This is a genomic window from Bacteroides faecichinchillae JCM 17102 (genome assembly GCF_000614145.1).
GTDB lineage: Bacteria > Bacteroidota > Bacteroidia > Bacteroidales > Bacteroidaceae > Bacteroides > Bacteroides faecichinchillae.
The window spans coordinates 1-115,343 of sequence record NZ_BAKK01000009.1 but is presented as its reverse complement, the minus strand read 5'-3'; the positions used below and the strand labels follow the sequence as shown (position 1 = coordinate 115,343).

87 protein-coding genes, 1 tRNA gene, 18 pseudogenes and 2 riboswitches (1 of these 108 running past the window's edge) are annotated in these 115,343 nt (G+C 38.2%); of the genes and pseudogenes, 51 read left to right on the top strand and 55 right to left on the bottom strand.

All coding sequences use genetic code 11. The features are described from left to right. Both JCM17102_RS06900 and JCM17102_RS26540 read left to right on the top strand, forming a co-directional pair. On the top strand, positions 1-2,038 hold the 3' portion of the coding sequence (locus JCM17102_RS06900) for an efflux RND transporter permease subunit (RefSeq protein WP_025074543.1). Its footprint begins 1,070 nt before the window's first position; 2,038 of the gene's 3,108 nt are visible here — the last part of the coding sequence; its start codon lies beyond the left edge, outside the window; the stop codon is at positions 2,036-2,038. Positions 2,039-2,131: 93 nt separating this feature from the next. Next, positions 2,132-3,312 (top strand): annotated as a pseudogene (locus tag JCM17102_RS26540) (TolC family protein). On the opposite strand, the gene JCM17102_RS06890 reads toward JCM17102_RS26540, so the two are convergent. Next, the gene (locus JCM17102_RS06890; protein ID WP_025074542.1) at positions 3,307-4,752 is read right to left on the bottom strand and encodes a methyltransferase RsmF C-terminal domain-like protein; all 1,446 of its coding nucleotides are present in this window, start codon (positions 4,750-4,752) and stop codon (positions 3,307-3,309) included. The pseudogene JCM17102_RS26540 and the gene JCM17102_RS06890 sit on opposite strands and share 6 nt — an antisense overlap. A 115-nt stretch (positions 4,753-4,867) precedes the next feature. Here JCM17102_RS06890 and JCM17102_RS06885 point away from each other — a divergent pair. The 6 genes and pseudogenes from JCM17102_RS06885 to JCM17102_RS06860 all read left to right on the top strand — a co-directional run. Further along, positions 4,868-5,392: pseudogene (locus JCM17102_RS06885) on the top strand (DUF6249 domain-containing protein); the annotation flags it as partial. 20 nt (positions 5,393-5,412) lie between these two features. Then, positions 5,413-5,960: pseudogene (locus JCM17102_RS26535) on the top strand (RNA polymerase sigma factor). After that, positions 5,944-6,249: a DUF5056 domain-containing protein gene (locus tag JCM17102_RS06875; protein WP_025074540.1), complete on the top strand. Its 306-nt coding sequence runs from the start codon at positions 5,944-5,946 to the stop codon at positions 6,247-6,249. The pseudogene JCM17102_RS26535 and the gene JCM17102_RS06875 overlap by 17 nt, the downstream one beginning before the upstream one ends. 131 nt (positions 6,250-6,380) lie before the next feature. Beyond that, positions 6,381-7,652: a cardiolipin synthase gene (gene cls / locus JCM17102_RS06870; RefSeq protein WP_025074539.1), complete on the top strand. Its 1,272-nt coding sequence runs from the start codon at positions 6,381-6,383 to the stop codon at positions 7,650-7,652. A 121-nt stretch (positions 7,653-7,773) separates the two neighbouring features. Next, positions 7,774-8,568, top strand: a complete 795-nt coding sequence (locus tag JCM17102_RS06865) for a thymidylate synthase (protein ID WP_025074538.1) — start codon at positions 7,774-7,776, stop codon at positions 8,566-8,568. Between the two features lie 3 nt (positions 8,569-8,571). Then, positions 8,572-9,066, top strand: a complete 495-nt coding sequence (locus JCM17102_RS06860; protein ID WP_025074537.1) for a dihydrofolate reductase — start codon at positions 8,572-8,574, stop codon at positions 9,064-9,066. Between the two features lie 14 nt (positions 9,067-9,080). Here JCM17102_RS06860 and JCM17102_RS06855 read toward each other — a convergent pair whose 3' ends face one another. Beyond that, the gene (locus JCM17102_RS06855; protein WP_025074536.1) at positions 9,081-9,557 is read right to left on the bottom strand and encodes an Lrp/AsnC family transcriptional regulator; all 477 of its coding nucleotides are present in this window, start codon (positions 9,555-9,557) and stop codon (positions 9,081-9,083) included. 151 nt (positions 9,558-9,708) lie between these two features. On the opposite strand from JCM17102_RS06855, the gene JCM17102_RS06850 reads away from it, so the two are divergent. Both JCM17102_RS06850 and JCM17102_RS06845 read left to right on the top strand, forming a co-directional pair. After that, a complete protein-coding gene (locus JCM17102_RS06850) occupies positions 9,709-10,986 on the top strand; it encodes an IgA Peptidase M64 (RefSeq protein WP_025074535.1) in 1,278 nt (425 codons plus the stop codon). 62 nt (positions 10,987-11,048) lie between these two features. Continuing rightward, positions 11,049-11,585, top strand: a complete 537-nt coding sequence (locus JCM17102_RS06845; protein WP_025074534.1) for a GNAT family N-acetyltransferase — start codon at positions 11,049-11,051, stop codon at positions 11,583-11,585. A gap of 250 nt (positions 11,586-11,835) precedes the next feature. On the opposite strand, the gene JCM17102_RS06840 is transcribed toward JCM17102_RS06845, so the two are convergent. The 9 genes from JCM17102_RS06840 to JCM17102_RS06800 form a co-directional block, all read right to left on the bottom strand. Then, positions 11,836-12,306, bottom strand: a complete 471-nt coding sequence (locus JCM17102_RS06840; RefSeq protein ID WP_025074533.1) for an ExbD/TolR family protein — start codon at positions 12,304-12,306, stop codon at positions 11,836-11,838. A 2-nt stretch (positions 12,307-12,308) separates the two neighbouring features. Further along, positions 12,309-12,896, bottom strand: a complete 588-nt coding sequence (locus tag JCM17102_RS06835; RefSeq protein ID WP_025074532.1) for an ExbD/TolR family protein — start codon at positions 12,894-12,896, stop codon at positions 12,309-12,311. Between the two features lie 35 nt (positions 12,897-12,931). Beyond that, positions 12,932-13,417: a hypothetical protein gene (locus JCM17102_RS06830; RefSeq protein WP_025074531.1), complete on the bottom strand. Its 486-nt coding sequence runs from the start codon at positions 13,415-13,417 to the stop codon at positions 12,932-12,934. Positions 13,418-13,423: 6 nt separating this feature from the next. Beyond that, entirely contained in the window at positions 13,424-14,230 is an 807-nt protein-coding gene (locus JCM17102_RS06825; protein ID WP_025074530.1) for a MotA/TolQ/ExbB proton channel family protein, read from the bottom strand. Positions 14,231-14,303: 73 nt separating this feature from the next. Continuing rightward, positions 14,304-14,391 (bottom strand) — tRNA-Ser (locus JCM17102_RS06820). A gap of 120 nt (positions 14,392-14,511) precedes the next feature. Next, positions 14,512-15,291 carry a TatD family hydrolase gene (locus JCM17102_RS06815; RefSeq protein WP_025074529.1) on the bottom strand — a complete coding sequence of 260 codons (780 nt, stop codon included), beginning with the start codon at positions 15,289-15,291 and terminating at the stop codon, positions 14,512-14,514. 2 nt (positions 15,292-15,293) lie between these two features. After that, positions 15,294-16,004, bottom strand: a complete 711-nt coding sequence (locus JCM17102_RS06810; protein ID WP_025074528.1) for a hypothetical protein — start codon at positions 16,002-16,004, stop codon at positions 15,294-15,296. 14 nt (positions 16,005-16,018) lie between these two features. Continuing rightward, positions 16,019-16,993, bottom strand: coding sequence for a polyprenyl synthetase family protein (locus JCM17102_RS06805; RefSeq protein WP_025074527.1), 975 nt, complete (start codon positions 16,991-16,993; stop codon positions 16,019-16,021). Positions 16,994-17,062: 69 nt separating this feature from the next. Further along, positions 17,063-17,758 (bottom strand): energy transducer TonB, encoded by a 696-nt coding sequence (locus JCM17102_RS06800; protein ID WP_025074526.1) that lies wholly within the window; start codon positions 17,756-17,758, stop codon positions 17,063-17,065. Between the two features lie 227 nt (positions 17,759-17,985). On the opposite strand from JCM17102_RS06800, the gene cmk reads away from it, so the two are divergent. From cmk to pfkA, 3 genes are all read left to right on the top strand, one after another. Further along, entirely contained in the window at positions 17,986-18,672 is a 687-nt protein-coding gene (gene cmk, locus JCM17102_RS06795) for a (d)CMP kinase (RefSeq protein ID WP_025074525.1), read from the top strand. A 16-nt stretch (positions 18,673-18,688) separates the two neighbouring features. Next, positions 18,689-19,558, top strand: coding sequence for a 4-hydroxy-3-methylbut-2-enyl diphosphate reductase (locus JCM17102_RS06790; protein WP_025074524.1), 870 nt, complete (start codon positions 18,689-18,691; stop codon positions 19,556-19,558). Between the two features lie 148 nt (positions 19,559-19,706). Next, positions 19,707-20,687 carry a 6-phosphofructokinase gene (gene pfkA, locus JCM17102_RS06785; protein WP_025074523.1) on the top strand — a complete coding sequence of 327 codons (981 nt, stop codon included), beginning with the start codon at positions 19,707-19,709 and terminating at the stop codon, positions 20,685-20,687. 276 nt (positions 20,688-20,963) lie between these two features. On the opposite strand, the gene JCM17102_RS06775 is transcribed toward pfkA, so the two are convergent. From JCM17102_RS06775 to JCM17102_RS06765, 3 genes and pseudogenes are all read right to left on the bottom strand, one after another. Next, complete coding sequence (locus JCM17102_RS06775) at positions 20,964-21,821, bottom strand: SDR family oxidoreductase (RefSeq protein WP_025074522.1); 858 nt, start codon at positions 21,819-21,821, stop codon at positions 20,964-20,966. Further along, positions 21,818-23,048, bottom strand: a pseudogene (locus tag JCM17102_RS26530) (NADH:flavin oxidoreductase). Before JCM17102_RS26530 ends, JCM17102_RS06775 begins: the two are co-directional and overlap by 4 nt. Positions 23,049-23,163: 115 nt before the next feature. Then, a complete protein-coding gene (locus JCM17102_RS06765; RefSeq protein ID WP_025074521.1) occupies positions 23,164-23,925 on the bottom strand; it encodes a DUF1295 domain-containing protein in 762 nt (253 codons plus the stop codon). 109 nt (positions 23,926-24,034) lie between these two features. Here JCM17102_RS06765 and JCM17102_RS32355 point away from each other — a divergent pair, with 109 nt between their 5' ends. Then, positions 24,035-24,289 carry an immunoglobulin-like domain-containing protein gene (locus tag JCM17102_RS32355; RefSeq protein WP_025074520.1) on the top strand — a complete coding sequence of 85 codons (255 nt, stop codon included), beginning with the start codon at positions 24,035-24,037 and terminating at the stop codon, positions 24,287-24,289. A 642-nt stretch (positions 24,290-24,931) separates the two neighbouring features. Here JCM17102_RS32355 and JCM17102_RS26525 read toward each other — a convergent pair. The 5 genes from JCM17102_RS26525 to JCM17102_RS06720 form a co-directional block, all read right to left on the bottom strand. After that, entirely contained in the window at positions 24,932-25,672 is a 741-nt protein-coding gene (locus tag JCM17102_RS26525; RefSeq protein ID WP_051572810.1) for a 6-bladed beta-propeller, read from the bottom strand. A gap of 12 nt (positions 25,673-25,684) precedes the next feature. Further along, on the bottom strand, positions 25,685-26,002 hold the full coding sequence (locus JCM17102_RS22450; protein WP_025074516.1) for a hypothetical protein: 318 nt from the start codon (positions 26,000-26,002) through the stop codon (positions 25,685-25,687). Between the two features lie 723 nt (positions 26,003-26,725). After that, the gene (locus JCM17102_RS06730) at positions 26,726-28,069 is read right to left on the bottom strand and encodes a citrate/2-methylcitrate synthase (protein WP_025074514.1); all 1,344 of its coding nucleotides are present in this window, start codon (positions 28,067-28,069) and stop codon (positions 26,726-26,728) included. A gap of 28 nt (positions 28,070-28,097) precedes the next feature. Then, positions 28,098-29,288: an NADP-dependent isocitrate dehydrogenase gene (gene icd / locus JCM17102_RS06725; protein WP_025074513.1), complete on the bottom strand. Its 1,191-nt coding sequence runs from the start codon at positions 29,286-29,288 to the stop codon at positions 28,098-28,100. 4 nt (positions 29,289-29,292) lie between these two features. Next, on the bottom strand, positions 29,293-31,536 hold the full coding sequence (locus tag JCM17102_RS06720) for an aconitate hydratase (protein ID WP_025074512.1): 2,244 nt from the start codon (positions 31,534-31,536) through the stop codon (positions 29,293-29,295). A gap of 54 nt (positions 31,537-31,590) precedes the next feature. On the opposite strand from JCM17102_RS06720, the gene JCM17102_RS06715 reads away from it, so the two are divergent. The 3 genes from JCM17102_RS06715 to JCM17102_RS28900 all read left to right on the top strand — a co-directional run bounded on the left by JCM17102_RS06715 (position 31,591) and on the right by JCM17102_RS28900 (position 35,688). After that, a complete protein-coding gene (locus JCM17102_RS06715) occupies positions 31,591-33,543 on the top strand; it encodes an AAA domain-containing protein (protein WP_025074511.1) in 1,953 nt (650 codons plus the stop codon). A gap of 316 nt (positions 33,544-33,859) precedes the next feature. Further along, entirely contained in the window at positions 33,860-34,231 is a 372-nt protein-coding gene (locus JCM17102_RS06710; RefSeq protein WP_025074510.1) for a BlaI/MecI/CopY family transcriptional regulator, read from the top strand. 77 nt (positions 34,232-34,308) lie between these two features. Next, entirely contained in the window at positions 34,309-35,688 is a 1,380-nt protein-coding gene (locus tag JCM17102_RS28900) for a M56 family metallopeptidase (RefSeq protein ID WP_245798477.1), read from the top strand. Between the two features lie 69 nt (positions 35,689-35,757). Here JCM17102_RS28900 and ilvC read toward each other — a convergent pair whose 3' ends face one another. The 6 genes and pseudogenes from ilvC to ilvD all read right to left on the bottom strand — a co-directional run bounded on the left by ilvC (position 35,758) and on the right by ilvD (position 42,376). Next, on the bottom strand, positions 35,758-36,801 hold the full coding sequence (gene ilvC / locus JCM17102_RS06700) for a ketol-acid reductoisomerase (protein WP_025074508.1): 1,044 nt from the start codon (positions 36,799-36,801) through the stop codon (positions 35,758-35,760). A gap of 79 nt (positions 36,802-36,880) precedes the next feature. Continuing rightward, on the bottom strand, positions 36,881-37,468 hold the full coding sequence (locus JCM17102_RS06695; RefSeq protein ID WP_025074507.1) for a porin family protein: 588 nt from the start codon (positions 37,466-37,468) through the stop codon (positions 36,881-36,883). A 9-nt stretch (positions 37,469-37,477) separates the two neighbouring features. Further along, positions 37,478-38,221, bottom strand: a complete 744-nt coding sequence (locus tag JCM17102_RS06690) for an acyl-[acyl-carrier-protein] thioesterase (protein ID WP_025074506.1) — start codon at positions 38,219-38,221, stop codon at positions 37,478-37,480. Next, positions 38,221-38,781 (bottom strand): acetolactate synthase small subunit, encoded by a 561-nt coding sequence (gene ilvN / locus JCM17102_RS06685; protein WP_025074505.1) that lies wholly within the window; start codon positions 38,779-38,781, stop codon positions 38,221-38,223. Before ilvN ends, JCM17102_RS06690 begins: the two co-directional genes overlap by 1 nt. A 31-nt stretch (positions 38,782-38,812) precedes the next feature. Beyond that, a pseudogene (gene ilvB, locus JCM17102_RS26520) lies at positions 38,813-40,508 on the bottom strand (biosynthetic-type acetolactate synthase large subunit). 65 nt (positions 40,509-40,573) lie between these two features. After that, positions 40,574-42,376, bottom strand: a complete 1,803-nt coding sequence (gene ilvD, locus JCM17102_RS06675) for a dihydroxy-acid dehydratase (RefSeq protein ID WP_025074504.1) — start codon at positions 42,374-42,376, stop codon at positions 40,574-40,576. A 469-nt stretch (positions 42,377-42,845) separates the two neighbouring features. On the opposite strand from ilvD, the gene JCM17102_RS06670 reads away from it, so the two are divergent. Next, positions 42,846-43,433, top strand: a complete 588-nt coding sequence (locus JCM17102_RS06670; RefSeq protein ID WP_025074503.1) for an FKBP-type peptidyl-prolyl cis-trans isomerase — start codon at positions 42,846-42,848, stop codon at positions 43,431-43,433. A gap of 108 nt (positions 43,434-43,541) precedes the next feature. Here JCM17102_RS06670 and JCM17102_RS06665 read toward each other — a convergent pair whose 3' ends face one another. Beyond that, positions 43,542-44,828 (bottom strand): L-cysteine desulfidase family protein, encoded by a 1,287-nt coding sequence (locus JCM17102_RS06665; RefSeq protein ID WP_025074502.1) that lies wholly within the window; start codon positions 44,826-44,828, stop codon positions 43,542-43,544. A 132-nt stretch (positions 44,829-44,960) separates the two neighbouring features. On the opposite strand from JCM17102_RS06665, the gene JCM17102_RS06660 reads away from it, so the two are divergent. Together JCM17102_RS06660 and JCM17102_RS06655 are read left to right on the top strand one after the other, a co-directional pair. Next, positions 44,961-46,046, top strand: coding sequence for a PCMD domain-containing protein (locus JCM17102_RS06660; RefSeq protein ID WP_025074501.1), 1,086 nt, complete (start codon positions 44,961-44,963; stop codon positions 46,044-46,046). Positions 46,047-46,080: 34 nt separating this feature from the next. Next, positions 46,081-46,866: a porin family protein gene (locus tag JCM17102_RS06655; RefSeq protein ID WP_025074500.1), complete on the top strand. Its 786-nt coding sequence runs from the start codon at positions 46,081-46,083 to the stop codon at positions 46,864-46,866. 194 nt (positions 46,867-47,060) lie between these two features. Here the strand turns inward: JCM17102_RS06655 and JCM17102_RS32185 are convergent. Both JCM17102_RS32185 and JCM17102_RS32180 read right to left on the bottom strand, forming a co-directional pair. Next, positions 47,061-47,726 (bottom strand): annotated as a pseudogene (locus JCM17102_RS32185) (PCMD domain-containing protein); the annotation flags it as partial. Between the two features lie 72 nt (positions 47,727-47,798). Next, positions 47,799-48,341: pseudogene (locus JCM17102_RS32180) on the bottom strand (calycin-like domain-containing protein); the annotation flags it as partial. A gap of 159 nt (positions 48,342-48,500) precedes the next feature. On the opposite strand from JCM17102_RS32180, the gene aroC reads away from it, so the two are divergent. Both aroC and JCM17102_RS06640 read left to right on the top strand, forming a co-directional pair. Beyond that, the gene (gene aroC, locus JCM17102_RS06645; protein ID WP_025074498.1) at positions 48,501-49,577 is read left to right on the top strand and encodes a chorismate synthase; all 1,077 of its coding nucleotides are present in this window, start codon (positions 48,501-48,503) and stop codon (positions 49,575-49,577) included. Beyond that, positions 49,577-50,935 (top strand): dipeptidase, encoded by a 1,359-nt coding sequence (locus tag JCM17102_RS06640; RefSeq protein WP_025074497.1) that lies wholly within the window; start codon positions 49,577-49,579, stop codon positions 50,933-50,935. The genes aroC and JCM17102_RS06640 overlap by 1 nt, the downstream gene beginning before the upstream one ends. Positions 50,936-51,044: 109 nt before the next feature. Here the strand turns inward: JCM17102_RS06640 and JCM17102_RS06635 are convergent, their stop codons facing one another. Then, on the bottom strand, positions 51,045-52,103 hold the full coding sequence (locus JCM17102_RS06635) for a linear amide C-N hydrolase (protein WP_025074496.1): 1,059 nt from the start codon (positions 52,101-52,103) through the stop codon (positions 51,045-51,047). 215 nt (positions 52,104-52,318) lie between these two features. Between JCM17102_RS06635 and JCM17102_RS31350 the strand changes: the two genes are divergently transcribed. Next, positions 52,319-52,513 (top strand): hypothetical protein, encoded by a 195-nt coding sequence (locus JCM17102_RS31350; RefSeq protein ID WP_245798476.1) that lies wholly within the window; start codon positions 52,319-52,321, stop codon positions 52,511-52,513. Positions 52,514-52,759: 246 nt separating this feature from the next. After that, positions 52,760-53,014, top strand: a complete 255-nt coding sequence (locus JCM17102_RS31345) for a formylglycine-generating enzyme family protein (RefSeq protein ID WP_025074495.1) — start codon at positions 52,760-52,762, stop codon at positions 53,012-53,014. A 288-nt stretch (positions 53,015-53,302) separates the two neighbouring features. Here JCM17102_RS31345 and JCM17102_RS06625 read toward each other — a convergent pair. The 4 genes and pseudogenes from JCM17102_RS06625 to mutA all read right to left on the bottom strand — a co-directional run. After that, positions 53,303-55,259: pseudogene (locus JCM17102_RS06625) on the bottom strand (DNA topoisomerase 3); the annotation flags it as partial. 57 nt (positions 55,260-55,316) lie between these two features. After that, entirely contained in the window at positions 55,317-57,245 is a 1,929-nt protein-coding gene (locus JCM17102_RS06620; protein WP_025074493.1) for a sensor histidine kinase, read from the bottom strand. A gap of 332 nt (positions 57,246-57,577) precedes the next feature. Continuing rightward, positions 57,578-59,725, bottom strand: a complete 2,148-nt coding sequence (gene scpA, locus JCM17102_RS06610) for a methylmalonyl-CoA mutase (protein ID WP_025074492.1) — start codon at positions 59,723-59,725, stop codon at positions 57,578-57,580. Between the two features lies 1 nt (position 59,726). Next, entirely contained in the window at positions 59,727-61,628 is a 1,902-nt protein-coding gene (mutA, locus tag JCM17102_RS06605; protein WP_025074491.1) for a methylmalonyl-CoA mutase small subunit, read from the bottom strand. A gap of 501 nt (positions 61,629-62,129) precedes the next feature. Between mutA and JCM17102_RS26510 the strand changes: the two are divergent. Beyond that, a pseudogene (locus tag JCM17102_RS26510) lies at positions 62,130-63,793 on the top strand (putative transporter). 86 nt (positions 63,794-63,879) lie between these two features. Here JCM17102_RS26510 and JCM17102_RS06595 read toward each other — a convergent pair. From JCM17102_RS06595 to JCM17102_RS06585, 3 genes and pseudogenes are all read right to left on the bottom strand, one after another. Next, positions 63,880-64,509 (bottom strand): cytidylate kinase-like family protein, encoded by a 630-nt coding sequence (locus JCM17102_RS06595; RefSeq protein ID WP_025074490.1) that lies wholly within the window; start codon positions 64,507-64,509, stop codon positions 63,880-63,882. A 51-nt stretch (positions 64,510-64,560) separates the two neighbouring features. Beyond that, positions 64,561-67,322: pseudogene (locus JCM17102_RS26505) on the bottom strand (outer membrane beta-barrel protein). Between the two features lies 1 nt (position 67,323). Further along, entirely contained in the window at positions 67,324-68,811 is a 1,488-nt protein-coding gene (locus JCM17102_RS06585) for a cobyric acid synthase (protein ID WP_025074489.1), read from the bottom strand. A gap of 244 nt (positions 68,812-69,055) precedes the next feature. Then, positions 69,056-69,272: riboswitch (cobalamin riboswitch) on the top strand. Between the two features lie 145 nt (positions 69,273-69,417). Between JCM17102_RS06585 and JCM17102_RS28890 the strand changes: the two genes are divergently transcribed. From JCM17102_RS28890 to JCM17102_RS29520, 10 genes and pseudogenes are all read left to right on the top strand, one after another. Beyond that, a complete protein-coding gene (locus tag JCM17102_RS28890) occupies positions 69,418-70,458 on the top strand; it encodes a DUF4465 domain-containing protein (protein WP_159106309.1) in 1,041 nt (346 codons plus the stop codon). A gap of 112 nt (positions 70,459-70,570) precedes the next feature. Continuing rightward, positions 70,571-70,771: riboswitch (cobalamin riboswitch) on the top strand. Positions 70,772-70,956: 185 nt separating this feature from the next. Continuing rightward, positions 70,957-72,030, top strand: a complete 1,074-nt coding sequence (locus JCM17102_RS06575; RefSeq protein WP_033886589.1) for a YncE family protein — start codon at positions 70,957-70,959, stop codon at positions 72,028-72,030. Positions 72,031-72,032: 2 nt separating this feature from the next. Then, the gene (locus tag JCM17102_RS22405) at positions 72,033-74,060 is read left to right on the top strand and encodes a TonB-dependent receptor (RefSeq protein ID WP_051572803.1); all 2,028 of its coding nucleotides are present in this window, start codon (positions 72,033-72,035) and stop codon (positions 74,058-74,060) included. Between the two features lie 42 nt (positions 74,061-74,102). Continuing rightward, positions 74,103-75,237, top strand: a pseudogene (locus JCM17102_RS26500) (ABC transporter substrate-binding protein). After that, a complete protein-coding gene (locus tag JCM17102_RS06560) occupies positions 75,234-76,250 on the top strand; it encodes a FecCD family ABC transporter permease (RefSeq protein WP_025074486.1) in 1,017 nt (338 codons plus the stop codon). Before JCM17102_RS26500 ends, JCM17102_RS06560 begins: the two are co-directional and overlap by 4 nt. Next, positions 76,247-77,002, top strand: coding sequence for an ABC transporter ATP-binding protein (locus JCM17102_RS06555; RefSeq protein WP_025074485.1), 756 nt, complete (start codon positions 76,247-76,249; stop codon positions 77,000-77,002). Before JCM17102_RS06560 ends, JCM17102_RS06555 begins: the two co-directional genes overlap by 4 nt. 237 nt (positions 77,003-77,239) lie before the next feature. Then, positions 77,240-78,589 carry an MATE family efflux transporter gene (locus JCM17102_RS06550; protein ID WP_025074484.1) on the top strand — a complete coding sequence of 450 codons (1,350 nt, stop codon included), beginning with the start codon at positions 77,240-77,242 and terminating at the stop codon, positions 78,587-78,589. 180 nt (positions 78,590-78,769) lie between these two features. Then, positions 78,770-79,333, top strand: a complete 564-nt coding sequence (locus JCM17102_RS06545; RefSeq protein WP_025074483.1) for a Crp/Fnr family transcriptional regulator — start codon at positions 78,770-78,772, stop codon at positions 79,331-79,333. Between the two features lie 69 nt (positions 79,334-79,402). Continuing rightward, complete coding sequence (locus JCM17102_RS06540; protein WP_175551320.1) at positions 79,403-81,520, top strand: alpha-amylase family protein; 2,118 nt, start codon at positions 79,403-79,405, stop codon at positions 81,518-81,520. Beyond that, positions 81,513-81,857: pseudogene (locus tag JCM17102_RS29520) on the top strand (helix-turn-helix domain-containing protein); the annotation flags it as partial. The gene JCM17102_RS06540 and the pseudogene JCM17102_RS29520, both read left to right, overlap by 8 nt. Positions 81,858-82,046: 189 nt before the next feature. Here JCM17102_RS29520 and JCM17102_RS30620 read toward each other — a convergent pair. The 6 genes from JCM17102_RS30620 to JCM17102_RS30265 all read right to left on the bottom strand — a co-directional run bounded on the left by JCM17102_RS30620 (position 82,047) and on the right by JCM17102_RS30265 (position 83,937). Beyond that, complete coding sequence (locus JCM17102_RS30620; RefSeq protein WP_051572799.1) at positions 82,047-82,226, bottom strand: hypothetical protein; 180 nt, start codon at positions 82,224-82,226, stop codon at positions 82,047-82,049. 180 nt (positions 82,227-82,406) lie between these two features. Further along, on the bottom strand, positions 82,407-82,652 hold the full coding sequence (locus tag JCM17102_RS28880) for a hypothetical protein (RefSeq protein WP_136498376.1): 246 nt from the start codon (positions 82,650-82,652) through the stop codon (positions 82,407-82,409). 7 nt (positions 82,653-82,659) lie between these two features. Continuing rightward, positions 82,660-83,013, bottom strand: coding sequence for a hypothetical protein (locus JCM17102_RS06520; protein WP_025074481.1), 354 nt, complete (start codon positions 83,011-83,013; stop codon positions 82,660-82,662). A gap of 189 nt (positions 83,014-83,202) precedes the next feature. Continuing rightward, positions 83,203-83,337, bottom strand: coding sequence for a hypothetical protein (locus tag JCM17102_RS31340; RefSeq protein ID WP_262481097.1), 135 nt, complete (start codon positions 83,335-83,337; stop codon positions 83,203-83,205). Between the two features lie 2 nt (positions 83,338-83,339). Next, complete coding sequence (locus tag JCM17102_RS26490; RefSeq protein ID WP_025074480.1) at positions 83,340-83,765, bottom strand: DUF6734 family protein; 426 nt, start codon at positions 83,763-83,765, stop codon at positions 83,340-83,342. Next, positions 83,722-83,937: a DUF6734 family protein gene (locus tag JCM17102_RS30265; protein WP_136498378.1), complete on the bottom strand. Its 216-nt coding sequence runs from the start codon at positions 83,935-83,937 to the stop codon at positions 83,722-83,724. The genes JCM17102_RS26490 and JCM17102_RS30265 overlap by 44 nt, the downstream gene beginning before the upstream one ends. A 683-nt stretch (positions 83,938-84,620) precedes the next feature. Here JCM17102_RS30265 and JCM17102_RS06505 point away from each other — a divergent pair. After that, a complete protein-coding gene (locus tag JCM17102_RS06505; RefSeq protein WP_025074479.1) occupies positions 84,621-85,055 on the top strand; it encodes a DUF6078 family protein in 435 nt (144 codons plus the stop codon). Positions 85,056-85,218: 163 nt separating this feature from the next. Here JCM17102_RS06505 and JCM17102_RS06500 read toward each other — a convergent pair whose 3' ends face one another. Continuing rightward, positions 85,219-86,580 (bottom strand): MATE family efflux transporter, encoded by a 1,362-nt coding sequence (locus JCM17102_RS06500; RefSeq protein WP_033886588.1) that lies wholly within the window; start codon positions 86,578-86,580, stop codon positions 85,219-85,221. A gap of 105 nt (positions 86,581-86,685) precedes the next feature. Here JCM17102_RS06500 and lysS point away from each other — a divergent pair, with 105 nt between their 5' ends. The 3 genes from lysS (at position 86,686) to JCM17102_RS06485 (ending at position 90,878) form a co-directional block, all read left to right on the top strand. Further along, positions 86,686-88,416: a lysine--tRNA ligase gene (lysS, locus tag JCM17102_RS06495; protein WP_025074477.1), complete on the top strand. Its 1,731-nt coding sequence runs from the start codon at positions 86,686-86,688 to the stop codon at positions 88,414-88,416. 90 nt (positions 88,417-88,506) lie between these two features. Then, positions 88,507-89,502 carry an NAD(P)H-dependent glycerol-3-phosphate dehydrogenase gene (locus JCM17102_RS06490; protein ID WP_025074476.1) on the top strand — a complete coding sequence of 332 codons (996 nt, stop codon included), beginning with the start codon at positions 88,507-88,509 and terminating at the stop codon, positions 89,500-89,502. Between the two features lie 38 nt (positions 89,503-89,540). Further along, the gene (locus JCM17102_RS06485) at positions 89,541-90,878 is read left to right on the top strand and encodes a glucose-6-phosphate isomerase (protein ID WP_025074475.1); all 1,338 of its coding nucleotides are present in this window, start codon (positions 89,541-89,543) and stop codon (positions 90,876-90,878) included. A 104-nt stretch (positions 90,879-90,982) separates the two neighbouring features. On the opposite strand, the gene JCM17102_RS06480 is transcribed toward JCM17102_RS06485, so the two are convergent. Beyond that, the gene (locus JCM17102_RS06480; protein WP_025074474.1) at positions 90,983-91,486 is read right to left on the bottom strand and encodes a DUF5035 domain-containing protein; all 504 of its coding nucleotides are present in this window, start codon (positions 91,484-91,486) and stop codon (positions 90,983-90,985) included. Between the two features lie 194 nt (positions 91,487-91,680). On the opposite strand from JCM17102_RS06480, the pseudogene JCM17102_RS26485 reads away from it, so the two are divergent. The 3 genes and pseudogenes from JCM17102_RS26485 (at position 91,681) to JCM17102_RS06465 (ending at position 93,970) form a co-directional block, all read left to right on the top strand. Then, positions 91,681-92,483 (top strand): annotated as a pseudogene (locus tag JCM17102_RS26485) (hypothetical protein). Between the two features lie 31 nt (positions 92,484-92,514). Further along, complete coding sequence (locus JCM17102_RS06470; protein WP_025074473.1) at positions 92,515-93,189, top strand: inorganic diphosphatase; 675 nt, start codon at positions 92,515-92,517, stop codon at positions 93,187-93,189. A 295-nt stretch (positions 93,190-93,484) separates the two neighbouring features. Then, positions 93,485-93,970: a hypothetical protein gene (locus JCM17102_RS06465; RefSeq protein WP_025074472.1), complete on the top strand. Its 486-nt coding sequence runs from the start codon at positions 93,485-93,487 to the stop codon at positions 93,968-93,970. Positions 93,971-94,240: 270 nt separating this feature from the next. On the opposite strand, the gene JCM17102_RS06460 is transcribed toward JCM17102_RS06465, so the two are convergent. The 4 genes and pseudogenes from JCM17102_RS06460 to mtaB form a co-directional block, all read right to left on the bottom strand. Next, positions 94,241-94,762 carry a methylglyoxal synthase gene (locus tag JCM17102_RS06460; RefSeq protein WP_025074471.1) on the bottom strand — a complete coding sequence of 174 codons (522 nt, stop codon included), beginning with the start codon at positions 94,760-94,762 and terminating at the stop codon, positions 94,241-94,243. A 4-nt stretch (positions 94,763-94,766) separates the two neighbouring features. After that, positions 94,767-95,794, bottom strand: a pseudogene (locus JCM17102_RS26480) (glycosyltransferase family 2 protein). A 3-nt stretch (positions 95,795-95,797) separates the two neighbouring features. Further along, a complete protein-coding gene (locus tag JCM17102_RS06450; RefSeq protein ID WP_025074470.1) occupies positions 95,798-96,691 on the bottom strand; it encodes a lysophospholipid acyltransferase family protein in 894 nt (297 codons plus the stop codon). 4 nt (positions 96,692-96,695) lie between these two features. After that, positions 96,696-98,011, bottom strand: a pseudogene (gene mtaB / locus JCM17102_RS26475) (tRNA (N(6)-L-threonylcarbamoyladenosine(37)-C(2))-methylthiotransferase MtaB). A 109-nt stretch (positions 98,012-98,120) separates the two neighbouring features. Here mtaB and JCM17102_RS26470 point away from each other — a divergent pair. Together JCM17102_RS26470 and JCM17102_RS06435 are read left to right on the top strand one after the other, a co-directional pair. After that, positions 98,121-99,793 (top strand): annotated as a pseudogene (locus JCM17102_RS26470) (long-chain fatty acid--CoA ligase). Positions 99,794-99,952: 159 nt separating this feature from the next. After that, positions 99,953-100,174 (top strand): hypothetical protein, encoded by a 222-nt coding sequence (locus JCM17102_RS06435; protein ID WP_025074469.1) that lies wholly within the window; start codon positions 99,953-99,955, stop codon positions 100,172-100,174. Between the two features lie 443 nt (positions 100,175-100,617). Here JCM17102_RS06435 and rplI read toward each other — a convergent pair whose 3' ends face one another. From rplI to rpsF, 3 genes are read right to left on the bottom strand one after another with little or no spacing between them, the layout of a single operon-like run. Continuing rightward, positions 100,618-101,061 (bottom strand): 50S ribosomal protein L9, encoded by a 444-nt coding sequence (rplI, locus tag JCM17102_RS06430; protein ID WP_025074468.1) that lies wholly within the window; start codon positions 101,059-101,061, stop codon positions 100,618-100,620. Positions 101,062-101,075: 14 nt separating this feature from the next. Next, positions 101,076-101,348, bottom strand: a complete 273-nt coding sequence (gene rpsR / locus JCM17102_RS06425; protein WP_004307964.1) for a 30S ribosomal protein S18 — start codon at positions 101,346-101,348, stop codon at positions 101,076-101,078. A 2-nt stretch (positions 101,349-101,350) separates the two neighbouring features. Continuing rightward, the gene (gene rpsF, locus JCM17102_RS06420; protein WP_025074467.1) at positions 101,351-101,695 is read right to left on the bottom strand and encodes a 30S ribosomal protein S6; all 345 of its coding nucleotides are present in this window, start codon (positions 101,693-101,695) and stop codon (positions 101,351-101,353) included. Positions 101,696-101,855: 160 nt separating this feature from the next. Here rpsF and JCM17102_RS06415 point away from each other — a divergent pair, with 160 nt between their 5' ends. After that, positions 101,856-102,302 carry a MarR family winged helix-turn-helix transcriptional regulator gene (locus JCM17102_RS06415; RefSeq protein ID WP_025074466.1) on the top strand — a complete coding sequence of 149 codons (447 nt, stop codon included), beginning with the start codon at positions 101,856-101,858 and terminating at the stop codon, positions 102,300-102,302. 183 nt (positions 102,303-102,485) lie between these two features. Continuing rightward, positions 102,486-102,662 (top strand): hypothetical protein, encoded by a 177-nt coding sequence (locus tag JCM17102_RS30875; RefSeq protein ID WP_168770335.1) that lies wholly within the window; start codon positions 102,486-102,488, stop codon positions 102,660-102,662. A gap of 74 nt (positions 102,663-102,736) precedes the next feature. On the opposite strand, the gene rprY is transcribed toward JCM17102_RS30875, so the two are convergent. The 4 genes and pseudogenes from rprY to JCM17102_RS06395 all read right to left on the bottom strand — a co-directional run bounded on the left by rprY (position 102,737) and on the right by JCM17102_RS06395 (position 108,959). Next, on the bottom strand, positions 102,737-103,438 hold the full coding sequence (gene rprY / locus JCM17102_RS06410) for a response regulator transcription factor RprY (protein ID WP_005678712.1): 702 nt from the start codon (positions 103,436-103,438) through the stop codon (positions 102,737-102,739). Position 103,439: 1 nt separating this feature from the next. Next, positions 103,440-104,996 (bottom strand): sensor histidine kinase, encoded by a 1,557-nt coding sequence (locus JCM17102_RS06405; protein ID WP_025074465.1) that lies wholly within the window; start codon positions 104,994-104,996, stop codon positions 103,440-103,442. A 264-nt stretch (positions 104,997-105,260) separates the two neighbouring features. Next, a pseudogene (fusA2, locus tag JCM17102_RS26465) lies at positions 105,261-107,418 on the bottom strand (elongation factor G2). Positions 107,419-107,651: 233 nt separating this feature from the next. Continuing rightward, positions 107,652-108,959: a Gfo/Idh/MocA family protein gene (locus JCM17102_RS06395; RefSeq protein WP_025074464.1), complete on the bottom strand. Its 1,308-nt coding sequence runs from the start codon at positions 108,957-108,959 to the stop codon at positions 107,652-107,654. Between the two features lie 417 nt (positions 108,960-109,376). On the opposite strand from JCM17102_RS06395, the gene hemW reads away from it, so the two are divergent. The 5 genes and pseudogenes from hemW to JCM17102_RS06360 all read left to right on the top strand — a co-directional run. Next, positions 109,377-110,510 carry a radical SAM family heme chaperone HemW gene (hemW, locus tag JCM17102_RS06385; RefSeq protein ID WP_025074462.1) on the top strand — a complete coding sequence of 378 codons (1,134 nt, stop codon included), beginning with the start codon at positions 109,377-109,379 and terminating at the stop codon, positions 110,508-110,510. A gap of 21 nt (positions 110,511-110,531) precedes the next feature. Beyond that, positions 110,532-111,086, top strand: coding sequence for an RNA polymerase sigma-70 factor (locus tag JCM17102_RS06380; RefSeq protein WP_025074461.1), 555 nt, complete (start codon positions 110,532-110,534; stop codon positions 111,084-111,086). A 215-nt stretch (positions 111,087-111,301) separates the two neighbouring features. Continuing rightward, positions 111,302-112,183 (top strand): FecR family protein, encoded by an 882-nt coding sequence (locus JCM17102_RS06370; RefSeq protein ID WP_025074460.1) that lies wholly within the window; start codon positions 111,302-111,304, stop codon positions 112,181-112,183. Continuing rightward, a pseudogene (locus tag JCM17102_RS26460) lies at positions 112,180-114,850 on the top strand (TonB-dependent receptor domain-containing protein). The gene JCM17102_RS06370 and the pseudogene JCM17102_RS26460 overlap by 4 nt, the downstream one beginning before the upstream one ends. A gap of 5 nt (positions 114,851-114,855) precedes the next feature. Next, positions 114,856-115,343 (top strand): DUF4249 family protein (locus JCM17102_RS06360; RefSeq protein ID WP_025074459.1); only part of this gene is annotated, 488 nt, incomplete at its 3' end.

The following is a 115,343-nucleotide window of genomic DNA, read 5'->3' as shown; positions in this document are numbered from 1 at the left end:
AAATGTACGTACAACTGTTATTTCATTAGTGACACTGCCACTCTCTCTTCTCGTTTCTATCCTGACATTACATTATATGGGAATGACGATCAATACTATGAGTTTGGGAGGTATGGCTATTGCAATCGGTTCACTGGTAGACGATGCTATCGTCGATGTGGAAAACGTTTACAAACGCCTGCGAGAAAACCGACAGAAACCAGAAGCGGAACGGCTTAGTACTCTTGAAGTGGTATTTAATGCTTCCAAAGAAGTACGTATGCCTATTCTGAACTCAACTCTTATTATTGTAGTAAGTTTCGTTCCGTTATTCTTCCTTAGTGGAATGGAAGGTCGTATGTTGGTTCCACTGGGGGTTGCCTTCATTGTAGCATTATTTGCTTCTACTGTGGTTGCCTTGACACTGACTCCGGTACTTTGCTCGTATCTCTTAGGCAGCAAAAAGACAAATAAGGAGCTGAAAGAATCTTTTGTAGCCCACTGGATGAAAGGTGTTTATGAAAAAGTATTAACATGGGTGCTAAAGCACAAGCAGATCACATTAGGAAGTACAATTGTTCTCTTCCTGGTCGCTCTAGGAATGTTTTTCACACTTGGGCGCAGTTTCCTTCCTTCTTTCAACGAAGGTTCATTTACAATCAATATCAGTTCTTTACCTGGTATTTCACTGGAGGAAAGTGACAAAATGGGGCATCGTGCTGAAGAATTATTGTTAAGCATACCGGAAATTCAAACGGTTGCCCGTAAAACGGGACGTGCTGAATTGGACGAACATGCACTTGGCGTGAACGTATCAGAAATCGAAGCACCATTTGAATTGAAAGATCGCTCTCGAAGTGAAATGGTAGCTGAAGTACGTGAAAAATTAAATTCTTTGACTGGTGCTAATATCGAAATCGGACAACCGATTAGTCACCGTATTGATGCAATGTTATCAGGAACTAAGGCAAATATTGCCATTAAGTTATTTGGTGACGATCTGAATAAAATGTTCTCACTCGGCAATCAAATAAAAAATGTAATCAGCGATATTCCTGGTATTGCCGACCTCAATGTAGAACAACAAATAGAACGTCCACAGTTAAAGATTCAACCCAAACGAGAGGTATTAGCCAAATACGGTATCACATTACCAGAATTCTCAGAATACGTAAATGTAGCACTTGCCGGAAAAGTAATTTCTCAAGTATACGAACAGGGAAAGAGTTTCGACCTTATCGTAAAAGTGAAAGATAATGCTCGTGACGAGATGGAAAAAATACGTAATCTGATGGTAGATACAAGTGATGGAAAAAAAGTGCCTTTAAACTATGTAGCTGATGTCATATCTGCTATGGGGCCGAATACTATCAACCGTGAAAATGTAAAACGTAAAATAGTGATTTCTGCCAATGTCGCTGATCGTGATCTTCGCAGCGTAGTTAATGATATCCAGAAACAGATTGATACTTCCATTCAACTACCTGAAGGATACCACATCGAATATGGTGGCCAGTTTGAAAGTGAACAAGCTGCAAGCCGGACGCTGGCATTGACTTCTTTCATTAGTATTGCCGTAATTTTCCTGTTACTTTATCATGAGTTCCGCAGTGTCAAAGAATCCGGAGTCATCTTACTAAACTTGCCCCTTGCATTGATCGGTGGTGTATTTGCACTGATTATTACTACAGGTGAGGTTAGTATTCCTGCCATTATCGGGTTCATTTCACTATTCGGTATTGCAACACGTAATGGAATGCTACTCATCAGCCATTACAACCATCTACAAAAAGAAGAAGGTTTGGGAGTATACGAAAGTGTGATTCGAGGTTCACTAGATCGTTTGAATCCTATTTTGATGACAGCATTATCTTCAGCTTTAGCTTTGATTCCATTGGCCTTGGGAGGCGATCTTCCGGGTAATGAAATTCAAAGTCCGATGGCCAAAGTTATTTTGGGTGGATTATTAACTTCGACTTTCTTAAACGGTTTCATCGTTCCGATTGTTTATTTGATGATGCACCGGAAAGATAATTCTCATACTCCATCGGTTAAGTAAAAGGATGGAAATCGATCCTTAATAAGAAAAACTTATTATCATCCTATTGAACAAATTAAGAAATCAATAGAACGAATTAATGAAAAGAAAAATATGAAACGAATCATTATCATAAGCTTTGTACTCCTTATCTTAACGAGTGGAGTTCAAGCTCAAAACGGAATCGATCAAGTATTGCGTAATATTGAAACTAACAATAAAGGGTTACAGGCAAACGCACAACTTATCGCTTCTCAAAAACTGGAAGCTAAAACAGAGAATAATCTTGCTGACCCAACATTGTCGTATGCTCACCTGTGGGGAGCAAAAGACAAAAGCGAAACAATCGGTGAACTCGTAATCTCACAAAGTTTTGACTTTCCAAGTCTATACATAACACGTAATAAACTGAATCGCCTGAAATCAGAAGCATTCGATAGTCAAGCAGATATTTTTCGACAGGATATGCTATTACAAGCTAAAGAGATATGTTTGGATATCATCATGTTACGCCAACAAAAACAAATTCTGGAAGAACGGCTTCGTAATGCGGAAGAATTATCCAAGATGTACGCCAAACGTCTGCAAACAGGGGATGCGAATGCACTTGAAACGAACAAGATAAATCTGGAATTACTGAATGTCCGTACAGAAGCATCTTTAAATGAGACAACGTTACGTAACAGATTACAGGAACTAAACGCCCTGAATGGTAATATTCCAGTGGTTTTCGAAGAAACCAAATACCCAACAGCACCTCTCCCCGCTGATTATCAAATTCTCAAATCGGAAGTTATGGCTTCTGATCGCACCCTAATGGCTATAGGCAATGAAAGCTTGGTTGCCCACAAACAAATCTCGGTCAATAAATCACAATGGTTACCCAAATTGGAATTAGGATATCGTCGGAATACTGAAACAGGAGCTCCCTTTAATGGAGTAGTAGTAGCTTATCCTTCCCACTTTTTGAAAACCGGAACAAAGTGAAAGTAGCCAAAGCCCAAGCATTGAATATCGATTTACAAAAGCAAGATGCTACTTTTCAGGTGGAATCTGAATTAACACAACTCTATAGAGAAGCTAAATCTCTACATACCTCAATGGAAGAATATCAGAAAACATTCCAATCACAACAAGATCTTAAACTATTGAAACAGGCATTAACCGGAGGTCAAATCAGCATGATCGAGTATTTTGTCGAAGTATCGGTACTGTACCAAAGCCACCTGAATTATCTCCAGTTAGAAAATCAATATCAGAAGGCAATGGCACGAATTTACAAAAGTAATCTATAACGTTTTTATCTCTTCCGGCAAGTATCCACTACGGATACGCCACTCTTGGGGATATAGATTATTAGCACGATTACCAATATTCTTCACAAATCCTAAAGGAATATTCCGGTAAGTAAGTAAAATATAACCACGAGGGGCTGTTACTGATAAAGTAATAGCCTCTTTTCTCAAATAAAAAATGGCTTGTTCATAAGTAACCTCTTCGGTAACAAAAACTCCTTGACGGAGTATAGAAGTACTCATTGCCAACGCATGAGCTGGAATTAAATCTTTACCTTTTACTTCTCCAACAGTAGTTCCCGCCTGAATAACACGAAGATTCTGCTTCAAAACAGCAAGTTCATTCTGATATTGTCGAGAAAATGCACAAATTGTAGTATCTTCCGTAGTTAGGACATACTTATCCAAGATATCTTTTCTCAACCAGTTTTCAGCTATTTTGAGATTTTCCCTAGATATGAGAAAAGAAGAAGGAGTTCCTCCTCTTTTATCTTTCTTTTTCTGATTTTTACTCTTAACAATATCATGATTAAGGATAGACTCACCATCTGACCTCGTTTTACGCAAAGCAGCCAAAAAGAATCCTTCTCCTTTCGTCTTATGAGGCAGAAAATGGTAAACTGGTAATTTTTCTCCTCCCAGAAGATCTCCGGTTATATTCCATTCAGCCGGTATATCTAATGATAATAGCTCTGCCCCGAACTCTTCGCGTATCCAATGAACATTTTCTTCATCCTCTTTTGTGTTATAGGTACATGTGCTATATATAAGAATCCCGCCTGGCTTCAAAGAAGCCCAAATATCCGAAATAATTCGTCGCTGACGCTGCCAACAGATTTCGACATTCTCCAGACTCCATTCTTCAATAGCTACCGGATCTTTTCGGAACATTCCTTCACCGGAACAAGGAACATCAGTCAGAATAATATCAAAAAATGAGGGTAACCGTAAATAATCTGATGGATCATTATTAGTTACTATCACATCCGGATGTCCCCATTTCGTCAGATTCTCTGCCAGAATTTGCGAACGATTCCGAATCACTTCATTTGCCACCAACAGACTACCTTCTGGAAGTATACTCCGAAGATGTGTGGATTTCCCACCGGGAGCTGCACAAAGGTCCAACATGATTACAGGTTCTTTGGCGTATTGCCGAAGTATCTGTTCCACAAACATAGAAGATGCCTCTTGCACATAATAGCATCCTGCATGAAATAACGGATCAAATGTAAAAGTCAAACGTTCATCAAGATAATATCCTTCAGAAGCCCAAAGCACTTTTTTCAATGAATAATCATCATGATTCATCATCCATTTTCTATTATTTATACGGATACTGACGGGAGGATCCTGTTGTAAAGCAACAGCAAACTTTTCATATTCTTCATTGCCCAATAAGGCACGTGTATAATCGACAAAAGAGGCAGGTAAATTCATTTTTCATTTATTAACTCCTGCAAATATCAAAAATATTTCTTCTCTTTGCAACTTTCTCAGATATTAACTACGTCTAACCAATAAAGAAATAAAGAAACAAATAATAAATAACCATATGAAACAATTTATCATTGCCCTCTTTGCTGTATTATCCTTGTGCACCTCAATATATGCTCAAGATTTTCTAATAAACAGCACTACAACTGCGCTAAATGCTGCGAAGAATAATATTAGCGCACAGACTTTACTAATTCAAAATTCGAATGGAAACATTTCACTTCCTTTCGAACTTAATGATGCCATTGAAAAAGGTATTATAGCCTCTATCATTAGTACAATTGTCGTATTTGCATGTCCAGTTTTTATATTGTTTATTATCTTTTTCTTTCGCTATAAAAACAGGAAAGCACGTTATCATCTTGCCGAACAAGCATTAGCAGCAGGACAACCTCTACCTGATAATCTTATCAAAGAAAAAAAGACAACTGACCAGCAGACACAAGGTATTAGAAACACTTTCACCGGAATCGGCATATTCATCTTTCTCTGGGCGCTCACTGGTAAATTTAGTATCGGAGCCATCGGACTACTCGTTATGTTTATGGGTGTTGGTCAGTGGATTATCGGATATAAACAGCAAAAAAAGAACTCAGAAAACAAATGAACCAGCTCAACGAAATCTCACTAGTCGCACAGGTTGTGGTATTAAAAAACACCAAGGCCTTTGACCAATTGGTGCAAAAATATCAGTCGCCTATCCGGTGTTTTTTCTGCACTTAACTTGCGGAGATAATAATTTGAGCGATGATTTGGCACAAGATACATTTATCAGAGCATATACTAATCTTGCTTCTTTCCAAAATCTGTCTAGTTTCTCTACGTGGTTGTATCGGATTGCTTATAATGTATTTTACGATTATTTTCGCAGCCATAAAGAGACGGCTGATCTGAATACGGGAGAAGTAGACACTATCCATTGTACCATACAAGAAAACATTGGGCAGAAAATGGATATTTATCAGGCACTCAAAACACTTAAAGAAATGGAACGCACTTGTATCACCCTATTTTATATGGAGGATGTAAATATCGATAAGATAGCAAGTATTATGGAAATTCCGACAGGTACCGTCAAAAGCCATCTGTCACGTGGAAAAGAAAAATTAGCTGTATTTTTAAAACAAAATGGTTATGGAAGAAATAGATAATGATAAACTTTTGCATGATTTCTTTGCTGAAAACAAACAGGAAATAGCTGATAACGGATTCAGCCAACGTGTTATGCATCATTTGCCTAGCCAAAGCAATTGGCTTGTACGTATTCGGACAGCCCTTATTGTAATCATCGGAACTATACTTTTTGTATGGTTAGGTGGAGTGGAAGCAACTTTGAGAAATATGCAAGAAGCAATTGCTAACATAGACCAAAAATCTCTTATAATCATAGCAATTGTATTGCTGTATTTAGGTATGAAGAAGATCTGCTCATTGACATAAGGAAGTTTCCAAACAATGCTTAAATGTAAGAGATATGTTAAAACATAATAAATTTCCCCTTTACTTCAAATAGCCCAAAATATAGATATACTATCTTTGTTCCTCTGTAAACTAAAAGAGAAAAGAGAGTTTTGAAGCTACGTATATTTATTTTATTTCTGTTCTTATCTTTGCTCCATGCACAGGCTGATATTGTCGATAGCCTAAAGATGCAACATAGGGATTCGGTCAAATTGACAAGTGATTCCCTTGTTCTTCGTTTTTTTTCAGAAGCAGGTCTTCCAATTTCTAACAATAATAAGGTGAAACTTCTGAAAAGTGGACATGAAAAGTTTATAGACCTATTTGAAACCATCCGAGAAGCGAAACATCATATTCATTTAGAATACTTCAACTTCCGTAATGATTCCATTGCTACCGCATTGTTTAATCTGTTAGCCGATAAAGTAAAAGAGGGAGTGGAAGTGAGAGCTATGTTTGACGCCTTTGGAAATTGGTCAAACAATAAACCACTAAAAAAGAAACATCTTAAAAGGATTCGTGAACAGGGAATAGAGATTGTCAAATTTGATCCGTTTACTTTTCCATATATTAATCATGCTGCACATCGAGATCATAGGAAAATTGCTGTCATCGATGGAAAGGTTGCATACACAGGAGGAATGAACATTGCAGATTATTATATCAATGGACTTCCTAAAATCGGCACCTGGCGTGATATGCATATGCGTATTGAAGGAGATGCAGTTAACGATCTTCAAGAAATCTTTCTCACTATCTGGAATAAGGAAACAAAACAAAATATCGGTGGAGATGCTTACTTCCCAAAGCATAAGAAAGTTACTGACAGTACTGACATTGTTATTGCCATTGTAGATCGTACCCCGAAGAAAAATAGTCGCATGCTAAGCCATGCCTATGCCATGTCTATTTATTCGGCCCAAAAGAATGTGCATATTGTCAATCCTTATTTCGTTCCGACTTCTTCCATCAAAAAAGCATTGCAAAAAACAATTGATCGGGGGGTAGATGTTACTATTATGGTATCATCTGCCTCTGATATCCCATTCACCCCTGATGCTGCATTATATAAGCTACATAGACTGATGAAAAGGGGAGCAACTGTATATATGTACAATGGCGGATTTCATCATTCTAAAATCATGATGGTAGACGATCTGTTTTGTACAGTCGGTACAGCTAATTTAAACAGCCGCAGCCTGAGATACGATTATGAAACAAATGCGTTCATATTTGATCAAAAAATTACAGGAGAATTGAATGATATGTTCCACAATGACATAGAACATTGTACTAAACTAACACCTGAGTTCTGGAAGAAACGTTCTCCATGGAAAAAATTTGTAGGGTGGTTTGCAAATCTATTCACTCCATTTCTCTAAGAAAAATGAAGAATTACTATACAGTACATGATACACAGTAAATTCTTCATTCTTCATTCTTCATTCTTCATTCATTTCGTTACCTTTGCAACATCTATCAAATAGTGATAATCATAGGACAATGAAACAATATTTAGATCTACTCAACCGTGTATTGACTGAAGGTACTGAAAAAAGTGACCGTACTGGCACAGGAACAATCAGCGTATTTGGTCATCAAATGCGTTTTAACCTTGATGAAGGTTTTCCATGTCTGACCACCAAAAAATTACACCTGAAATCAATCATCTATGAATTGCTTTGGTTTCTACAGGGTGACACTAATGTGAAATATTTGCAAGAACATGGTGTACGTATCTGGAATGAATGGGCAGACGAAAATGGCGATTTAGGTCATATTTACGGATATCAATGGCGTTCATGGCCTGACTACAACGGCGGATTCATCGACCAAATTAGCGAAGCAGTCGAAACAATCAAACACAATCCGGATTCACGCCGAATCATAGTAAGTGCCTGGAACGTAGCTGACCTGAATAACATGAATCTACCTCCTTGTCATGCTTTCTTCCAGTTTTATGTAGCCAACGGACGTTTAAGTTTGCAACTTTATCAACGCAGTGCTGATATATTCCTCGGAGTACCTTTTAATATTGCATCATATGCTTTATTATTACAAATGATGGCACAAGTTACTGGACTTAAAGCTGGAGATTTTGTCCATACTCTCGGAGACTCTCATATTTACCTGAATCATCTGGAACAGGTTAAATTACAATTAAGTCGTAATCCACGTCCGTTACCACAAATAAAAATAAATCCAGACGTGAAGAGTATCTTCGATTTTAAGTTTGAAGATTTCGAATTAGTTAATTATGATCCACATCCACATATTGCCGGAGTAGTAGCTGTATAAATTATGAGTAGAATATCTATTATTGCCGCTGTAGACAGTCATATGGCAATCGGTTTCGAAAACAAGTTATTATTTTGGTTGCCAAACGATCTGAAACGTTTCAAGACATTAACCACAGGAAATACGATTATCATGGGACGAAAAACTTTTGAATCACTTCCCAAAGGTGCACTTCCCAATCGAAGAAACATCGTATTATCTTCTAATCCGGATTTACAATGTTCGGGTGCAGAAGTATTTGCATCTCTCGATTCTGCTTTAAAAAGCTGTCAGGAGAATGAACATATATTTATCATAGGAGGAGCAAGTATTTATCATCAAGCGCTTCCCTTGGCTGATGAACTCTGTTTGACAGAAATAGACAGTATCGCACCACAAGCAGATGCTTTTTTTCCGGAAGTATCGCCAACAATATGGCATGAAAAAAGCAGAGAAGTTCATCTTGCGGATGAAAAACATCTCTGCCCGTATGCTTTTGTCAATTATGTTAGAAAATAATTTGAAGTTCCCAATTATTCTTCGTCTACATCTACCATAATCGGCATTTGACGTTTGATAGCTTCGTGGAAGGAAATTAAAGTTTCTGTACGTGCCAAACCTAACGGCTGCAATTTATCATGAATAATACTCAGCAAATGGTGATTATTCTTAGCATAAATTTTGATAAACATATCATATTTACCAGTAGTAAAATGACACTCCACTACTTCCGGAATAGCCTCCAAAGCTTTCGTTACCGAATCAAATGATTCAGGGTCTTTCAGATATATACCAATATAAGCACAAGTCTCGTATCCGATTTTCTCAGGATCAATTACATATTCAGATCCTTTCAATATTCCTAAATTAGTCAATTTCTGGATGCGCTGGTGAATCGCCGCACCAGAAACATCGCATGCTCTCGCCACTTCCAGAAAAGGAATACGTGCATTTGCTGCTATCAGTTTCAGAATCTGCTCATCTAAAGCATCTAATTGATGATGTCCCATATTAAATCAAATTGTTTTAATCAGTGAATCTTTTATGCAAAGTTAGCGATTTTCCCACAACAAATACTATGAATTATTACTTTTATTTCCAAATATCGGATAAGTCATCAAATGTTTGTACCTTTGTCTAAAACATAAATACACTATTTATATGAAACCCTTTTACTGCATACTCCTTTTCTTACTAATTACAGCAGGAAGCTATGGACAGAATTTTTCCGATCATTTCCTGAATAAAACACTTCGGGTAGATTATCTCTTTACCGGAGATGTTAAACAACAATCCATTGTTTTGGATGAACTATCTGAACTTCCTACATGGGCAGGTCGCCGTCATCATTTGTCTGAACTTCCATTAGAAGGTAACGGGCAAATTACCATAAAAGATCTATCTACTAAACAATGTATCTATAAAACCTCTTTTTCTTCTTTATTTCAAGAATGGTTATCAACCGATGAAGCTAAAGAAATAACCAAAGGATTCGAGAATAGTTTCCTCCTTCCCTACCCTAAACACCCTGTAGAAGTTGAAATTATTTTATTAAACCCACGCAAAGAAGTAATGACTAACTTCAAACACATTGTTCGTCCTGACGATATTCTAATCCATAAAAGAGGAACATCACACATTACTCCACATCGATATTTACTTCAGAGCGGAAATGAAAAAGATTGTATAGATGTTGCTATTCTCGCTGAAGGATATACGGATAAAGAAATGGATACATTCTATCAGGATGCTGAAAAAGCTTGTGAAAGTCTATTTTCACATGAACCGTTCCGTTCAACAAAAAATAAGTTTAATATTGTAGCAGTAGCCAGTCCTTCAATAGATAGCGGAGTTAGCGTCCCTCGTGAAAATACATGGAAACATACAGCTGTACAATCTCATTTCGACACTTTCTACTCGAATCGTTACTTAACAACTAGTCGAGTGAAGTCAATTCACAATGTATTGGCTGGTATTCCATATGAACACATCATCATACTTGCCAATACCGATGTATATGGTGGAGGAGGTATTTATAACTCATACACACTGACTACTGCACACCATCCTATGTTCAAACCTGTTGTAGTACATGAATTCGGACATAGCTTTGGAGGATTGGCTGACGAATATTTCTACGAGGACGATGTCATGACAGATACCTATCCCTTAAATGTAGAACCATGGGAACAGAATATTACTACACGTGTAGACTTCTCGTCGAAATGGAAAGACATGCTCCCTTCTAATATTCCAATCCCAACTCCTGTTTCTCAAAAAGAAAAATACCTAGTTGGCATATATGAAGGTGGCGGATATTCTGCCAAAGGTATCTATCGTCCAGCCTTCAATTGCCGGATGAAGACAAATGAATATCCGGAATTTTGTCCTGTCTGCCAACGTGCTATTCGCCGAGTTATCGACTTTTATGTCCCTTAATTGTTACACTATACAGACAAACTCAAAAAAGAATATATTGTTTAACCCCAAAAACAGACTTTATGATCAGACTTCAAGCGATTAATACATCGGACATTCAACATTACAAATTTATGGAAGAACTTCTAATAGACTCTTTTCCTGCAGAAGAATACCGGCAATTGGAAGAGTTACGTGAATTCACTGACCGAACAGGAAACTTTCATAATAACATCATTTTTGATGATGAACTACCTATTGGATTCATTACATACTGGGATTTTGAACACTTCTATTACGTAGAGCATTTTGCAACTAACCCAGCCCTACGTAATGGTGGTTATGGAAAACGTACTTTAGAATATTTATGTGACCACCTAAAACTTCCCATCGTCTTAGAAGTTGAACGCCCAGTAGAAGAAATGGCTAAACGGCGTATAAACTTCTATCAACGTCATGGGTTTACATTATGGGAAAATGATTATTACCAACCTCCGTATAAACCTGGAGATAATTATCTTCCAATGTACCTTATGGTACATGGTGCATTAGATGCAAAAAAAGACTTTGAAGAAGTAAAACAAAAACTCTATACTGAAGTTTATAAAGTTAAAAAATAGCAATATAGCTATAATGCTAAAAACTAAAAGAACGAACAGAAAACCAGCCTGTCTCAGAAATCATACCATTCGGAGCAAGTCTAAATTTCTCATACCTTTATAATAAATGAGAGTTTCCCATCTTCATATAAAAATATCCTACCTATAAGAATATAAAGCTATATTTAAAATCAACCTCATTTCAAAGAAATCCAAAAAGAAAAGGGTATCCATTTTGGGATACCCTTTATCTTTTATATATCAAAACCAACTATTTATTATCTTTTTTCTTTGAAGAATAGTTAATTTTCAAAGCAGAAGCTTTTCTAAGAGCATTTTTCACATCGGTAACAATACCCATCTTAGTCTTTTCATCTACTTTCAGAGATACTGTCATTTTACCCCGATCACTTTCATTCATATTCGAACGTTCCTGGAAGACAAAATCTCCTATTTGATCTACCTCAGCATAGCTATCATTTAATTGAATACGACTTTCAGTACCCATTTTTCCACGATATTCTGCAGAAGGTTCACCTATATAAATGAATGTTACCAGCGACTTCTTCTCCAATTTCTCAAGTTCAGTACCTACGGGAAGGCTTATCTGAACCTTCAATGTAACCTCACGCATTGTTGTTACAATCATAAAGAAGAACAACAAGGTAAAGATAAGGTCAGGCAACGAAGAAGTATTCAATGCCGGCATCTCACGTTTACCAGTCTTATTAAATTTTCCCATACTTACTTCTTTTCTCCGTATTTTTTAGGTTCTGCCTCAGAAATTCTCTGCGGATAAACTTCACGAATAGCTTTCTGTTGTTTATCATTCAGTTCCGCATATGGTCTCTGCCATTTTTCTTTAGCTAATTCATCTCTCAATTCATTGTATGCAGCAACTAATTCGTTCTGCACACTTATATACGCCTGATATGAAGACCCACGGTCATTCTGCAAAGAAATTACATGCTTATCATTAACAAGAGTCGTACCTAAGAATTCCACATTCTTTTGTGTTTTCTCTGGTTTATTTGCTTCATTATTATAATTAGCTATAAATTCTTTGGCTTTAGCTCTTAGTTCTCCAACAGCAATATAATCACCATCGCACATCAATTCATCATTCTTGTTTAGATATACCTGTAAAATATTGCGTTCTTTAATTTTATCAGTTTCCCTATTTTCTTCATCAGGGGGAGGCGGCAAAAGTCTTGCTAAACCTTGGTCCGTGTCCATTGATGTAGTAATCAAGAAGAAGATAAGCAATAAGAAAGCTATATCCGCCGTAGAACTGGAGTTAATATCAGGAACTTTTCTTTTTCCTCTAGCCATTTTAATTACTTTATTAAATTGAGCTTATCAATTGATTATGATATTTTTTTCTTTATGCCACTTGCAATGATTGCAACAATTGTTACAAACAAAAGAATGTAAATAGTATAAAGGAACATATCAGTTATCTTCAGCCAGAAAGTAACGTTGTCTGCACCTTCATAACCACGGATATTCATTGGAGTTCCATCTCCTATAGCCCAAGTTACAAATAGAATAACAACCATAAGTACTAATCCAAGCAAAGACCTAACAGCATTAGCCGGATTATCTTTCAAAGCTGCACCAAATTGGAATACTGCAGCAACTACAGTAGCTGCAATAGCTATACCAAACAAAGCATACATTAAATAAAGTAAAGCATCTGTTTGAGCCGGTTGCCACATTTCGGGATCTATCCCCGGAATCGCCGCATCGCCTGTTGCGCTTCCTCCTAAGAAGAATAGCACCATAACGATTAGGATAACGGCAAACATCGCATACAATGCATAATACGATGCTTTATATGTAAGTTTACTCATCTTGAATTATTTTTTGTATTTCAAATTATATTTGATAACCATATCAAGTAAAGAGATAGAAGAATCTTCCATTTCACTTGTAAGAGCCTCAATTTTAGAAAGTACGTAATTGTAGAATACCTGAAGAATCAAAGCAACGATCAAACCAAAGATAGTTGTAATCAAAGCTACTTTCATACCACCTGCTACAACCGTCGGAGAAATATCACCTACAATTTGAATTTTATCAAATGCCTGCACCATACCGATTACAGTACCCAAGAATCCGAGTGACGGAGCCATTGCGATAAACAATGTGATCCATGAACATCCTTTTTCAAGATAACCGGCTTGTACACCTCCATAAGATACAACAGACTTCTCAACAACGTCAATACCTTGGTCGATTCTCATCAAACCTTGATAATAAATAGAAGCAACTGGACCTCTAGTGTTACGTGCGATGTCTTTAGCAGCTTCAACGTCACCTTTTTCCAAAGCAGCTTCAATAGATGCCATAAACTTCTTTGTGTTAATTTCAGCCAAGCTCAGATAAATGATACGTTCGATACAGAAAGCCAAACCAATTACCAAAGCAATAGCTACCAAACTCATGAAGGATGCAGTACCTTCAATAAACTTGATTTTGATTTCCTTGTGGAGACCTGTTTCTTCTGCAGCAGGAGCAGCAGCTTGAGTAGCGGCTGGTGCAGCAGCTGGAGCAGCCTGTTGTTCAGTTTGTTCTGCCGCAGGAGCATCTTGAGCCTGAGCAAGTTGAGTTGAGCCGAATGCCAAGGCCCCAATCACAGCAACAATTGCAAATAACTTTTTCATTGTGTGTCTAATTTTTAAGATTAATTAATTAATTATTATTTATTGTATTTACTTTACGTTCTTTTTCATCCTGCGGAGAGAGGGGGATTCGAACCCCCGATACACTTTTGGCGTATACACGCTTTCCAGGCGTGCCTCTTCAACCACTCGAGCATCTCTCCCTACGGTTTTTTCGAATTTTCAGCTACAAATGTATCCTTTTTTTTCTTTTCATGAAGCATTATCCCTTTTTTATCTCGAATAAATACTGCAAATTAATAAAATTTAAAACCTTTCTGACCTTATTTGGAGAATCCAAACACTTTTAATGCGTTTTCCGAAGTGACCTGTGAAACGCGTTCCGGACTTACCTGATAAATTTCTGCTACTTTAAAAAGAGTATCTTTTATATTCGCACTTTCATTTCGTTTTCCACGATTCGGAACTGGCGTCAGATAAGGAGAATCAGTCTCAAGTACCAAGCGTTCTAACGGAACAGAAGACGATAAAATTCCTGCTAACAATGACTTCTTAAAAGTAACTACTCCATTAATACCTAACATAAATTTTTCGAATTCCAAACATTTCTCAGCCTCCTCCAATGTGCCGGTAAAACTATGAAAAACACCTCTTAAAACAGTATCTTTATATGGTTCCATTACCTTATATATATATTCGTAAGCATCTCGAGCATGAATTACGATAGGTAAGTCATATTCAAGTGCCCATTTAATCTGATTTTCAAAGACTAACAACTGTTCTTTTAGAAACGTTTTATCCCAATACAAATCGAGTCCTATCTCTCCTATCGCTATAAAATTATTAGGAGCTGAGAGATATTTATGAACAACCGCCAACTCCTCTCCATACGACTCATTCACTGAGGTTGGATGTAATCCGATCATAGGAAAACAAAAGTCCGGATAATCAGCACAAACAGACAACATAGGTTTAATAGTTGTGCTATCAATATTAGGCATAAATATAGATGAAACACCGGCTTGTCGAGCACGTTCCATCACTTGTGGTAAATCTTTGGAGAACTCCTCTAAAAAAAGATGGGAATGAGTATCTATCAACATATTCAATCGTTTTTTTCTAACTTTATTTTTTCACCAGAACGGTAATAATACACTAAACCATAATCTCGGCATTTCTCCAAACGGTCTTCATTAGGCATTACTTCCTGAAATTTATTTTCTACCTGATTCCATATATCAAGAATCAGTTCATCGGCACGATCCCTCATAGAAGCAAGTTCCTCTAAGCTACGATTAGTCAATGCCTGATAAGCTTTTTGACGTTCATAACTATCTAAAAAGATATCATAATGTACTTTAACACGAGCAATAGTCGGATTATAAATAGGTATACCTCCCTGAGATACTCTTCGTTGTTCACCATCAATAATTTTTCGTCCCCACTCCACCAATGCAACTTCACTCAGCAAGTCCGGTACAACATTTGTCTCAGGCAACTCGTATAATCGTTTATGTCCCACTTTTATTTCATCACGAAGCACAGCCAAATTTAGTACTTGAATAAAATGAGAAATATACAATCGTGCCACTTTCACATTTCCCCGATGTTTACGACTAGCTCTAGACTGATTCTCATAACATTGCATATAATAATTCTGAGCAGCTTCAAATTTCTGCAGAAAATTACGAGCATCAAATAAAGTTTTCAAAGTAATAGCCAAATCACGTACATTATATACATCGCCCTTCCTGACCGCTGCTTTCAGCGCCCGAACTCTAGCTTGATCGGTATTTGGTAATCGTCTATAAGGCATCTCTTAAAACTCAATTACATTTCACGATACATCAGTAATTTCACTAAATTTTTTAATTCTTTCTTCTTTTCTTCGGTAACTCCAACCGCTTCCAAACTTTTCATTGCAAGCGTATAATATTCACGCATTTTATTTTCACATATACCACGAATATTAAGTTCATTGTAGAGTGTAGTTACCGCTTTAATTTTTTCATCAGGCTCATAAGCTTCAACATCCAACCATTGCTTCAACTCTTTACGCTGTTTTGCGTCAGCACGTTCCAACGCTTTTATGAGCATATATGTTTTCTTGTTACAAAGAATATCTCCACCTATTTTTTTTCCGAACACTTCCGGATCCCCATATACATCTAATAAATCATCCTGTAATTGAAATGCGACTCCCATCTGCATTCCAAAATTATATAAATTCGTAGCATCTTCTGCAGGCGCCCCTGCCAAAACAGCACCAATTTTAAGACTAGCAGCAAGCAATACAGCCGTTTTCAACCGGATCATTTCTATATACTCACTTTCTGTAACATCACTTCTCGATTCAAATTCCATATCTAACTGTTGTCCTTCACAAATTTCAAGTGCAGTCAGACTAAACAAGTCCATTACTTCTTTTAAATACGAAGGTGTAGAAGCAGCCATATATTGATAAGCCAATACCAACATAGCATCTCCCGATAATATTGCACTATTATCATTCCAGACTTTATGTACAGTAGGTTTACCTCTACGTACATCCGCACGATCCATTACGTCATCATGCAACAGCGTATAATTATGATATACCTCGATCCCCGTAGCCGGATCATAAATTGAAGAAACATCCTCACGATATAAATTATATGCCATCAACATCAATACCGGACGTATCCGCTTCCCCCCTAGAGAAAGAACATACTCTACCGGTTCATAAAGTCCTTGCGGACTCCGAACGAATTGAATCTCAGAAATACGATTATTTATTTTATCAAGCAATTGAGAAGCTGTATACATGATAGTAACAAAGATTAGTGAATAAAAAGAGGCTGCTTTCGGCAGCCTCTTCATTTTATGATAGGATAATTATGTCAATCTAAACGCTACAGGAACAGTAAACTTAACGCGAACTGGTTTACCACGCTGCTTACCTGGTGTCCATTTTGGCATGGTATTGATCACACGAATAGCTTCCTTATCCAAATATGGATCTACACTACGTACAACTTGTGCATCTACAATACTACCATCCTTATTCACCACAAACTGTACAATAACACGGCCCTGAGTACCTTGTTCCTGTGCAATTACCGGATACTTAATGTTTTTATTCAAATATTGCATCAAAGCAGCAGTTCCACCCGGGAATTCCGGCATTTGTTCTACAACTTCAAAGATAGTCTGTTCCTCTGGTTCTGTTTCAACAACTTGTACAGGCACATACGTTACATTTGCCTTTGTTTGTGTAGGGAGATTATCTTCGGTAAGAATATCTGTTGATTCTTCAACATCTGAATTATCATCAACGATTTCCAACGTTTCAGCAACTTTCGGAGCCTCAGCGGGTGGCGGAGTGTTCGGCTCTGGAGGGGTTTCTGTAATAGGAATAATTTCCTCCTCAAATACGACCTCAGTTACAACTTGAGCGACATCGATTTTCACGTCACGTTTAGTCCATTCGAACGCTACGAACATGAAAGCCAATACGATCACGTAACCGATGAGCAACCAGGTAGACTTCTTGCCTTCCAAGTCTGCTTTGGGTGATTTTTTAACTTCCATAAGTTTAATTAATATAATTGATTAAAAAAAAAGTGTCTTTTAAAGTGTTTCTGGGCAAATATAGCACATTTTCAAATAACCATCCCTTTCTTGATATCTTTTTATCCAGCTTTTTAACTTTTTTAATTTTTCAAGCGTCCCACTTTAATGCTTTTATAAGCAATTGTTGGGTTATTATTCAAAATTACCTGTATCTTTGGCGAACTAAATTAGAAGAATTTATCAAGATGAAAAAGATAACTATCGCAATTGACGGATTTTCCTCTTGCGGAAAAAGTACGATGGCCAAAGATCTAGCTAAAGAAGTGGGTTACATTTACATTGACAGCGGTGCAATGTATCGTGCAGTCACTCTATATAGTATAGAAAATGGAATCTTCAATGGAAATACCATTGATACAGAGAAACTAAAACAAGATATCAAAAATATTCGGATTTCCTTTAAACTAAACCCCGAAACAGGACGCCCGGATACTCATCTCAACGGAGTAAATGTAGAAAGCAAAATCCGTTCAATGGAAGTTTCATCAAAAGTTAGTCCAATCAGCGCCCTCGACTTTGTACGCGAAGCAATGGTTGCCCAGCAACAAGTTATGGGAAAAGAAAAAGGTATCGTAATGGACGGACGTGATATTGGTACTACTGTTTTTCCTGACGCCGAATTAAAAATCTTTGTTACAGCTTCACCGGAAATCCGTGCACAACGACGCTACGATGAGTTGAAAGCCAAAGGACAAAAAGCTAGTTTTGATGAAATTCTGGAAAACGTCAAGCAACGAGATTATATGGATCAACATCGTGAAGTAAGTCCGTTACGTAAAGCAGAAGATGCGTTATTATTGGATAATACAAATCTGACCATCGAACAACAGAAAAAATGGCTGTTTGAACAGTTCAACAAAATCACCGGATAGTTTATACATTAAATATATGATTAAGGTAGAAATCGATGAAGGTTCCGGATTCTGCTTTGGTGTAGTTACAGCTATTGATAAAGCAGAGGAAGAGTTAACCAAAGGCGAAACTCTCTATTGTCTGGGAGATATTGTACATAATAGTAAGGAGGTGGAACGTCTCAAAGAAATGGGATTAATCACTATCAATCATGATGAATTCAAGCAATTACGTAATGCAAAAGTGTTGCTTCGTGCACATGGAGAACCACCTGAAACTTATATGACCGCCCGCGAAAATAATATAGAAATTATTGACGCCACCTGCCCGGTAGTTTTACGCCTGCAAAAACGTATCAAACAAGGTTTTCTGGAAGACAACCAGAAAGAGAAGCAGATCGTCATTTATGGAAAAAACGGACACGCTGAAGTATTGGGATTAGTGGGACAAACAGATGGGCAGGCTATTGTTATTGAGAAAGCAGAAGAAGTCAAAAAACTGGATTTTAATAAGAGTATCCGTCTCTTTTCACAGACAACAAAGTCACTGGATGAATTCCAAGAAATTGTAGAATACATCAAACAACATATATCTCCAAAAGCCACTTTCGAATATTATGATACCATTTGCCGCCAAGTTGCAAACCGGATGCCCAAACTTCGGGAGTTCGCAGCTTCACATGACTTAATATTCTTTGTAAGTGGGAAAAAAAGTTCGAATGGAAAAATGTTGTTCGAAGAATGCTTAAAAGTGAATCCAAACTCCCATTTAATAGATAGTCAGGAAGAAATTGATGCTTCTTTGCTTCAAGATGTAACATCTATCGGTGTGTGCGGAGCGACTTCCACCCCGAAATGGCTAATGGAAAAGATATCACGCTATATTCAAACGCAAATTAAAGAATAGGTAACTCAACAACAAAGAAAAAATTGATTGAATAAGAGTGTGATTTGAACAATTTTAATATTTTCTTCACATGAAAACGAAGTTCTGAAATAACGTTTTCAACTTTTTATTGTACTTTTGTCGCACCAAATTAAATAAAAAGATTGTTATGGGAACAATTAAGTGTATAGGTATATTGACCTCTGGGGGGGATGCTCCCGGAATGAATGCTGCTATTCGTGCGGTAACACGCGCAGCTATTTATAATGGTTTACAAGTTAAAGGTATATACAGAGGCTACAAAGGGCTAGTTACAGGTGAGATCAAAGAGTTTAAAAGTCAGAATGTCAGTAACATCATCCAACTTGGCGGAACTATCCTGAAAACTGCACGTTGTCAAGAGTTCACTACACCTGAAGGGCGACAACTTGCTTATGACAACATGAAAAGAGAAGGAATCGACGCATTGGTTGTTATCGGCGGCGATGGTTCTTTGACAGGTGCACGTATTTTTGCACAGGAATTTGATGTGCCTTGTATCGGATTACCCGGAACAATTGACAATGACCTTTATGGTACTGATACTACGATCGGATATGATACGGCCCTGAATACAATATTAGATGCAGTAGACAAAATTCGTGATACTGCTACTTCACATGAACGTCTGTTTTTCGTTGAAGTAATGGGACGTGATGCCGGTTTTCTTGCATTAAATGGTGCAATCGCATCAGGAGCAGAAGCTGCTATTATCCCAGAATTCAGTACAGAAGTAGACCAATTGGAAGAATTCATTAAAAACGGATTCCGTAAATCAAAGAATAGTAGTATCGTGTTGGTGGCAGAAAGTGAACTCACTGGAGGTGCCATGCATTTCGCAGAACGCGTAAAGAACGAATATCCTCAATACGACGTACGTGTAACTATTTTAGGTCACTTACAACGGGGTGGTAGCCCAACAGCACACGATCGTATTTTAGCAAGTCGCTTAGGTGCGGCTGCCATTGATGCTATCATGGAAGATCAACGTAATGTTATGATTGGTATCGAACATGATGAAATCGTCTACGTACCCTTCAGCAAAGCTATCAAAAACGACAAGCCAATTAAAAGAGATCTTGTCAATGTATTAAAAGAACTCTCTATCTAAACGAGGAACAAAAATATATAACGAACGGCAAGCATCTATCAAAACAGATTGTTTGCCGTTCGTTATTATCATTCAACCCTTTGCAATTTCTCTATCATCAGACAGAATGAACAATTAATCTTACAACTTCTTTTTATCCATAATTCCACTGATCCACAAATGATAGTTAATTAGCAATAATGTAGTTTCAAACAATACAACAGAGAAAGGAGCACCTACCATTCTTCCCTACTTTTTACATGCTCAGTATAAACCTATATATAATTAAGGAATAGATTAATACTTGTTCAGCCAACGTTGTAATAGATGTTCCGTTTCCTCCCAAAGCTGTTTTTTCTGTTTATGCCGGATATATTTCTCAGACAGCACTTTTCGATGACTGCTAGCATAGAGTTGTCCAGTCACCCCTGCTTCCTTCGCATTCAGCAACAATCCAATAGCTGTATCTGCTCCTTGTCGAGGTGTACGAATAAACGGTCGGAATAAAATATCCGTTAAAGGGTCAAACCATTGATGCATGGTTATAATATCCGTAGAGACAATTCCAGGATCAGCTGCATTCACAACAATTCCTCTATCTTTCAGACGTTCGGAAAGCTCAAGAGTAAATAACATCAAAGCCAGCTTTGTGTTACTGTAAACAGGAATTCTGAAAAAACGTCCTTTCTTACCCCTCAAATAGAAATCCGGAAAATCAAGATGTCCGATAGCATATGTACAAGAAACCATATTGACAATACGCGCACCAGGAACCAATATAGGTAGTAGTTTATGTGTGAGCAGGAAAGGACCTAGATAATTAACGCTAACTGTACGTTCGAAACCATCAGTAGTAATATGAAGCCCCGTTTCCATTGTACCTGCATTATTCATCAACAATGAAACAGACAAATTGCGTTTTATCACTTCATTAGCAAAAGAAACGACCGAGTCCATAGAAGACAAATCAATAGCTAATACTTCTAAATATGGATTTCCCGTTTCCTTAATTAGTTGTTGCCGGACACCTTCAGCCTTCTTAGGCTGATAACAAGCCATCAATACATGATAACCAGCTTCAGCAACAGCACGCGTAATTTCCGTCCCCATTCCTCCATCGGCACCGGTAATAATTGCCCATCTTACTTCATTCATTGTTTCTCTAATTTTTCGATCTCCTTTTGTAAACAAAGGGGCAGTTTTTCTTTCAAATGTTGATGACAAGCCATTTCGATAGTGTACATCCGTCCGATACAATAGTTACTGTGTCCACAAGTACAACGTGCTAACTCTTCTTGTCTCATCCTATTTACAAATCCCGGTTCATTCAATAATGCACGTGCCATTTGTACTGCATCAAATCCTAAATCCAGTACTTCTTCTATCTTTCCCGGAAACCAGACCACCCACATAAATTAATGAAGCATCCGGCAATGCTTCACGAAACTTCAAAGCATCTTCAAGAAAATAAGCTTCTTTAAAAGGAACAGTAGGTATCATCCATTTACCAAACATTCGAACGCCATATTTTAACCACCAACAATCCATATAATAAGACATAGAACGAATCGGCATTGCTCCTCGCATAACATACATCGGTGCCTTACTAACAAAACCTCCACTCAGAACCAAAGCATGAGCACCCAATTCTAATAAACGCTTAGCTACTGGAATCGTTTCCTCCAATTCCATTCCTCCCTTAAATCCATCCCGCATATTCATTTTGACGATGACTGCCATATCATTACCTGCCGCCTTCATCACTTCACCCATTACCAGATCCATAAATCGCATTCGATTTTCCAACGAACCTCCATACTCATCTTTTCTATGGTTTGTAGATGGAGAAAGAAACTGACTAATCAAATATCCATGACCAGCATGTACTTCGACTGCATCAAACCCAGCTTCTCTAGCCAAGCTCACACCCTGTCCATATGCTTTAGCCATTATAGGTAATTCCTCTTTTTTCATCCCCCGCACAAAAGTAGGAGAATAAAGATTGAAACCGGAACAGGCTGATATTGGAGTTACCCCACAAATCTTTTTATGAGACATATTGCCACAATGCCCTATTTGGATTCCGGCAGCAGCACCTTCAGCATGAATGGCATCCGTCACTTCCCGCAAACCGGGAATAATTTCCGGACGTAACCATAACTGACGATCGAAAGAAAGCCCACTTTGTGTCACAGCGGCATAAGCAACCGTTGTCATTCCAACCCCTCCCGCAGCTACCGAACGATGATAATCAAGTAACATTTGAGAAGGAGCATTTCCCGGACACATACTTTCAAAAGCTGCCGAACGGATGGTACGATTTCGTAAAGTAAGAGGCCCGATTGTGACTGGAGAAAAAAGTAATTTCCGTTGTTCTTTCATATTATTAGTCGAATTCATAGATTCTTAATTTACAGAAATTTGATTGCAATATTCGCTAAAATTATTTATATGAACAAGCTTTTCAGTATTAAAATCAGATAGAATCAAAGACAACTTAATACAGATACGGGAATACTCGTTTCCTTCGTCCAACCTTCTCTCCAAATTCTTCCCGATAATGGTGCCAGATAGCATTAGCTCGAGGAACAAGGTTAGCAATTGTCCACCAAAAGAAAACAAGCCCGGAAAGGGAACAAGTCAATATGGCCCAACCTAACCATTCCACAATTTCACCAAAGTAATTAGCAGAAGTAATATAACGATACATTCCTTTCTGAGGTAAATAATGACGTGTATCACCGGGTTTACGCAAATGGCGAATCACATAATCGGCATGCCAATTCACAAACATTCCTGTAAAGAAAAGAAGTGTACCTATTATAAACCAAGGAGTAGAAAACCAATCAGATTGATACATATCTTTTGGAGCAAGATAAAAAATCCACTCTCCTTGCATGTAACCATTCAACAAATTAAAAAGTATTCCCATCGACATGATAGCCAACGGCATTTTACTCTTTCCACTCAACAAAAAAGGAAAGACAAAGGCGCGCTGAAAATAATGAGTTTGAAAGAATAGAAAAAATGTTAGAACGACCGGATCAAAACGACGTTCCGAATATATCCACATCCAACACATCACTAAAAAGACAGGGGCTTCCATAAATACCCAAGCCAACTTATTGGAAATAGCTACTCCCCACGAATTTGTACGAAACATTCCATACCCGGCTTTTACAAAATAAAGTGCAATAAAAACAATCAATGCAATCAGGCTCATACCACCCAAAAACCAATAAAAAGAATCTATATTCATAGTAAACTTATTTTCAACACGCAAATATAATAAAATCACTGCAATATGCCAGAGTTTATATCAAACTAAGAAGCAAGTATTATTCTTCATATCAAGACTATCATTTTTCTTGGCAAACTTAAAACTATTAATTAATTTTGGCGTCATAAATAACTCTTTTATACTTCTTCCAGCAGTAGGAGAAAGTGGTAGTACAATCTCGTGGAATTTAAATAAGAGTGAATATATAAACAACCAAGGAATAGTTCATCATCAGGACGCAGGAAGTGATGATAAAAAAGTTATTCTTACAGCAACTTTACAGAAAGGAAGAGTTTTACTAAAAAAGAACTTCACTGCCACAATAATGAGGATCTATAAATAGACATTTTTGAATAAAGCCTTTTAGTTGTTTATTATCTTGTGATACTTCGAATATATATGCATCTTTTATCCTCAATTCATTATCAACAATCAACATTATAGGAGTAGGTACATACTTCAATCCTTTTCTTATTAAATCTTTCTTATCCTTATAAATAAATTCCTTATATGAATTCCTTTTTTGACTACTTCAAAGCCTCTGTCTATACATACTTCGCAGTCATAATAATTAAATATATACACAATAGTAGATCCTTCTATCTTCCCTGTTACTGAATCCAAAGAATGAATTTGTTTTCCTTTCAGCCAAGCAACATCTTCATTTAACAAAGAGGATATATTTTGTTCTACAACTTTGCTCTTTCCGCTATTACAAGTACAAAACAAACAAAAATACTAGAAAGGCTTACTAATCTTATATATTTCCATAGCACACTGCTCATAATTCATTGCATAAATATAATTTTTATTAGCACAAATTGTATTATATATTTTACCAGGTAAATGACAAATATAAAATGGAGTTAAATCCGAGTTTAAAATTATGATAGTATTTACTCTATATCCTTTTTCCCAAGTAGCACACAACAGATACAATTTCCCTTCATCCCAATAAGCATCACATAAATATGTGAAAAAGCTTCTAGGATATATTTTTCTGTTTTATATAAGATAAATTATCTTTAATAACACCAATATCTGACAGATCACAAGAAGCAAGTAGTTTGTTTTTATGCAAATCATATTTTTCTACTACAGGATAACTTGGACATATAGTATACAAACAATCTTTACCTTTTACTAAATGACGTTGATTACGTAACATATTCATATCTGCATATTCTGTCATAGTAAATACATCCCCACAAAATTGTATATCATTATTATTCACACGATCCCAATTTATTGCCGTCTTAACATAACATGAACTATCTGTCATCGTTGTTGCATAAACAGTATCATTATCTATAAAGAAACGGAACTCATTACATGTTGGGACTGACACAGATTCTATAAATCCTTTCCCATCATAAAGTTTCAAAGTCATTGTGCCAGCATCTGAGATATAAACAGTATCTTTCTGTACATAAAAACCTGTTGGTGACACCACTTCTTTAGGACCTTCTCCGAATTTACCAACAGTATAGAAAGTATCTCTATCAATATCTAAAACAGCAACATCAGCCCTTGACGGATCAAACATATAAAGTTTATTTTCTTCAAAAAACAAGCATGATATACCCTTAAAGAATGTTGAATCAGGATAAATCGTAAAAGAAGAAAATAGAGAACATTTAAGTTCTGCAAGCTTCTTTTCTTCTTTACAAGATATAATATTAAACACAATCAAAATAGCACAAACATATAATATTGACGTCCTCATTCTTTATTTTATTTAGCAGTACGTTTTTAAGCCGTCACATTCAACCCACCGTTTTTCTTTAATTATAATAGTACCACTCTTGTCAATTCCTCGATGACATTTTACAGTTCCAGTACAACTAATCTCACCATCTCTCTGACCTGCTGAATTTATACAATCATAACTAATCGAACACGACCGAGTTCCAGCTTCAGGGTTTCCTAAAGCCTCAATATTAACCAAATCCATTAAACTAAAATGAGAATTAATCGAATTTGTGTTATAATGAGCCCATGAATATACACTAAAAGCAACAACACAAACAGCCAATAATACATTAACTGTTTTCATAATATTAAATTTTAAGATAAAAATTATGGTACAAATGTACAATATATATTAATCAAAAAAGGAAAAATGATTATAAGAAGAAGATCAAAAACATTTATTAACAATTTACTCAATATAAATCACCTACCTTTATATCAAAACAGTTTATCAATATAAAAAAACAACAGAATCATTCCTTCAAATTTGCATAAATTAGTCACAACTATATACTTTATTGTACCAATGATTGTGTATAATAAAGTATATAGTTGCGTAAAAAGTTCCTCTCCATTAATAGTAAACTTATTCTTCTCTAATAGAAAAGTTCTTTTTGCCAAAGAACAATCTATAACTGCAAGTTCTGATTGTATAAATGCAACTTGCGTTTTTATAACCGGAACTTGCGTTTATAAAAACAAAAGTTCCATTTATAGTTTATATCAAACAGAGGACAACTTTACTATTAAAGGAAAAGAAGTTTAGTCTTAATGGAGAAGAATTTATCCATTAAGACTTTGGAAGAGAAGCAGTATAGGTTACTACATCAGAGAAAGAATAAGTAGGAAGAAGGTGATAGGTGATAGATTGGGTGATAGGTTATTTACCAACCTATCACCACCTGAAACACCGATGAATAAATGGATTCAGAGCATCGGTGATAGATTGATAGAGGATTATGCTTTTTTTCTATTGTAGGAGTTGAAAAGCTTGTTTTTCTATTTTCAGACAGTTTCACCCAATCTATTAACGCTTCTTAATAGGAACGTAAGGAGCTCCTTCCAAAACATTCTTATATGCCGGACGAATAATGCGCTTACCTTCAAAATTCAATTCTTCATTGCGATGCGCACACCAACCAACAATACGAGCCATAGCAAAAAGAGGAGTAAATATCTCTTGTGGCAAACCGATCATTTCGTATACAAAACCGGAATAGAAATCAATGTTGCTCGATACTGTTTTCCCGTTATTTTTAATACGGCCAAAAGTAGCGATTGCACGTTCCTCCAACAGTTCAAGGAAAGCAAACTCTTCTTCTTTACCTTTTTCACGTGCCAGATCACGCGCCAGTTCTTTCAGTAAAAGAGCACGAGGATCGGAAATCGTATAAACAGCATGACCGATACCATAGATCAATCCAGACTTGTTGTATACCTCTTTGTTCAACATACGGGTAAAATAAGTATCTATCTCATCCACACTTGTCCAATCTTTGATATTCTCCTGCAAATGATGGAACATATCGGCTACTTGAATGTTAGCTCCTCCATGAAGCGGACCTTTCAGCGAACCAATACCTGCTGCAATAGCCGAATAGGTATCTGTTCCAGTAGAAGAAGTGACACGAACAGTAAATGTAGAGTTATTACCACCACCATGTTCTGCCTGAAGAATCAGCAGTAAATCCAAAGTCCGCGCATCCAACTCTGTATAATCTTTCTTCAGCATGTAAAGGAAGTTTTCCGCTATCGAGAGTTTCTCTTGTGGATGACGAATATGCAGGGAACGACCATGTGTTGCATGACGAAGCATGTTAAAAGCATACGCTATTATAGTTGGGAACTTTGAAATCAATTCAATACTTTGACGCATCAGATTATCACGTGAAGTATCATCTGCATTCGGATCGAAGCGATACATCTCTAGCACACTGCGAGAAAGAATATTCATGATATTGTTTCCTTCCAGCTCGATGATATTCATTTTGGTCTTTTGTTCCAATGGCATATTATCATTGACCAATTCAGAGAAGGAAGCCAATTCCTCTTTATCGGGCAGACGACCGGACAGTAAAAGGTAAGCAACTTCTTCGAAACCAAAACGTTTTTCTTTGATGATAGCATGGGATATATCTTCCACATCATAATTACGATAGAATAATTTGCCGGGAATAGGCTTTAACCCTCCCCCTGGAATACGCTCATAACCTACTACATTACCAATCTTAGTCAATCCTACCAACACACCTGTGCCGTCTTCATTACGTAATCCCCGCTTTACATCATACTTGGGAAACAAATCGTTATCGATCCGGGTAGCTTCCTTCATCTCCTCGGAAAGTTTGTAAATCAAATACTCTTTCTTCATGATATTCTTCGTTTTTGATCGTTATTTCTTATTTTTCAATTCTTTCTACTATTTCACGAGTAAAAGCTGAGGTAGCCAAAGAAGTTCCTCCCGACATGAAACGAGCCAGGTCGTGAGTAGCACGAGCCTCCAAAAAGCTCTCTTCTAAAGCCTTTTCTATCAATACCGCTGCTTCTTTCCAGCCAAAATACTCAAGCATCATTACTGCCGAAAGTATAATGGAACATGGATTTACTACGTCTTTTCCGGCAATATTAGGAGCAGTTCCATGAGTTGCCTCAAAAATAGCATGTCCTGTCTTGTAATTGATATTTGCTCCCGGAGCAATTCCAATACCTCCCACCATTGCAGCCAATTGATCGGAAACATAATCTCCATTCAGATTCAATGTGGCTATTACTGAATATTCTTCAGGGATCAGCAGTGTATTTTGCAAAAAGGCATCAGCAATACAATCCTTTATTTCCAAGCGTCCGTCCGCCAAAACATCAGCAAACTCACGCTGTGCCAACTCATATCCCCACTTCTTAAAACCTCCTTCGGTAAATTTCATAATATTTCCTTTGTGTACCAAAGTCACAGAAGGTAAGTGATGATCGAGTGCATACTGGCAAGCTGCACGTACAAGACGTTCCGTACCCTCTTTTGAAACGGGTTTCACTCCAAACGAAGAGGTTTCCGGGAAACGGACCTTTGTCACTCCCATATCATCCTTCAGGAACTGATAGAACTTTTTAGCTTCCGGTGTACCGGCTTCCCATTCAATTCCAGCATAGATATCTTCGGTATTCTCACGGAAGACACACATGTTTACTTTTTCTGGAGCTTTCACCGGAGATTGTACTCCTTGATACCATCGAACCGGACGAAGGCATACATATAAATCCAGTGTTTGACGCAAAGCTACATTTAGTGAACGAATTCCCCCACCGACCGGAGTAGTCAGCGGACCTTTGATGCCTACCAGATATTCATTAAATGCTGCCATCGTTTCGTCGGGCAACCATGAACCGATAGCGTTGAATGCACGCTCTCCGGCCAAAACTTCTTTCCATTCGATGCGGCGCTTGCCTCCATAGGCTTTCTGTATTGCTGCATCCACTACGGCCTGCATAGAGGGAGTAATCTCCACTCCTACTCCATCCCCTGTAATATAAGGTACGGTAGGTACATCGGGAACCAATAACGTACCATTTTCCTGCATGGTTATTTTGCTCATCTTTTTATCTTGCATTTAAAGCAGAGCCGGCATGGAACCATGCAATCTGCTGTTCATTATAGGTATGTTGTACTTCAAAACTTTCTTTTGTCCCATCTTCATGATGAAGAACGAGTGTCAGGTTACGTCCCGGTGCAAAATTTACCAGTCCTGTTACGGAAATAAGGTCATGTTCCTGTATCTTGTCATAATCTGCTTTATCTATAAAAGTAATGGCAAGCATTCCCTGTTTCTTCAGGTTTGTTTCGTGAATGCGAGCAAAACTCTTAGCGAGAATAACGCGGACATTCAAGAAACGTGGTTCCATAGCTGCATGTTCACGACTGGAACCTTCTCCATAATTTTCTTCCGCTACTACAATCGAAGGTATGTTTTCGGACTTATACATCTTAGCAGTACCAGAGACAGTTCCATAAGTATTAGTCGAACGATTCCACACTTTATTCGTTTCACCATTAAAAGCATTGATTGCTCCCATCAACATATTATCCGAGATATTTTCCAAATGTCCGCGAAAACGAAGCCATGGTCCTGCCATAGAAATATGGTCAGTGGTACACTTTCCCTGAGTTTTGATCAACAACGGCATATTAAGCAAGTCGCTTCCATCCCAGGCAGGAAAAGGAGCCAGTAATTGTAGACGCTGTGATTTCGAATCTACCATAATTTCCACAGTTGCTCCGGCAGGAGGTATATATCCTTGATTCCCCTTAGCAAACCCGTTAGGCGGAAGTTCCTTTCCTACCGGTTCAGATAGTTTCACTTTTTCTCCATCATGATTGACCAATCGGTCTTTCAGCGGATTGAAACAAAGATCTCCGGCAATAGTCAATGCCATAGTCAGTTCCGGAGAAGCTACGAAGGCATAAGTATTGGGATTACCGTCAGCACGTTTGGCAAAGTTACGGTTGAATGAGGTGACGATAGAGTTCTTACGGGTAGGATTGTCCGTATGGCGTTTCCATTGTCCAATACAAGGTCCGCAAGCATTTGCCATAATCGTAGCACCTATCTTCTCGAATATCTCAATCATTCCGTCCCGCTCAGCCGTTGCACGAATCTGTTCCGATCCCGGATTGACAATTAAAGGCGCAGCTACACTCAGGTTCTTCTCGGCAACTTGTTCTGCTAAAGAAGCAGCACGACTCAGATCCTGATAAGATGAATTGGTACAGGAGCCAATCAATCCCACTTCCATCTTGCGGGGATACCCATTCAATAATACTTTCTCTGCAAACTCGGAAATAGGAGTTGCAGCGTCCGGAGTAAAAGGTCCGTTTATATAAGGTTCCAATTCAGTCAGATTCATTTCGATAACCCGGTCGTAGTACTTCTCCGGATTATTGATCACTTCTTCATCTGCACGCAAATCATCAGCAACGTATTCAGCCATTTCAACGACCCGTTTCCTTCCGGTAGCTTCCAGATAGGTTACCATTCGCTCATCATAAGGGAAAAGCGAAGTGGTAGCTCCCACTTCAGCTCCCATATTACAAATAGTTGCTTTACCCGTAGCCGATAGTGAAGCAGCTCCCGGACCAAAATATTCGATAATAGCATTGGTACCTCCTTTAACGGTCAAAATACCCGCTAACTTCAGAATAACGTCTTTCGGAGAAGTCCATCCGTTCAATTCACCAGTTAGTTTTACACCAATCAGTTTCGGCATTTTCAGTTCCCACTCCATACCCGTCATTACATCCACAGCATCAGCACCTCCTACACCAATAGCTACCATACCTAAACCTCCGGCATTCGGTGTATGAGAATCTGTCCCTACCATCATTCCACCGGGAAAAGCATAATTCTCAAGTACTACTTGGTGAATGATTCCCGCACCCGGTTGCCAGAAGCCAATGCCATAACGGGAAGAGACATCCCGCAAGAAATCATATACTTCCGCATTTGTCTTGGTAGCAGTGGCTATATCCTCTTTTGCTCCTTTATATGCTTGTATCAAGTGGTCACAATGTACTGTAGAAGGTACGGCAACATGTTCTTTTCCCGCATTCATAAATTGAAGTAAAGCCATCTGAGCAGTAGCGTCCTGCATAGCCACCCGGTCGGGACGGAAATTTACATAATCTTCTCCCCGCTCATAATTTTTTATATCATTCGCATGATACAAATGAGCATATAAAATTTTCTCAGCCAATGTCAAAGGGCGTTTCAATGCAGCCCGTACGTGTTCTATCTTCCATTTATAGGCAGAATAGAAAGCCTCTAACATATTCAAATCATACACCATATGCTTTTATTTTTTTTAAGTCCAACTATAAAAATAACGAACGAAGCTCCTTGATTGTTTAACAAATTGAAATATATTTTCGCTTCCAGTAGAAGATTTGTTACCTTTGCATCTATTATGAATAATAATCCGAAAAGTCCGGTAATGGACCTTCAACAACAGCAACTCCTCCTACGAATGGAGTATGAATATGAGAAGGAAGAGTTTAAGCGACAAACCGAAACGATGGGTGTCGCCCGCAAAGTAAAACGTGGTCTTTGCTGGTATCCTGCTTCTCCCGGTCGAAGTTACTACAACTCCCTAAATCAACTTGTAATAGATATTACACGAATCGAAAATAAAGAAATAGAACATTCTTTTGAGTTTGGTCGTCCCGTATGTTTTTTCCGCCAATCATTCGATGGAAAAGTGAAATATATGAATTTCATCGCAACCGTCAGTTATGCGGATGAAGAACGAATGGTCGTTGTTCTTCCCGGAGCAGGTGCACTGCTAGAGCTTCAAACGGACGATGTACTGGGCGTACAACTTTACTTTGACGAGACGTCTTATCGATGTATGTTTGAAGCATTGGAAGATGTACTTCGTGCCAAAGGTAATCGCCTTGCCGAACTACGCGATATTTTATTAGGTACTTCCAAAACCGGATTTCGTGAGTTATATCCAGTTCGTTTTCCATGGCTAAATAGCACGCAGGAGTCAGCTGTCAATAAAGTTTTATGTGCACGAGATGTTGCTATTGTACATGGTCCTCCGGGAACCGGAAAAACGACAACACTTGTTGAAGCTATCTACGAAACGTTGCATCGCGAACCGCAAGTGTTAGTTTGTGCCCAAAGCAATACTGCCGTAGATTGGATCAGTGAGAAATTAGTGGATCGCGGTGTACCTGTACTCCGTATTGGTAATCCTACGAGAGTAAATGACAAGATGTTGTCATTTACTTACGAACGCCGTTTTGAGAATCATCCTGCTTACCCCGAACTTTGGGGTATCCGAAAATCTATCCGGGAAATGGGTAACCGAATACGACGAGGAAGTTATTCCGAACGGGAAGGCATTCGTAGCCGTATGAGTCGTCTACGCGATCGTGCTACAGAATTGGAGATCCAAATTAATACTGATCTATTCGACAGTTCACGAGTGATTGCTTCTACTTTAGTGAGTAGCAATCACCGTCTGCTTAACGGGAGACGTTTCTCTACTTTATTTATTGATGAAGCTGCCCAAGCAATCGAAGCTGCTTGTTGGATTGCCATTCGTAAGGCCGACCGGGTTATTCTTGCCGGAGATCATTGCCAACTTCCTCCCACTATCAAGTGTATTGAAGCTGCTCGTGGAGGACTCGCCCATACGTTAATGGAAAAAATAGTAGCACAAAAACCATCTGCCGTCTCTTTACTTAAAGTACAGTATCGGATGCATGAAGACATCATGCGTTTTCCTTCCGAATGGTTTTACCATGGAGAACTGGAGGCTGCTCCTGAAATACGTCATAGAGGAATACTAGACTATGATACTCCAATGAGTTGGATCGACACATCAGAGATGGACTTCCATGAGGAATTTGTAGGAGAAAGTTTCGGAAGAATCAATAAACAAGAAGCCAATCTGCTACTGCAAGAATTGGAAGTGTACATCAACCGGATAGGCAAACAAAGGATCTTAGATGAACGAATAGACTTTGGACTAATTTCTCCATACAAAGCACAGGTTCAATACCTGAGAAGTAGAATCAAGGGAAGTAATTTCCTTCGTCCTTTTCGTAGCCTCATTACGATCAATACCGTCGATGGTTTCCAAGGGCAGGAACGGGATGTGGTATTTATCAGCCTAGTACGAGCTAACGAGGATGGACAAATCGGTTTTTTGAATGACTTACGACGAATGAATGTCGCCATCACACGAGCACGTATGAAATTAGTCATTTTAGGTGATGCTGCCACGCTGACGCAACACTCGTTCTATAAGAAGTTAATGGAATATATTAATCTTGCATCTTTCTAATAATACTATAAAGATGACTTCATACCAAGTCCTATTTCTCTTAACAAGTTATAGGAATTAAAGGCATATTAAGATAATCAAAGTTCAAATTAAACCATAATATATAGAACCCAAAAGCACCTTATCTCTTCTAAGAAATACTTCATATCTGATCGTTATCTTATTATATAAAGGTATTCCTGTATTATCATGCATTATATAATCCCATGAAAATTAATAGAATACAAAAATATTCTTAAAATATTTTGTTTTACGTCCTATATATTCTACATTTGTAGAGCAAAATATAAACTATGTAGAACAACTCCTTAAATTTATGAAGTTATCAAAGACAGAAGAACAGTTGATGGACATTATTTGGAAGTACGAGCAGGTTTTTTTCAAAGAAATCATAGAAAGTTATCCGGAACCCAAACCAGCCTCTACTACTGTGGCTACATTACTAAAAAGAATACAAGATAAAGGCTTTATCAATTATAAGTTATTCGGTAATTCACGTCAATACTATCCCTTAGTAAAGAAAGAAGATTATTTCTCAAGAAGTCTCAAAGAAATAGTGAAAGACTACTTCAACGATTCGTCATTGCAGTTTGCATCTTTCTTCACAAAAAATAGCGAGATGACCGCTGACGAACTTGAAGATTTGAAAAGGATTGTAGAACAAGAACTCAACAAAAAGAAAAGATGATACTTTATTTAGTAAAATCGATATCCTGTGCATTATTCTTTTTAATCGTATATCATTATCTAATAGAAAAGGATAAAATGCTTAAGTTCAAGAGATTCTTTCTCTTGGGAATTCTTGTGTTTTCTTTGGTCATTCCATTTGTTGGTGTTCCACAGATTCAAGAATCCTTCCCACCGGTAGAAGAAGTAGTCAGTACATATATAGTTGCCATACCGGATAATTCTGTAGAGTCTGCTAATATTCAACAACAGCCTGCTAAAATATCATTCTCATGGATATACATTCTGGGAGGAGTATATCTTTTGGGCGTATTTACACTTTTGCTACGATTCATAGCTAATCTTTCAAACCTGATAAAAATGACGAAAGACCATCCAATTATTAGCAAACATGGCAATGTCAAAATAATAGTGGAAGATGGATTAAAAGCATCCTTTAGTTTTCTCAATTATATATTTATCAGTAAGAATGATTACCTGGATAAAAATGTAAGAAACGAAATATTGATTCATGAATTAATACATGTCAAACAGAAACACTCGGCCGATGTTTTGTTTGTTGAACTATTAATTGTCTTTTTCTGGTTTAATCCGGCTCTTTATCTATACAGAAGAGCTATCAAACTTAACCATGAGTTTTTAGCCGATGAAGGAGTAATTAATAGCACAGGAGATATTCCTGCCTATCAAATGTTATTGATAGATAGGGCTACCTATCCTCGTGTATGTTCACTAGCAAGCAGTTTGACTTATTTAATCACTAAAAAACGTTTGATTATGATGGTAAAAACAACATCGAAAAGAACATTTCTTTTCAAATTGATTGTATTGATTCCTGCATTTCTAATTGCTGGTAGTATTTTTTCAGCTAAAATGATTGCAGGAACAAATGTAGATATCCCAATGGATATAATAATAGACCAATCGGTTTCAACTGAAGATAACGTTATTATTGTGCCTGGAAGTGGAGTTTCTCAGGAGAAAATGGAGGAGTATTCTAGAATTGTCACTAAGTATGTAGGCGAAGTTACTGATGAAAAAATTTCATGGAAATCGTTCGATATCTCAAAGGAGGATGAATTAATACTGTATCCTACTTATATTCAGATGACTAATGAACAACGAAATAAACAGTTGATCGGTTTTGAGTCACCATTTACAGTACTTAAATTACGATGTCCCAATAATGATGAATTGAGAGGATGTCTTAAGAAAGATAATATATGGGTTGACGGGATATTAGTTGATAATAATACCGCAAATTCATACAATCGCAAAAACATAGTCTTTTTCCTTACTTCAAATAATACCAATAAATCATATTTGTGGACAAAGAAAGGGTACGAAGCATATATGAACCAGTATGAAAAACAGGTTCCATTAGACGAATTACTTAAATTGCCAACAAAAAAGTGGTTCCGCATTGGCTATTTTAACAAAAGTCACTCCATGAAATAACCAAAGTAAAGGGTGCCCTTGCAAAAAAGGACACCCTTTATGTTACTGGATATTATAACCTATACCCAATTAATTATTTTCCGGACGAAGCTTACGAACAGTAACAGCAGTCTGCCACATTTCGCTTTCACGTAATTGACGAAGTTCTTCGTTCAGTTTTTCACGATAATCAGGCTGTGAGTTGCTATCGATAGAAATCTGTGCTTCATTACCAGTCTTTACACTGTGATACAGTTTTTCAACTACCGGTTTGATAGCATCGTGGAACGGGCCCATCCAGTCAAGAGCACCACGCTGAGCAGTAGTAGAACAGTTTGCATACATCCAATCCATACCGTTCTTTGCAAACAATGGCATCAATGACTGAGTCAATTCTTCTACTGTTTCGTTGAATGCTTCAGAAGGAGTGTGACCATTTTCACGTAATACTTCGTATTGTGCCAACAGTAATCCTTGGATAGCTCCCATTAAAGAACCACGCTCCCCTGTTAAGTCAGAAGTAGCTTCACGAACAAAAGTAGTTTCAAACAAATATCCCGAACCGATACCGATACCTAATGCAATCGTTCTGTCCATAGCTATTCCCGTAGCATCCTGATAAATAGCATAAGAAGAGTTCAATCCACGACCTTCAAGGAACATAGTGCGCAATGAAGTACCGGAACCCTTAGGAGCCACCATAATTACATCAATGTCTTTAGGAGGAACTACACCTGTGCGATCACTCCAGGTAATAGCAAAACCATGAGAGAAATAAAGTGCTTTACCCGGAGTCAGGTAAGGTTTGATAGTCGGCCATACAGACATAACAGCTGCATCAGACAACAGACACATGATAATTGTACCTTTATCACAAGCCTCTTCAATGCTGAACAAAGTCTCACCCGGAACCCATCCGTCTGCAACTGCCTTTTCGTATGTTTTTCCTTGACGCTGACCTACAATTACGTTAAAACCATTGTCACGCAGATTCAATGCCTGACCAGGACCTTGTACACCATAACCGATTACAGCAATTGTTTCATTTTTCAATACTTCACGAGCCTTTTCCAAAGGAAATTCGTCACGGATTACTACAGTTTCTGTAACACCGCCAAAATTCAACTGTGCCATTTTCTTTTTCAATTTTTAAGCTCCCTTTATCCTCCACAAAGAGATAAGCAAGAGCGAGTTATTAATAATTATAATCTTTCTAAAATCCTACTGTCCAACCTATATTAAATTGGAAGATGTTATTACACCTCTTTCCGGAAGCGGACCATTCTTCAGGATGCTTCTTCCAAGCATCCATTAGTCCAAAGTTGTAACTTGCCGAAAGTTGTAAACCAAAGTCCCATTGATAACCTGCACCAACTCCCACAGAAAAGTCAAACTTACGAACCCTATCGATATCCGATAAGCAATCCTCATCCCTTCCATCATCCCGGACTACATTAAAGCCAAATTGAGGACCTGCAAATAAAAAGAATCCTCTATATACATATCCTTTTGCATAAACCGGTATACTAAGGTAATCCAACTTTGCCGTATATGAAATATAATCCGTACTAAATTTATTACCTAACATCAGATAATAAATTCCTGTTTCAATTCCTACCCTTTTGTTCCAAATAAGTCCTGTACCCAATCCAAAATTAAATCCGGGACGTGTACTAGTGTTACCTTTGTCATTGTTAGTGAAATTGGATAATCCCAATCCCACTTTAGGTAACAAATAAAAATCCTGAGCACTTGCCTGAACCGTTATCAAAAGGAGCAATATGAAACAGTACTTCTTCATCTCAATCTTTTATTCAAATACTACCTTCGAACGGCAAACAACCTCGTTACCATGTTTTCTCACTTCTACATGAAACTCATTTTCATTCGCTTCATCACAAAAGAAAGTAAGTGTATCTCCATAATAACTTTCCGCCACATACGCCATTTCAAAACGACGAATACGTTTGGTCTTATATAGTTCAATTGGAAACAAGTCCAAAATATGTTCGATATAGCGAATACTGTTTACATGACCATTTATATCAATATCACTGTATTTAGCCATTATTGTGGCCGATGGCTCAGTTGAAGTCACCTTAATACGCGAAGGTTTTTCTATCGGACATGGTTCATCGCACACATAGTCTACGATACTCCCTCCATGCAATGCCAACAAATCAGCTGGCTTACGAGTATTCAGATTAATCATCGCCCATACGGAACGAGCATAACCGATTTTCTTTCCGTCCTTATTGATGACAGCGAAATTACGATCCGTAAACAGACGATAGACATTCTCTACCCACGTCTGAACCGTAAACTCTTCATACTGATATGGCATCTCATCCAACTCGATAGCCAAACGCGAAAGTACCCATGTATAATTATCCTCATTTAATGTGGCAATTCCGAATCCCCGATCACTAGCATGAAAACCTGCACAATTCAACAAATGATTTCCCAATACTCCCATTGTCAGACGACCGTTGAAATCTACATGGAAAGGTTCTGCTACAAACTTATAAGTACCTATTTTGTTTTCTCCGTTCATTATTCTTGTTGTTTCTTGCTTTGGTTATACTTTGCTTCCTGTCCATCCAGAAATTCATTTACCCGTTCGAAACAACTTGTCGTAATAGCCACACGACCGGAACGGACAAATTGCAAAACACAATTCAAAGCACGTAACTCACCATAGAGGGAAGTAATCTCTTCACTCATACCATTTTTCTCTACAATAGAGAAAACCGGATTCACTTCCACAATACGTGCATTGTACTTGCGAATAAGTTTCGATGCTTCCGTATTCTCTTGAAAAGCAGGAGTCGATACTTTATACAAAGCTATTTCATGAAAATAGATTTCATCTTCGGTAAAGTAATGAGCCTGAATAACATCAATCTTCTTTTCAATCTGTTTCACCACTTTCTCAATAGTATCCTTATCTGTCCAAGCTGTAATCGTGTATTTATGTACCCCTTTTATTGAAGAAGCAGAAACATTCAGACTCTCAATATTTATCTGTCGACGAGTAAATACAGCTGTTACCTGATTCAGTAATCCGGCTATATTTTCGGAATGAACTATAATCGTATATAATGTTTTATCCATAACTTTTTAAATCTTCATTCTTCATTTATTTTCAGCATTCCAATAGCATCTGGTTTACCGAACCACCCGGAGGTCATTGGCAATACATTTCCTTCTTCCACCACACAAGCTTCTAGTAAGAAAGGACCATCGGTCGCAAGCATTTCGTTGATAGCTCCCTTTAATTCCTCACGAGTGAAAATCCGTCTGGAAGGAATATCATAAGCAGATGCAATCTTCATATAATCAGGATTCAACATCGGTGTAAAAGAATAACGGCGATTAAAGAACATCGCTTGCCATTGGCGTACATTACCCAGATAGTTATTATTCAAACAAATCATTTTTACTGGAGCCTTTTGTTCCATTATGGTTCCAAATTCCTGAATATTCATCTGAAGTCCTCCGTCTCCCATAAATACACATACAGTACGGTCAGGACAGCCGAATGTAGCTCCAATAGCTGCCGGAAGCCCAAATCCCATGGTTCCAAGTCCTCCCGAAGTTACTATACTCCGTTCTTTAGTATACTTAAAGTAACGAGCAGAGATCATTTGGTTCTGGCCGACATCAGTTACCAGAATTGCCTCATGTCGGGTAGCATCACTAACTGCACGTACTACCTCACCCATACTTAATGATCCAGTAGGGGGATTAAGTTCCAAGCGGATAACCTTTTCTTCCTCAATCTGCTCATATTCTTTAAAGCTGTCAATCCATGCAGTATGTTGTCTCTTTTTCAGCAAATTGGTTACAGCTACCAATGTCTCTTTACAATCTCCCAGTACAGCCACATCCACTTTCACATTTTTATTTACTTCCGCCGGATCAATATCGAAATGAATAACTTTTGCCTGTTTCGCATAAGTAGCAAGGTTTCCTGTAACACGATCGTCAAAGCGCATACCAACAGCAATCAATACATCGCACTTATTGGTATTAATATTCGGACCTAAATTTCCATGCATACCCAACATACCTTTATTCAAAGGATGATCGGTAGGTAAAGCAGAAAGTCCAAGTAAAGTACATCCGGCAGGCATATCTGCTTTTTCAATAAAAGTACGTAGTTCTTGTTGGGCATTACCCAATTCTACTCCTTGACCTACCAATACTAGCGGACGTTGAGCGTTATTAATAAGTTCTGCAGCTTCTTTTACAGAATCCTCATGAGTGTCGGGAACCGGAACGTAGCTACGGATAAAATCTTCATTCGTAGGTTCATATTTCGTTTTTTCAACTTGCGCATTCTTAGCAAAGTCCAATACTACCGGACCGGGACGACCACTACGTGCAATATAAAAAGCACGTGCTATTGCCCACGCTACGTCTTCCGCACGACGAATCTGATAGCTCCATTTAGCAATAGGTTGGGTAATACCTACCAAATCTACTTCCTGAAAAGCATCTGTTCCCAAAAATCCTGTTCCAACCTGTCCTGCTATTACAACAATCGGCGTACTGTCAATCATTGCATCTGCAATACCGGTTACAGTATTAGTTGCACCAGGTCCACTGGTTACCAAGCAAACACCTACTTTTCCCGATACGCGGGCAAAACCTTGTGCTGCATGTGCAGCTCCCTGTTCATGACGAACTAATATATGATTTAAATTCTTTCGATGATCGTACAAAGCATCGAATACCGGCATTATAGAACCTCCCGGATAACCAAAGATAGTATCTACCCCCTGATATTCTAAGGAACGCATCAACGCCTCCGCACCTGTTATTAAGTCTTTACTCATAATAATATAGTAGTAGCATACCAGCCAATCATTAATTGGCAAATGCACTTATTTTTTAATTATTCTCAATCAATTAATCTCACCGCTCCTTTATCGGCAGAGCTTGCCATACTGGCATATGCTTTCAGACTCTTCGGCACATAGCGATCGCGAGTGACAGGAGTCATCGGGCGGGCAGCCAGTTCTTCATCAGTCAGTCGCACGTTAATCGTTCGGGCAGGAATGTCGATTTCAATAATATCTCCATCCACTATTTTTCCAATATTACCTCCGGCAGCTGCTTCAGGAGAAATATGTCCGATACTCAATCCGGAAGTTCCACCGCTGAAACGTCCGTCAGTGATCAAGGCACATTCTTTTCCTAAGTGACGGGATTTGATATAAGAAGTCGGGTAAAGCATTTCCTGCATACCGGGACCACCCTTCGGACCTTCGTGCGTGATGACGACAACGTCGCCGCTGACGACTCGTCCACTTAGGATACCTTCGCAAGCAGCATCCTGCGAGTCAAAAACTTTTGCGGGTCCTGTAAACTTCCAGATACTTTCATCTACTCCTGCGGTTTTTACTACACAACCGTCCTGAGCAATGTTTCCTTTTAGTACCGCCAATCCTCCGTCTTTGCTATAAGCATGTTCAATATCACGAATACAGCCGTGGGCGCGATCTTTATCTAATTCCTTATAATATGTATCCTGTGAGCCCAGAACCAAGTTAAACTTATTTCCGGCCGCACTCGAATATTTCTTAATTGCTTTTTCGTTTACATTCGAACTCATTAAGGAGTATTCATCAATAGTTTCCGCCAAAGACATTCCATCTACACGACGAACTGATGTATCCACTAAACCTCCTTTTGCCAGTTCATCCATAATAGCAATGATACCACCGGCACGATTCACATCCTGGATATGGTATTTCTGAGTATTCGGAGCTACCTTACATAAACAAGGAGTTTTGCGAGATAACATATCAATATCATCCATAGTGAAATTTACACCAGCTTCGTGAGCTACTGCCAATAAGTGAAGAACTGTATTGGTTGAACCACCCATCGCAATATCCAATGTCATTGCATTCAAGAAAGCCTGACGAGTAGCAATGCTGCGTGGAAGTACACTTTCGTCCCCCTCTTCATAATATTTCATTGCATTCTCCACGATCAACTTTGCCGCGTCTTTGAAAAGCTCAGTACGATTCTCATGAGTGGCAACAATCGTCCCATTACCCGGCAATGCTAGGCCAATTGCTTCATTCAGGCAGTTCATGGAATTAGCCGTAAACATTCCCGAACAAGAACCGCAAGTCGGGCAAGCACTTTGTTCAATCTGTTCCACTACCTCATCACTTACACTTGAATCTGCCGACTTAATCATTGCATCAATTAAGTCCAAATGCTGCCCTTTCCATTCACCGGCTTCCATCGGACCACCGGAAACAAATACCGTAGGAATATTCAGCCTCATAGCTGCCATCAACATTCCCGGAGTTATCTTATCACAGTTGCTGATACATACCATAGCATCCGCTTTGTGTGCATTGACCATATATTCTACGCTATCAGCAATAATATCACGTGAAGGAAGTGAATAAAGCATACCATCATGCCCCATAGCGATACCATCATCAATGGCTATTGTATTGAATTCCGCAGCAAAACATCCTAGCTTCTCAATTTCAGCTTTCACATACTGACCAATCTCATGCAGATGCACGTGTCCCGGAACAAATTGTGTAAATGAATTAACGATAGCTATAATAGGCTTCCCCATCTGACTCTTCTTCATGCCATTGGCTGCCCATAATGCACGGGCTCCTGCCATGCGGCGTCCCTGCGTACTAAACGAACTGCGTAATTGCTTTTTCATTTCAATATTTCTTCTAATTAAAAAGCCTTCCTCACAATAGTGAGAAAGGCTCCAAATTTTATCTTTTATAGTACGAATACATACATAAAACCTTTCTCACGCTCTTGATGGGACCACCACGACGCGAATAATATGCAGAACTGCTAGGTTAATAGATGTATGTAACATATTCATAACTTCTTTTCATTTTCGTGATGCAAAGGTAAGGGCTTTTTTCTTATCTCCAAACAAATCGAAGAAAAAAAACACAAAAAAGCGAATAATCGTAAGAAAAGTATGGATATAAGTCCTATTTTATCACTTTAAGATTAAAATTCCGCTATTAATCACAAGAATACATAAGTGTTCGTTTTTAACATTTCGCTTAATAATCTGAAATTTACTATCTTTGCACCCGGTTCAACCAAATAAAGTACGTATCTTTGTTCATTCGGAATACCGGAATTATTAATCAGAAATAACAAATTAAATGGAAACAGCAGAAAACAAGTACATTACCGTTGCATACAAACTATATACAATGGAAAACGGAGAAAAAGAATTGTTCGAAGAATCTAAAGCAGAACATCCTTTCCAATTTATCTCCGGGCTAGGCGCAACACTTGAGGATTTTGAAAACCAGGTAACCGGTCTTTCAACAGGTGATAAATTCAATTTTACCATTCCTGCTGAAAAAGCTTATGGCGAGTACGATGAGCAACACGTTATCGATCTCCCTAAAAACATCTTCGAAATAGATGGTAAGTTTGACAGCGAACGCGTAAAAGAAGGAGATATTGTTCCTTTGATGACTTCAGAAGGACAACGTGTAAACGCTAGCGTAGTAGAAATCAAACCCGATGTAGTGGTTGTAGACCTTAACCACCCACTAGCTGGTGCCTCTTTGATCTTTGAAGGTGAAGTAATCGAAAGCCGTCCCGCTACTAACGAAGAAATTCAAGAATTAATAAAGTCTATGAGCGGTGAATGCGGATGCGGATGCGATAGTTGTGGTGGCGGTTGTGGCGATCATGAATGTGGTGACGACTGCGGTTGCGAAGGCGGACATTGCCATTAAGCAAGACAAAAGGTAAACGAAATACAAAGGGGTCCCCCCCTTTTTCAACGAAATCCCCCCCTTGCACAATACAATTGTAACAAGGGGGATTTTAATTTTATGAAGGTTTCAGCACCCCTTGTGTGTCATAATATCAAGAACCATTTTATCCGTTTCATTCATAGCTTGCGAACCAATTCGAGTCAAGTTACGAATACTTTGATCTACATCTTCGTCAATAATTCCTTCAACAGAAGTAACATAACGATTTTCCATTGCCATCATAGCAGATAATACAGCAGTTGATACTCCCGTAGTTACTTTTAGAGCACAACTAGGTTTTGCCCCGTCACAAATCATACCAGTCAAGTTAGCGATCATGTTTTGAACGGCAAAAGCGACCTGATTATAATTACCTCCCATCAACCAGGTAATTCCACAACTGGAACCTGTAGCAGCTACAACACAACCACATAAAGCGGACAGACGTCCAAGACTTTGCTTGATATAGATAACTGTAAGATGACTTAATATTAAAGCGCGAATTAATTCTTCTTCTGTCTTATGGTTCTCTTCGGCAAAGATTACAACGGGAAGAGTGGCAGAAATTCCTTGGTTACCACTGCCGGAGTTGCTCATAACCGGAATCATTGCACCTGCCATTCGGGCGTCACAAGCTCCGGAAGTATAAGAAAGGATATGAGAGAAAATACTATCTCCCATCACTTTATATTCATATGCTCCGCGAAGCATTTTTCCCAAAGAGTGTCCATAATTACCGGCAAAAGACTGTTCAGCGGCAGCTTTATTCAAACGGGCAGTATCAAGAATAAAACGGATTTCATCCAGAGGAGCCGTCAAAGCAAAATCATAGACTTTACGTAGATTTAACTCTAGCAATTCTTCTTCATCCTCTTCATTGGTTATTTGCCGTTTGTCAAGCAGAGTTTTATTGTCGGTTGCTATATACACAAAGGTAGTATGACCTCCCGCAATTACGGCTTTCGCTATTCTATCAGCTGCCTTACAAATGACTTCTATATACAATTTCTCAGTAATATCCTCTTTCAAAGAAATACAAATCCGCTTTTCCCCAATAAACTGTTTTCCCTGCTCTACAGCTTCCGGAGTACAATCCTTTAAAACTTCCAGCTGATATTCCGATTTTCCGATCAAAGCTCCTAAAGCAATTGCTATTGGAAGTCCGACCATGTCTGTTCCGGGAATACCAACTCCCATTGCATTCTTTAATATATTGGCGCTTAACAGTACTTCGACTTTTTCAGGTTGCACTCCTAGAGTTTCAGCAGCTTTGGCAACACAAAGTGCTACAGCGATAGGTTCAGTACAGCCTATTGCCGGAACGACTTCTCTTTTTATTAAACCGATGATTTGTTTCCTTTCTGATTCAATCATAAATAACATAGATTTAGTTCCCACAAAAGTAGGAAAACTTTTCTACTGATCATCTTATATTGAACAAATAAAATATCATATTGTTATAAAACACTTGAAGTAATAATATGTATAAGTAAATTTAATAAAAAAATGAGAGCAAAACACGTAATTATCTATACGTTGTCAATAATCCTCTCCACTGCATGTATCCGCAATGAGGCCCCAAACGCAGAAGCTGATATATTAACTTGCAGTTTACCAGGAGTCATCATGACGACTAATCCTATCATAAATAATAATTCCATCATTCTCTTTGTTGGTCCGGGAACTGATCTATCAGCCCTTGCACCAGAATTCACTCTTACACCGGGTGCAAGCATCACCCCAGTCGGAGGAACAGAACGCGACTTCGAATCGCCACAAAAATACACAGTAACCGCTGCTGATGGTTTTTGGAAGAAACTTTATACAGTATCTGTTATCGATACGGAATTAGCAACCAACTACAATTTTGAGGATACACTTGGTGGACAGAAATATTACATTTTTGTAGAGCGGGAAGCAGGGAAAGTAATTATGCAATGGGCAAGTGGAAATGCCGGCTATGCTTTGACCGGAGTTGCCAAAACAGCCGACGACTACCCAACCTTCCAGACAACAGATGGTTATGAAGGCAAATGTTTATCGCTTGTTACCCGCAGCACCGGATTTTTCGGACAAATGGTGGGAATGCCCATCGCAGCAGGTAATCTCTTTATAGGTTCTTTTGACGTAAACAACGCTATGACCAATCCATTGAAAGCAACTAAATTCGGTCTTCCTTTCAGACATGTTCCTACTTATCTGGCAGGTTATTATAAATATAAAGCCGGAAGTCAATTTACTGAAGGTGGGAAGCCAGTCAATGGCAAACGAGATATATGTGATATATATGCCATCATGTATGAGACCAGTGAAACAGTTTCCACTCTTGACGGAACCAATGCGTTCACAAGTCCGAATCTGGTATCAATGGCGCGCATCAATGACGCTAAGGAAACTAACGAATGGACTTATTTCAAACTTCCGTTCACTACCCTTCCTGGAAAGTTTATAGACAAAAAAAAGCTCCAAGAAGGAAAATATAACATATCTATTGTCTTCTCTTCCAGCCTTGAAGGAGATCATTTCAATGGAGCAGTCGGCAGCAACCTACAAATTGATGAAGCTGAACTGATTTATCATTTGGAGAATTAACAGCAAAAAGAATACTCATTCTAACAATAGAATTATGAAAATTTATCCCTATATAGTAAGTCTGCTGATTGCCGCAGGAGTTGCTTTACCCACCTACTCTCAAGTAGATAGAAATGAAACGCTTATTCGTTCTGCCCTGCATGGATTAGAATACGAAATAAAAGCAGGTTTTAGTATTGGTGGTACAGCTCCACTTCCGCTTCCGGCAGAAATTCGATCTATTGATAGTTACAAACCTACTCTTGCTATCAGTATCGGAGGAGAAGTAACCAAATGGTTCGCTCTTCAAAACAAGTTTGGAATCATTGCCGGACTTCGACTCGAAAATAAATCCATGATCACACAAGCTACTGTAAAAAATTACAGTATGGAGATTCTGGGACAAGGTGGCGAAAGAATAAGTGGAGCATGGACAGGTGGAGTAAAAACGAAAGTTAATACTTCTGGTCTGACTATTCCACTGATGGCTACCTACAAAATAAATAACCGCTGGAATATAAAGGGAGGTACTTATTTCTCCTATCTACTTTCTAGAGAGTTTTCCGGACACGTATATGAGGGGTATCTTCGTGAAGGAAACCCAACAGGAGACAAAGTGGAATTTAATAACGGAAAAATCGCAACTTATGATTTTTCAAATGACTTAAGACATTTCCAATGGGGATTGCAGTTCGGTGCAGGATGGAGAGCATTCAAACATCTCAATATCTATGCAGACCTCACATGGGGATTGAATAACATCTTTAAAAGCGATTTCCACACGATTACATTTGCCATGTATCCTATCTATTTAAACATAGGATTCGGATACGCATTCTAAGATTCTTTCTCTTACTTTTGAACAGATTGTGTCACCTTATTGGCACAGTTGTGCCAATAAGGTGACACAATCGTTCCAATATGGTGGCACAACTATGCCAACCCACTGGCACTCATACAACAATATTATTCCTATATTTAGTTGTCTATATCCTTAAATACAAATCATTAAAAGACTTTCCAACAGAGCTATATTTACTCTGCTGATATCAATTCAAAATCATCCACTATTAGTACACTGCCCGGAGCTCCACAAAACTTATCCCCTTCTTTGCTGGACGAACAGATAATAGCAAAACGGTATTTCTGATGGGTATCATAAGGCTTGGTATAATTTAAAGTAATATCAAAGAAGGTCCAATCAGATTGTGCTCCTCCTTCCAAAGAGGCTGTTGCCACCACTCTATCTGAGGTATAAATATCGACTCCCGTCAGACAGTCGGAGTAATCAGCTTTGTACTCATCGGTAGTATATAATACAGCTTTGATAGAGAATGCATCGGTTTGGGCAACGTCTACTGTTGCCACATCACAAGTTTCGACAGATTGACAAACATAATAATCTTCACCCGGGGCATACTTATAATATCCCTTTAGTGAAAGCGGCTTTTTACCAAATTCAATACCAAACTTAGTACTTTCAAGTGTGTTTGGGAAGCTAGTTTTAAAAGCTCCCAAAAACAATGAACCGGTAGTAACTTTCGGGATCTTAGCAAATCCCGCATCCTTTCCTTTAGAATCCAAGGTTTCAATTTTTGCAGCAGATTTTCCCCAATGTGCATCACTCGTTTGCGTCACTACATATTTATCCACATATCCCATTCCTTTTAGTAATTGAGCACCTGTATTACTAGAACTCCATCCGGTCGGTTCATAAAAAGTCATGTCCGGTTCTTGTCCTTCCACACCGGGAACCCAAGTTTCAAAGTCATAATAAGTGCCCGTATCGGTTACAAGTTTTACTCCATCAAAGGAGACTTTCACCGTCTGCCCCAACGTTGGTACTTTAACGAGAATATCCATATCGATATCTCCGCCTTCCACATCACCCTCTACACTAGTAGCACAACTACCCAATGCAGCACCTGCTCCCTGAAAAGTCAAGTTCTGCTGCCCCGTAAAGTTATAGGAAGTTCCGTCTTTTTTGACAACACACTTATCAACAACAATATCCCCAAGTTTCAATATCGTGCCATTGAGAAACAATTCGAATTCTTTCAATTCCATCTTTACTTCCGTATCACTGACCTGAGAGATTGTAATATTCTTCGTCAGACCGTCAGCGATAATAGTTTCCTGATCCGAGCCATTCGGTATCATAACAATATCCAAATTTCCACGATAAGTTCCTACGACAGCAGGAGCGGTCACTGTAGGCGTCTCTTCTTTCTTTCCGTTATCATCATCATTACTACATGCCACAAAGAGGCTGACAAAACAGACCAATGCACATAAATACAATAGATTCTTTTTCATACATTTCGGGTTTAGTTATTAAAAAAGTCATCACTTATAAACTAAAAAAGGAAGAAAAGGTTCAAAAAGCCTCTATTTCTGAAGATATTTCGAAATCACAACCTTCTTATCAAAAACTTTGTTATATTTGCATAGAGTAATTTTAAATAAGCCACAACTATGTTTAATTCATTTGGCAATATCTTTCGACTCACAAGTTTTGGTGAGTCTCATGGGAAAGGAGTAGGAGGAGTTATCGACGGATTTCCCTCAGGAATCTCCATTGATGAAGAATTCGTGCAACAAGAGCTAAACCGGCGCCGTCCGGGACAATCCATTCTTACCACACCGCGCAAAGAAGCGGATAAAGTAGAATTTCTATCAGGTATTTTCGAAGGAAAATCTACCGGTTGTCCTATCGGATTCATTGTATGGAATGAAAACCAACACTCCAATGACTATAATAACCTGAAAAACGTATATCGTCCTTCACACGCCGATTATACTTATAATGTGAAATATGGTATTCGTGACCATCGTGGCGGTGGACGTTCTTCGGCACGCGAAACGATTTCGCGCGTTGTAGCCGGTGCATTGGCAAAGTTAGCACTTCGCCAGTTAGGTATCGATATCACTGCTTATACTTCACAAGTAGGAGCCATTAAGCTGGAAGATAACTACTCGGACTATGATCTTGATTTGATTGAGACAAATGACGTACGCTGTCCCGATCCGGAAAAAGCAAAGGAAATGGCAGACCTTATATATAAGGTAAAAGGAGAAGGCGATACGATCGGTGGTACAATCACTTGTGTTATCAAAGGATGTCCCATCGGATTAGGACAACCGGTTTTCGGTAAACTGCACGCTGCACTAGGTAATGCAATGCTTAGTATCAATGCCGCTAAAGCCTTCGAATATGGTGAAGGATTTAAAGGATTGAAGATGAGAGGCTCCGAACAGAACGATGTTTTCTTCAATAACAACGGACGAATTGAAACACATACCAATCACTCCGGAGGTATACAGGGAGGTATCAGTAACGGACAGGATATTTATTTTCGTGTGGTATTCAAGCCGATTGCAACCTTGCTCATGGAGCAGGAAACTGTTAATATAGATGGTATTGATACTACCTTGAAAGCTCGCGGACGCCATGATGCCTGTGTGTTACCACGTGCCGTGCCTATCGTGGAAGCAATGGCTGCCATGACCATACTCGATTACTATTTGTTAGATAAAACAACGCAATTATAATGAACGATATTCAGAAATATATAACTGCAAACGAACCGAAAATGATGGAGGACTTGTTCAGCCTCATCCGTATCCCAAGTATCAGTGCTTTGCCGGAACATCATGATGATATGCTTGCATGTGCTGAACGATGGGCACAACTTCTTTTGGAAGCCGGAGCCGACGAAGCACTTGTAATGCCTTCGAAAGGAAATCCAATTGTATTCGGTCAGAAAATTGTAGATCCAAACGCTAAAACCGTATTGATATATGCTCATTATGACGTAATGCCTGCTGAACCGTTGGAACTTTGGAAAAGCCAACCTTTCGAACCAGAAATTCGGAATGGATATATTTGGGCACGAGGTGCAGACGACGATAAAGGGCAATCTTTTATTCAGGTAAAAGCTTTTGAGTATCTGGTTAAGAATGAGTTATTAAAGAATAATGTAAAATTTATCTTCGAAGGAGAAGAAGAGATTGGTTCCCCCAGCCTGGAGGCTTTTTGCGAAGAGCATAAAGAGTTATTGAAAGCGGATGTAATTCTGGTATCGGACACTAGTATGCTAGGTGTGGAACTTCCGTCATTAACAACAGGACTTCGCGGATTAGCTTATTGGGAAATTGAAGTGACCGGACCGAATCGGGACTTGCATTCCGGTCATTTTGGCGGTGCAGTCGCTAATCCGATAAATGTACTTTGTGAAATGATCAGCCAAGTAACGGATGTGAATGGAAGAATTACAGTTCCCGGTTTTTATGACGATGTGGAAGAAGTGCCACAAGCGGAAAGAGAAATGATTGCACATATTCCTTTTGACGAAGAAAAATATAAAAAGGCAATCGGAGTAAAGGCTCTTTTTGGAGAAAAAGGATATAGTACACTGGAACGTAATAGTTGCCGACCTTCATTTGATGTTTGTGGTATCTGGGGTGGATATACAGGAGAAGGTTCTAAAACAGTTCTCCCTTCAAAAGCTTTTGCCAAGGTTTCTTGTCGTCTGGTTCCGCATCAGGATCATCATAAGATTTCTCAATTATTTGCTGACTACATTCTTGGTATAGCTCCTGACACTGTACAAGTAAAGGTAACTCCGATGCATGGAGGACAAGGATATGTTTGTCCTATTTCACTTCCTGCTTATCAAGCAGCAGAAAAAGGATTCGAGATAGCATTTGGTAAAAAGCCGTTAGCTGTACGACGTGGTGGAAGTATTCCTATCATTTCAACGTTCGAGCAGGTTTTAGGAATCAAAACTATATTAATGGGCTTTGGACTTGAATCGGATGCGATTCATTCGCCTAATGAAAATTTCTCATTGGATATTTTCAGAAAGGGAATAGAAGCAGTTATCAACTTCCATTTGGAATATGCGTAATGGGATAACTGAAATATAAATGATCATCATAATTAAAACGGTGGATTAACTTGCATCTCGCAGTCTATCCACCGTTTTATTTTATAATAACCCATCATCCAATCAACATTTACATTACGGGAGTTTGAAAAAGGAAGGTAAACGGATTACTATCCTTCAAATCTTTCACAGCATCTCCTGCATAGATCTCACCATGGGTTAACGCTAATTTCTTCACACCTGCTTTCGGGCTAAAATCTATTTTCTTTAAATCCAACCAAAATAGATTTGGAGTTAAAGTAGACTCAAAATAATATACTTTATTCTTCTGATCAGAAACGGTACGCCAACGAGTAGAAGAGATATACGGTTTATCCGGAGTATTAATACCAAAGGGAACCGATACATTACGCATCACACTCAATACACTGGGAACTGCAATCTTCTCGTCCGAAGTCTGAGGAATTGTATGAATATAGAAAGAAGCACGAACAAAGCGGTCACTTGAACGATTTGTCCCCGGAAGCATTTGTATCCCTCCTATTTCTTTCCAATAATCGTTAATAGCCAACTGGTCTTCATAACGTGGAGAGTTTGTCATTACCTGATATTCTTTTCCTTCATGAATATTCAGCTTACCGTCCAGATATTCCAAAATTGCCGTATTACCGCTATCATCCGTAATAGCAAGATGTAAAGTAGACTCCGGTCCGTTATTCGGCATACGGGGAGCGTCAATCCGAAAAGTTTCTTTTTTCAATTCATCTACAGCTTCACGCACTGATGCAAAATTATCTAGCACATATTGAGTCCAGATACTGATTCCCATTGCCGGACGTGTATCTCCCGGAAGCGAATAAACAGATTCCGGCAGAAAAAGAAGACTGGCTACCAGACCTTTTTCATTCATACCATCACAAGTACCGATATCATAACCAGTCGCAATCACACTTCCATATTTAGAAGTCCAGTTCACTGTTTTCTCTTCATTATGCCCTGCCCTTTTCATTCCACGCGGAAACACATAGATATTAGACATAATATCCTCTTTCCAATCCATAGTACGACCAGTTATTACCATTTGGTCAGGACCAATATAGACTGCTCGAGTACAAGCACCTACAGGCTGCACACTCCATAAAGAGACAGCAACTAATAACAGAGCCACTCCTACCAACTTCTTTTTCATATTCTCATCTATTTAAATTATTGACATTCTTATTGTACGAGAACAATTATACAATGATTAATGCCGAAAAGTTAGACTAATTTAAAGAAAAAAAGGAAGTTTGACCATAAATGGAATAAAAACTCAAAAAAGCAGATTAAATTACTTTAAGAACTAATTTTGCAGTTATTCTCATCGCTTCTTGTCTAATATACAATACTAGATATAAAACTCTTATGGAAAAGAAATATAGGAAACAAATTCTAACGATATTTTTCCTATTATTGGAAACAACATTATTAACAAGCACCGCACAAGAACAACCTGTATGGGATCGCTTTTACGATAGATACCAACGTGACCGAATTATCATTGATACTATTCCTTCAATACTAGAAAATGCGCTAAACTGGTCACCTACTGTGAATTAAGAACAAAAGGAAGTGATACACTATTATATTATGAAACATGGCCTATATAGCAAGGTGGAACAACGAACATGGGAGAAAACAATGCCTTTCCCGTAACTGTTAATTCTTTCTTTATAAACCGTTACGAAGTAACACAAGACGAATATTATTATAGGAAAGAATCCATCCAATCTGCACAGACGCGATCATCCAGTAGATCAGATCTGTTAGTTTGATACTGAGTAATTCACCAAACAACCTTCCACGTTGAGCGGACTCCCTTTTCGATTACCATTTGAAGCAGAATGGGAATACGCAGCACGTGGAGGAGTAAACACTAAAAACTATATTTATGCCGGCAGCAACAATCCGGCAGAAGTAGCCTGGTACAGAATTAGAATTAGAAATGAAAATACTTATGTATCTCAAAGTGTGGGCAAAAAGAAGCCAAATGAATTAAGACTTTATGATATGGCTTCAATCCACCTCGGTGGGATATCAATTACGGATTGCGTCTGGTAATGGTATTACCAGACAACCAATAACTACATTCTCAAAACAATTAGTATATAGGAGAAAGATTCGCCATTGTCACATCTCAATCACAAGATTATGACTCAAAAGCCTTGCGGTAAGTACATCCACTTCTCCATTCCGAACAGCCATAAGCTGTTTTTCCTTTAATAATTGTGCCTTTACCACACAAGGGACATGGTTGTCCCACTATCAAATCTACAGCTAAAATCGAAGCAGATTCCGGAGTTTTCTCTGCATTTATCAAAGTCTTATTCTCCCTTTTTACCTCATTCCTTGGTTTACTTTCTTTGGGAGTAGTCGGTTTCCTTTCCCGTTTCTTAGGTTCTTTCTTTTCTTTTTCTTCCACCTGAGAAGTAGCATCCTGAATAGTAATCCTTCGATTCGTATTATCAGAAAGTACACTCATTACAATTTCAGACACCATCTGCTTCAATTCTTCCAAAAATTGCCGGGCGTCATATGTTCTCTTTTCAATCTCACGTAATTTCTTCTCCCAGATACCTGTCAATTCCGCTGATTTCAACAATTCTTCATGAATCAACTGTACCAACTCCACTCCTGTAGGTGTAGCAATAAGGTTCTTTCTTTCCTTACGAATGTAATTCCGCTTGAACAAAGTCTCAATAATAGCAGCACGTGTAGACGGGCGACCAATACCATTTTCTTTCAGTGCGTCGCGCAATTCATCATTATCTACCAACTTTCCGGCAGTTTCCATTGCACGAAGCAAGGTAGCCTCTGTATAAGGTTTAGGTGGTTGAGTCCATTTCTCATTCAGATCAGGAACGTGAGGTCCACTCTCTCCTTTCACAAAAGCAGGAAGTACATCCTCACTCTCTCCTTCTTTCTCTTCAGTAGGTTCTTTTACATCCTTTGCAAAAACAATGCGCCACCCCGGCTCCAAAATCTGTTTACCGGTTACCTTGAACTCTATCTTATCCACTTCACCCATTACGGTCGTAGTGGAAATCTTACAATCAGGATAAAATACTGCAATGAAACGACGAGCTATCAGATCATAAACACGACGTTCCATATCAGTTAGATTCTGCGGATAGACCCCCGTTGGAATAATAGCATGGTGATCAGTTACTTTTGAATTATCAAATACCTTTTTCGACTTTGGTAATGTAGTACCAACTAACGGAGCAGTCAGCACTTCATAATCCCGAAGGCCTTTTAAGATTCCAGGACACTTCGGATAAATATCATCACTCAAGAAGGTGGTATCTACACGTGGATAAGTAGCCACTTTCTTTTCATAAAGAGACTGAATCAATTTCAATGTTTCATCGGCAGAATATGCAAACTTTTTATTGCATTCTACCTGAAGAGAAGTCAGGTCAAACAAACGGGGCGCATACTCTTTACCATCCTTCTTACCGACACTAGTAACTACAAAAGGTAAATCCTTGATGCGGTCTACTAATGCCTCTCCCTCTTCACGATTAGCAATAGGATCAATGCCCGGATTCTCTATTCTCTTTTTTCCACCATTTTTTTCTTCTTCCGCAGCAATCTCTTCATCGCTCTTCCTGATTAATGCGGAAAAAGTAGTATCACGATATACGGTTTTCAGCTCCCAATATTGCTTAGGCTGGAAATTAGCAATCTCTAACTGCCGATTGACAATCAACGCTAAAGTTGGGGTCTGCACACGCCCAATAGAAAGTACCTGCTTATTTTGACCATATTTAATTGTGTATAGACGAGTGGCATTCATCCCCAGCAACCAGTCTCCCATCGCACGAGATAGCCCTGCTTCATACAACGACTGAAATTCCATCTGATCCTTCAGTTTAGCAAACCCTTCCCGGATCGCTTCTTCTGTCAATGAAGAAATCCATAAACGTTTTACCGGACAACGCGCTCCAGCTTTCTGCATCACCCAACGCTGAATCAATTCTCCTTCTTGGCCAGCATCACCGCAGTTGATAATCTCATCTGCATTCTGCATCAACCCTTCGATAATATGAAATTGTTTTTCGTATGTAGGATTTTCTATCAACTTAATACCAAAACGAGGTGGAATCATCGGCAAACTGCTTAGACTCCATGACTTCCATCCCTGTGTATATTCATGAGGTTCTTTCAGGGTACAGAGATGACCAAATGTCCAGGTCACCTGATATCCGTTTCCTTCTATATATCCTTCTTTCTTTGTATGGGCACCGAGTACATCGGCTATATCACGCGCTACAGACGGTTTTTCGGCTATGCAAACTATCATTCTCTATTTTTCTGATTTATCGCACAAAGGTAGGCAATTTTAGCCATTCTTCTTACCTCATTCTACATAAATTCCCGAATCAACATTAGCACTGGTTTGTATTTTCCGTATCCTAAACCAAAAACGGGAACCTACACCCTCTTCCGACTCAACTCCCATCTTCCCCCCAAGCATACTAACAATGGTTTGGCAGATGGATAATCCCAAGCCTGTTCCTTCCACATAGCTATTTAGTTTATTAAAACGTCCGAAAATAGCAGCCTGCTTTTCTGTGGCAATTCCAATACCAGTATCTTTCACATAGAACTCAACCAACTCATCGTCATAAGAAAAATAACCGACCTCAATACTTCCTTTTGAAGTAAACTTAATAGCATTGTTCACCAAATTAATAAGCACCTGCATTAAGCGATTGACATCCGTAGTAAGTGGCATAGAAGTAACTGAAACATTGAGATAAAGTTCTACACCGGATCTACACTTACTAGCAAGTGAGGTAACAACGTTATTACATACATAAAAAGCATCCGTCTGACTAAAAGAAAATTCAAGTACCCCTGCTTCTATACGTGATAAATCAAGAATGTCAGAAAGTAACTGTAATAACAAGTCGCTATTACGACGGATCAATTCTACATACTCATCACGTTCCTCTTTTGTATCCACCTCATCGAGTACTCCTGAGAAACCGACAATCGCATTCAAAGGTGTACGTATCTCATGGCTCATATTTGCCAGGAAAGCGGATTTCAGCCGATCTGATTCTTCTGCTTTTCGAAGAGCAATAATCAAATCTTCTTGTGCTTGTTTCAATTTATCATTGGCATATTGTAATTTGATGTTACTCCGAAGCGTATAAATATAAAACAGCAGAAAGATCATGAATATTCCTATCACAGCGATAATGTAGTATTTATATTCTACCCAAAACGCCTGAGGTGCATTATAGTACTTTACCTTGGCTGGAAGCTTTTCCGGATTGAGGTCGTAATGATGAAAAACTTTCCACGCAATATGACATTGGTCATCGTGATAAATTTCGGGTACAATCTTTTCTGGAACCGTACCACCAAGCACCGCAAGTAAAAGATCAGCTGCCTTATTTCCCCAAAATGAAGCTTTATTTAAATAACCTCCAATGAAGAATTCTTTATCCAATCCGATATTATTAGTTATAAAAATCGGAGTAGACAATTTATTCTCCATCCGACTATACAAATAATCTTTCGAATATTCGAACCCATATTCTCCTGTCAGCCAGGAAGTCAGCAACACTCCAGCAGTAGAAGGTATAGTAGGTAAAAGTGAAAGCAAAGAATCAGTATTAATAAATCTTCCGTCGATATTTTGAACAGGAATTTGCGGATAACTCCGTTCTGCTTCCTGTTGAAGAAGTAAATGTGTATAAACCCCGTAAAAACGACTATCAGTAATAAACACAAAACGATTTAGCCCGACAATCAGGTTGTCCATTAGCGACAAATAACCTGAGGTATTCATTTCTCTCAGCACAGCAGTAGCTTTATAAGGCTTCATCATTTCAATAGTAGGAGTGAAATCATTCAAAGTGAGGCTATCTCTTTTCGCTGCAAAATCGCTAGTAGAAATAGAATGAGGCTTCACAGCACACAAAATAAGAGGTACATCTTTAAATTCTGCCACATTAACGTCCTGATATCCCATCCAGGCCTCATCAGAGACAAGTACGATAGCTCGCGGTGGATTCTTTTGATAGTTACTTAACAACACCCCCATCTTTTTCCCCCAAGTATAAGATTCGTCTTGCATCTCAGAAGATAGAAATTCACGACTGAACTCAATCGAGGGATAAACTTCTTTAAGCCGATTGCCAATAGCATCCATAATCGTATTGCTCCACTGATAGTCAGTACCGTAAGAACTAACTACAAGAACTTTTCCTGTAGCAGAAAATAGTTCTAGATGAAACAGACCTATAAATAAAATCACTATTAAAAAACGTGACATATCAATCTATATTTTGTTTGTTTATTTGCTAATAGTCCTTTTAAAAACATACAAATGTACATTATATTTCCTAGATTCTCACACAAAGGTATAAAAATGCCAGGTAATTACCCCAGATCTGACAAAACCACAGTAGCCACCGAAAGATGGATGCAGAAATATATCATTACTATCTATATTTTAGGATATAATAATCCCCTTATTGATATCCTATTTCAAAAATGAAAAAAAGAATATAATAAGGGGATGTATGATAAAGAGGTATTAGTCTAGAAAACTTTCAACTTATAAATTCTATTTTAGAATGTCCTCTTGAATCTATTGCAACCGATTTATTCTTCGTCCATCAAGATTTCCAGAATCTGACAGGCTGCTTTCGCTACCGGAGAACCTGGACCGAAAATAGCCGCTACACCTGCTTTATACAGGAAGTCATAGTCCTGTGCAGGGATTACGCCACCAGCAATCACAATAATATCTTCGCGACCCAACTTCTTCAATTCATCCAAAATCTGCGGAATCAGCGTCTTATGCCCTGCAGCCAGTGAAGAAACGCCCACTACGTGAACATCATTCTCTACTGCTTCGCGGGCAGCTTCTGCCGGTGTCTGAAACAACGGTCCCATATCTACATCGAAACCACAGTCCGCATAACCGGTAGCTACCACCTTAGCCCCCCGGTCGTGACCGTCTTGTCCCATTTTCGCAATCATAATACGAGGTTGACGTCCCTCTTTCTTCGCAAACTTCTCGGCTAATTCACAAGCACGCTTGAAGTCGGCATCATTTTTACTTTCTGATGAATACACGCCTGATATTGTTCTGATTACTGCTTTATAACGTCCTACTACTTTCTCACAAGCCAAAGAAATCTCACCCAGAGTCGCACGAACACGAGCTGCTTCTACAGCTAATTCAAGTAGATTTCCTTCTTTAGTTTCCACACACTTCGTGATGGCTTCAAGGGCTTTTTGCACGTCGGCTTCGTTACGTCCTTCTTTAAGCCTCTTCAAGTTTTCAATCTGTTCTTTACGCACAGCAGTATTGTCCACTTCCAGAATATCAATCGGATCCTCTTTCTCCAGACGATACTTATTCACACCCACAATGGTCTGCTGGCCGCTATCAATGCGAGCCTGAGTACGTGCAGCAGCTTCTTCAATACGCATCTTAGGAATACCAGTTTCAATTGCTTTTGCCATACCGCCCAGCTTCTCTACTTCCTGAATTAAATCCCAGGCCTTTTGAATCAACTCATTAGTTAATGTTTCCACATAATAAGAACCACCCCAAGGGTCTACATTCTTGCAGATATTTGTTTCTTCCTGAATATAGATCTGAGTATTACGAGCAATACGAGCAGAAAAGTCAGTCGGAAGAGCAATTGCTTCATCCAATGCATTGGTATGCAGTGATTGTGTATGTCCCAGTGCAGCAGCCATAGCTTCGATACAAGTACGACCTACATTATTAAATGGATCTTGTTCAGTCAGTGACCAACCAGAAGTCTGGCTATGCGTACGCAATGCCAATGATTTAGGGTTCTTCGGATTGAATTGTTTAACAATCTTCGCCCATAACATACGTGCGGCACGCATCTTAGCTATTTCCATGAAATGGTTGGTACCAATTGCCCAGAAGAAAGATAAACGGGGAGCAAACGCGTCGATATCAATACCTGCTGCTGTTCCTGCACGAAGATATTCCAATCCGTCGGCCAATGTGTAAGCCAATTCGATATCTGCCGTAGCTCCTGCTTCCTGCATATGGTAACCGGAGATAGAGATAGAGTTGAACTTCGGCATCTTTTGCGAAGTATACTCGAATATATCAGAAATAATCTTCATTGAAAATGCAGGTGGATAAATATAAGTATTACGCACCATGAATTCTTTCAGGATATCATTCTGAATAGTTCCAGCCATTTCTTCCAGTACAGCACCTTGCTCCAAACCTGCATTGATATAGAATGCCAAAATCGGAAGTACCGCACCATTCATTGTCATAGATACAGACATTTTATTCAAAGGAATGCCATCGAACAGAACCTTCATATTTTCTAATGAACAGATAGATACACCAGCCTTACCAACATCACCCACAACACGTTCGTGGTCAGGATCGTAGCCACGATGAGTAGCCAAGTCGAATGCAACAGACAAGCCTTTCTGTCCGGCAGCCAGATTACGACGATAGAATGCATTTGATTCTTCCGCAGTAGAAAATCCAGCGTACTGACGAATGGTCCAAGGACGAAGAGTGTACATTACTGAATAAGGACCACGCAAGTAGGGAGGAATTCCGGCTGCATATTCCAGATGTTCCATTCCTTCAAGATCTTCCTTTGTATAAACAGGCTTCACTTCAATATGTTCCGGTGTTTTCCAATTAGCGGAAATACCGTTAGCCTTTTGCCATTCAGCACCATTAGCAGGCTGAAATGCAGCATATATATCAATATTTTTAAAATCTTTTCTCATTTTACTTCAATAGTTTGGCGTTAAACTCTTTCAAGGTATCCAATACGTTTACACGAACATGGATGAAGCTCTCAATACCTGCAGCTTTAAGTTCTTCAGCACAAGCTGGATTACCGGCAACAATAAACATAGCACGTCCGTTCAATGCTTTGAAAGCAGGAATAGCATATTCTGCATATTCATCATCACTGGAACAAAGAACTACGATATCTGCTTTAGCAGCCATTGCTGCTTCAACACCAGCTTCCACAGTTTCAAATCCAAGATTATCGATTACTTCATAACCTGCACAAGCAAGGAAATTACAAGAGTATTGGGCACGGGCCTGACGCATAGCCAAGTTACCAATAGTCAGCATAAATGCTTTCGGGCGCTTACCAGAGGCTTCTGTCTCCAGACGTAAAGCTTCAAATTCGCTGGCAGCACGATCAAATACTAATGTATTCACATCCTTTGTACAAGTTTGAGCATCATTTCCACAACAACATTTCGCTTCAACCGGACGTTTTTCACCAGCTTTCTCATTAAAGTTAGGGAACTGGTTAGTACCCAACAAAATCTCGCGACGTTGAGCTACTGCTTTATGGCGAGCTTTATTGCTTTCGTTTACAGCAGCCTGAATAGTTCCTGCTTTCAACGCAGCATAAAAACCACCAGCTTCCTCTACAGCCAAGAATAGTTCCCAAGCCTGTTTAGCAATAGATACTGTAAGATTCTCAATATAATAAGAACCTGCAGCCGGGTCAATTACTTTATCAAAATGAGACTCTTCTTTTAACAATAATTGCTGGTTACGCGCCAAGCGTTCAGAGAATTCATCCGGAGTTTCATAAGTTTTATCAAACGGAACAACTGTCATTGAATCAACACCAGCCAGCGCAGCACTCATCGCCTCAGTTTGTGTACGAAGCAAGTTTACATGAGCATCAAATAAAGTGAGATTGAAAGTCGATGTTTCAGCATGAATTACCATCTTCGCAGCGCAGCGGCATTCTCCCTGAGGACCTTTATTATCACAGTCACGCAAGCATTCAGGATTATATGAAGCCACAATATTCGCCCATAACATACGTGCTGCACGGAACTTAGCAATTTCAAGGAAGTAATTAGAACTAATACCAAAATTAAATTTTATCTTCTTGGCAACTGTAGCAGCAGGTATACCTGCATCTATCAGCTGGTTCAAGTATTCATTACCCCAAGCTAACGCATAACCCAATTCCTGAGAAATATACGCACCAGCATTGTTCAGAGATAATGCATTCACATTAATTACGCGATAAAAAGGAAGCGGTTGAATAGCTTCAATCAAAGCTTTGGCAGTTTGTACCATATCACCTTTTTCCTTACCACGGGTCAGCATCTTGTTGAAGAAATCATAATTGATAGAACCTTTCAGTTTCTTCACATCATAATCCTTCTTCTGGAAATAAGCAACAAGTAGATTAGCTAACTCAACAACATGTCCCTGACAGGTTGAGAAGTTCAATTCTACACATTCAGCCTGAATATCATTTAACAACGTTTCAATATATTCAGCATTCAGTTCTTTTGCTTTTATGTGAAAAGAAAGAGAATCGACACCTTTATTCAGAATATCCAATGCTTTTGCATTTGCTTCTTTCGGGCACTCAACTCTAACTTCCTGGCGAACCATCCATTCATTGTTGTTTTTCTTCGTACCTCTTAAGTAAGGGAATTCTCCGGGAAGTGCGTTTGTTGTCTTCAAACCTTCCAAGTCCTCCAAACGGTAGAAAGGTTTTACTTTGAACCCTTCGTTTGTTTTCCAAACGAGCTTCTTCTCAAAATCAGCACCTTTCAGGTCGGCTGTAACCTTCTCCATCCATTGTTTGGTAGAGACAGGAGAAAAGTCCGAGAAGAGTTTTTCTTTTTTGTCTGCCATAGTTTATTTAAAATTAAAACAAAATTAATATTGTCCTTATATTTATCTATTTCATCCCAAATGCCCATCGTTAGATCTGCAAATATAACCATTAAGTTCAAAAGACTATCTTTTTTAGGGAAAATTCGTACAAACAGAAAGTTACTCTTTCCCGTTTAAAGGAAACGATGCAAAGACTTAGGATTCTCGGTTTATAGAATAACAATCGCTTATGCACAAAATAATTCGTTGAGCTATAGTCCTACGAATTAATATATACACCAGAAGGAATAACGATATGCAGCCAAAAGAATTAATGTACACAGTAAAAGGAATAACCATTTGAATCATTAAAAATAGTATAATTTAATAGAGAAGTAATCTTCTACAATTGAATATCTATAGAATTGCATAAATGGATATTCTTCATTTTTAATTCTTCATTTATTTGATTAGCTCCAATGTTATGACTAATTTTGCATCCGTTTTTTAGAAAAATATCATAAAAACTACTATTAAATTATGGATTGGTTACAAAGTTTACTGTGGGACCCTAGCTCCGTAGCACATATCGTATTCCTCTACGCCTTCGTAGTGGCAGCCGGTGTGTATCTTGGTAAGATCAAGATATTCGGAGTATCTCTGGGAGTCACTTTTGTTTTGTTTGCCGGCATCCTAATGGGACATTTCGGCTTCACAGCCGATACACGCATCCTACATTTCATCCGCGAATTCGGATTGATCTTGTTCGTATTCTGTATCGGTCTTCAGGTGGGGCCATCATTCTTCTCTTCCTTTAAGAAGGGTGGAATGACATTAAACCTGTTGGCTGTAGGCATCGTAGTGTTAAATATTGCTGTTGCTCTGGGGCTTTATTATCTCTGGAACGGACGTGTTGAATTGCCAATGATGGTAGGTATCCTCTATGGAGCCGTAACAAACACTCCGGGACTTGGTGCTGCTAACGAAGCACTGAATCAGTTAAGCTATAACGGTCCACAGATTGCACTTGGTTACGCCTGTGCTTATCCACTTGGTGTAGTCGGTATAATTGGCTCGATCATTGCTATCCGTTATATCTTCCGCATCAATCTGAATAAGGAAGAAGAAGTCTGAAAACACAAAGTGAAGATATACATCACAAGCCACATATGATGAGCCTTGAGGTGCGCAATGAGTCTATCAGTGGAAAAACATTGATTGAGATTAAAAACTTCCTAGGACGTCCCTTTGTATGCTCACGTATTCGTCATGATGGTCATGTAAGTATTCCGAATCATGAAACTCTCTTCTATGTGGGCGATCAGCTATTTATTGTTTGTTCGGAAGAAGATGCCGCCGCCATTACTGTATTTATAGGAAAAGAAGTAGAATTGGATTGGGAAAAGCAAGATCTTCCAATGGTATCCCGTCGTATCTTGGTTACCAAACCGGAAATCAATGGAAAAACATTAGGTTCTATGCATTTCCGCAGCATGTATGGTGTAAACGTAACTCGTGTCAATCGTTCCGGTATGGACTTGTTTGCTGATCCTAATCTGATATTACAAGTGGGTGACCGCGTTATGATAGTGGGCCAACAAGATGCTGTCGAACGTGTTGCCAACGCATTAGGTAACCAATTGAAACGTCTTGACACACCCAATATAGTGACTATCTTTGTTGGTATTTTCTTAGGTATCCTTTTGGGTAGCCTTCCTATTGCCTTCCCGGGCATGCCGACTCCATTAAAGCTAGGGTTGGCAGGCGGACCATTAGTAGTGGCTATTTTGATCGGACGTTTTGGTCATAAGCTTCATTTAGTAACTTATACTACTATGAGTGCCAATTTGATGCTTCGCGAAATAGGTATCGTGCTTTTCCTTGCGAGTGTAGGTATTGATGCAGGAGCTAATTTCGTGCAAACAGTTGTAGAAGGAGATGGGTTACTTTATGTAGGTAGCGGTTTCTTGATTACAGTGATACCATTACTTATCATCGGTGCCATTGCCCGTCTATATTACAAGGTAAACTATTTCACTTTGATGGGATTAATAGCTGGTAGCAATACCGATCCCCCCGCATTGGCTTATTCAAACCAGATAACATCCAGTGATGCACCAGCAGTTGGATATTCCACTGTTTACCCATTATCAATGTTTCTTCGTATTCTGACAGGGCAGATGATATTATTAGCAATGATGTAAATTAAGTTCTATCATAAATAGAAAAGCCGACTAAATTCATGGATGAATAAGTCGGCTTTATTTTTCTCCTCACACAATATATGTTTTCACAGTTGAAGTCTCTTTGCTACAAATTCCTCTATAAACCGTACGGTTCCATCAATACCCAATGATGAAGAGTCAATACATAAATGATAAGTAGCAGCGGCTCCCCATGTTTTAAAACTATAATAATTATAGTATTCCGAACGCCTCTTATCAGCTTTCTCCATCATTGCTTCTGCAGCTTCTTCATCAATACGATGTATCTGACAAAGACGCGCAACACGATCTTCTTTAGAAGCTGAAATAAAGATGTTTGCACACCGAGGGTGCTCTCTTAAAATATAATCAGCACAACGTCCAACAAACACACAAGATTTTTCAGCTGCCAACCGACGAATCACATCACTCTGTACTTTAAACAAAGCATCATTGCTTAAACAATTGGTACAAGGCATTGCCCCTTCACTAATAAAAGGAAACCGCATCCCAAACAAACCTCCGATAATACCTTGGGAGGCTTTTTCATCCGCTTTTTCAAAAAATTCTTTGCAAAGTCCGCTTTCTTCCGAAGCTAAATTAATCAATTCTTTATCATAGAAGTCAATACCCAAACGGGTAGCCAACCTCTCTCCTATTTCTTTTCCGCCGCTACCCAACTGGCGACCGATATTAATGACATAATTACCACTCATAGTACATTTGTTTTATGGTTTTGAAGCAAACATACGAATTATTTCCAAAACTTACATCATTGTACGGAAGTTATATTTGAAACTTACAATGAAATACCCACGTATTTGTTGACTACGATACTCATAAAATCCATCAGAAGTAACTGTACGTGTATAATTTTTCTTATCACTCAAAATATCCGACCAATATGCTGACAACTCCGCAGTTTTGTTTTTCAGAAAACGATAAGTGGCCCCCGCATTCCAGAGAACTTCGTTCTCATCATCCTTTTGAATATTGGTTCCACCTCTAAATTCATACGTTGCGTCCGTCCGTAGTTGTAGTCCGAAAGGTAAATCTACATAACTCTCAAGCCCAAACCGATAATTTCGAGTAAATGTATCATTATTATTCACCGAATTGAGTGAATACTGATATTGCCAACCTGTGGAAAAATCAAGCCCACCCCATGCTGGTTGATATGAAAGATGAGCTTCACAATTCAGATTGGAAGTACGTGTTGTACTCTTTTCCGGATCTTGACTTTTATCTTCATTGATCATACTGACTCTGTTATCACGATTTCCATGAGCATCCAATCGCAAAGAAAAGAATTTCCCCATACGTTTCCACCAATTGGCTCCGGCATTTACTCCCCAATTACCATTGATATTCATAGGATATGTCTCGCGCCCTCCCGTCTGTGAATCATATATCATAACCTGAGTTACACTATTCTGTTCCATCCGCCAACCAACATTCGCAGATACTCCTTTCGCTTGATTCTGAAAACTCAGACGTAAATTATGAGTAAACATCTGTTTAAGATCCGGATTTCCACGAGTGATATACAACGGATCACTATTATCTGTCAAAGGCATCAAATCAGACAAAGAAGCTGACGAGTCATGCCATCATAATTCAGATTCAGTTGAAGTTGTTTCTTTCGCCAACCTAACCATATCGTCGGCCGGTAATCGATAGTATTCATAGTAGTATCAGCACTAAGCTTCCCAATTTTTCTCTCAACCGTACGCTTTTGTGGAGTAACGACTACCATTACATTGAGTGTCCATGTAGTGTCATTATAGTTAATTCCCATGCTCAGATCATGACCTTTAAATCGACTACGACTTCGATTACTCAAACTATCGACATACCCCTCCTGATAATTATTAGGAAGTTTCCCGAATGTATCTGCTGTTGTCAAAGAAGAGAGTTCATACGTATCTCGATTGTCTCTCTCATACAGGGTGCTCCAGGCATACGCTGCATTCAAACGTACCTTCTTAGCTATCAATTGTGATAAAGAAAGTCCCATCCGCCAATTACCATTCCGAGTAGGTGATTGCAAATATTGATTTCGAAAAAGCACAGAATCATTACCCAACTTATCTTTCAGACGGTAATAAGTCGTATTGGAAAGAGAGAAATTTTTGTTTATTCCCCAAGTATCTGAATTTTGAAGATTCAAGCTGATGATGGTATTTCCTTTCTCATCCATTCGTCTCATAACGCTTGCCATCCACATATAATTATTTGATTGACCTTTAGATAGCGAACGATTCTCACTACGATTGATTCTGATATCTTTAGGGATCGATTCAAAATTATCAAAAAAGTTATTCTGATCAATCCCCGGAGGTGCATCAAAAGTTGCATTCTGATTACTGTTTTCACCTTGATTGGGAGATAGTGAAAAATTTCCCATAAAATTGAAACGGGTACGTTTATCAATTTTTCCATCTCCAAAGAAGTTACCGGATATATTTCTGTTTTTAGAATTGCTTTCACTAACGGAAGAAGAATATTGATTACCACTAATCAAATATTGCTCTTGATAGGTACTAGAAATATTACCATTCCGATTAAGACCATAATTCACACTACCCGATAATCTTAAATCTTCTCCTAACTTCTTTGTTATATTCAATCCTATCGAATTATTGATGTTATCTTTATAAATACTATTCTGGTATCTATTTGTAGAACGCATCATCAATGAAATATTATCTCCATTTTTCCGAAAATAGTTCGCTTGTGCTTCCAGGTCTTTTTTCCGATTATTACCAAATCCGACTTTTGCATTCACCAACCATGTTTCATTCAGTTCATCTTTAGTTTGCAGATCCAGAACATAATTTTTCTTGCCATCATCAACACCAGTAAATTCTTCCTCTTTCGAACGTTTGTCGTATACTCGTAACTTACTGACTAAATTTGCCGGAAGATTTTCCAACGCAGTCTCCTTACTACCGGAAAAGAAAGATTCTCCATTTACATTAATTTCACTAATCGTTTGACCGTTGTAACTCAATGATTTATCATTCTTATTATACACTAATCCCGGAACACGTTTCACCAAATCCTCCAGATAAGAACCTTCCGGCGTTTTATAGGCTGCGGCATTGATTACTGTTGTATCACCTTCCATCACTATCTCTTTTAATTTGGCAGTCACTACTACTTCATTAATCCGGATATCATCATCCTTCAGGACAATTGTTCCAACATTGACAGATGTTGAATCTTTCAGGCCAAGAAAAACAGATTGCATTCCCATAAAAGAAGTTTTCAACAAATATGTCTTCTTATTCTGAGGTTGAAAACGAATCGTAAAACGACCTTCCTTGTCACTTGTCGTTCCTTTTACAAAAGCAGAATCACTTTTTGATAATACGACGACACTTGCGGAAGGTAAAGGCTGTTTTTCTTTGCTTCCAGTTTCCAGTGTCAGTATCCTTCCTTTGATTGTTCTTGTCTGTTGGGCATACAAAACAGCATGTATCCCCATTAAAAATAAAAGTAGTCCGGCTAGTCTATAAGTTTTCATGTTAGTTGTGTTTCAAAATCCTATAGAACAATGGCATATTGATGTGTTTCCTCACATGAGCTGCCAATTTATCATATTGTTCTTCTTTAAATGCGGCATAATCAAATGCGTGCTGTTCCAGTTTATCAGTATAAGGCTTGAGCAAGAAATCGATAAACGATTGATTATCCAATATTCCATGGATATATGTCCCCAAACATTTACGACCGTTTCGATAACCGTCTTCCCGTCCGTCCGTCAATTGATTTAAAGAAGAAGCAACAGCTCCTTCGACAAGTACTGTCCTTCCCATATGAATTTCATATCCTTTGCAAATTGTTTCTGTTCCGTCAAAAGTAAAACTCACTTGCCGAGTTACTTTATCCCCTTGCATACTGGTAATCACAGGAAGCAATCCTAGACCCGGTAAACAGTTGAAATCTCCTTCTACTCCTTGCGGATCCCGAACTTCCAGTCCCATCATTTGATAGCCTCCACAAATTCCCATAACTGTCGCTCCTCTCTGATGAGCTTTAAGAATGGCTTGTGCCACTCCATTACAGCGAAGTTCATAAAGATCATCTAAAGTATTTTTACTTCCCGGTAGTAAAACAATATTAGCCTTCTCTATATCATCCACATTGTTGGTGTAGTACAAATGTACCCGTTCATCTCTTTCCAATATATTAAAGTCAGTAAAATTAGAAAGATGCCTTAACAATATTACGGCTATATTTATCTTGCCGACCATAGCTTCCCGATTCTTACATTCAAGCATTACAGAGTCCTCTTCTTCTATATAAATCCCTTTGAAATAAGGAATAACTCCCAACACAGGAATTCCACAAAGTTTTTCCAGCATCTTGACTCCCCGTTCAAACAGACGAATATCTCCCCTAAACTTATTGATTATAATCCCTTTAATGAGTGAACGTTCTTCCGATGTCTGTAACAAGACAGAGCCATATACACTAGCAAAGACACCACCTCGATCAATATTCGCAACAAGAAATACATCAGCTCCAGCATGTTTCGCCATCGACATATTAACCAAATCACAATCCCGGAAATTAATCTCAGAAATACTTCCGGCCCCCTCCATTACAATAGGATTAAATTGGTTGGCCAATCTATCATAAGCAGCATTTACCACTTTCCGAAGTTCTTTACGATTTTCTTTCTGAAAGAATTCATATACATTACGGTCACCAATCGGTTTCCCACCTAGTATCACTTGGGCAGTCTGTTCTGTACTAGGTTTCAGTAATAGTGGATTCATGTCAGTGTGACAAGACACTCCCGCTGCTTCCGCTTGAACAGCTTGTGCCCGTCCAATCTCCAAACCTTCAGGCGTAACATAAGAATTCAGTGCCATATTTTGTGCTTTGAATGGGGCAGGTGTATAACCATCCTGCTTCAAAATACGACAAAATGCCGCAGCTAAAACACTTTTGCCTACATCACTTCCTGTACCGGCAAGCATAAAGGAGTTAAGTCTATTCTTTTTCATTTTTCCACACCACATTAATCTGAAATAACCTAAAAAGTGATTTCAAGTTCTAAGGTGGTAAAAGTACACAATATAAAAGTGATTCAAGAGAAAAAGGCTGTAAAAAAGGCAAATTTAAGCACTAATTATATCCTTACACAATGTTATCCTTACACTCCCTAATTAAATGTCTTCAACTTTTTTATATAAAATACTCACTTCTAACATTTAACATTACACTTCTTTTCCAATTCTCAAAAAAATACTATCTTTGTGCCGTTAAGGTTCTTTCCGACAGATGTCTACGGAAAGATTAAAAGGGAATGTCGTGTAAACCGGCAACAGTTCTCGCTGCTGTAAATTTCATTTCTCCTATTAATAGGGGAATATATAGAGAAAAAAAGCCACTGGTCTTAACAAGATTGGGAAGGCGTATCTATTAAGAAATGAGTCAGAAGACCTACCTATACAAAAAAGGAATAACTCTTGCGAGCAACGAGAGCACCGATGATCATTGTCTTCATATCAGATAGCATTTCATCTATCATATAAAAACAATATTGTCTGACGCAGCTTTTGTTTGCTTTCTTTTGCGAGACAATAATTTATTAACTATATATGAAACGTATGAAAAAGTATCTTCTCTTTTTAGTTACAGTATGCCTATTGGCTGCTTGTTCGGATGATAATTCAATCCCCAAAGGAAAATCTTCTTTAAAGATTACCGCTGCTTCTATCGAAGACTTCAATTATGCAGAAAGTAGAACTTTTGAAGTTAAGCTGCAAAATGTGAGTTCAACTGCCATCAAACAACCTGAAGGATGGAATACTTCTCTCAAAGATGGTATCCTGACAGTGGTTGCCCCTCAAAAGGGAACTGCTAATATCTTAAAAAGTGGAAAAATCGAGATTGTTGCTACCGGAGATGACCAATCGACTTTGAATGCTTCTTTCGAAGTAAAGGTATTCCATTATGTAACTTTTGAAAATGCAGATGAGAGTTATCTGGCAGGCCCGACTTCTTACGGAGAAAACCTATATTCGGATTATACAGGCGAATATCTTTATGGTGGATACGACGATCTAGAATCCGGTTTGTTCTTCCATACCAGTAACGAATTCTATAATGGAGGTATTGCAATCTCTCAATGGAATGACAAAGAAACAAAACTATATACTAATCAATGTAGTGTATATTATGGTGACCATAACCAGAAAAACGGTGGACATAACCATTCTAAAACATTTGCTGTCGTTTATTACAGTTCCTTTTCAGGAGAAGAAGCAACTTCTATAGATTTTATAGACGATAATGCAGAATACATCATTGACCATTTGTACATAGCCAACAGTAGTTACGCTGCACTTTCTATGTTGCAAGGTGATAATACAGCTAAAAAGTTTTCCTTTGAAGATAATGATTGGCTCAAAATAACAATTCAAGGATTTAATGCAGCTGGTGAGAAGACAAGTGAAGTAGAGGCTTATCTAGCTGATTTTCGCAAGTCAGATGCAGGAGGTGTGTTAACCGAATGGAAACGTGTAGATCTATCATCATTGGGTAAAGTACACAAAATCCAATTCTCTATGAATAGTTCTGATATCGGAGATTATGGAATGAATACTCCTGCTTATTTTTGTATAGATGATATAGCTGTCGCATTATAAGCGAGAAAGAGATTCTTTAAAATCTATTCAATATCTTAAGTAAGGAAGAACAACATTGATCTTCCTTACTTTATCTCATTAAAAAGATAATCATCTAAGAAAAGATGACTATCTTTGCACCCACGAAAGTGGTTCTCTGAAAGAGACAAAAGGGAATACCGTGATAATCGGTAACAGTAGCCGCTGCTGTATTTTCCCGCATGGATTACAAAATCATGCAATTTGGAGCAAATTGTCACTGGAAATCTTCTCTGGGAAGGCGCTACCGAATAAGGGAATAAGTCAGAAGACCTGCCTCTTTCGTTTGCATTTTACTCCTGCGGCATTCAGGAAGTAGTTCATTAATCCTTTTTCTCACATACGCTTTGTGTCAGAAAGACTTTTTCTATTGACATTTTTCTTAGTTTGCCGCTCACTGTAAATTCAATTATTACTTTGGTTAATAATTCCGAAGAATAAATATGTCTATGATACATAGATTTTGGTAAACAGCAGATTATGAAGCAAAAGACTCAGTTCATTATTCCTATCCTTCTTTTATTCTTTGCCGTAGCATCGTGCATGGATTATGATCCATTTGATAAAAAGCCTTTTGAAATTTCCGGCAACGGATTATTTATCACCAATGAAGGGAATTTTCAATATGGCAATGCCAGCCTTTCCTATTATAATCCCGAAACCAAAAAGATAGAAAATGATGTTTTCTTTCGTGCAAATGGGAGAAAATTGGGTGATGTAGCACAATCAATGACTGTACACAACGGCAAAGGTTATGTCGTAGTCAATAATTCCGGAGCAGTATATGTGATAGACCTGCAAACTTTTGAGATATTGGGCGGTATTACAAATTTAACTTCCCCTCGTTACATACATTTTGTAAGTGATACAAAAGCATACATTACCGATCTATACGCTTCAGCAATTACCATATTCAATCCTCAAACTTTACAAAAGACAGGAACTATCGAAACAAAAGGACATCAGTCAACAGAACAAATGGTACAATACGGAAAATATGTATTCACAAACTGTTGGTCTTATGATAACAAAATACTGGTGATAGATACTGAAACAGACCAAGTGGTAAACGAAATCACTGTAGGCATACAGCCTACATCACTCGTCCTCGATAAATACGGACAAATATGGACAATAACCGATGGGGGATATGAAGGTAGTCCTTATAATTATGAGGAGCCTACTCTTTATAAAATAGATGCCGCTTCACAAAAAGCTACTAGATTTTACAGTTTTAACAAAGAAAAAAGAGCATCTGAAGTAGCATTAAACGGCGAACGAGATACTCTATATTTCATTTCAGAAGATATCTGGTGCATGGATGTAACTGATTCTCGGGTTCCAGTGCGTCCTTTTCTAAAAGCACCGGCAAACAATAGTATTTATTATGGGCTAACAGTAGATCCCAACACATCTGAAGTATATGTGGCAGATGCTATAGATTACCAACAACCAGGAGTTATCTATCGTTTTACTCCCAAAGGAGAACCAGTAGATACATTCAAAGTTGGCATTACACCAGGCGCCTTTTGCTTTCAATATAACAATCAATAAACATGGAAGATAAAATAAAGATAAGTATAGTACTTCTATTCTGTTGTATCTTCTCTATTCAGGGGCAGGACAATAAAGTGGCATGGCAACTACGTCTGGACACAATAACGATTATTGGTAAACGCCCATTTAAAGATATTGGAACCACAAAAACCGTACTCGACACTCTTATCCTTCGCGAAAGTATCACTAACAGCTTAGCGGATATATTGTCACAAAACACCTCTATTTTTATTAAAAGTTATGGTAGAGGAACTATGGCAACCGCCTCTTTCCGCGGCACCTCTCCTTCTCACACACAGGTACTCTGGAACGGAATGAATATCAATTCTCCAATGATGGGACAAGTAGACTTCTCACTTATTCCGTCATATTTTGTTGATGATATGAGTTTGTGGCACGGCGCAAGTTCAGTGAATGTATCCGGCAGTGGTTTGGGAGGTGCAATTACATTAGGAACAAGCCCGGAAAAATTTAAAGGATATGATTTAAAATTCATACAAGGTATCAGCAGTTACCGAACATTTGATGATTTTCTTCATTTCCGTTATGGAGGAGAAAAATGGCAAAGTTCCACTCGCATCTATTTAGCACACTCAAAAAATGATTTTAAATACACCAATTATGAAAAAGCAATAATAAACGATGATGGCAGTTACAATAAGGACTTTGAAAAAACCAAAAATAAAAATTGCCAATACCAAGACTTTCATATATTACAAGAGCTTTACTATAATCGTAAAGATGGCAATAAATTTTCACTTGCTGCCTGGCTTATGAATTCCAATCGTGGTATTCCAATGCTTACTACCGACCAACGCAATGACAATGATTATAAAACCCGCCAAAAAGAAACGACTTTTCGCGGAGTAGGCTGTTGGGACAAAACCTCAGAAAAATTAAAGATATCCAGTAAATTGGGATATACATATACTCATATGTTATACACGTATGATATTAGAATAGGCGAAGAGCAAATGAGTAGAATGCAAGATGCAAGTAGCTATATTTATTCAGGATTTGTATCAGGAAATGCTGAATATCTTCCATCTGAGAAATGGATGATAGGTGGATACATAGATGGAAAATTCAATTATGTAGATAGTAAGAATTTAGAAGTAAATGCTTACCATCCGGGATATCAAGAGACTCGTCCCGAGGCAACAGCACTTGCAACAATACGCTATCGTCCTTGTTCCCGTATAGGGCTGGCTGTTGACTTACGAGAGACATTCTACGATGACAAATTCACTCCTTTCATACCAGCCGGTTTTCTTGACATAACACTTTGGCCACGCTATGGATTGATGTTTAAAGCTTCTATAGCGCGCAATTACCGTTACCCTACTCTGAACGATCTTTATTTTCAACCCGGCGGAAATCCGGACTTATTATCAGAAAAAGGATTCACATATGATACAGGAGTCGAATTTACATTAAAATCGGATGAATGTTTCTCATTAAAAGGAGAAATTACCGCTTTCGACTCATATATTGACAATTGGATTTTATGGGTGGTTCATCCTAAAGGCTATTGGACTCCTCGTAACATAAAACAAGTTCATAGTTATGGTATCGAACTTAAAGGAAAGGCATCATTGCGATTAGGCGACTGGACATTGTGGCTGGATGCCAACTGGAATCATACAAAAGCTATTAACAACGGAGATCCGGTTGGTACGGAAGATGTATCTGTAGGGAAACAACTTGTTTATATTCCCGAATATTCATCCGCTATTATGGGACAATTAAGTTGGAAAGATTTCTATCTAATCTATAAATATAATTATTATAGCAAAAGATACACTACTTCAAGTAATGAACTGTATACCAGACGAGATGAATTAATTCCTTACTATATGAACGACATTTCTTTAGAAAAAAGGTTCAGATGGAAACAGACTGCTGTATCTATTAAAGCTTCTGTTTACAATCTATTCAATGAAGAATATGTATCAGTATTAAGTCGTCCAATGCCAAGGAGAAATTATGGTTTAACAATCTGTATCAATCCACGATGGAAAAAATAAGATAAGAAAGAATATAATAATTATAGAATCAGCCCATACAATATGACAAAATATTCTATTTCATACTTCCCAATGCTCTGCCTATTTTTTCTGGCTAGTTGCATACCCAGTAAAAAAACATTTTTGGAAGCATTTCAACATGAATTATATACTCCACAATATGCTTCCGGATTCAAAATATTAGGTGCGAACAATATCCAAAGTACCTTGATACAAGTATCCAACCCATGGCAAGGAGCCAAAGATGTGGAAATGTATTATTTCATTTCCCGTCATGGAGAACGTCCTCCTACAGGGTTTACCGGACCTGTAATTTCCGCCGGGGCCAAACGTATCGTTTGTATGGCTCATCTTACATTGCCATGTTTGATATATTGGGACAGACCGACCGAATTATTGGCGCATCCGGCATTGATTATATATCCAATCCCTACATTCGGCACATAAAGATTCAATTAAAGATATGGGCGCAGAGATCAATTATGAATTATTACTAGGATTAAAACCGGATGTCGTCCTATTATACGGTATTGGAGATGAACAAACAGCCGTAACGGATAAACTGAAAGAACTATTTATCCCTTATATGTATGTTGGTGAATACCTTGAAGAATCACCACTTGGAAAAGCTGAATGGCTCGTTGCCCTATCTGAAATAACAGACAGTCGGGAAAAGGGTATCGAAGTATTTCAGGAAATACCCAAACGCTATTATGCACTCAAATCCCTTACAGATTCAATAACCCAGCGCCCAACAGTCATGTTCAATACACCTTGGAACGACAGTTGGGTTATGCCTTCAACTCAAAGTTACATGGCACAACTAGTTACCGATGCGGGTGCGGACTACATCTATAAAGAGAACAATTCCAATATTTCCTCTCCTATCGGACTGGAAACAGCATACGGACTTATACAAAAAGCAGATTTTTGGATTAATGTAGGCTCTGTTTCTACATTGGATGAATTAAAAATTGTGAATCCTAAATTCGCAGATGCAAAAGCAGTACAAGAAAAGGCTGTATATAACAATAATTTACGACTCACTCCGACAGGTGGCAATGATTATTGGGAATCCGCAGTAGTACATCCAGACATTGTACTACGTGACCTCATTCATATTTTCCATCCGGAACTTGTATTCGATTCACTTTATTATTATAGACATTTAGAATGAAACAGAATCGCAGATCCATATCACTCTTATTCATAGTTTTAGGAATAGTTGCTATATTATTAATAATAACAGATATGGTAACAGGGGACACTTTCATACCAATTTCCAAAATATGGGCTGTATTTACGGGAGGCGAATGTGATGAAATGACACGCAACATTTTATTTTCTATCCGACTATTACGAGTAATAGTTGCAGTTCTGGTCGGTGTAGCCCTTTCAGTAAGTGGCTTACAGATGCAGACAGTATTTCAAAATCCACTGGCAGATCCTTATCTGCTCGGTGTAAGCTCTGGTGCCGGTTTAGGAGTAGCATTATTTATATTAGGCGCTCCATTACTAGGTTGGGTTGAATTCCCATTATTACAATCACTGGGAGTCGTAGGTTCGGGCTGGATAGGTGCAGTTGTTATTTTAGTGGGTGTGGCCATCATCAGCCAGAAAGTTAAAAACATTTTGGGTGTTCTGATTATGGGAGTAATGATCGGTTATGTAGCAGGTGCTATTATTCAGATATTACAATATTTGAGTTCCGCTGAACAATTGAAAATGTTTACTTTATGGTCAATGGGATCGCTTAGCCATATTACTGTTACCCAACTATGTATAATGATCCCCATATTATTTATTGGATTACTAATTTCTATTGCTTGTATTAAAGCACTTAATTTATTGTTATTAGGTGAAAATTATGCCCGTAGTATGGGAATGAACATTAAACGTTCACGCACTCTAATCTTCTTATCTACTGCTCTATTGACCGGAACAGTAACTGCCTTTTGCGGTCCCGTAGGATTCATTGGTCTAGCCGTTCCACACATTACACGACTATTATTCAATAATGCTGACCATCGAGTACTAGTACCAGGCACGATGCTGACAGGCCTGATCAGTATGTTACTTTGTGACATTATCGCGAAGAAGTTTTTATTACCGGTCAATTGTATTACTGCCTTACTGGGAGTACCGGTTATTTTATGGGTAATAGCTAAAAATCTGCGTATAATCAAATGATTCAATTCAAAGAACTTGCACTAGGATATGGACAGCGTACGCTGTTGGATAAAGTTTCCACTCAAATTGCAGGAAGCCAACTTATTGCTTTATTAGGACGCAATGGTACGGGAAAAAGTACACTACTTCGTGCCATAATGGGATTGGAGAAGCCTTTGAAAGGAGAAATTCTTCTTAAAAATAAAAATATTTCGTTACTCAAGCCGGAAGAACTTGCGCGTAATATTAGCTTTGTAACCACTGATAAAGTGCGTATTGCCAATTTACGTTGTGAAGATGTCGTGTCATTAGGTCGTGCTCCTTATACCAACTGGCTGGGACAATTACAATCGGAAGATAAAGTGCAAGTAGATGAAGCCATGCGATTGGTAGGTATGACTGATTATGCTGAAAAGACCATGGATAAAATGTCAGACGGAGAGTGCCAACGTATCATGATTGCAAGAGCGCTTGCTCAAGATACTCCCGTTATTCTGCTTGATGAACCGACAGCTTTCCTTGATTTACCTAACCGCTATGAACTGTGTCTGCTCCTCAAGAAATTGGCAGAGAAAAAAGGAAAATGTATCATCTTCTCCACGCATGATCTGGATATCGCTCTATCTCTTTGTGACTCTATCATGTTGATAGACAATCCGCAATTATACTCCCTTCTTACTCCCGAAATGATAACTAGTGGACATATCGAAAGACTTTTCCGGAACGAGTCTGTCACGTTCGATGCTCAGGAGATGAGAGTACGCATAAAATAAACATACCCTTCAATGAGGGTTATCCATAAATTCGCCTTCTTGATCTACGAGTTGTTTTCAAATAGCCTTATCAACTATCTGAATAAAAGGGAATCGTGTGAAAATACCGATTATTTTTACCACAGTGGGAGGAGACTTTAAAGAGATCAGCCTATAAAAATTACCAATTGGTAATTTTATCTCACCTGTTCAGTCTACCTTTGCAATCGTTTTCAAAATAATAAAAGATAAAAAGGTATGAAAGATAGTATTGATCTCGGTAGCATGGACATCTCTAAGTTGTTCCGTAAATTACTGATTCCTACGGTATTGGGAATGGTATTCTCTGCTATATTTGTAATCACTGACGGCATATTCGTAGGTAAAGGAATAGGTAGTGATGCATTAGCAGCCGTTAATATTACCGCTCCTCTGTTTATGATCACTACTGGTATCGGACTGATGTTCGGAGTTGGAGCTTCGGTAGTAGCCTCCATTCATCTGTCCCAAGGAAAACGCAAAGTGGCGAGTATCAATATTACTCAAGCACTGGCTGTTTCAGTAATCATCATATTAGTGATGTCAGCTCTATGCTTTTATTTTGTGGAACCATTGGCACGATTACTCGGAAGTTCTGAGAGACTAATGCCTGACGTAGTGGAGTATATGATCTGGTATGTTCCTTTCCTTGTTTTTTATGTACTACTGAATGCTGGTATGTTCTACATCCGTTTGGACGGTTCACCCAATTATGCTATGTTATGCAATGCAGTTTCTGCTGTGCTAAACATCATACTTGATTATATTTTCATTTTCGAATTCGGCTGGGGATTAATGGGTGCTGCGTTCGCTACCAGTCTGGGGATTACCGTCGGAAGCCTAATGACAATTGTTTATCTCACCGGATATTCCCATTACATTAGACTTAACCGTATTAAATTGAGCCAAAAAAGTCTGTTGCTAACCATACGTAACATTGGCTATATGATCAAACTGGGTATTTCTGCATTTATCAGTGAAGCCTCCATCGCCTGTATGATGTTTCTGGGAAATTACGTATTCATCCGTCATCTGGGAGAAGATGGAGTAGCTGCATTCAGTATTGTCTGCTACTTCTTCCCAATTATTTTCATGGTATATAATGCGATTGCACAATCCACCCAACCAATTATCAGCTATAATTTCGGAGCTGATTTACCGATACGTGTACGCGAGACTCTTTATCTTTCCATACGGACAGCCTTACTGTGTGGAATATGTTTTTTCGCGATTACTGCTCTTTGTAGCCAATACATTGTCGCTCTATTCATTGATCGTAGCTACGCAGCTTTTGAGATTGCCGAAAAAGGAATTCCTTATTTTGCAATCGGTTACATCTTCTTCGCATTCAATATGGTGGGAATAGGTTATTATCAAAGTATTGAACGGGCAAGAAGAGCCACAATTATTACGCTTCTCCGGGGAGTTATCTTTATGTTAATAGGATTTTTCGCATTACCTCCTTTTTTGGGAGTGCCGGGTATATGGCTGGCTGTGCCTTTAGCAGAGTTATTAACTACAATCTATATTATCGGAGTTTATCTGAAAGATCGTCGAATTAAGAAATGAGTAGCAAAATCTGAAGATGGAGATTGCATAACACATAAGAGTTTCATAATAGCATAAGCTAAACATATATTGAATTTTGTTTTTACTACTCTGATATCTATAATTGGAGCACAAAAATTATCATTAAAATTTATCGGATAGACCATTTTTTTGTACGCCAATGATACGTATCTTTGCAATATGAATATATTTATAGAGAAACTTTGCAATAAGTACAAAGTATCAGAAGCCAATGTACAACTTTTATTGGAATGCATGGAAGAAGTACATTTCAACAAAAAAGAATTAATTGTACGAGAAGGTACAAAGAACAGTAACCTTTATTTAATAAAGAAAGGCATCTGGCGAGGATATTACCATAAAGACGGAGTAGATACAACGATATGGTTTGCCTCTGAAGGAGAAGCTGCTTTTTCCGTTTGGGGATATGTAGATAATGCCTATTCACTTATCAATATTGAAGCAATGTGTGACAGTACAGCTTATTGCGTTTCTCGTTCAGTTCTGAACAATTTGTTTTCTTCTTCCATCGAGTTAGCGAATTTGGGACTTAGTCTGATGGAACGTCAATTCATTGGACAAGAGAACTGGCTAATCAGTACAGGAAGTCCACGAGCAAAAGAACGTTATCTTACACTTATTAAAGAGACTCCGGAATTATTGCAGTATGTACCTTTAAAATATATTGCATCTTACCTATGGATAACTCCTCAATCACTAAGTAGAATACGAGCGTCCTTGTAATCAGTCTTTTTCCAACTATAGGCATACCTAAATTAGATTAAATAATCACTTCATAAATTGAATACAACTATGAGTAAGTTTCTCGCCACTAGTTTCAGATATTTAGTAATCAGTCTCCTACTGTTGATATGTTTCCACCCTTTAATTCAGGGGGCAAATAAAAAAATCAAAAATAACAACTGGGAAATCTCTTATCAGCCTTCCACCCGTACTATTGATTATAGTTACAAAGGACAAAATATACTGAAAGGAACATTCGTAAAAGCAAAGGTAAACACAACAGAGATCAGAAGTTGTGATTTCAAAACCACAGAAATCCAAAAAGAGAAAATTAATGATGGGGTGGGAAAAGGAAAGAAATACACAATCACCTACTCTGACGGTCCCCTATCCAATATCAAGATAGAACAAAATTACTATTTCTACTCGAGCAAAGAATATTTTCTTACTGAAGTATGGCTCTGCTCTGCCAACGAAAAGATAACAAGTAATTATATAGCTCCTGTATATACCTCGGAAAAAAACTCTTTTTTACCCCAAGATTCCACTAATAGAGTGTTGCGTGTGCCATATGATAATGATGCTTTCGTAAGTTACTTATCCGCTCCATTAAAAGAGGAAGGTATTTCCTTTGAAGTAACCGCAATATTCAATGGAATCAGCAGAAATGGATTGGTGATCGGTTCAGTAGAACATGATACTTGGAAAACAGGTATCCGCTATCAAGGAGAAAACGACCGATATATTACTCATCTTGAATGTTTTGGAGGGATAACTCATGAACTAACCCGCGATATCAGCGATCGATCGGATCGTCCTTCTAAAGAACATGGAAGTGTTCGGGGAACAAGGCTGAAATCCCCCCAAATATTTGTAGGTTATTTCAATGACTGGCGAAAAGGTATGGAAAAATTCGGAGAAATGAATGCAGCGATTACTCCTCCCCGTCAATGGAATTCGGGAACTCCTTTCGGATGGAACAGTTGGGCCGCCATGGCTACAAAGGTAAATTACGAGGGAGCTGTTGATGTTGCCGATTTCATCAAACTAGAATTACAACCCAATAGTTTTGAAAATGACAATACCATTTATATCGGACTGGATTCTTTCTGGGATAATTTCAATGAAGAACAATTAATAGCTTTTGCCCGACATTGCAAAGAAAATGGTCAGAAAGCCGGGATTTATTGGTGTCCTTTTTCGGACTGGTTTGGTAATGCGGATGGTTTCGTTGAAGGGACCGACCAACAATGGAAATACAAAGACATCTACCTATATGCAAATGGAAAGCCTCGCAAAATAGAATCACTGGCAGTAGATCCTACCCATCCGGGAACGAAATCACGAATGAAGCATTATATAGAAAAGTTTAAAAAATGGGGATATACCTATATAAAACTAGATTTTATCAATAACGGCTCTTTAGAAGCCGATTCATTCTATAATCCCGATGTTACTACAGGTACACAAGCATACAATGAAGGAATGAAATACTTATCTGAATTATGTGGTAATGATATGTTCATGGCTCTGTCCATTGCCCCTGTTTTTCCGGCTCAATACGGAAATTCCCGTAGAATTAGTTGCGACACTTGGGGAGCGATGAGCGAGCAAGGTTGGGGAACTACAAACTACATGCTCAATAGCCTGTCTTTCGGCTGGTGGCTTGATCGCGTATACACGTTTAATGATGCAGACCATATTTTATTGCATAAACCGGAAGAAGCCGAGAATTATAAAGAAGGAGCCAATCGTGCAAGAATTACTTCTGCTGTCATCACCGGAATATACATGCTAGGAGATAATTTCAGTACCAAAGGCTCAATACCGGGAAGTGAAGAAGCTCGAAGAAAAGCAGTATCTTTGGTCACCAACAAAGAGATTAATGAGATTGCCCGATTGGGGAAATCCTTTTATCCAGTAGAAGGATTTACGGCACAGAGCCCGGAAAAAGCAGAAAGCATGTATATGATGGAAACCAATAAATACACTTATATTGTCATTTTCAATTTCGACATTACTTCTGTGAAGGAAGGTTGTTTGGACATGAGAAGAATCGGATACTCCCCTAATAAACACATTGAAGGAAAAGAATTATGGACCTCTACTCCTGTTATTTCTGATCACAAAGGTCTTCAGTATTCTGTTCCGTCACAGGATGTGAGAGTCTACCGAATCAAAAAATAAAAAGGATAAAATCTTTCAGAATTTCATGATCACTCTTTTCCAATATTATCATCAGAAACATGACGTCATCTTTTACGCAGATAAACAATGCCTTTCTCCCCGCTACTTCTCCGCAGTGATCAAAGAAAAATCTGGAAACAGTGCACTGTAATGGATTATTCAAATGGTAATCACAGAAGCAAAACAATTGTAGGAAAACACAGATCTAAGTATTAAAGAAATTGCAGTTAAACTGAATTTTCCTACACAGTCTTTCTTTGGAAAATATTTCAAGCAATACGTAGGAATTTCTCCTAAAGAATATCGGAATAAGCAACTTATGTCACCTCTTTCTTGATACCAAGAATCGATACAGTAAATACCACTATCCTCTATAAGAGCCTGTTGAAATTTCCTTCAACAATAATCCTATACCTGCAATTCTGACTATTTCTTCTTTCGAATATTTCATAGTACTATTCTTTTATATAATCAATAAACTCCTTCACCTTCCCACCGATATCCCGAAACTTGTCTGCTCCCTTCTCTATCTTTTGGTCAATACGTTGAAAAAAAAGACTATACCTGAGTCCAACCATTCCAGAGAAGTCACTTTAGACAAATAGCTTTTATATTCATTCTGCAAAGCTTGACTCGAAGCTATGTTCTTCATAACAGCTACATTCATCCTGATAGCCAATTCGTAGTTTTCATTCAGACTCTTCAATGTAGAGGCTTTTTCTTCCTCAATCGGTGTCTATAATGATTTTTTACAAGACAAATATTCAACCATACAACTTTGAGTCAATGTCTTGATCATCTCCATCCTATTTACCAAATTGTCTGTACGGACAACCTCATTCCAAAGTTCTACAATAACGGGCTGTTGAAACAGATCTTCTACATATTAGGGATACCAGACATTATCTATATACTTCTCTTTTTCCTGATATGCTTTCTCCACAATACTGTGAGTGGCTTGTTGCAACGTATAAAGTTGCTGCTCCAATTGCACTGATATATCTAAAGCTGCTTTGGGCACACTGACACAAGAAGCGAAAGCACACAATATGGCAATGCAAAGGAATGGACTTCCTTTTATCCGAAATAATTTATTCGGAGAATGATGATTAATTAAAGAAAATAGTGACATAAGCATATTATTTACTAATCATTTTCATAACGAACTCTGTTTTATCTTCCCCTGTATAAAAGTCAATATTGGCAAAACAACATAAATAGTTCCAGAAATAGAGAATTAAAAACATCTGTATATCTCTGTCTGATTTAAAATCACTACAAATACGATGCTTATCAGTGTTTAGTTGTCCCCATATCAAAGAGGGAATAGGTACACTGGTCTCTTCTATGATTCTAACGACCTCTTTCATTGCCGGATGGGAAGCATGTTGTAACTCTTTCCGATAATAAGAAGAGCCATCTTTCGGAAATAAGTTTAAAGCAAGCGGCATCAATTCTACTTGTGCCCTGTTATATTCTTGCTGTTTATCCAAACTACTAACATTCTACATTTGTTTATCTAAAAAGTAAGAATAAAGCCAACCATCTCCATACAATTTCTCATTGATTTCTTTCAACTGCTTCTTATCCACTTCCAACAGATAATTGAAATTATATCTGTTCATACCTTCTACAAACAGATCAACAGCATAGCGATTTCCATAGTTTTTTGCTAACGTCGATTAGAAGAAATTAATCATCTCCGACTCCAAAGTGGCAAGTTGCTGCTCTCTATTATCATTTACATTTGTTTCTTTATTGTTCCTATTGCCACAGGACAATGACAATAATACAAACAACAATATAATATGTTTCATTATTATTTCAATTTTAAAATAGTCATAAGGAGATTATTGTTCACACTAAGATTCCGGCTATGGAAATTACGCAAGCCATTATCATCTATAAACTGAAAAGCAATCCGGCAGTACTCCTGTATAAAATCAAGATCGTTTCTACCTAGAAAACCGGCATTATAAGAAAGGATGACATCACGCTCCAAAGCCTTGTGCAAAAAATCCGGCATACGGTAATCACTCCGCAAAATATCGTTCATCATATTCTTATAATATTGACTGCCCATCTCTATGTTTTGAGCAATTAATGCCCCGGATTCTATGGAATCGTCCAGCCAATGAGGAAGATGCACGTCGCCATCCACATGAATAAAAGGTTCTTTCTGTAAAGAATAAGTAAGTATCTTAGGATAAGGCCCAATGAATGTCGGGGCATAGCAGATCGTCATATTGAACCACTACATCTGTATAAGGTAGTTTCAACAACTCTATAAAGACTTTATAACCATTGCTGTCTGTATAAAAGACTACGTTATTATAGTTTTCACGCAGACTCAGACAACTTAACGCCCATGACATCAAGTGATACTGCGGATGAGGCCATCCAAATCCGTTCTCCAACAACGGTTTGTTTGCTGTCTAAAAGATCTGTACAATTTTCATAATGATTAATTTAAGACGTTATAAATTTAAGTATTTTTTGTGATGGATGCAAATAAGGAAGTGGAAACAATCAATATGAACAGCTTTACCAACAAATAGAACTATAAACTATTTTCTTAGCCATATTTTCTATGTAAATCCTGCTTCATACCCCCAAATGTAACACACAATAAAGGTATTAAATTGGCAAAAGTATCAACGACGAACACCATATTGTAGCCCTATTATTCAAACTAACAAGAATGTAAAAGCCAGTATAAAATACCATAACGGAATGCATTCTGATCTAATCATCATACAAGTAGAAATACTGAAAGACAGAATTCCGAGTAACGTGGCATTCGTTGAAATAAAAAAATGCAATAAAATAAAAGTTGATATACCCAAACAGCTTTTTTCATAACTGGATGGCACTTAATCTCTAAGTATCCGGACCACGTACACGAGATTTACAGATATGAGCCACAATTTATTAACAGACGTTTTATTATCTCTGTTGCATTACCCAAAAAAGAAATTGATTTTTTCCTCAGTTTAAATGAAACCTTTGTTCCTGACCAGAATTATTTATTACCTTTGTCGATATAAACAGATACGATTCTTTTTTTAACAACAACAAACTATAAAAGAATTCTAAAATCATGGAAAAAAAGATCAACTATAATGACATTCCCAAGAATTATCTATACTGTAATCACAACAAGTGTCCACGCCGTAACAAATGCCTTCGCTATCAGGCTACACTCTGTATCAGCCAAGACGTCCCTTATTACACGGCAGTCAATCCAAGTCACATTATAGGCAACGAAACTAATTGTTCTTACTTCAGCTCATTTTGCATTTCCCTTTTTGCCTCCGGGATAGATCATTTGCTGGATAACATCCCACATGTTACAGCCATTGCCATACATAAAGAAATGTACTCACTGATGGGACGTAGTATGTATTATCGTATCCGCAATAAACAACGATTACTACATCCGAAAGAGCAAGAACAGATTGCTGATATCTTCTTAAAACACGGAATTAAGTTCAAACCTGTATACGATAAATACATCGAAAAATACGATTGGTAGACTAAAGAAAAGTCTCGCCTCAATGAGTATTATTTCTCATTACAGTGAGAAGATATTCTCATAGTAATGAGTATTTTTTCTCAGTGTGATGAGTATTTTTTCTCATAAGTATGAGAAAAGTTTGAGAAAAGCAAGAAAGATAAGTTATTACATCCTTAAATTCTTAATGTTTTTTACTGCTTACCAACGAGAACTGACGGAACTGCCACCACAGCATAATTCCTGCAATCAAACTCGCAATCAAGTCAGAAATAGGCATACTCATCCACACACCTTCTTGCCCATAGAATTGAGGTAAGATCAATAAACAAGGAATCAAAATAAGGACCTGACGCGAAACTGATAAGAAGATCGCTTTACTTGCCATACCAATACTTTGAAAGAAGTTAGAAGTCACCATCTGAAAACCAACAATCGGAAAGAACATTACCACAATACGTAACCCTTTCGTGGAAATACGAATCAACTCTCCATCAGTAGTAAAAATAGAGACTGCCAGATTGGGAATCAGCATTCCCATTAGGAAACCGGTAGTAGTAATTGCCGTTGCCGCATAAATTGTTATTTTCAGTACTCTTGTCACACGCGTATATTGCCGTGCTCCAAAATTATAACCAGCAATCGGCTGCATTCCCTGATTCAAGCCCATCACAATCATAACAAACAGAAAGACCAACCGATTGACTATGCCAAAAGCTCCAATTGCCAAATCTCCTCCATATTGTTTCAGTCCTTTATTGATAAGAATAACGATAAAACAGGCAGCCAAATTCATTAAAAAAGGAGCCATACCTATCGCTAAAGAATCAAATACGATTTTCTTTTTCAACCGGAATATCCCTCGGTGAAAATGCAATAGTTCTTCTTTATTACTGAATAACTTAAACTGCCAACTTAGTGCAATCACCTGTGCTGTAATAGTAGCAATAGCTGCTCCCTGTATTCCCCAACCGAAACCATAAATAAAAAGAGGATCGAGAATGGTATTAATGACTACTGTAGCAATCGTCGCATACATGGCCTTCTGAGGATGGCCGGCAGAACGCAGTACTGCGTTTAATCCCAGATAAAGGTGTGTGACTACGTTACCAAGCAATATCACCACCATATAATCGCGCGCATATCCAACTGTAGCCTCACTTCCACCAAAAAAATAAAGAATCGGATCAAGAAAAATAAGGGCCAGTACGGTAAATGCCAATCCTATAATGATATTCAAAACTAACACATTCCCTAATACCCGCTGGGCAGTGTCATAATCCTTCTGTCCTAGTTTCACCGAAACCAGTGTAGCTGCTCCCACACCTACCAATGAACCGAAAGCTGCGGCAAGATTCATTAGCGGGAAAGTCAAAGCCAACCCGGAAATAGCCATTGCTCCCACACCATGCCCAATGAAAATACTATCTACCATGTTATAAAGAGAAGATGCTGTCATGGCGATAATTGCCGGAATAGCATACTGCATTAAAAGCCTTCCAATCTTTTCTGTCCCCAGCGCAGTGGGTGTCTTTTGTCCTGTCATACCTATTACTTTGAAGCTGCAAAGATACAAAAAAGAGACAGATTACAGGATATATGAGAAAAGTTTCGTATTTTTGCCTCCAAAATTGAGTTAATACATAACGAAATGAATATATTAGAACTAAGTGAACAGGAAATCATTCGACGTAATAGTTTGAATGAACTTCGTGCAATGGGAGTTGAACCCTACCCTGCCGCAGAGTATGTAACCAATGCTTTCTCTACAGACATAAAATCTGAATTCAAAGACGAAGAAGAACCGCGCCAGGTTTCTGTAGCGGGTCGTATCATGAGCCGTCGTGTGATGGGTAAAGCTTCGTTCATCGAATTACAGGATTCTAAAGGACGTATCCAAGTGTATATCACACGTGACGATATCTGTCCGGGAGAAAATAAGGAAATGTACAACTCGGTGTTCAAACGCCTGCTCGACTTAGGTGACTTTATCGGTATCGAAGGTTTTGTGTTCCGTACGCAAATGGGTGAGATCAGTATCCATGCAAAGGAACTGACTGTTCTTGCCAAGTCTATCAAACCGCTACCGATTGTAAAATACAAAGACGGGGTTGCTTACGACTCTTTTGAAGATCCGGAACTCCGCTACCGCCAACGATATGTCGATCTGATCGTTAATGATGGTATTAAAGAAACATTCGAAAAACGTGCTACTGTAGTGAAAACGATACGTAAAGCATTAGATGAAGCGGGCTATACGGAAGTAGAAACTCCTATTCTGCAATCTATTGCCGGTGGAGCAAGTGCACGTCCGTTTATCACTCACCATAATTCATTGGATGTAGACCTTTATCTGCGTATTGCAACTGAGCTTTACCTGAAACGCCTCATTGTAGGTGGCTTTGAAGGTGTCTATGAAATAGGAAAGAATTTCCGTAATGAAGGTATGGACAAGAACCATAATCCGGAATTTACTTGTATGGAACTTTACGTACAGTATAAAGACTATAACTGGATGATGGATTTCACAGAAAAACTGTTGGAACGTATTTGTATTGCTGTGAACGGAAGTACGGAAAGCGTTATCGACGGAAAGACAATCAATTTTAAAGCTCCATATCGCCGCCTTCCTATCTTGGATGCAATTAAAGAAAAAACCGGATATGATCTGAATGGCAAAAATGAAGAAGAGATCCGTCAGATCTGTAAGGAACTTAAAATGGAGGAGATTGACGAGACCATGGGTAAGGGCAAACTGATTGACGAAATCTTCGGTGAATTTTGTGAAGGAACTTATATCCAGCCTACTTTTATCACCGATTATCCTGTTGAAATGTCTCCATTAACCAAGATGCACCGTTCCAAACCGGGATTGACCGAACGTTTCGAACTAATGGTGAATGGTAAAGAACTTGCCAATGCTTATTCCGAGTTAAATGATCCGCTCGATCAGGAAGAACGTTTCAAAGAGCAGATGCGTCTGGCTGACAAGGGAGATGACGAAGCTATGATTATCGACCAGGATTTCTTACGTGCTTTGCAATATGGTATGCCACCAACATCAGGTATCGGTATAGGTATTGACCGTTTGGTTATGTTGATGACGGGACAGACTACTATTCAGGAAGTATTGTTCTTCCCGCAAATGCGTCCGGAGAAAATAGTAAAGAAAGATTCTGCCGCTAAATATATGGAACTGGGTATCGCAGAAGACTGGGTTCAGGTTATCCAGAAAGCCGGTTACAACACAGTAGAAGACATGAAGGATGTTAATCCACAAAAGCTGCATCAAGACATTTGCGGTATCAATAAGAAGTATAAACTAGAATTGACCAATCCAACCGTGAATGAAGTAACCGAATGGATTAATAAACTTAAATAAATTGAGTATGAAGAATTGAGTATGAAGAATCGCTCCGGTTTTTCATTCACAATTCTTCATTCTTCATTCTTAAATTCTTAATTCATAGAAATGAAACTACCCGGTAAGATAGCGATAATGGGCGGAGGAAGCTGGGCTACAGCAATCGCAAAAATGTGTCTGGCTCAGGAAGATTCTATCAATTGGTATATGCGACGAGATGACCGTATTGCTGATTTTAAGAGATTGGGACATAATCCGGCCTATCTGACAGGTGTGAAGTTTGACATGAAGCGTATCAATTTCAGTTCTAATATCAATGATATTGTGAAGGAATCAGATACGCTAATTTTCGTCACCCCCTCTCCATATCTGAAAGCGCATCTGAAAAAGTTGAAGACGAAGATCAAGGACAAATTCATTATCACCGCTATCAAAGGAATCGTACCCGATGACAACGTAATCGTATCGGAATACTTCACTAAGGAATATGGTGTACCACCAGAAAATATTGCTGTATTGGCAGGACCATGCCATGCGGAAGAGGTAGCGCTTGAACGCCTTTCTTATCTGACTATTGCTTGCCCGGATAAAGACAAAGCCCGTATTTTCGGTCGCCGTCTGGGAAGCAGTTTTATCAAGACTTCTGTAAGCGACGACGTAGCAGGAATAGAATACAGCTCGGTTTTGAAAAATGTATATGCAATCGCTGCCGGTATTTGTAGCGGTTTAAAATACGGAGATAACTTTCAAGCCGTATTAATATCAAATGCCATTCAGGAAATGAATCGTTTCCTAAATACCGTTCATCCATTGAACAGAAATGTAGACGACTCTGTTTATCTGGGAGATTTGCTGGTAACGGGTTATTCTAACTTTAGCCGCAACCGGACGTTTGGTTCTATGATCGGCAAAGGATATTCTGTAAAGAGTGCGCAAATTGAAATGGAAATGATTGCAGAAGGTTACTACGGTACAAAATGTATCAAGGAGATCAACAAACATCATCATGTCAATATGCCAATTCTGGACGCTGTTTATAATATCTTGTATGAACGAATCTCACCGATGATCGAAATAAAATTGCTAACGGATTCTTTTAGATGACAATAATAAGTAGTAGTCACTACTAAATAAATATAACTATGATTAGCTTGAATATTGAAAAAACTTTTGGATTCATCTCCAAAGAAAAGGTTTTCGCCTACGAAACTGAGGTAAAAGCCGCACAAGAAATGTTGGAAAAAGGAACAGGAAAAGGAAATGACTTCTTAGGATGGTTGCATCTTCCTTCTTCTATCAGCAAAGAACATCTGGCCGACTTGAAAGCTACAGCACAAGTTTTGAAAGATAACTGCGAAGTAGTAATTGTTGCAGGTATTGGCGGTAGTTATTTGGGTGCACGTGCTGTAATCGAAGCATTGTCTAACAGCTTCACTTGGTTGCAGGAAAAGAAAACGGCTCCTATCATGATTTATGCCGGACACAACATCAGTGAAGATTATCTGTTTGAACTTACTGAATATCTGAAAGACAAAAAATTCGGTGTTATCAATATTTCTAAATCAGGTACTACTACCGAAACTGCACTTGCTTTCCGTCTGTTGAAAAAACAATGCGAAGACCAACGCGGTAAAGAGACTGCCAAGAAGGTTATTGTAGCTATCACAGATGCTAAGAAAGGTGCTGCACGTGTTACTGCCGATAAAGAAGGTTATAAGACTTTCATTATCCCCGACAACGTGGGCGGACGTTTCTCCGTATTGACTCCGGTTGGTTTGTTGCCAATCGCAGTTGCTGGATTCGACATTGAAAAATTAGTGGCCGGTGCTGCTGAAATGGAAAAAGCTTGTGGTTGTGACGTTCCGTTTGATAAGAACCCTGCTGCGATTTATGCGGCAACTCGTAACGAACTATACAAGAGCGGTAAGAAGATTGAAATCTTAGTAAACTTCTGCCCGAAACTTCACTATGTAAGCGAATGGTGGAAACAGTTATACGGAGAATCTGAAGGTAAAGATAATAAAGGCATTTTCCCTGCATCTGTAGATTTCTCTACAGACCTTCACTCTATGGGACAATGGATTCAGGAAGGTGAACGTACGATTTTCGAAACTGTAATCTCCGTAGAAAAGGTAGATCATAAATTGGAAGTACCTTTTGACGAAGCAAATCTGGATGGTCTGAATTTCCTTGCTGGAAAACGAGTAGACGAAGTAAACAAGATGGCAGAATTGGGAACTCAGTTAGCTCACGTAGATGGTGGTGTTCCTAATATGCGCATCGTTCTCCCTGAATTGAGTGAATACAATATTGGTGAATTACTATATTTCTTCGAAAAAGCTTGCGGTATCAGCGGTTATCTATTGGAAGTAAATCCATTTAACCAACCGGGTGTTGAAGCATACAAAAAGAATATGTTTGCATTACTCAACAAACCAGGATACGAGGAAGAATCAAAAGCGATTCAGGCAAAACTGTAATTTAACAGTAAACCTATAAACACAATGAACGGTGAACATCATGCAGTCCGCATAGTTGTTCACCGTTCATTATTTATAATTTATCAGACGCTTTTTAAAACTTATTATTCATCTTTTTTATCTTCTTTTATTTTCAGACCAATCATTTCCTGAGCACCTTCACACTCCGCCTTTGACGACAAATAAAAAGTTACTTGTACATCTCCGTTAGATTCGACCTTCTCAACAGTGACCTGTACCAGTACATTTGTTTTTGTTACTCCATCTTTAAAGCGCAACTGCCCCTTTTCTGCATCCGTCAGATTTCCCTCTGTAGAAACTTCTGTTTTTTTGTAATGAAGTTCTGTCTTTACTTCAGCATCATTCTGAAGTTTAAAACTTTTAAGTTCAGCTCCGTTACCATCCAACGACAAGAATGCTTCTATTTTATCACCTACTTTTAAAGCAGGAATTTCATCCATTCGGTTTGCATAGTCTTCTCTCGCTGTTTCTTCTGCCTTTGGATCTACTTTTATATACAAGTTTTGAATTTTGATAACAGGACTTTCCACACTATCAGAGCAAGCGTAAAAAAACAATGGCAACAGAAATAATGCTTTCTTCTTCATGCTATTGAAAGATTTTTTAGGTTACAAAAATACATATAATCTTCAAAACGGCAAATAATCACATAAATTATCCTCCAAGGCCCTTACTTGTAGTACTCTTATTGCTCTGTTCTACCCGATCTTTCATTTTTTATATCTATCTTTGCTACACTTAACTTTGCTTCGAAAAATACTTAACTCTAATTAATAGAACTATGCGGAATTTATTAAAGAGATCCAATAGAGTAATGTTATTCTTCAGCTTATCACTGCTGATTATGATAACGACCAGTTGCCAAGATATCAAATTAAAAGTGGCAATTGAAAGTGCAAACAAACAATGTCCTGTGGAAATGGGTGAGTTTGGTAAAATCACCAGTATTGTATATGATGGTCAAAACGTAGTGTACACTTTCAATGTGGACGAAGTATACACCAATATCAAAACATTGAAAGAGCATCCGGAAAGCCTGAAGTCATCTATGACTATCATGTTCCAGAATCCGACAAAAGATGTAAAAGCATTGTTGGATCTTGTTATAAAATGTAATGCCGGACTAAAAATGATATATATAGCAAAGACTCAGGTGATAAGGTGGAATGTGAACTTACAACGGAAGAGTTGAAAGAAATTCTTAATACTGATATCAGTTCATCACAAAGCGACCTGACAAAACTGAAAACACAAATAGAAATGGCGAACTTACAGTTTCCGTCAAAAGCGAGTGAAGAAATTACAATTGAAAAAATACTGCTTAGTAATGAATCGGTTATCTATTTATGTCGTGTTGATGAAGATGCGTATGATATCAATTTAATAGAAGAAAATCATGACGTAGCGAAGCAAGGTATTATAAAAGAGTTATCAAACCAATCTCAACCTACGCAACTATTCATAAAATATTGTACCAATTGTAATAGAAATATAGTTTATAGATATATCGGCAATCAATCCGATACTCAATATGATGTGGTTGTCACTGTACCCGAACTGGAAGAAATATTGAAAAACAAATAAATATTACCAGATTTTCATCGAATCAGAAATTATGAAAAAAAAGATAAAAGCCGTCCTATTCGATATGGACGGCGTACTTTTTAATTCCATGCCTTACCACTCCGAAGCTTGGCATCAGGTAATGAAATCACATGGTCTCAATCTCAGTCGTGAAGAAGCATATATGCATGAAGGACGAACAGGTGCCGCTACGATAAACATCGTGTTTCAACGCGAACTGGGAAGAGAAGCTTCTCAAGAAGAGATAGAAAAAATATATAAAGAAAAGAGCATTCTATTCAATACTCATCCGGAAGCAGAACGTATGCCTGGTGCATGGGAATTGCTGAAAAAGATCAAGAGAGAAGGGCTAATCACTATGGTAGTAACAGGTTCCGGTCAGCTTTCATTACTTGACAGATTGGAACATAACTTTCCGGGAATGTTTCATAAAGAATTGATGGTTACAGCATTTGATGTAAAATATGGAAAACCTGATCCAGAACCCTATTTGATGGCTCTAAAGAAGGGAGGTATAAAAGCCAGCGAAGCTGTTGTAGTAGAAAATGCGCCTTTGGGAGTGGAAGCCGGACACAAAGCTGGAATCTTCACTATCGCAGTAAATACTGGTCCTCTGGATGGACAGGTCTTACTGGATTCGGGAGCTAATTTATTATTACCATCTATGCAAGCGCTTTGCGATACTTGGGAGAATCTGGATTTATAAATATCCCAGAAACTTTTAGACTAAACTATTCAACCTTGACAAACAAATAAATCTTCCCGACAGATATTATCCAATGTAAGCTATATGTAATAATAATCTATTTGATATTAAGTTTAAATAAACGATTTCAATAGTAAAGATCCGATTAGACATTAGGAATAATAAAGATAAGAGATATACAAACAGAGGTCTCATTTCTATATACTAATAGGGATTTCCCTATTAGTAAATAGAAAGATCCTTTTGCCTGAGGAGTTTTCCCATCCTACATTTGTAGTAACAAAAGCCACCTATTATGAAAATGTTTCAAATCATTCTATCTTTACTACTATTTATAGTAGTATTCAGTAGTTGTCGTACGAGTCAAATTAGTTATAAAAGGCTCAATGATATACAATACGGAATGTCCTCAAAAGAAGTTATAGCGATTTTAGGTACACCTGAATTTAGAAATTTTGATGATAAAGGTGAATCTCTAGAGTTTTACTCTTCCAAACTTTGGGCTGCTTCCAAAGTCGTAAAAGTATGGTTTATTGATGACAAGGTAGTTAAGATGAATAGTCATTATTATTTACATGATGATAACTGTTCTAACAAAACAAAGGATACAGAAAAGAAAGAAGAGAATACACATTCTGGAATACGAATGACTACAGATGGACAACAACTTATACAACAAGGATCAGTTATACAAACACCAGACGGTACAACTGAAATAGTAGTAAGCGACCATGGTGGATTAATTATCACTTCATCAGGTAAACATATACAAACGTATTAATACAATATTCTCACTGACAACACATTAACAATCATATATAGAAAGATGAAAAGGGGATGTACCCAAAACTACCCTTTCAACGAGATCACCCTCGCCACAAATAGTTGTAGCAAGGGTGATCCTTAATTTATAAGACTTTCGCCACACCCCTCAACAGTGTTTATACCATCTATAACGTTTTATGTATGATATATTCAAACTACTTTATGATAAATGTTTCTCATAAAAGACTTAGAGAGAATATAAAATGGTGTTACCCTAACACAGGATTTATTTCTTCTTCCTTCTTTTATTTACAGACTCTACAGCCTCCGTCACCACAGGTTTACCCTGGAATCGTTTCGTATAACCGGAATAATCTGGATGGCTACGCTCATAAGTAGGATCCATAAACAATGGACTGGAAATAATATGATCTGCCGTTGAACGGTTACAGCAAAAAATGATATTTTCCACACCTGCCAAACGAGTCAATGCTTTCACATCTGTATCATGCGCTTGTAACGTCATCGGGTCTGTAAAAAAGAAAAGATAATCAATTTGTCCTTCAACAATACGTGACCCCATCTGCTGATCACCTCCCAAAGGCCCTGACTTTAAAATAGTAAAATCCCACTCTACATCCGGATGTTTCTCTTTCAACGCTTCCAAAATTAAAGTACCCGTAGTACCTGTACAATAGAATTTATGTCCCATCAATAATTCTGAATTCCACAAAACCCATTCAATAAGATCTTTCTTCATAGCATCATGTGCGACCAGCCCGATGCCTCTTCTAACTTTTGGTTCCATCATGTTATCCTTTTAAATCCGACAATTGAGAGAAACGCTTACATCCTCTCACATAAAACAGCCACAAGATACTACTTTTTATTCGTTCGGGTATCGGATTCAAGAAAGTTTTTCTCAAATTCTCTTCACGAGATGAAGAAAAGGAAGAACGGCTACGTTTATATTCTTTTCGTGCCTGCATCACTGCACGTGCATTTTCCAGTTGGCCTTTCAGCAAAAAAGTAAGTGCTGCCACATAGTCAAGCCATGCACGAATACACATTACTTTATTCAACTCCGCTTCCGGAAGATTTTTATAAAGCATGACAAGATTATTACGAAAATTGAGAAAAGTTTTACGAGGATTATCTTTTTTTAGTGTTGCCCCCCTACATGATAAACTACACTTTGAGGAATACACACAATCTCCCGGCCTCGAGAACGTAAACGCCAACACAAATCAATTTCTTCCATGTGAGCAAAAAAACGTCCGTCCAGCCCACCTGCTTCCAGATAATCAGCACGACGGATAAACAATGCTGCACCCGTAGCCCAGAAAACAGGGATTACCGTATCATACTGACCTTTATCTTTCTCAACTATATTCATGATACGTCCACGGCAAAAAGGATAACCATATCTATCAATAAATCCACCTGCCGCTCCGGCATACTCAAAATATTCTTTTTGTCGTTGGCTACGTATTTTCGGTTGGCAAGCTGCAACCTCCGGATGATTATCCAAATAATCAATCATTGGCTCAAGCCAACGCTCAGTCACTTCAACATCAGAATTTAGAAGAACCACATATTCTGCCTCCACTTGCTGCAAAGCCCAATTATAACCATCGGCAAAACCATGATTTTGTTCTAGTAAAATATTTCTAACAGATGGAAATTCTTTCTGAAGCATATCCACCGAAGCATCAGTAGAACCATTATCAGCCACACATACTTCAATCTCCTCTCCTTCTGAATACCGAACGACGGACGGAAGAAAAGTGCGAAGCATATCACATCCATTCCAGTTCAAAATAACAACCGCCACTTTCATCTTCTAATTCCTTTCACATTCTGCTTTCGAAGCTTTCCAACGCTTATGAGACCATAACCAATAGGCGGGCTCCCGATAAAGTGTCTGTTCCAAATAATGGGCAAACATTTCTGTGATTTCTCCTTCGGCAGTTTCTTTTGGATTTTCTGTCATTAACTTAAACTCCGCCTCACAAAATCCTCTACGTGTTTTTATTAGTTCACAATAAAAAACAGGGAAATTCATCATTTTAGCAATACGCTCTGCTCCATTCAGAAAAGCAGTTTCCTGTCCTAAAAAAGTTGTCCAGTACTTTTCGCTTCCGCTAGGCCATTGGTCAGTTATCAACCCCACCACTATTTTTTTTCCTTCACGTTTCAATTTGATAATCTCGCGTGCAGTAGAATGTTTCGGAATGTTGTACCCTCCAAAACGAGAACGTATCCGTTTAAACAATTCATTGAGATATTTATCTCTCAAAGGTTTATATACTTGCACCGGTACATCTCCCGGCTTCATAATCGTTCCCATACCGATCAACCATTCATAATTGGCATAATGCGGAATCATCACAATGATCCCTCCATACTTCTCTGTCAATTCAAGGTATTGCTCCGTATTCTTATAAGTCATTCTCCGGTAAAGATCCTCCGCTGACATATGGATCATTTTCAAGTCCTCAAGCATATAATCCGAAAGATACCTATAAAATTTACGTTCTATCTGTAACCGTTCTGCATCACTTTTATCCGGAAAAGACTTTTTCAGATTTTCCCTAACAACTTTCCGACGATATTTTCCGACATAATACATCAACCAATAGTTCAAATCCGAAAGCATATATAACACTTTGAACGGAAGAGCGGAAAACAACCACATTACAGCATATACCAACCAATAGATAAGCCTAGATTTCATAATACTATAGAATTGTACCTTTTAGTGCTGTGTTATCTTCATTAAAATCACCCAGACGAACAGAAAGAACTTGATTGTCTAAAGAACTATCTGTTTCTACTTCTACACGAATATAATTCTCCGTAAATCCATACATTGGATTACCCACCTTCGATTTTTCCATCAACACAGACATTGTCTGCCCAATATGTCTGGCATAAAAAGCTTGCGTCTTTTCATCCGAAAGATTCAATAAACGCTGACTACGCTGATGCTTTTCTTCCGGCGGAACAATATGTTCAATCTTCAAAGCCTGTGTTCCCGGACGTTCAGAATAACTGAACACATGCAACTGAGTCACATCCAAACCTGCTATAAATCTGTAAGCCTGTTCAAAATATGTCTCTGTTTCACCGCGAGTGCCTACAATCACATCCACGCCAATAAAAGCATCCGGCATAATTTCTTTAATCTTCTTCACTTTTGATGCAAAAAGAGCTGTATCATAACGACGACGCATCAACTTCAATACTTCATCGCAACCAGATTGCAACGGAATATGAAAATGAGGCATAAATTTACGAGACTGAGACACAAATTCAATAATCTCGTCCGTCAGCAAATTGGGTTCAATAGAAGAAATACGATAACGTTCGATACCTTCCACATGGTCTAATGCTTTTACCAGATCGAAAAAAGTCTCTCCAGTAGTTTTACCAAAATCTCCGATATTCACCCCGTCAATACGATCTCCTTTCCACCTTCGGCAGCCGCCTGCTTTGCCTGCTCCACCATCGAAGCAATAGTTCCATTACGGCTACGTCCGCGTGCAAAAGGTATAGTACAATATGAACAGTAATAATCACATCCATCCTGTACTTTCAAGAAAAAGCGGGTACGATCCCCTCTCGAGCAAGACGGTGCAAATGAACGAATATCTTTAGTTATGGTAGTTATTGTTTCTCCTTGTTCATGTTTATGTAAGTCACCCAAATACTGTAACAAATCATTTTTTTGTTCAGCACCCAACACCACATCTACTCCTTTTATCTTTGCTACATCACCAGGTTTCAACTGCGCATAACACCCTGTTACTACCACAAAAGCACCGGGATGCTGTTTTACTAATCGATGAATAGCCTGACGGCATTTCTTATCTGCCATCTCTGTTACCGAACAAGTATTGACGACACAAATATCTGCTTTTTCCCCTTTACGCGCAGTCCGGACTCCTGCTTCCCGCAGGATTTTACCGATAGTTGAAGTCTCTGAAAAATTCAATTTACAGCCTAATGTATAATATACAGCTGTCTTATTTTGAAATACAGTGGTATCTATCATAATCTGTTTTAACGCATATTTCGTGCAAAGTTACACATTATTATTAGTAAAACACTTGAGGATACAAAAGTTTATTCCTATTTTTGCACAATTCATTAAAAAACGTGCAATGATTAAAGAGAATTTCATTAAACTATACGAGAATAGTTTTCGTGAGAACTGGGATTTACCTTGTTACACCGATTATGGAGAAAATACTCAATATACTTACGGTGAAGTAGCGGAAAGAATCGCCCGCTTGCATCTGTTATTCAAGCATTGCAGCCTCCGCAGAGGAGATAAAATCTCGGTGATCGGTAAAAACAACGCTCACTGGTGCATAGCCTATATGGCTACAATCACTTATGGCGCAATTGTAGTCCCTATTCTACAAGATTTTACTCCGAATGATGTTCATCATATCGTCAATCATTCTGAATCTATTTTCTTATTTACTAGTGACAGTATTTGGGAAAGTCTAGAAGAAGAAAAGCTAACCGGACTTCGCGGAGTTTTCTCCCTTACAGATTTTCGCTGTCTCTACCAACGCGATGGGGAAACGATACAGAAGTTTATGAAGAATCTCGATAGAGAAATGCACACCACTTACCCGAAAGGTTTTACTCGCGATAATGTGCAATATACCACCTTGTCTAATGACAAAGTAATGCTCCTGAACTATACCTCCGGAACAACAGGCTTCAGTAAAGGAGTTATGTTGACCGGAAACAACCTTGCCGGTAACGTTACTTTCGGTATTCGAACAGAACTGCTGAAGAAAGGAGATAAAGTCCTCTCCTTCCTTCCATTAGCCCATGCTTATGGCTGTGCTTTCGACTTCCTCACTGCAACAGCTGTCGGTACCCATGTCACCCTGCTTGGAAAAGCACCTTCGCCTAAGATTATCATGAAAGCTTTCGAAGAAGTAAAACCAAATCTTATCATTACCGTCCCTCTAGTAATCGAGAAAATATATAAGAATATCATCCAGCCCCTCATTAATAAAAAAGGAATGAAATGGGCATTGAATATCCCTTTACTTGACACCCAAATCTATAATCAAATACGCAAAAGACTGATTGATGCTTTGGGTGGACGTTTCAAGGAAATCATCATTGGTGGTGCAGCATGAACGAAGAAGTGGAAGAGTTTTTCTATAGAATTAAATTTCCATTTACCATTGGATATGGCATGACAGAATGTGGTCCGCTCATCAGTTATGCCCCTTGGAATGAATTTGTGCTAGGTTCGTCTGGAAAAATACTGGATATTATGGAAGCACGTATATATAAGGAGAACTCGGAAACTGAAATTGGAGAAATTCAAGTTAGAGGAGAAAATGTAATGGTGGGTTATTACAAAAATCAAGAAGCTACTGATGAAGTCTTTACTGAAGATGGATGGTTACGTACAGGTGACCTTGGAACAATAGATGCCTGCGGAAACATTTTCATTCGTGGTCGTCTTAAAAGTATGATTTTAAGTTCAAATGGCCAGAATATCTTCCCAGAGGAGCTGGAAGCAAAGCTTAATAATCTGCCGTTTATTCTTGAAAGTCTTGTCATTGAACGAAATAAGAAATTAGTTGCGCTAGTCTATGCAGATTATGAAGCTTTAGATTCACTTGGACTCAATAACCCAGATAATTTAAAAACAATAATGGATGAGAATCTCAAGAATCTTAATAACAGCGTAGCAACTTACGAAAAAATCAGCCAGATTCAACTCTATCCCACTGAGTTTGAAAAGACTCCAAAGCGTAGTATCAAAAGATATCTTTATAATAGTATAGCAGTAAATTAATATGTTGTAAAACATAGGATTAAGTAAAAAAAGTGCCCATCTTCAAAAAAAAATATAAAAAAAAGTTGGGTTTTCGAGAACAACATATTGAAAAAGTGCATACCTTTGCATTGTTTTAATAAAGCAATTGATTGTATTACGTTTTAAAAAGCAAAGAAAATGAAAAAATTAGTTTTGATGGCAGTCGCTATCGCAGCAGTATCATTCGCATCATGTGGTAACAAAGCAGCTGACGCTCAGAAAGCTCAACAAGATTCTATCCGTATCGCTGACTCTATCGCAGCAGTACAAGCAGTAGAAATCGAAGCAGCTGCACAAGCAGAAGCTGACACAACTGCAACTGATACCTTAACTGTAACTGAAACTGTAGTAGCTGAATAATAAAGAAACAGCCTAGAGAGAATTGAAAGTCTGACATACGAAAGTATGCACAGACTTTTTTTTTATTTTTTTTGCCGTAGACACCAAATTCTATATGGGATATAAGACTAATTAAACATAAACGCATTATATATTATTTTTCGATTAAAAACTCTACTTCACTCAGATTATTATTACACACAAAATTCCTCCATAAAAATAAAAACTACTTAATTAGCTCAGACTACAAAAACAGAGAATCTTTAGGATTCTCTTAGGAAACAAGCATTCTCCCAATCAACTTACATAAATTCTTCCACTACTTCACACTAAAACAGATAACGCTTCTCAACCTGTTCTCAATTTATATAGATTAAGTGCACAACCCCTATTACAGATTATAAAAAACAAAAAAACGGTTTACCCTTATAGGATAAACCGCTTCAATTATATTATGATAAAAATTATTCAGCTACTACTTCAAAAGGAACCTCTACAGAAACCTCCTTATGCAATTTCACGATAGCTTTATAATTACCAATTTCTTTCACAGCGTCTTTTACAACGATGATCTTTCTGTCTACTTCGTGACCCAATTTTGCCAAAGCTTCAGCAATCTGGATATTACCAACAGAACCGAAAATTGTACCAGTTGAGCTAACCTTAGTTGCAATAGTCAAAGAAACGCCTTCCAACTTAGCAGCCATAGCCTCAGCATCTTTCTTGATTTTCTCAAGTTTGTGAGCACGTTGTTTCAGTTCTTCAGCCAACATTTTCTTTGCAGAAGGAGAAGCGATGACAGCTTTTCCTGTCGGGATTAAGTAATTGCGACCGTAACCAGACTTAACGTTTACGATATCATTCTTATAACCCAAGTTTACTACGTCTTCTTTTAATATAATTTCCATACTTTTCCTCCTTCTTATTTCATCATGTCAGTTACATATGGCAACAATGCCAAGTGACGAGCTCTCTTCACAGCCTGCGCAATACGACGTTGGAACTTCAAAGAAGTACCAGTGATACGACGCGGAAGGATTTTTCCCTGCTCATTCAAGAATTTCTTCAAGAATTCAGGATCTTTGTAATCGATGTACTTAATACCGCTTTTTTTGAAACGGCAGTATTTTTTCTTTTTAACGTCTACTGAGGGCGGAGTTAAATATCTGATTTCTGATTGAACTTGTTGTGCCATGATTAATCCTCCTTTTTGTTTGATTTAACACTTCTTCTCTTAGCAGCATATTCTGCAGCATATTTATCCATTCTGAAAGTCAAGAAACGGATTACACGCTCATCACGACGGAAGTTTACTTCCAACTTGTCTATTACAGTAGGAGCTGCATTGAACTCAATCAGTTGATAGAAACCTGTAGACTTCTTTTCAATTGGATAAGCCAATTTCTTTAGTCCCCAGTTCTCTTCATTAATAATCTCAGCACCTTCTTCTTGAAGAATACCTTTGAATTTCTCTACCGCTTCCTTCATCTGAACATCAGATAAAACGGGAGTTAAAATGAAAACGGTTTCGTATTGATTCATACTCGTTTAATTAAATAAATAAATTATTTGATTTTAAAATGCGGGTGCAAAGTTAGGCATTTTATTTTGAACTACAAACATTTAATCTTTTTTTATACCCGAATATAGGAATTATCCAATAAGTAGTTTACCTTTGCAAGGTTGTTTAAACAATAATTTCATGATAGAGCAATTCAACTTTGATATCCGACTTATATTTGCCATACTTAATGGCAAGGTTTCGGCGGCCATTAACCGGAAGTTATATCGTAATTTCCGTCAGAATGGACTGGAAATCAGTCCTGAGCAATGGACAGTACTGATCTTCCTATGGGAAAAAGATGGTGTTACCCAACAAGAGTTGTGTAATGCAACTTTTAAAGACAAACCTAGCATGACACGTTTAATAGACAATATGGAACGGCAACATTTAGTAGTACGCATTTCGGACAAAAAAGATCGCCGCACTAACCTTATTCACTTAACTAAAGATGGAAAAGAGTTAGAAGAAAAAGCACGAATTATTGTTGGGCAAACTCTGAAAGAAGCTCTTCAAGGCATTACACTTGAGGAGTTAAGTATTGGACAGGAAGTGCTAAAAAAGGTTTTCTATAATACGAAAGATTAAGCTGAAAACGAATTATATAATTCCTAAAATCCACTAAATCTGTCTCAATAATGGATTTTTCACCTAATTTATTTCGCCCGTTGAAGAATTATGCTTTAATTTGTGACTATTATATAATCTAGCATTAAATAATAATCTATTTGACAATAAACAACTAAATAATAAACTGTTAAATACACACACATGAAAGACTTATTAAAGAATCTGGGATTGATTTTAATCTTGATCGGAGTAGTCATCTTACTGGCTTGTTCAATTACAGGAAATGTAAACAACAACGTCGTTTTAGGCACATCGGCAGTATTCGTTGTGTTAGGACTCATCTCTTATATTGTTATCAATAAGAGGATTACTGATTAAATTCGTAAAAATCAATAAAAAATCCCGAGAACAGATGTTTCCGGGATTTTTTATTGATTTTTATCAAGAGATTATTATGATTCAACTTCCGGAGTAATTAGCTTATAACCTTTTCCGTGAATATTAATAATCTCAATTGAATCATCTTCTTTCAAGTGTTTACGTAATTTCGTAATATACACATCCATACTGCGAGCATTGAAATAGTTATCATCAATCCAGATAGTCTTCAATGCAAAGTCACGTTGCAGAATCTCGTTAGCATGAGCACAAAGCAATCCCAGCAGTTCTGATTCCTTAGTAGTCAGCTTTGTCTGTTTACCTTCTGTAGCCAAAATCTGTTTCTGGGTATCGAAAGTAAACTTACCGATTTTATAGATATTGCTTTCTTTATTCTTCTTTCCGCGAACACGTCTCAGGATCGCTTCAATTCTGAATGTCAGTTCTTCCATACTGAATGGTTTGGTAATATAATCATCCGCCCCAATCTTAAACCCTTCCAGGATATCTTCCTTCAGTGTTTTCGCAGTCAGGAAAATAATAGGAATTTCAGCATTGGCAGCACGAACATCCTGCGCCAAAGTGAAACCATCTTTCTTAGGCATCATTACGTCAAACACACACAAGTCATATTTATTCTTCAGGAAAGCTTTGTAACCAGCTTCTCCATCAGGATACAACTCAGCAGAGTAACCTTTTGCCTGTAAATATTCTCTTAAAAGCATGCCAAGATTTTCATCATCTTCGCATAATAAAATACGCAGTTTCTCGTCCATATCAATTATTTTTTAATAAAGGTAATGCAATAATAAATTTAGTTCCAATATTCACGTCGCTTTCTGCCCGTATGGTTCCCTTATGATCCATAATTATCTTTTTCACATAAGCCAAACCCAGACCAAAGCCTTTTACATCGTGCAGATTACCTGTATGCACGCGATAGAACTTTTCAAATATCTTTTTCAGGTTCTCTTTCTTAATACCAATACCGTTATCTTGTATCGATATCATCAGTTTACCCGGTTCATTCCAAGTCTTTACTTTCAGCTCTAAATCCTCTTCCGGCTTCTTATATTTCACCGCATTATCCATCAGATTGAAAATCACATTTGTAATATGCATTTCATCTGCAAATATAACAGGATCAGTGGCCTCAAGGTTCGATGTGATCTTACCATTATATCGTTCCACCTTCAAAGCAAAAGTATTAATCACTCCCGTTATCAGTTCGTTCGCATCAATTTCCTTCATTTTTAAAGTTGCCTTCTGTCTATCAAACATCGACATCTGCAACACTTTCTCCACCTGAAAACGCAAACGCTTCGTTTCATCATTAATCACTCCAGAAATATGCTGAAACATCTGTGGAGATTTACCCACCGCGGGATCTTTCAGCATCTGTGCTGCCAATGAAATGGTCGATATCGGAGTCTTAAATTCATGCGTCATATTATTGATAAAATCATTCTTCATCTCCGTCAGCTTCTTTTGGCGGAATACAATATAAATTGTAAATATGAAAGTCACCAACAATACTATTGTAAATATCAACGACGGAATCATAAAGTTGATGGAACCAAAGATATAGTCCTTCCTACCTGGAAAATGCACTTTTAATATACTCATCTTCGCAGGTGGGTCATTGGTGAACAATACCTGTTGATAAGATTCATCACTCCCTTTTGGATCGTAATCCGCACAACGATATACTTCCCGCCCATCTCTGTCAATAACAGAAAAATGATAAGGCAACTCAATAGCATTATTGAAAAAACTCAATTTCAGATAATCATCTAAATCCCTAAATCTGACTCTATCTCCTATTGCCCTGTCACTTGCCTGATAAATCATCTGTAATGCTACTTCATCGATCAATCCCCGCTGATATACAAACCGATTTTGTATAGCTTCTGCTAACGACCTCGAAGTTTCCGGAATTGTTTTCGTTCCTCGGTATGGAGAAATCAATGCTTTCGGTAACTCTGACGGTTTGTTAGTTATTATATTTATTCTAAAACCCGAAATCTCTTTTCCATCCTGAGATTTCATAGTAAAACCATGTACTTGTTGACGCGGAATATCTTGTTGCATAGATGAGCTATTAGCAGTCAGCGCTTTTCTCTCCGTTTCAGATACATCTTCAATTAGCCATCGTTGCGTTTCTGCAAACTCCACATCCTTTGAAACTTGACTCAAACTGTTACGTACAGCAGAATCAAATTGCCCTTTACGGGTTTTAATCATTTCCTCTATGTAACTTACCTGTAAATACAATAAGCTCAGAAATGAAAGCCCCATTACTATACCTAATATCCAAATTGTCGACTTTTTCATAGCAACAAAATTAACACTCCCTAATTAACACTCCTAACCCATTAACTTGATTTAACCGGAAGTCTCGTAAATTAACCGATAGAAGCTATTTAAGTAGTATTCTGATGACTACAACAAAAAACACACTACTTTGGTTTGCAAATTTAATAAAAAATTAAATCTTTTCCTTAGAAATTTCTATCTTTATTAATCATAGTTAAACAAAAACCGCCATCTTTTACTTAAAAAAGACGGCGATTTTAACATTATTACGAGAATTACTAGCTAATCTTCAGTTTGCTTAGCTTCAAAATCCTTAATTAATTTATCTTGAACATCTGTCGGAACAAGCTCATAACTGGAGAATTTCATTATAAATGAAGCACGTCCACCAGTAAGTGAACTAAGAGCTGTAGAATAGGATGACATTTCTTTCAATGGAACTTTAGCTACTAGTTTTTCAAATCCTTTCTCACTACTCATACCCATAATCATAGCACGACGTCCTTGAAGGTCTCCCATTACATCCCCCATCTTATCTGACGGAACAAATACTTCTACGTCATAAATAGGTTCCAAAATCTTCGGTCCAGCATTCTTAAAGGCTTCACTAAATGCATTACGTCCTGCCAGCATAAAAGAAATTTCATTCGAATCCACCGGATGCATCTTACCATCATATACAATAACACGTACATCGCGAGCATACGAACCCGTCAATGGCCCTTGTTCCATACGAGACATGATACCTTTTAAAATAGCAGGCATAAAACGTGCATCAATTGATCCCCCCACGATACCTATTGATAAATACCAGTTTGCCACCCCATTCCAATGGGATTTCTTCTTTACCTTTTACATTAATCTTGAATTCCTGCCCATTGAATTTATAAATCTCCGGTATGGGCATACCTTCTTTATATGGTTCGACAATCAGATGCACTTCACCGAACTGACCGGCACCACCGGATTGTTTCTTGTGACGATAATCAGCACGTGAAGCTTTCGTAATAGTTTCGCGGTAAGGAATTTTTGGTTCTTCATATTTAATCTGAAGTTTCTCATTATTTTCCAAACGCCATTTCAATGTACGTAGATGAAACTCTCCCTGACCATGAACTAACGTTTGTTTCAATTCTTTCGATTGTTCAATGACCCATGTAGGATCTTCTTCACGCATGCGGTTCAAAATAGTCATCATCTTTTCCACATCAGCCTCATTGATCGGTTTGATGGCACGTGAATATTTCGAATTTGGATACTTAATAAAGTTAAACTTATAATCGCAATCCTTACCGTCTAATGTATTGCCAGTTTTCACATCTTTCAGTTTTACAGCAGCACCAATATCACCTGCTTGGAGTTCTTCCACTTTCACACGGTTACCACCCGCAACCACATAAATTTGTGCGATACGTTCTTTCGAACCGCGGTCAGCATTCAATAAATCGTCACCTTCATGCACTTTTCCGCTCATTACCTTAAAATAAGAAACTTCACCGATATGCGGTTCCACACTCGTTTTAAAGAAATAAAGAGATTCAGGTCCGTTAGAATCCGGAGCTACTTCCTTACCCTCTGTATTCTGCACTTTCGGCATTTCAGAAACAAAAGGAACCACATTACCCAAGAATTCCATTAAACGGCGAACCCCCATATCTTTGCCTCCGCACACACAGAATACCGGGAACATTCCTCTTGCAATCAACCCTTTACGGATACCTTCACGCATTTCATCCTCTGACAAAGAATCTTGTTCGAAGAATTTCTCCATCAAACCTTCATCATTTTCAGCAGCTGCTTCAACCAATGCTTTGTGCATTTCCATCGCTTTATCCATTTCTTCAGCCGGGATATCTTCAATGATTGGAGCACCACCTTCAGGTTTCCATGAATATTTCTTCATCAACAAGACATCAATCAGTGCATTAAAATTAGGTCCTGTAGAAATAGGATATTGAATAGGAACGATTTTCGGCCCATAAGCCTCCTTGAGTTGTTCCAAAACATTATCATAATCGCATTTCTCATTATCAAGTTGATTAACGAGGAAAATGACGGGTTTATTCAGTTTTTCAGTATATCGGAAATGATTTTGTGTACCGACTTCGACTCCGTATTGGCCGTTGATAAGAAGAATTGCTGTGTCGGTCACATTCAGTGCAGTTACAGTACTGCCTACAAAGTCGTCCGAGCCCGGACAGTCTATAATATTAAGCTTTTTATTATTCCATTCTACATGGAGAACGGCAGAGAAAACAGAGTAACCATACTCTTGTTCAACAGGGAAATAATCACTAACAGTGTTTTTTGCAGCAATAGATCCACGACGTTTTATAACACCACTCTCGAAAAGCATTGCTTCCACGAGAGTGGTTTTCCCAGAGCCAGAACTTCCCAATAAGGCTATGTTCTTAATTTCATTAGTCTGATATACCTTCATAATATATAAGATTTAAATAATTACTCAGTATGTTTCTCACATACCATTAATTTAGTGAGCCGCAAATTAGGGATTAATTAGGGGAAAAGCAAGTTTTATGTCAGTGTTACTAAACAATGTTATGTAACATACTATCATCCTTTTCCTTCCATATCATCAAGAGATCTCTTATTATCAGCAAGCTACACAAGCACTATTCAATCTTATTTATGATATACATCAGTCACAATCACCTATAATTTAGGAAATCTCCATGGTTTGCGATAATCCGGCTTAATGAGCTTATTTGCTTCATTATTATTAAAGGACTTCTTTACATCATCATACACAAGAGCCGATTTAACTCTTGCGGATATATTTCCTAAATGAGCATATTTTGCACAGAGGCTACCATTTTCAATAGTACAAGCTGTATTCATTTCACGTTTCTTCATACAATCTAAGAAGTTAGTGACATGGTCCTTGTGGTCTTGATAATTTGGCATACTTTTAACTGCCTCTATTCTGTTTTGGAATGGATACACTTCCCAACTTTCGCGATTAGCAACCAACGTACCGTTTGTTCCGACAAATTCAACTCCATAGTTTCTGCCATAAGGCCCCATCTCTACAGTAACATTGCTCCATTGAATAGTAAAATCATCATATTCGTAAATGACGGACATCGTATCAAATGTTTCAGCATAGTTGTTCGGGAAAGCAAAATTTCCACCGGAACTTAATACTCGTTTAGGCATACCTTTCACATTCATGCCCCATAAAGCCATATCTATCAGATGTACTCCCCAATCTGTCAACAATCCGCCACCATAATCCCAGAACATCCTCCAGGAACCATGAAATCTCTTTTCATTAAAAGTCCGTTGAGGTGCCGGCCCGAGCCATGTATCAAAATCTACTCCCTCAGGAGCCGAAGAATCAGGAACTGAATCGAGAATTGCTGCGTACCCAAAATTAGCCCAAACATTTACTTTAGCAATTTTGCCCAGTTTTCCACTGTCAATATAACTTTTCATTTCGTGCCAATGATTTCCACTACGTTGTTGTTGTCCCACTTGCACCACCCGGTTGTATTTTTTGGCAGCGGCAACCATCACATCACATTCAGCAATTGAATTCGCAAGTGGTTTTTCTACATATACATCTTTTCCAGCAGAGCAAGCATCCACTAATTGTAAACAGTGCCAATGGTCAGGTGTACCAATAATAACCGCATCTATATCTTTTCTATCCAACAGTTTACGATAATCGCCATAAAGTTCGGGCTTTTTGTTAGTTCTCTTCTCTAATTCCGAGGCTCTATTTTCCAGAATACCTTTATCTATATCGCATAAAGCAATACAATTAATCTCGGGATGAATCAGAAAATCATTCAGATCGGACCAACCCATACTTCTACAGCCAATCAATGCAATATTTACTTGGTCATTAGCAGCAACAGTCCGAGCAAACAAACTGTTATCAGTTAAGATAGAAGGAATAACCAACCCGGTTGCTGTCATCACTCCCATCTTTTTTAGAAATTCACGTCGTGTAGTCATAATATTATTATCTAAAGTTTCACTTTAATAAATAAAAGAGTTTGGAAATAGCAGCCCCTTAATAATTGCTTGCCAAACACCAATTGTCAAACAAATGACTGAGTTCCAAATGATAGCAATAGTTCTAAATCATAAATGCAAAATTAGATAATTTACCGAACTCCCACAAGTGTATCTAGTATTTTTTGATTATATGACCTGTTTCCAAGACATTAACAAGTACAATATAAACGATCCATTCTTGCATTTTTTTGAATCAACCCGATCTTATTTCTGCCATCTTTCAAAGCACATCCAATAACAAAAGAGCCAAGACGTATTTCAATGTTCCAGATCTTTCCTCCAATAAAAGTTTGTTGTTTGCAAGTATCGGAATATTTATCTAAATTTGCCAACCACATCAACCAACTGATTTATATGGCAGGCATCTATCTCCACATTCCTTTCTGCAAAACCCGGTGTATTTACTGTGATTTTTACTCAACTACGCATAGTGAGCTCAAAACGAGCTATGTAAAGGCACTCTGTCGTGAACTGGAAATGCGAAAAGAATACCTGAAAGGAGAGCCAGTAGAAACGATCTACTTCGGTGGAGGAACACCTTCACAACTGGAAGAAGATGATTTTCAGCTGATATTCAATACTATCCGTACACATTACAACATCGACAACTGCAAAGAAATTACATTGGAAGCCAATCCCGACGACCTATCCAACGATTATCTTCAAATACTTGCTTCTTTACCTTTCAATCGTATCAGTATGGGAATACAGACATTCAATGAATCAACTCTCAAACTATTAAAACGACGACACAGTGCTTCTCAAGCCATAGAAGCAGTAAAGAGAAGTCGCGAAGCAGGATTTAAGAATATAAGCATTGACCTAATTTACGGTCTGCCCGGTGAAACTGCTGAGCAATGGGAACATGACTTACAACAAGCCATTGACCTACAACCAGAGCATGTTTCTGCCTATCACCTGACTTATGAAGAAGGTACACCTATATATATTATGTTGCAGCAACATCAAGTGCAGGAAGTAGACGAAGAAAGTAGTGTAAACTTCTTCTCTATTTTGGTGGAGCGATTGAAAGCTGCGGGATACGAGCATTATGAGATATCTAACTTTTGCCAGCCGAGAAAGTATTCACGCCACAATACTTCTTATTGGAAAGGTATCCCCTATTTGGGTTGCGGTCCGTCAGCACATTCTTTCAACGGGAACACACGTGAATGGAACGTAGCCTCCATCAATGATTATATAGAAGGGATAGAAAATGAAGCACGACGTTTTGAAACCGAAGTACGTGATAAAGCCACTGCTTACAATGAACTGGTCATTACTTCCATCCGCACCATGTGGGGTATACCATTAGACAAGCTCGAACAAGAATACGGTCCGGAGTTCTTGAATTACTGCCGGAAGATGGCTGTTCCTTATGTAAAAAGTGGAAAGTTATCTGAACGAGACAACACTCTGCGCCTCACCCGAAAGGGAATTTTTATATCCGACAGCATTATGAGAGACTTGCTTTTTGTCGAAGAATAAACACCATAAAAAGAACCGCCGATGACCGAATCAGAAGTCAGAAAGTTATTACGGCAAATAAAGGAGCAGAACTCACAAAGTGCCTTCCGCGATTTTTATAACATAACATACGATCGGCTCTTCCGTATAGCTTACTACTATGTAAAAAAGGAAGAATGGTCGCAGGAAATTGTACTCGATGTATTTCTGAAACTTTGGAAACAACGTAGTACTTTGCTTGAGGTGAGAAATATCGAAGATTACTGTTTTATCCTAGTCAAAAATGCCTCTCTCAATTATCTCGAAAAAGAATCCAAACATACAGCTATTGAATCTGATACTCTTCCCGAGCCCCAAGAGCAAAGTTGTTCCCCGGAAGAATCATTCATTAGCGAGGAACTTTTTGCTCTGTATGTAAAAGCTCTCGACAGACTCCCTAAACGTTGCCGGGAAATATTTATCCGTATACGTGAAGAAAACCAAAGTTATGCACAGGTAGCGGAAGAGCTAGGGATTAGTACAAAAACAGTAGACGCCCAGCTTCAGAAAGCAATTAGCCGGCTTAAAGAAATAATCAGTCATGCTGATATTAATTAACACTTATTTATAAATAAAGAATAGGGAATATCTTTCATTTTCCGGTCTTCATCAATAAACATACCTAATTAATCACTAAAAATGAATGAAATGATGAAAAAGTTGAATGATGTAGATCCCGGACCAATGGTTCTCTTACTACCATTGCAGATTCTATTCTCAAGAAATAATATTATGAAAGATATCCCCGAAAAGTATCTAATACAGAGAGAATAATGAAATATACCGATACAGAAATAGACAAAATACTAAACCGGCTTGTAGCCTCCACCCGTTCACCGCGTGGAAAGTTTTCGGCATCTGCCAGTTACTCTAAGTTGGAAAGACGATTGAAGCCACGCATCCTACATATTCCGATTCAATCCTTTAGGGTAGCTGCAGCTGTAGCTCTACTCTGTCTATCGGTATGTGCAGTTTATTGGTATGCTACGTCCACATCCACACAAACAGTTTCGACATTAGCTGAAACTCGCTATGTACGCCTACCTGATGGAACATCAGTCACTCTTAACCATTTCTCTTCTCTTACTTATCCCAAGGGCTTTAAAAACGCCAATCGGGAAGTATCCCTTACAGGAGAAGCCTATTTTGAAGTGACAAAAGATAAAAAGCATCCTTTCATCGTGCAAGCCGGACCTGTTAATGTACAAGTCTTGGGAACACATTTCAATATTGATGCATATCCCAACAATCCGGATATAAAAACAACATTATTAGAAGGTTCGGTAGCAATAAGCAATACCAATAACGCAATTCGGTTAGTACTGGAGCCCAACCAAATGGCTATATATAATAAGGTGGGAAATAGCCTCATCCGCAAAGAGATTAAAAACTCCGGTGACGAAATATCCTGGCGACAAGGAGAGCTAATATTCAATGATACATCTTTGAAAGAAATTGTACAGGAACTATCTAACTCATTCAATGTCAATATACAAATTCAGGATACAACATTGCAAAACTATTGTATCACAGCTCATTTTCCGAAGAGCGAAAAGCTGGAAACAATTCTGACCGTATTGCATCAAACCGGACATTTCGATTACTCAAAAACTAACGACCAGATTATTATCACCACTAAACAAGACTTAAAATGAAAATAATATACTCAGATAATCTACATATCAGAACCTACCTTCTGGTATGCCTGCTCACTTATGCCATCAACAATATGGCACAAAATCCAGACTCACAACTGACATTTACTTTACGCAACGCCAGTTTGAAAGAATTTGTTAAACTAATAGAGAACTCTACTGGATATTCCTTCGTTTACGGAGAAGAAGTAAAGATCAGGAAAAAAATCAATTTAAGTGTCCAAAAAGATTCACTTCATAATGTACTTGATAAAGTATTCTCACATGAGGATATCACTTATCAGTTTTCCGGACGCTACATCTTACTAAAGAAAAAGAAAGAATCTCAAATCAAATCCCGAAAATTTACAATTAGCGGATATGTCACTGATGCTATTTCCTTTGAGACTTTGATAGGAAGCAATATTATGGAAAACAACCTGAAACAAGGTACGAGTACTAATCCATACGGTTACTACAGCATCACTTTGCCCGAAGGACAAAACTTCCATACGTTTTTCTTATCTAGGATATACTACCGAACTACGTACATTCTTTCTCCAACAGGATACCTTACTGAATATACGGATGAAAGATGCCAACCTATTGAATGAGGTAGTCATCGTATCGGACAAAGCAGAAAGTGGAAATTTAGCAACACAGATGGGAGCTATCGAAATCCCGATTACTCAAATAAAAAAGACTCCCAGCATATTGGGAGAAGCCGATGTAATGAAAGCTATCCAAATGATGCCCGGAGTACAAGCTGGAGTAGATGGTTCGGCCGGATTATATATACGTGGCGGAGGTCCTGATCAAAATCTGATTCTATTAGACGGAGTCCCGGTATATAACGTAGATCATATGTTTGGATTCTTCTCTGTCTTTACTCCTGAAGCCGTCAAAAAGGTGACTCTCTTCAAAAGTTCTTTCCCTGCCCGTTTCGGCGGACGATTGTCTTCGGTAGTCGATGTACGTACCAATGACGGAGATATGGAAAAATATCATGGAACATTCAGCATCGGATTGCTGACCAGCAAAATAAATTTGGAAGGCCCTATTATAAAAGGAAAAACTTCCTTCAATATTTCTGTCCGACGTTCCTATCTGGATTTAATAGCCAAACCTTTTATGCCCGACGATGAGAAATACAGTTATTATTTCTATGACATAAATGCCAAGATTAATCATAAATTCTCCGACCGTAGCCGTTTATTTCTAAGTGTCTATAATGGGAAAGACCACTTTTCCTCCAACTTTGACGACACGACAAATTTCAAAGATGGCAACAATATGAATTGGGGAAATACCATTATCTCAGCAAGATGGAATTATATTTTCAACAATCGACTGTTTAGCAATACAACTATTGCTTTTAACAACTACCAGATGGATATCAATACATATACCCATAATCAATACCCTAACAATCAAAACATTCTTATCAACCGATACTCTGCCAACTATAGTTCCGGAATCTCCGACTGGAATTATCAAATAGACTTTGACTACAATCCTACTCCGATACATCATATCAAGTTCGGTACAGGCTATCTCTATCACCGCTTCCGCCCGGAAGTTATGACTTCCAAAATAACTGATCAAACAAACGAAACCGTACAACGGGACACCATATATAATAGTATTTCCAACAGTCAGATCGAAGGGCATGAGGTGTCCGCTTATGCAGAAGATAACCTCCAAATCAATTCTCATTTAAGAATTAACTACGGCTTACATTTATCCCTGTTTCATGTACAGAAACAAAACTATTTCTCACTACAACCACGACTTTCAGTACGTTATCAACTCAATAAATCAATAGCTTGCAAAGCCGCCTATACCCAAATGAGTCAATATGTACATTTGTTATCTTCTACTCCTATTTCAATGCCTACGGATCTATGGCTTCCCGTCACACAGAACATTAAGCCTATGCGTTCAAATCAATATTCGTTAGGAGGATATTATACAGGAATTCAAGGATGGGAATTTTCTGTAGAAAGCTATTATAAAGATATGCGTAATGTACTCGAATATAAAGATGGCGTCAGCTTCCTAGGTTCTTCCTCCGGATGGGAGAATAAGGTGGAGATGGGGAAAGGACGTTCGACCGGTATTGAATTTATGGTTCAAAAAATAACTGGTAAAACTACTGGTTGGTTATCCTATACTCTCTCCAAAAGTGACCGTAAGTTTGCCAAGGGCGGAATTAATAATGGCGAACGTTTTCCATATAAGTATGACCGACGCCATAACATCAACTTAACCATCAATCATCAATTCAGTGAGCGAATTGATATTGGAGCTTCTTGGGTATTTTATACAGGAGGTACAACTACGATTCCCGAAGAAAAAACATCTGTGATATATCCGGGCAACGGTTCACATAATAGCGCATTTAGCAATTATTTTCCTGATGGTCTTCCTAATATAGGAGAAGCCTCTTACATTGAAAATCGTAATAACTACCGGTTACCCTCCAGCCACAGATTAAATATAGGTATCAACTTCAACAAAAAGACTAAACATGGTATACGTATCTGGAATATTAGTTTATACAATGTGTATAATGCAATGAATCCCACCTTCGTTTACCGTAGCAAAAACAATGCCCAACATGCAATCATAAAAAAATATACAATCCTACCATTAATTCCGTCTTTCACTTACACTTATAAATTTTAATCAAAATGAGAACTCATATATATTATTTACTCATAATAACGTCAATACTCACAACAGTCTCTTGTGAAAATGAACTTCCTTTCGATTTCAATAATAATCCTCCGAAGTTAGTCATGAATGCGCTGATAGATATGACTCATCCGGAAAACATACTTTATCTCAACTTTACAGGTAAAGAGTATGCCACTAATGTCCAAAATGCCACAGTAGAAGTGCGTATCAACGGACAACTAGCAGAAAGTTTACGCCCTCTCCCGATTGAGCCGGAAGAAAATGAACAATGCCGCTTCAAGATAACAAGTAAATTCAATCCCGGAGATGTAGTACGTATTGACGCTTTAACCGATGATGGTAAATATCATACATGGTCGGAGGTCATTGTTCCGCAACCTCTCAAAGAAATTGAAAAGATTGACACTCTTAGTGTAGAGATATCAAAAAGTGGCTTCACTTACGATCGTCTTCAATATAAAATAACATTCAATGATTGCCT

Coding starts and splice junctions, on each gene's coding strand:
- JCM17102_RS28890 (WP_159106309.1), top strand. CDS start 69,418: ATGAAAAAGTATCTTCTCTTTTTAGTTACAGTATGCCTATTGGCTGCT.
- JCM17102_RS06665 (WP_025074502.1), bottom strand. CDS start 44,828: ATGATTGAATCAGAAAGGAAACAAATCATCGGTTTAATAAAAAGAGAA.
- cmk (WP_025074525.1), top strand. CDS start 17,986: ATGAAAAAGATAACTATCGCAATTGACGGATTTTCCTCTTGCGGAAAA.
- JCM17102_RS06655 (WP_025074500.1), top strand. CDS start 46,081: ATGAAAATTTATCCCTATATAGTAAGTCTGCTGATTGCCGCAGGAGTT.
- JCM17102_RS28900 (WP_245798477.1), top strand. CDS start 34,309: ATGCTTAAGTTCAAGAGATTCTTTCTCTTGGGAATTCTTGTGTTTTCT.
- hemW (WP_025074462.1), top strand. CDS start 109,377: ATGGCAGGCATCTATCTCCACATTCCTTTCTGCAAAACCCGGTGTATT.
- JCM17102_RS06875 (WP_025074540.1), top strand. CDS start 5,944: ATGGAAGAAATAGATAATGATAAACTTTTGCATGATTTCTTTGCTGAA.
- JCM17102_RS06555 (WP_025074485.1), top strand. CDS start 76,247: ATGATTCAATTCAAAGAACTTGCACTAGGATATGGACAGCGTACGCTG.
- JCM17102_RS06690 (WP_025074506.1), bottom strand. CDS start 38,221: ATGAACGGAGAAAACAAAATAGGTACTTATAAGTTTGTAGCAGAACCT.
- JCM17102_RS06540 (WP_175551320.1), top strand. CDS start 79,403: ATGAGTAAGTTTCTCGCCACTAGTTTCAGATATTTAGTAATCAGTCTC.
- JCM17102_RS06765 (WP_025074521.1), bottom strand. CDS start 23,925: ATGAATATAGATTCTTTTTATTGGTTTTTGGGTGGTATGAGCCTGATT.
- JCM17102_RS26525 (WP_051572810.1), bottom strand. CDS start 25,672: ATGAGGACGTCAATATTATATGTTTGTGCTATTTTGATTGTGTTTAAT.
- JCM17102_RS06840 (WP_025074533.1), bottom strand. CDS start 12,306: ATGGGAAAATTTAATAAGACTGGTAAACGTGAGATGCCGGCATTGAAT.
- JCM17102_RS31350 (WP_245798476.1), top strand. CDS start 52,319: ATGGAAAAGAAATATAGGAAACAAATTCTAACGATATTTTTCCTATTA.
- JCM17102_RS06505 (WP_025074479.1), top strand. CDS start 84,621: ATGGAAAAAAAGATCAACTATAATGACATTCCCAAGAATTATCTATAC.
- JCM17102_RS06545 (WP_025074483.1), top strand. CDS start 78,770: ATGAATATATTTATAGAGAAACTTTGCAATAAGTACAAAGTATCAGAA.
- JCM17102_RS06855 (WP_025074536.1), bottom strand. CDS start 9,557: ATGGGACATCATCAATTAGATGCTTTAGATGAGCAGATTCTGAAACTG.
- rplI (WP_025074468.1), bottom strand. CDS start 101,061: ATGGAAATTATATTAAAAGAAGACGTAGTAAACTTGGGTTATAAGAAT.
- JCM17102_RS06370 (WP_025074460.1), top strand. CDS start 111,302: ATGAAATATACCGATACAGAAATAGACAAAATACTAAACCGGCTTGTA.
- JCM17102_RS06730 (WP_025074514.1), bottom strand. CDS start 28,069: ATGAAGAAAGAGTATTTGATTTACAAACTTTCCGAGGAGATGAAGGAA.
- JCM17102_RS06845 (WP_025074534.1), top strand. CDS start 11,049: ATGATCAGACTTCAAGCGATTAATACATCGGACATTCAACATTACAAA.
- ilvD (WP_025074504.1), bottom strand. CDS start 42,376: ATGAAAAAGCAATTACGCAGTTCGTTTAGTACGCAGGGACGCCGCATG.
- JCM17102_RS06470 (WP_025074473.1), top strand. CDS start 92,515: ATGAAAAAAAAGATAAAAGCCGTCCTATTCGATATGGACGGCGTACTT.
- JCM17102_RS06550 (WP_025074484.1), top strand. CDS start 77,240: ATGAAAGATAGTATTGATCTCGGTAGCATGGACATCTCTAAGTTGTTC.
- rprY (WP_005678712.1), bottom strand. CDS start 103,438: ATGGACGAGAAACTGCGTATTTTATTATGCGAAGATGATGAAAATCTT.
- aroC (WP_025074498.1), top strand. CDS start 48,501: ATGTTTAATTCATTTGGCAATATCTTTCGACTCACAAGTTTTGGTGAG.
- mutA (WP_025074491.1), bottom strand. CDS start 61,628: ATGGCAGACAAAAAAGAAAAACTCTTCTCGGACTTTTCTCCTGTCTCT.
- JCM17102_RS06435 (WP_025074469.1), top strand. CDS start 99,953: ATGAAAAAATTAGTTTTGATGGCAGTCGCTATCGCAGCAGTATCATTC.
- JCM17102_RS06865 (WP_025074538.1), top strand. CDS start 7,774: ATGAAACAATATTTAGATCTACTCAACCGTGTATTGACTGAAGGTACT.
- JCM17102_RS06450 (WP_025074470.1), bottom strand. CDS start 96,691: ATGAAATCTAGGCTTATCTATTGGTTGGTATATGCTGTAATGTGGTTG.
- lysS (WP_025074477.1), top strand. CDS start 86,686: ATGAATATATTAGAACTAAGTGAACAGGAAATCATTCGACGTAATAGT.
- JCM17102_RS06500 (WP_033886588.1), bottom strand. CDS start 86,580: ATGACAGGACAAAAGACACCCACTGCGCTGGGGACAGAAAAGATTGGA.
- JCM17102_RS06395 (WP_025074464.1), bottom strand. CDS start 108,959: ATGACTACACGACGTGAATTTCTAAAAAAGATGGGAGTGATGACAGCA.
- JCM17102_RS22450 (WP_025074516.1), bottom strand. CDS start 26,002: ATGAAAACAGTTAATGTATTATTGGCTGTTTGTGTTGTTGCTTTTAGT.
- JCM17102_RS06660 (WP_025074501.1), top strand. CDS start 44,961: ATGAGAGCAAAACACGTAATTATCTATACGTTGTCAATAATCCTCTCC.
- JCM17102_RS06585 (WP_025074489.1), bottom strand. CDS start 68,811: ATGAAAAAGAATAGACTTAACTCCTTTATGCTTGCCGGTACAGGAAGT.
- JCM17102_RS31340 (WP_262481097.1), bottom strand. CDS start 83,337: ATGAAACATATTATATTGTTGTTTGTATTATTGTCATTGTCCTGTGGC.
- JCM17102_RS06490 (WP_025074476.1), top strand. CDS start 88,507: ATGAAACTACCCGGTAAGATAGCGATAATGGGCGGAGGAAGCTGGGCT.
- JCM17102_RS06860 (WP_025074537.1), top strand. CDS start 8,572: ATGAGTAGAATATCTATTATTGCCGCTGTAGACAGTCATATGGCAATC.
- JCM17102_RS28880 (WP_136498376.1), bottom strand. CDS start 82,652: ATGTCACTATTTTCTTTAATTAATCATCATTCTCCGAATAAATTATTT.
- JCM17102_RS06710 (WP_025074510.1), top strand. CDS start 33,860: ATGAAGTTATCAAAGACAGAAGAACAGTTGATGGACATTATTTGGAAG.
- JCM17102_RS06560 (WP_025074486.1), top strand. CDS start 75,234: ATGAAACAGAATCGCAGATCCATATCACTCTTATTCATAGTTTTAGGA.
- JCM17102_RS06720 (WP_025074512.1), bottom strand. CDS start 31,536: ATGGTGTATGATTTGAATATGTTAGAGGCTTTCTATTCTGCCTATAAA.
- JCM17102_RS06850 (WP_025074535.1), top strand. CDS start 9,709: ATGAAACCCTTTTACTGCATACTCCTTTTCTTACTAATTACAGCAGGA.
- JCM17102_RS26490 (WP_025074480.1), bottom strand. CDS start 83,765: ATGACGATCTGCTATGCCCCGACATTCATTGGGCCTTATCCTAAGATA.
- JCM17102_RS06380 (WP_025074461.1), top strand. CDS start 110,532: ATGACCGAATCAGAAGTCAGAAAGTTATTACGGCAAATAAAGGAGCAG.
- ilvC (WP_025074508.1), bottom strand. CDS start 36,801: ATGGCACAGTTGAATTTTGGCGGTGTTACAGAAACTGTAGTAATCCGT.
- JCM17102_RS06460 (WP_025074471.1), bottom strand. CDS start 94,762: ATGGAACCAAAAGTTAGAAGAGGCATCGGGCTGGTCGCACATGATGCT.
- icd (WP_025074513.1), bottom strand. CDS start 29,288: ATGAGCAAAATAACCATGCAGGAAAATGGTACGTTATTGGTTCCCGAT.
- JCM17102_RS06695 (WP_025074507.1), bottom strand. CDS start 37,468: ATGAAGAAGTACTGTTTCATATTGCTCCTTTTGATAACGGTTCAGGCA.
- JCM17102_RS06670 (WP_025074503.1), top strand. CDS start 42,846: ATGGAAACAGCAGAAAACAAGTACATTACCGTTGCATACAAACTATAT.
- scpA (WP_025074492.1), bottom strand. CDS start 59,725: ATGAGAAAAGATTTTAAAAATATTGATATATATGCTGCATTTCAGCCT.
- JCM17102_RS06405 (WP_025074465.1), bottom strand. CDS start 104,996: ATGAAAAAGTCGACAATTTGGATATTAGGTATAGTAATGGGGCTTTCA.
- JCM17102_RS06890 (WP_025074542.1), bottom strand. CDS start 4,752: ATGAATTTACCTGCCTCTTTTGTCGATTATACACGTGCCTTATTGGGC.
- JCM17102_RS06775 (WP_025074522.1), bottom strand. CDS start 21,821: ATGAATGAAGTAAGATGGGCAATTATTACCGGTGCCGATGGAGGAATG.
- JCM17102_RS06835 (WP_025074532.1), bottom strand. CDS start 12,896: ATGGCTAGAGGAAAAAGAAAAGTTCCTGATATTAACTCCAGTTCTACG.
- JCM17102_RS06635 (WP_025074496.1), bottom strand. CDS start 52,103: ATGAAAAAGAAGTTGGTAGGAGTGGCTCTGTTATTAGTTGCTGTCTCT.
- JCM17102_RS06815 (WP_025074529.1), bottom strand. CDS start 15,291: ATGTTGATAGATACTCATTCCCATCTTTTTTTAGAGGAGTTCTCCAAA.
- JCM17102_RS06790 (WP_025074524.1), top strand. CDS start 18,689: ATGATTAAGGTAGAAATCGATGAAGGTTCCGGATTCTGCTTTGGTGTA.
- JCM17102_RS06485 (WP_025074475.1), top strand. CDS start 89,541: ATGATTAGCTTGAATATTGAAAAAACTTTTGGATTCATCTCCAAAGAA.
- pfkA (WP_025074523.1), top strand. CDS start 19,707: ATGGGAACAATTAAGTGTATAGGTATATTGACCTCTGGGGGGGATGCT.
- JCM17102_RS30875 (WP_168770335.1), top strand. CDS start 102,486: ATGAAAGACTTATTAAAGAATCTGGGATTGATTTTAATCTTGATCGGA.
- JCM17102_RS06825 (WP_025074530.1), bottom strand. CDS start 14,230: ATGAAAAAGTTATTTGCAATTGTTGCTGTGATTGGGGCCTTGGCATTC.
- JCM17102_RS06805 (WP_025074527.1), bottom strand. CDS start 16,993: ATGTATACAGCTTCTCAATTGCTTGATAAAATAAATAATCGTATTTCT.
- ilvN (WP_025074505.1), bottom strand. CDS start 38,781: ATGGATAAAACATTATATACGATTATAGTTCATTCCGAAAATATAGCC.
- JCM17102_RS06575 (WP_033886589.1), top strand. CDS start 70,957: ATGAAGCAAAAGACTCAGTTCATTATTCCTATCCTTCTTTTATTCTTT.
- JCM17102_RS06810 (WP_025074528.1), bottom strand. CDS start 16,004: ATGCCTTATAGACGATTACCAAATACCGATCAAGCTAGAGTTCGGGCG.
- JCM17102_RS06415 (WP_025074466.1), top strand. CDS start 101,856: ATGATAGAGCAATTCAACTTTGATATCCGACTTATATTTGCCATACTT.
- JCM17102_RS06480 (WP_025074474.1), bottom strand. CDS start 91,486: ATGAAGAAGAAAGCATTATTTCTGTTGCCATTGTTTTTTTACGCTTGC.
- JCM17102_RS06465 (WP_025074472.1), top strand. CDS start 93,485: ATGAAAATGTTTCAAATCATTCTATCTTTACTACTATTTATAGTAGTA.
- JCM17102_RS06800 (WP_025074526.1), bottom strand. CDS start 17,758: ATGGAAGTTAAAAAATCACCCAAAGCAGACTTGGAAGGCAAGAAGTCT.
- rpsF (WP_025074467.1), bottom strand. CDS start 101,695: ATGAATCAATACGAAACCGTTTTCATTTTAACTCCCGTTTTATCTGAT.
- JCM17102_RS06620 (WP_025074493.1), bottom strand. CDS start 57,245: ATGTCACGTTTTTTAATAGTGATTTTATTTATAGGTCTGTTTCATCTA.
- JCM17102_RS06830 (WP_025074531.1), bottom strand. CDS start 13,417: ATGAGTAAACTTACATATAAAGCATCGTATTATGCATTGTATGCGATG.
- JCM17102_RS06595 (WP_025074490.1), bottom strand. CDS start 64,509: ATGAGTGGTAATTATGTCATTAATATCGGTCGCCAGTTGGGTAGCGGC.
- JCM17102_RS06640 (WP_025074497.1), top strand. CDS start 49,577: ATGAACGATATTCAGAAATATATAACTGCAAACGAACCGAAAATGATG.
- JCM17102_RS22405 (WP_051572803.1), top strand. CDS start 72,033: ATGGAAGATAAAATAAAGATAAGTATAGTACTTCTATTCTGTTGTATC.
- rpsR (WP_004307964.1), bottom strand. CDS start 101,348: ATGGCACAACAAGTTCAATCAGAAATCAGATATTTAACTCCGCCCTCA.